Origin of the sequence: Olivibacter domesticus (assembly GCF_900109575.1) — a bacterium.
Lineage (GTDB): Bacteria > Bacteroidota > Bacteroidia > Sphingobacteriales > Sphingobacteriaceae > Olivibacter > Olivibacter domesticus.
Window position 1 is genome coordinate 115344 of sequence record NZ_FOAF01000011.1, and the last position, 86883, is coordinate 202226.

An 86883-nucleotide genomic window follows, 5' to 3' on the forward strand; every position below is an offset into this window, starting at 1 on the left:
GTCTATTTTTAAATCAGGATTGTCTGGACCGAAATGTTTCAGTATCACAATAGGATCTGTTGTTGAATGATTCGTTATTTGTACCCCGGCTATAGCAGCCTTTTCGGAAACAAAAAACTCATCGTTCGTAAGTTGATCGTAACGTATTAACGCAGGTGTTTCAATATCCCAAACACCCATCTTCCCCCTACCTTGCATCACAATTAATCCATAGGCCGCATTGTCGTAAATAGTTACCGTTTGCTCAGGTAAAATGGTCAACTCTTTTGCACTAAATGCCCTTGATTTATAACAAATCCATTTTTCTATATAACCCTCTTCCAGCATTTCGCTCATCTCTTTAACCGGTAAAGGAGCCATAAAACGATTCTTCATCATATTAGGATCAAGGTTTAAATCCCAATCGATTACATCTAACAATTCATCAAGATCACCAATCTTATCTTTTGGCGTACCGTTCCAGAGCAGTTCCTCCGGTATGATCGCTTCATTTACCAAGGATTGATACATAGCAAATACATCCGAGGCCTTTTGTGGTTCATAGGTACATAAACTACCTGGGGCATGCAGCAGACCGGGAGGTACATCCCAACCCGTACCTGGCTCAAGACGGTAAGCTTGAGAATAATTCGTGATTTTATTATCGCCCTTCGTAAAATTCGCGAGACAAGTCTTTATTTCGTCCTTGCTGGTACCAGGTGCAATTCCCATAAACGTGTAAGGAAAATCACCACCATGATTGTTTAATTGGGGAGGAAAATAATAGGCTTCCGGCTTTCCCTTTTGATCTATCAGCGCTGCTTTTTCATCATTATGGTGTATATGATGTGGAAGAGGGCCCATATTATCAAAGAACTTTGAGTACATCGGCCAACTTTGATATTCATTCCATAATCGTGTTCCTATGAGTTCCCCCTTCAACATATCGACTGCATCTCTGAGAAGAGCCTTATGCGTGTTTTTTCCATCATCATATACGATAAAACTTAATCCCTCATGCTCACCCGTTAACGGTCCATTTTTTGCAGGTGTAGTGGATGATAACCATCTTTCATCTATTCCTCCACGTTCACCTCCCAAAACATAGTAATCGTCTGGATGTAATTTAATTCTTCGTCCGGGTACACAGAAAGATCTGGGCACCCAAGTAGGTGCTAACCGTAATATGCCTTTTCCGTGTTCTATTGCTTTTTGTATAATATTCATAAGCTTTAAATAAAAAATTGATCGTTAATTAATTAATCTACATGTTCCTTAAGCAGATTTTCAATAGCTGTTGGATGATTCAGCACCTTGACTGCTATATTATATTCTTTGCGTTCGCCCGGTTGGAGGAATATTAGCTGACTATTTTCCCGTACTTTTTTCTGACCAACAGGCGGGTGTGTCCCTGGCTCCAACCCTGTTACATATTCGCCTTTTCCCCAATGTTGCCAATTTGTTAGCCACGGCAACTGATCCTTCTGAAAATTTAAGGATACTGCTATTCCTAAATTTTCATTATGTATCCCACAACTACAAGCACCTTTTCCGTCACTTTTCGCGTCGATGAATACCGCTTCCTCGCCACTACCATTGTGATCTTGGATTGGCCCAACACATCTCTTGAAAGCCTGCCCTTCTTTAAAAATTTTATTGCCATCACCCACTTCACGGGGGTTCCACGATCCCGACCACAACAGCCTACTACCTTCGTCAACTAAGGGCCAACCAAAATTAAAGTGGTAAAGCAACATGTGCGGAGCCGGACAATTCCCATGATTGGTAATCTCATCGTGAATATAAATCGTTGGCTCTCCTAAGATGACACGAATGGTTCGTGTTAAGGCTAAATTGGGCCCCAGAGGATGTCCTTGTCGCATCACACCCGTGATACTCATTTCTGGATGCTCCTGCTGAAAATCGGGCTGTTTAATCGAGATAATTTCGGCTGGGCAATTACTAATTTGATCATGAAGTCCTCTATCACCATATTCATCGCTTTCAGGTCCACCTATATGGGTAAGGCCACAGGTAACCAATAAGCCTCCCCCGAAAGTTCTCAGCCAATCAGCGCCCTTGTCTGAAAACGGTTGCGGTCTCGTTACACCCACCCTGCTTAGCCAGCATAAACTGTGCTGATTGAAAAATGCCTCCGCAATATCCATCGCTCTATCAATAACTACTTTAAAGCGCAGGCCAGCACCCGTATTTATCCACGCAATGCGCGTACCTCTACCGGCGCCATTGTCCAGAACAGCTGTTTCAATACCGCCCACTTGGGCGGTATTTGATACTTTTTCAAGCCAGCTTTTATTCTTTGCGTCCATAAACTATTTATTTTTGGGTTTAAACAGCTCACTATCTTTATTTCCGCCTGACTTTAAAAAGGCCATTAAGTCCTTCAATTCATCGGCATTTATTACGTTGATAGTGCCGGGAGGCATCATAGAAACTTCAGCAGTTTTGACACTTGTTACGTTTTTCTTTGGGATCTCTTTTAGCACTTGAGGGGCGTATGGATTTTGTGAGATATAGTAGGTTTTTTCATCTTCATTTTTTAACCTACCCAACATGGAGCTACCGTCTTTTAGCTGGAAAATGGTAGATGCGTACTGATCGGAAATGACATTATTAGGCTCAATGATAGACTCCAATATATCTTTCGCCGTAAACCGCGTACCCAATTGCGTTAAGTCGGGACCAATGGATCCACCTTCTCCACGAACGGTATGGCATGATCCACAACGAATGGCCGAGAATAGCATCGCACCGCGTTTAAAATCACGATCACCAGAATCCTTTTCGACAATTGGCAATGCATCTTCCATTTTCCAATTTTTACCAGGTCCTTTTGGTCCTTCTCCCTCAAAAGCCAAAGAAGTTCCTGTACTACTAAGGAGCGAATCACCCGATAGCTTATTATAATGAGCATATTGCGATTTAGAGACTCTTTCTAATGCCATCTTCCGTGCCTTATCTATAAAACCGATATAGCTGTTGCCCCCTTTATAACCAAAGGCATCATAAAACCATTTAAAGTAATTTTCATATAGCTCTTTTGTCCAACCTTCATTAGCAACACTCAGTACAGTGGCGAAGTATATCTGCTGTGCAGGAGGCATTTTGGCTAACATGTTGGCTATATCCAGCCCATATTGCGGATTTCGAAGAATTAAATCAGAAGATTGGGTAACGTTTTGATTCGTGGTATCGTCCTTTACGGTGTAGAGTAAGGGGATCGTTTTTTCAACGACATTTCCAGCTCCAATCTTTACTAATATTTTACTAAGCTGCTGATCTAGCGTGTTGATATGGGAGGGGTATAAACCTGCAAGATGATTAACGAGCTCTTCTCTATCTTGCTTCTTCGGAACACCCATACGGGCTATTGCCAACTCATACGCTCTTAATAGATTTTGCTTCATCACAAGCGGCAAATCAGAAATCGCTACTGTTTCCATTTTTTTCAACATCGCAGGTTGTAGGGAAGCATCTCCATTTCTTGCTAAGGCAATCATGGCCTCCGTTAAAGCCGTTACGTTGGTTTCTCGCAAAGCAAGATCTTTCCAAGTACTTACCGGTTGATGTTCAATTGCTATGCGCGCCGCATAACGTATAAATCGATCTTTATACTTCAAGTAGGGCCAAAGCTTTTCAGCGGTTCCTTCAGCAGATAATTTGTGATATCCTTCTAACATTTTCCTTAATCGCTGCTTCTCCGTTTCTTTTTCTATCTTCCTTTCCTTTAAATCTATTTTTTGATAGTCTTTATAATAAACGCGGTATAAATCTGACTCTAGCTTTCTACCACCACTCAGAAAGTACAAAGCACCATCGGGACCAATTTCTCCATCCGTAAGCGCCAAAGGAGAACCAGAAATAAATTCTTCGGCTTTAGCCTCATAGCTTGCTCCTTTAGGCTCCATGTGAACAGCATAAATAATCCCAAAGCTCCAGTCGAATGCTAGAAGACTATTACTATACTTTTCCGGAAAGCGTGCATTGTGTGCAAACATGATATTTGTTGGTGATCCTTGTCCAATATTCAGCATGGCAGGTAAATTATCAGGATAATTCGGCGACCATTTGTCGTTTCCTTTACGCCAACCAAACTCCGCTCCACTCGGCACATGACAAATCCGTGTAGGACGATACCAAGGCATTCCAAAATCCCACTCCATATCCGAGTCGTACGTAAATAATTCGCCTACATCATTAAAAGCCAAATCGAAAGGATTTCGGAATCCTGAGCTGATCAGCTCCCACTTCTTCCCAATAGAATCTGTTTTGGCAATCCATCCACCTTTATCGTGGCTATCAGCGTCATGTCCTTGAGGATCCAAAATAATCGGGAACAGGTTATCCCGTTGTCCATTCGGTGGCAAGCGGTAACTATCCATTTTTGGTAGATCTGTAAAATTTCCTGCCACCACATATATCGATTCTTTATCTGGGCCTAAAACGACACTATGTGGTCCATGTTCACCTGAACCGTCGAGTGCCATGAGCTGCGTGATTTTATCGAATTGATCGTCATTATCGGTATCTTGTAGCCTGTATAAGCCACTCCCTTTCTTAAACTCGTCATTGGCTTTATGATTTACCATGACGTACAAACTATTGTGAGCCCATAAAAGCCCTTGCGCATAGCCCATTCCTACCTTATTTTTTGTGGTATCTTTTTTTTCGGAATCCTCCTTCGGAAAATCTAGCTTTTGAACGTTTGGTTTTACGGTTGAATCAGCGCCTATCGGTGGCAGTTCAACCCTATAAAGGGCACCAAATTGATCGGACGTAATCATACGTCCCTTATTATCAAAAGTCATGGCGACCCAAGAACCTAATTCATTATCAGAAGGGCTATAAATATGTTCCGCAACGAAATCTGGCGGCAACACAATTTTCTTCACCTTTGGATTTACTTCTACTACTTTTTCTGATGCACGGTGACAGCCAAATAGGCTCGACACTGCAATCAAAACCAGCCATATAGAAATTTTCTTATACAATTGCATAAACAATAAGTTGAATTCAGTTTATAAAATATTAAATGAGTATCTGTGATACTTTTTTTCATCAAATGCTTGTCTTATAAGGCATTCAAGCTTTCCCTTACAGGGAAGGTTCCCGCAAAAAGTATCCAAAAACTCTGGCTTAACCTGCGAAGCAAGCTTCATTGCCTATTAAAAATCGACACGACAATGAAAAATCTTCTGACAAAGCCTCTGCCGTTACTTAGATAGTGCTACCAGAATATTTTGAGGCCAATTTCAAGCGAACGATCAGTTTTTCCTTCGACCACTTACATCATTTTCCACAGCTTTAGCTAATTCATCCGATAGTCATTACTATTAAATGCATGAGCAGTACTACCAGCCTGGGTTCTGCTCAAATCCATTCAGCCTAGTCTCTCTTTCCGGTATAGGATACAGCAACATATATTCCTGCAGATTGTAGGAAGCTTTGCTAAGGCGAGAAAGGCGCTTTTTCTCTTCGATTCCATGCTGATTCATGATTTCAACAGCCTTACCGCTTCTTAGTAGTTGAAACCACCGATGATTCTCAAAGGCCACTTCGACACGTTGTTCATGCGCGATAGCCTCTTTAAGTTCAGCTTGGCTCAGACCGGCCAACGGTGCTAGTTTAGCCCGTGTTCTAACCTGATTAATGTATGGGTAGGGATCTCCACCTTGTTCATTGATTGCCTCGGCCAGCATAAGCAGGACGTAAGAATAGCGGTATACCGGCCAATCTTCATTAGCGCGATTGTCTTCCAAGAAGGGAGGATGATAGAATTTTTTTATGAAGGGAATTTTTCCACCAAAAGCTACCGATTCCTGAAAGGCTGCGTTGGACGCATTATCAAATAGTTGAATAGATATATCTTTACGTACGTCACCTTCCTCATATGCATTCACAATACTTGGTGTTGGGATATTACTTCCACCCAGTTTGCCCGGAAATCCAGTAAGCTCCATCTTACCATTGCTTGGCCCGAACATGAAGATAAAATTACTAGCCTCCGTCTGCAAAGCCGCATCATACTGAATGGAAAATACACTCTCCGAATTATTCTTCGTTGCCGGATTAAAATTATCTCCGTAATTCGCCACGAGCGAATAATTCATGGTCGTCACCTGCTCTAAGGTTGATACCGCCAAATCGTACTCTTTTCTTGTCAAATAAACCTCACCAAGCAACGCAAGTGCAGCACCTTTAGTGGCCCGACCAATATCGTTACCACTATAGGATGCGGGAAGTGTTTCAATCGCTCCCTGCGCATCACTGATGATTTGATTGTAGACCTCTTCCACGCTTGCTCTACCTTCCGCAAAAGCGCTTTCAGGATCTGAAACCTCATGAATTAACAAGGGTACTTCGCCGAAAAGGCGCACCAGATAAAAGTACTGTAATGCCCTTAAAAATTTGGTTTCGCCAATATACCTGTTCTTCAATGCCTCATCCGCAAACGCCACAGCATCTACTCTATCTAAAATCACATTGGTTTGCTGAATATTATCATAAAGGATTCTCCAGCAGGTATTCACGTAGTTATTGGTAGAGGTGATCATAAACTCGTCGATTTCTTCCCGTTGCTGTGCGCCACGATCGGTCTCATCAAATTGATAATTGGTGTTATCTGCGCGCATTTCTGTAAGCGAATAAAAGCAGTCATTCGTATACAATCCCTGCAAGGATGCATAAGCACCGTTTACCGCACGTAAAATCTGCCCTTCATTTTCATAATAGTTGCCGTCACTAGAAAAAGAATAAGGTTCCACATCCAATAAGTTTTTACAGGATGATACCACCAATAGTAGACAGGCCATTATATAGATTCTAATTTTCATGTTCAATCAGTTTAAGTTTAAAAAGTTAGATTGGCGCCTAACGTAAATATGCGAGGAACTGGATAGTTGGAATAATCAATCCCGGGAACCAGCGCGCCGGTATCTTCTCGATTATAATTCGTTCCTTCCGGATTACCACTATATCCAGTAAATAAGAACGCATTTTGTACCGTGCCGTATAGCCTTACCTGCTGTATGAATTTATTTTTGCCTAGTCCATTTGGCAGGGTATAACCTAAAGTGATATTTCTTATCCAAGCGTAATCTGTTTTTTCAACTGAATAAGAATGCGTATCACGATACATCACACGACCTCTTCCGGTACCATTTGTTGTGGGAACCTTACCATTTCCAGGCTGCTCGGGTGATCTCCATCGGTCGGCTATTTCTTTCCGAACATTGAATACACCATCTATATTGCCTGTATAGAAATTCGTAGCACGGAGCATTTCAGCACCTACAGAACCTACTACTAATACCCTGAAATCCCAGTTTTTAAAGCGTAACGAGTTGGTAATACCCCATGTAAAATCGGGATAAGGATTTCCGATCACATCGAAATCCTCTACTGGCGTAATCTGCCCATCACCATTTACATCTCTGAAACGCATATTACCCGGTATAGCGCCGGGGAAAGAAGGATATTGCGCAAGATCTGCCTCATTCTGGTAGATACCTTCTGCGACATAACCAAACAAGAGACCAACAGGGCTCCCGATTTTTGTGATGTTCGTTGGGTTTCCTTCACTGCTTACACCAGAATAAATAGGATCATCACTTCTACCCAAGGCAAGCACTTTATTTCTATTGAATGAAATATTAAAGCTGGTGCTCCAGTTAAAGTCATCTTTCGCAATATTAACTGAGTTTAAGGCGAATTCGAGTCCTTTATTTAACACATCACCTCGATTTTCAGTTACTGTGCTAAATCCGGAAGATTCAGGAATCTCTACATTTAAAAGTAAGTCTTGTGTATTCCGGTGATAATAATCTATGCTAAATGTTAAGCGGTTATTGAATCCAACAAAATCAACCCCTGCATTAAATTCGCGCATCTTCTCCCAACCTAAAGAGGGATTTCCGAGGGTGTTCATCACACGACCACTTGCTAGCGTACCATTAAAAACATAATCATTTGTGCCAATATTGCTCATATAAGAATAGTTGCCAATATTGAAGTTGCCCGTAAAGCCATAAGATGCCCGAAATTTTAAATCATTTAGCCATTTCACATCCTTTAAAAAGGTTTCTTGAGATGCTCTCCAGCCCAATGCGAGAGAAGGAAAAGTTCCCCATCGATTATTTACACCAAAACGGGATGATCCATCTGTTCTGACAGTAGCTGTTACCAGGTATTTATCTAAATAGGAATAATTAGCTCTCGCCAAATAGGAGATCAAAGCCCAATCACTTTTGTCGGTTCCCCCTGTTATTCTAGCAGCACCATTGAGTGTTTTTATGTCATCATCTGGAAATTGATTACCAGTAAAATCGGCGGACTGATTTTTTTGTGACTGCACTGTAAATCCTATCAGCGCTGTAAGGGAATGCCCATTATCCGTATTAAAATCGTAATTCAGTGTGTTTTCATTTAACCAGTTCAGGTATTTTGATTGGATGTATTGTCCACTTGGAACGGATGGTGGTGCCGCATTCTGGTTTCCTAAAATGGAAGGTCTAAAATATTCACTATTTCCATCCTCATAATCTACATTGAAAGTCGTTTTGAATTTCAGGTTGTCCAGAATACTATATTCCGCATAGGTATTCATCAATAGTTTTATCCTGCTTGCTTTGTTCGTTGTTTCATTCAAAAACATCACAGGATTTGGCACTCCAAAACTACCGGGCGACTGTATATACGCATTATAGCTACCGTCTTCATTATACACGGGCGGAATCGGACTCGCAATATCGAAACCCTCATCCCGTCCCTGTCCGTTTACGCCACCTCTCGTAAACGTGAGCGAAGGAGACAGGTTAATCCCTACTTTAAAGCGATCTGACAAATTAGCGTCTACATTTGTACGGATCGAGAACCTATCAAATCCTGTATTCAACATCACTCCTTCTTGGTTAAAATAACCCGCAGACACGTATGTTTTTATCTTTTCCGTCCCACCTGAAATACTCAAATTAAGATCCGTCATTGGCGCAACTCGTGTCACTTCATCAAACCAATTCGTACCTTCTCCTATCAATGAGGGGTCTCTGTAAAGTTCCGGAACATCTTCCAGTGTAGGCTCTCGTCCTTCCTCAAAGCGTATTTTATCCATAATGGCTTCTTTACGCCATTGCGCAAACTCCTGGCCGTTCATTAAATCGGGTCTGCCTGTTTGCGGCACTTCTTGGAGCCCAGTACTTCCGGAAAATTGAATCACCGGCTTTCCACTTGCGCCACGTTTTGTGGTAATAATAATGACGCCGTTAGCTCCTCTCGATCCGTATATCGCCGTTGCAGAAGCATCCTTTAACACGGTCATAGAGGCTATATCTTGTGGATTTATGGCACTCATCGGGTTTGACTGCTGTCCGGAAGAAGAAGGGATCGGAAAACCATCGATTACATAAAGCGGCTCGCTCCCCGCGCCAATAGCTCCTATACCTCTTACCTGTATTCTTGGACCTCCGCCCGGTGTACCGTTCGAGGTACTGACATTAACCCCTGAAACCTGTCCAGTAAGCGCCTGATCTGGACTAGAAATTGCCTGTCCGCGCACGTTTTCCATAGAAATTGGTGCAACAGACCCCGTTACATCTCGACGCTGTTGACTTCCATATCCTATTACGACCACTTCTTCCAAGCCCTCAGAAGCACTTGCCAACACAACGTCTAATTTAGCACCCTCCCCTATAGTGACCTCTTTCTCCTGGTAACCAATGTTTCTAAAAACTAATACCTGCCCTTTTTCCGCTTGAAGCTGATAATTCCCTTCCGCATTTGATGATGTGCCTTTAGACGTGCCTTTAATTAATACTGAAACACCGGGAATAGGTGATCCGAGCGAGTCCGTTATCGTGCCTCCAACAAGTCGATCCTGATGAGTTGACGGTGCTTCCGTAACAGGCGTCAATACTCTTTTTTTGAGGACTATCAGTTTGTTCTGAACTTGATAACTGCATGGCTGGTCTTTAAATATGTAATTTAAAGCATCTTCAACAGTCACGTTTTGCAGGGAAACGCTGATCGGCTTCATCTGTTCAACATCATTCTTTCTATAAAAGAATGTATAACCCGTTTGCTTTTCAATCGTTGTTAGCAATTGAGTAACGGTCGCATTCTTTTGATCAAGGCTAACTTTTTGTGCCAAAACTTTTTCGGCCATGGCCGTTTGTAAGCACATTACTGTTGCCAGCGCCACTAACATATTCATGAGAAGAAGCTTTTTAAAGTTTATTGGCCAGGGTCTTTTTTTACTTAGTACAGTAACCCCCTTCCTATTGTATCGGCTGCATATTAGCCGTCTTTGGTCAAATTGATTTATTTGCATAATTTTGCAATGTTTGTGGTTTATCTTAGTTAATGATATAGCTCGTCATCGCTATGAATACTTGGCTAGATTTACTCAATTGATACCGATAGTGTTACGAGCACTATCGGTTATTTAATAAATAGGCCTTTGTAAGTTGTATGCTTAAGGTTTATACATAAAGCTCCCTCCTTTCCGAATTTTATACTAGATGATAGTTAATTTTCGACCTTCTATTTTAAATTTCACCCCTACTGTTTCCAAGACATTTAATGCTTCATCCAGGCTTAAAGATTTTGGAATTTTGCCAACAAAAACATCGGCAACATGACGCCTTTCATATATCACATCCACATCATACCACCGCGCAAACTGTCTCATTACGGTTTGTATATCTGAATCATTAAAATTGAAATAGCCATGTTTCCAAGAAATAATTTCTGATACGTCTACCTTTTTAATTTTAATTTCCGAGGATGTAGGGCTCACTATAGCCTGTTGATTCGGTTTTAGAATAGCAATCGCTTCATTATGAATCTGCTTCACTTTCACCGCACCGTTAATGAGCGTAGTACTTATTTTCCCCTCATCTTCGTAAGCATTGACATTGAATTCTGTTCCCAGTACATAAACTTTCTGCAACCGGGTTTCAACAATAAAGGGAATTGCTTTTTTAGGAGATAAGTGGTTAACCATAAAATAGGCTTCGCCATTTAATGTGACACGTCTTTCTTTACGTGCAAATTGTCTGGGAAAACTTAAGGCAGATCCCGCATTTAACCAGACCTTACTTCCGTCAGAAAAGACGAGTTTATATTCTTTACCAAATGGTATGCTTATCTTATTATTGGCTAATTGGCCTTTTCCGATACTACTTGCTTTATTAAAGCAGTAGTGTATCGTGCTCTTCGTTGGTTTACTGACCATTACTCCTTCTTCTTCGACTACATCCCCTACTTTTATGCTATCCAGCATAATTACCTTTCCAGTAGCTAAGGTTATAATAGCTTTATTTTCATAATGATTAGTATCTCGAGAAAGATCTGCGCTTACAATTTTATCGGTCTTAACGATCTTCGTATTCTCGCGATGTAGCAGAATGCCTGCTACAACTAGACAAATGATTGCAGCTGCCGCTACAAATACACCTAATTTTCTTTTGACAGTAGAAGCTTTTAGATTTTCTTTCTCAGATGATGCTGTTAGTTGAAGGATTTTTTCTAGAAGATGTTTTCTATACTTTTCTTCGTCTTCACCAAATGCTGAATAGATGAAGATTTCTTTGTCCTGATTACTATTATACCAAGCAGCAAACTCTCTTTTCTCTTCATCACTAATCGTATTACTTAACCATTTTGAAGCCAGTTTTTGATATCGCTGGTTTTGTTCCATAGTAAATAATTGGTCTTATAATAGTATGTCCGTTGGAAAAGAAAAATCCCTTAGTCGCAGTCATAAAAAAAATTATTTTTTTTTATGACTGCTTATTACAGGTAATTTTTTTAAAGAAGAGTAAAGATAAAATGACTTAGTTTAGTCCGAAGTGTTTTGATGGCCTTACCGATATGTGCTTCCACAGTTTTCTCGCTAATTTGTAGTTTAGCAGCAATTTGTTTTTGCGAATACCCTAATTCACGGCTTAATTTGAATACGAGTTGACATTTTTCAGGTAAATCGGCCACGTAGTGATTCAATTGATCAAATAATTCATTAAACTGGAGCCACTCTTGGGTAGAGTCGTCAACATAGTTACTAGCTACCAGCGTATTTACGTAGTGCTGTCTATTGAAATATTTGTCAAGTGTCTTTATTACTCGATATTTTACGGAAACAGCTAGGTAATTATTTAAGGAGACATTGATTTCTATATCTTTTCTTCGATTCCATAGGTTCACAAAGATATCCTGCACAATTTCTTCTGCATCTTCAAATCGGTCCAGCTTATTATGCGCCACTGTTAAAAGTTTTTTCCAGTACCGATCATAGATCTCCGTGAAAGCTTGATTGTTATTGCACTTTAAAAGATCTATCAACTCCTTATCTGAAAGGTTTTTATAAATTGGCGTCATTAGTGGAGTAACTAGGGCGACAACAAATCTAAAAAAAACTAAAATATACCTATCCTGTACTGTCCTGATGCTCCAGAAATCACCCTATAGCGAAATAAATATCATCATATAAATTATTATCTTAAATATAATAAACCATGGCTTTTATCAGGTATCTCAAAATCTACCTTGAATTTCACTTATAGTTGATTTCGATGAAATAGTCGCCAGATCCCAACGACGGAAACTTTATCCATGCGCCTTCTAGCAATCCTTCTTTTTCTTCACCATTAATGACTGCTCTATATTTTTGTTTAGGAGTCTTTGTTGGTAGGTAGACCATTGCTGTCGTATTAACTGGTATGCGTATACGCGCGCTAAAGGATTGTGCCTTTTGCTCATACTGCGCTTTGATATCACCCTTTATAGTAGGTATATTAATAGATGCTTCCGTCAAATTTCCCAGTTGAGGCTTCACACGAAAGGATGACCAGCCCGGTGTTAATGGCTCTATCCCCATTAGTTTCCTTGGTATAATGTTTGCCGGAACGCCGCCCCATATATGATTCCAGTCTTGATTGGGTTTGTACTTGTCGTCCCATGCTTCCATGGTGATGGTACTCCCGGATCTGATCATATTGTACCAGCTCCGTTCAGACTCAGATGTGAGTAAGCTTAACGCATAGTTGCCATCTTCGCCATTGTAAAGTGCATCCATCAAAAACTGGCTCCCATAAACGCTGCAAGCCATACCTCTTGAACGGATAAAATCCGATACGGTAGATCTATATTCTTCCGGAACTAAATCAAAAGCAAGTGCAAACATATTACCATGTAGTGATGCATGATCGGTTCCCACGCCATCTATATAAATATGCTTCTTTTTATCAAAAAAATGCTGCTGGAATGCTTTGTATACAGCATCGGCCTTTTCATTATAATGGTGTACATCTTCTTTTCGCCCAAGATCTGTAGCCAACTTAGCCATTGCCTGTAAAGCGCGGTAGTAATAGGCGTTAACGACCACATTATAATCTTTAAATACGAATCCATCTGTTTCGCCGGCTTCCTCTTTTCCTAGTCCCAAGATACCACTTTGTGGCCAATCGACTATATCTTTTAAGGCTTCTCCCTCGAAATGAATAGACTTCAATAAGGCTTCATTTTGTTTGCCAGTACGTGTGCTAATTAGTCCATTGCTTTCTTCCAGCACGGTTAAGGTTTTGGCTTTGAGGTCATCATAATAACGCACTACTGAACGTATATCACCTGTATAACGATAATCATTCCAGGCCATTAATACCGATTGCAATATCCATTCAGTTGGCCAAGTGGCATGATGGATCAAATATTCATGTGAATACCTTGCTAGGGTAAACTCGTTATCCATCGCGTAGTGACAAAGTTGGTTAATATAAGCATCCGCCTCATATGGAATCCGCTCACGATCACCATCCACATAAACACCAGCAAAAGTAGTAGCCTTAACGCTGTACTTGCAAAGATCCCATACTTGATTCAATATGTTATTAGATGAATGAAAGGTAGCTGCGCTATCATTAAAAGGGTAATGAACCATGGAACGTACAAGATCTTGTTTGACTAGTTCACCTCGATAGCCCGCTATTTCTATAAAGCGAAAAGGTACAACCTCCCCTATATAAGGAGGCATCGTAATGGCGGCCGACCCTGTATTACGCTTATCTTTTTTAAATTTAATTTGATAGGTATGCACTCCTGCCTGCAATGGAAGAAGGTATTCCTGATAACGTATTGTTCCACCCGGATCACGATCTATTTTAGATTGAGCGCTTAATTTTTCTCCCAAACGGACAACGACGGTATCGCCGCCATCGCTTTTTAAATTTATGCGCAATTGACCAAAGGCCGCCTTCCCGAAATCAGCATAATAATAATCGTCATGTTGTTCTAAATGCTGAGGATGCTGATCTGTGCGCTGCAAAGGGTATCGTACAGTGGTATACGCGTCTTTTAATTCCCCAGTAAAAAAACAAGCTGTATAGCTATATGCACTTTCATTATTGTGATTGTCCCAAACCTTTACCTTCCAAAAATAAGTTTTATTGGATGTTAGAGGCTGCCCCTTAAACAAAACGGCTGTCGAATTACCTTCTTGTACTTTTCCCGAGTTCCAAATATTTCCTATATCGCTATTCAAGTCCTCCAAGCGATCAGCAACCAATACTTGATAAGCAATCTGCTGTGTATTATTCTTATCAGCATCCAATATCCAGCTAAAGAGTGGCTTTTTATTTTCAATATGAACCGCTTGTCCGTATTGAAATGCACTGGCCGACCATTGCGGTTGCAACAGGTAACCATTTTCAGATTGATAATCCGTATGGCGTATGAGATCGCAGAACAGCGCTCCAATGCGAATAGCAGATGGTTCTGAGGCATATATATATTGCTGTTTAACGAAAAACAACAAAGCGATTAATAATAAGAAGCAAGCATTCCGTTTTAATATCGTCATATTAATTATTGAATTTGTTATTCGTATTTAAGTTATTTAAAGATATCATTGTGATTGAGCCCGTTGTAAAGTGACTGGTCCGATTAAACCTGAAGTAATCAATTTCCAATCATCGCGAACGGCAATATTGGTTTGCGTGCGCCGCTGATCTTTCGGTAAGCCCTTGTCTCCAATTAATCTATTTCGCCAACTATTGATTACTTCGACCTCCAGCGTATTCAGACCAATCTTTGCTCCGCTTAATTTTAATCGATAGGGTGGCGACCATAAAACCGCTAACTCTTTCCCATTCAAGCTTACCTTGGCAATCCCCACATCGGCTACCTTTCCCAGGTCCAAATATAGCAATTGACTTGAGGCGTCTTTCAAAGTAAATGACTTTTTATAAAGCGCACTACCGGAATAATATTTTATATTCCTATCGGTGTGTTCTGTCCAGCTTGTTAGCTGTGGAAAAGTTACTTCAGCAGACTCTCCAAAAGCACTTTTAAAGGCCACCTCCCAAGCTCCACTTAAGGTATCAACGTTCTCATAATGTTCAAAATTCATCGCTCGCGTACCCTGCTGATTTGCTGGTATATTCTTCCTAAAGACAACAAACCACGAACCATAAGGCTTAAAAGTGATAGGTATGGTAGTCATCCCATTTTCTTGCTTAAAAGCCTTCGCCTCCATTATCTCTCCTGTTTCAGGGTTCCAAAATTCGGGCAACTTTTCCGTTATTCGAAAGGCAACGTCTGTTTCTACATCCTGGCCATTTTGATTGCTTAAAAAGTAGTAATCGTCCTTTCCATTTCTATTATGGTGAATATAGTCGAAATTCAACGAATCATTGTTATCAACAAAATGGCAATCAGGACTTATCCCATCCTGCATCAACCACTCACTCGCTGTATAACCCCATACCACCCTTCCCTTACCAACTTTTTTATTTCCTCTCGCTGCCGTCGTATTTCCCCACAATGTCTCCGCTATTTGAGAAACCTCCGTTTCAGACGCAGGATAAGCCATCAGGCTCATTGTTTTTTGGGTTTTAGGTCCGATGACAGTAGCGCCATTTTGGACCAATAGCTTTATTTTTTTTAAAGCGTCAACCGATAATATAGCATGATCAGGTAGTACCAAAACACGGTATCTACTCCCTTGCGGTAACTGCACACAGCCCTTTGTTGTTTCCAACTGAAGCAAACGTTCTTCATTAATAACATCATAGTCAAAATCAGGCAACGCTCCCGCCGGATCACTTGCCTTCAATGTAGCGATATTAGGGACATGATCGCCATAATAATACAGCACATCTGCAACAAATTGACCATCTTGCATCATATATTGCACTCTGGCCATGTAATCAAAAAAAACATTGGCGAATTTCCACCATGTTATATTTGGGTTAAAATGTGTACCGGCAAAATACTCCTGACCAGGCAGTCCCATTTCTTTTGGGGAGTTCGTAAAAGTATGTAAATACGTTTTGTTCAATCCAGCACATACTTCATGATCAAAACTAGGCTTCATATCTTTCCAGATAACGTCGTCCCAATGATGGCCGATAGTGGTGAAGCCCTCAGCTGCTACGAGTTTTTTACCATAAATATGCGCTGCACTTGCTGCCTGTTTTACAAAAAATCGCCTTTCTGGTGTAGGTCTATGTCCGGAAGGCGACCAAAATTCACTCATTATCAAATCGCTCCTACCGAAATTTTTTAGCCCATCAAAAGGGCCTGCATGCGGCCCTCCAGATTCAGGGTGAATACCCATACCAAATTCATGGGCTTTTTGCGCGAAAAAGCCATAGTGATTATCTGCAATACAGTCGCTAATCGTTTTTCTAAAATCGGCTAAAAATCGATTACTTTCTTCTCTGCTATTGATGATCTTTCCAGCCACGACCGGAAGAAATGACAATAAATCGTAGTTTCTTCGGTTACGGAATTCATCGCGAAGACTTTCAGTCCAATTTGCGCCACCGAGCTCCCAGCTATCTGTATGCAAATAGTTCAATGTCGTACCCGCCAGCGTATCAATTGAGAGCAATAAAGGACGTACATGTCTATTCCAATAGTGTAAAAAATGCTGCTTGCTCATATAATCTATAACCAAACCATTCCAGCCACCACTTGCGGTAGAAACATGTGCTCCATTGGTGGTGTAACCAAATCGCATAATGGTCCATTTTCCAGCAGGTACGGTCCACTCTAATTCTCCTTTGTCATTTAATTTGTCTGTTAAATCGATCACTTCTTTGCTACTGGCATGCGCCCTTCCATCTTCCTTATTTTTATCCTTTAAGAAAGCTGGCCGCATATCTGTGGCCGAAAAAGCGGCCTCTTGCGCAGCTATCTTCGAATTTAAATCGCTTACCGACGCCAAGTCGGCATCCGCTGAACGGAAAGGAATCGCTAATACCGCAATATCCTGATAAAAATCGTTGCGGTGTTTGGGGATTGGTAATTTAATAGCCGAGGTGTGGTCATCAGACACCGTTATTTCCGACCAAGTTAATAACTTGGAAGCTTCTTGTGGCTGCACATCTGGCCCACCCAAATTCCAACCACTCTGAATGCTTAGTCCCAGCTTTAATCCTAGTCTATTCGCTTCTTTTACGGCATGCTGAAATAATAATTGCCATTCAGCACTTCCAAACATTGGCCCTTCCGGCACATCACCGTTGCCCTGTTGGTTTTGGCCCCCTGCATCAAATATTAACGCTCCATTAAAGCCTTTCTCCTTCATAGCTTCCAGATCGTTCGTAATAGATGCTTCGGTTACATTACCGTTTAGCCACCACCAAAAGCAGCTTATTCCATATTGGGATGAGGGTGTTTTAAAACTTTCTTCAACTAATTCTACGTGTGGTTTGTCGGGTTCTTCATTTATTTGACAGGATCCCATAGTAAACACAGCAATCAAGACCACTCCTATTTTAATTTTTTCTATCATAATTGTCATTATTACGAGATTATTTTTGACTGGACGAGGGTATCCGAAAAGCCGTCATTTCGAGCGAAACGTTTGAAGTCGAGCGCCGGAAGGCTCAACGATTTAAATCTTTTATAGGTAATTCCCCTTTATCAGATTTCTCCATTACGCTTTGCTCCAGTCGTATTCTAGGTTGATCATAATTCCAAATTTTAATAAAAAAAGATTGACTTATCATACAAAACAATTTTATTGGTTGAAGTGGTTTCAACCGGCATTCGTTCTTTAACATGATGGTAATGTGGGCTTTTTTATGAAGCCCGTTTATAATTTTCGACATATAATTCACGTCTTTTTACAAGGGAGAACATCCTTAATATTAGTTTGAATTTCACGTTATTTAAGACCAGGTTAAAACACTTGGTCTGCTGTTTTCGTTCTGCATAGGCATGGATCTCGGGATCGTGTTGCATGGCTGTTTTAGCAGCCTGATTCAGCTCCTGCTTAAGCTCCTTATGGGCCAGGTGGCTAACTCTTGGCCTACCTTTTATGCTGGTGCCGGAGGTGTTAGCAAAAGGTATCACACCGACAAAAACAGCATATTTTCTTGCGTCCGGGAATGAGGTAAAATTCTCTGTGTAGGCGATGGTCATCCATGCGTTTACTTTACCGATCCCTTTGATACTGGTTATGATACGGTAGTTTTGGGACATTTCCTCCTCGCCCGTGATGATGGCATCAATTTCCTTTTCTATCTCAAGCTGATACTTTTGGTTGGTTCTGATCTTTGATTTAATAATTCTGGTAATTGTATCCCCTTTGTTTACTGCATACATGTGCCTCCGTTCCTGCAGGGTATTCTCTAAGCCTGCTTTTTCCCTCACCAGCCGTTTACGGAAGGAAAGTAGCTGTCTGATGGACAGGATTTTAGTGTTCAGTGGTTTTGAAGGGCTGAGACGTTTGATCTTTTCCTCTCCATAGCGGCCAATACGGAAAGAATCAACCTGATCATTTTTACCTCTGACCATGCCCATTGAGTTCCTGATCTCTAATCCCGATATTCTGGTGTAAGCAATAGATTGAGACTCGCAGAACTGCATAAAACGGTACTCGTACCCACCCGTGAACTCCATCACTACCAGGGTTTCCTGTAGGTGGATAGCATTGGTTTTACACCACTTTTTAAACAAACTGAACCCTTTACTCTGATTCTCAATTTTAAGGTGCAGTTTACGCGCTGCGCAGCTGATGTCAAGTGTAAGTTTAGATACATCGACACCTAAGATAACATTCCAGTTTTTCATACGTTTATCTTTTAAATACCTTTAAATAATTGCCTTTTGCCGATCACCTTTGATGGATCAAAGAAAGTATTCTAGCTAGGCCTTGGGCAATAATAAAAGGCAGGGACTCATACGACTGTAAGTTCTTCAAAACTAGAAATGACGAAAGTTCACCCTGCCTTTTATTTAAAACGTTATCCTTTTCACTTTTAGTTTCTATAAAAACCCACGCTACCATCTTGACCAACCACGCAAAAAAGCGACGGAACTTCCTTTGTTTAACCAAAGGAAATGACGGCTACAGAATTTCAAACACCTTCTTTCAATTTATCTATTTTCCCATCCTGGATTTTGCTGTAAAGCTTCGTCTTTATTGGTATCTATAATGGTGTTGGGAATTGGCCATAGATTATAATTAAACGTAAGCGTGGCCTTCGCTTCTGGCCAATAAGCATATTGCCGAATACGGTCTACGCCTATGGTACCCGACATGCGTAAAAGTGTATTCCAACGACTTTCTTCATAGATCAGTTCCCTTGCTCGCTCATCTAGAATCAAGTTAAACTGATCGTCTACATCTGCAGCAGTAACCAGATAATCACATTTCGCGCGTGCCCGTAGCAGGTTTATATCCGCAGCGGCACCATTTTTATCGCCAAGACGCTGTTTAGCCTCGGCTCGTAATAGGATGGTCTCTGACAAGCGAATAATATAATCATCCCGAAAAAGGTTACTCATATTCTCACCATCCTCAACTCCCGTATATTTGTCCGTTGCAATTTTACAGGATACGGGATAACATAAACTACTGTTTGCAGCATTTACAGTCGCATCACTGCTACCATTGTAAATCTCTTCCCAAGGTACTGGCTTTCCGAAGTAGGGCGACGTCGGCACATTACCGATAAATATACGACGGAAGACAATATCCGAATTTCGCATATCGTTCGCCCACTTATCCGTATATACACCATCTCTTGTATACATCGTAGGTATCATTTGTGCGATTCCTCTTCCACCTACGTCTTCAGCTGAACCTGTAAGGTGATCTTTTGCCCCGTCACGAAACACCGGACTATAAGTTCTGGAATAGGGTAACTTAGACTTACCATCTTCTGCACGATAAGCACTGTAGTCAATCTGTAATGCCCAAATACATTCGCGATTTCCATCCTGATAGTTCACATTATTCTCTTGAAACAAATCCCAATAAGCGTTCCCCTTCGCCTCCTCTTGCCTCGATCCGAATCGTTCCTTCATCAATGAAAAGGTTCCACCGTCAATCACCTTATTGGCAAAGGTTACCGCTTGTGCAAAAGCCGATGGCGCATCGCCCCCCTCAACGCCTAGCTGTATTCCCTTTGCCAAATACAGTCTTGCCAATAGATGTTGTACCGCTCCACGAACAATGCGGCCTCCGGCAGCGGTGGTTTCCGGTAAATCGTTTTCTATTTGTTGCAGCTCATCAATTGCGAACTGATACGTTTCTACCCGAGAACTACGCTTAAAATCATATTTAGGCTCTTTTATTATTTCGGTAACCAAAGGCACTCCCCCAAACAATTCGCCCAGATTTAGGTAGGCAAAGGCGCGAAAAAATTTAGCCTGTGCAACAACATAAGCCTTTTCATCGTCAGAAGACCACGATATAGTTGGTAAATCAGCAGAATATATAGCTAAATTTGCTTTTGCGATGATCTGATACCAGGTACTATACACATTGTAAAAAACGCCATTGTCTGGATTGATATTACCATAATTATTAAAAGTGCTTCCACGGCGGATACTTGCTACGTCGTACATATCCGTGCCATTACCACGAAGCACAAAAATCCACCCTTCTTCACCGGGGTTGGCCCATAAATCGCGGATCTGTGAATAAATAGCTACTACTGCTTGGTCAATTTGTGCGGCGGTACTAAAAGCATTATCTACTGTATAAAATGTGGAGGGTTTTTCTGTCAGGAAATCCTTATCTGCTTCACAACTTACTAGGCTTAAAAGAATACTCATTACTCCAATTAAGCTATTTATAAAACCTTTTTTCATCCGTATATAATTTGTTTTTTTTAAGGCGATGAAGCTATCATGATTTATTCATTTCACTGTGTGATTGGCAAATCATGATGGTTTCATCTGTATAATTTGTTTATTAAAGGTGATGAAGCTATCATGATTTATTTTTCACTTTTTGTATGTTTTTCAGCGGTGTTCAAGAGAGCGCTACGCTTAGTTTTTCACTTTTTGTATCTTTTCAATGGCTTTCAAGAGCGCGCTACGCTTAGTTCATTCCATTGTGTGATTTGCAAATCATGATGGTTTCATATTGATTCTTTTAACAATGATTTAAAAACTAACATTAACACCAAGAGAATAGATCGAGGCTACAGGCATGCGCGCACCTAGACCGTTGGCAGATGGTTCTCTTAACCGAGCGCCAACTTCCGGATCACCACCATACCAGTTGGTAAATGTGGCCAGATTTTTTGCTGTGGCGAATACCTTGAAAGCATTAATCCCCGCATTTTTCAGCCAAGGTTGATTAAAGGTATAAGATAAGGTAACATCTTGAATCCGGACAAAACCCCGACTTTGCAGACCAAGGAAGCGACCGTCGCCCGCGAAAGTGGCTGATGGATAAACATTGCTTCTATTCTCAGATGTCCAATAGGGTATACTGGGTAAATTATCATTAAAGCGCCCTGTTCCATTAACTAAATAGGCTGTTTGATTATCCTTTAAGAAAAAATTATTTCCACCAAACGTGCCGGTAATCATTACATACAAATTCAGATTTTTATAATTCACATTACTGCTAAAATTCAAACGAAAATTCTCCGTGTTATAGCCCAATATTTTTCTATCAGCAGCTGTTATACCAGGCTCTCCATCTAGATCACGATATTTTGGCGCTCCGGGAACAGCTCCTGTAAGTTCCATATACGCTACATCGTCTTCTTGTACAATACCGATCTGTTCATAACCATAAATGGCTCCTAGCGGATGGCCTATAAACAAACTATTGGCAATATCATCATCTTCCAAACCATCCCCGTCAAGATCATCCCCGTAAAGAGAGACGAGCTTATTAAAGTTTTTCCAAAAGGTTAGGGTGGAATTCCAATTCCAATCTTTCCGCTGTATATTAACAGTGCGCAGTGTAGCCTCTATTCCCGTGTTATTGACTTGCCCCATAGACGTTTTCATTTGTTTAAATCCCGTCATAACCGGGATATTACGCGTAAAAATCTGGTCAGTCGTTTTCGCAAAATAGGTGTCAAAATTCACGGTAACTCGATTATCTAACCATATCGACTCAAAACCTGCATTCCAGGAAGAGGTCGTTTCCCACCCCAGTCGGGAATTTCCCAAAGTATTTTGGTAAAGTCCGTAAGAAATTTTACCTGGAGCATTCGAAAATTCATAGCGGGCTCCTCCACTGGCAGCATTTTCTACGGTAGATAAAGTACCGTATGGTTCTATTCCCTGATTACCATTCTGCCCCCAAGAGAATTTAAGTTTCAAATCATTCAATGGAGTAAATGATTTCAAAAAGGGTTCATTTGTTATTCGCCACGCAAGGCCGGCAGCCCAAAAGTTAGCCCATTTATTATCAATTCCAAAAACAGAAGCGCCATCACGGCGATAAGAACCTGTAATGAAATATTTGTCGTCAAACGCATAGTTCACTCGTCCTAAATAACCAATATTGGCCCTTTCATAGGGCTGTGGATCACCTGTAAGCTCTACACGTTGTACCGTAGCTTTATGCAGACCATTTATACCTAATGTTGTATTGCCATTAGCCGAAAAATCCCTCCCAACACTATTATTTCGCGTATACTTCATATAATCACGGGTTGCAACAGCTGTAATGTCCAAGGCATGTTTACCAAATGATTTATTATAATTAATAATATTATCAAAGACATAGCTATATGCCTTTCGGTTATCCATACTACCGTTAGCATTGGTTAGAAAACCTTGAATTGTTGCCGGCGAGTAGCGATCGGGTGATTCACCTTCCTGCACATAATAACTTTCGTAGTAAAAATTCCCATAATAGGTATTATCCTGGTTGAGCAAATAATTCACCCGATAACTCAACCCATCTACCCAGGGCACTTTAATCACCGCGTGTGTATTCAGTCGATAGTTATGGAGTAAATCTTCATTATCACGTGTTCCGTCGTCAACACCCCAAAGTGGATTGACTCCCGACTGGGTATAGGGATACTTCTCCAGGTTTCCTTGATCGTCGCGAAACATTACGCCGTAAGGAGACATTGTTTGAGCTTCAATGATGTTAGCTGCCACGCCAGAATAATCTCGTTTTGAAAACCCTGCATCGACTCCCACCTCCAACCATTTCGTAATATTGGCATTGATCTTACCTAATAATGCGATTCGATTAAATTGATCACCCACTACAATACTCTTATTATCATCATAAGAAGAAGATAAATAATAATTAATGTTCTCGGTAGCACCGGAGATAGCCGCCTGATAATTTTGCATCACTCCTGTACGACTTACTTCATCTAACCAAACGGTTTCTAGCCCCGTCTCTCGGTTTTCTAATTCCCCGCTTTTCAACCAGTTTGTAGTGCCTGCGCTATATTGATTTCTAGCGTTCACCATGTTAATCCAATCTTCTCCTCTTAACATTACGGGTTTATTCTGCCAGTTCTGGAGGCCTGTAGAAGCATTGAAAGAAATAACCGGTTTGCCCGTCCGCCCTTTTTTTGTGGTAACAGCAATTACACCGTTTGCTGATCTGGAACCATACGCCGCCGCAGAAGTAGCATCTTTTAGTACATCGATACTGGCAATATCATTTGGGTTAATATCACTAAGGCTACCCATAAAAATCACACCATCCAACACAATCAGTGGGGTGTTGGACCCACTGATGGAATTCTGTCCACGAATTTGTATCGCAGGTTCGCCACCGGCAGTATTCGTGGCACCAATATTTAATCCAGAAATACTGCCCTTAAGCGACTCCAATACATTGAGGTTTGGTGATAAAGCAACCGGTGATTCCTGTAAATTCAACGAGCCTACCGATCCTGTAAAATTTTGGCGTTTAACCGTTCCATACCCTACGACAATCACTTCATCTAAAGCCGCCTGATCTACTTGCATGGTGATCTTAAGCTCTGACTGACCAGTATAGGGAATCTCCTGCTTTTTGAAGCCGAGGTAACTGATAACTAATATGGCCTTGGCTGGGATATTGAACGAGAATTGACCTTCGTTATTTGTACGCGTAGCATAACTAGGATTTGACTGGACAGTTATCGATACACCTACAAGCGTTTCTCCTTTTTCATCTGTCACAACTCCTCGAATAGGTATATCTTGTAACTGCTTCACCTTTTTCTTTTCGCGGATAATGATTGTTTTATCTTCGTTATAATCCACCTCGAAAACATCATCCCCTAAGCACTTATCCAAAACTTCCGCCAGCGGCATATCCACTGCACTCAGCGTAATGGGTGGTAGTTTGGCAGAAATATCGCCATCACAAATAAAGTTATACCCTGTTTGCTTTGAAATTTGATAAAGTACTTGTTTTAAAGATGCCTTTTGAACATGGATATTAACTCTTTGCGCATAAGCCAACGCATGCACTTGAAGTATAGTAAGCATCATAAAAATAATGGTACATTTTGCCCTGAATAAAATTTTCAAAAAGTACGGGCATAGGTATCTACCTATAAAAACAGAATTATTTTTATACATTTGGTTAAGATTTACAATTAATTGGTTTACTCACAATTGATTATTATTTCAACAACCTTCACGATAGGTTGTAAAACCGGATGTGTTGACACCACTTCCGGTTTTTAATAAGTAGACTTATCTTGCCGTTACTATAACCCTCCTTCCTTTAGTTGTATTTTCATCTGGTATGAGATCGAAATGAACCTTACCTGTTTGTTCCAAATCTTTCAGCAATTTTCTTAAACTTTTTGAGCGATCGTAAATTCCTAGAAAACGGATCGAATCAACATTTCCTTCATAACTCACCTCGACATTATACCACCTTGTTATTTTTTCCATAATCTGCTTGAGTGGCTCGTTATTGAAAAGAAAATAGCCGTCTTTCCAAGCCATAGACTCTTCTATATCTGCTTCATGTACCGTTATTTTATGACTATTTTTGTTCGCTCTTGATTGTTCACCCGGTTTAAGGATGACTGCATCTTTTGATTGCTCTTTGCCTTGACCCATTGTCACTTTTACGGCGCCGCTCAATAAAGTGGTTACAATGGATGGAGTTTCGGTATAGGCAGCAACATTAAATTTTGTGCCTAATACTTCTATTAGCTGTGAGCCTACATGCACAATAAACGGAACATTACTATTTCCTTTAATATCTTTATGTCTTTCGACTTCGAAATATGCTTCACCCGTTAATTTAATTTCTCTTTCATGCTGAGCAAAATTGGTTGGAAAGGAAATAGAAGAAGACGCATTCAGAAACACCTGTGAGCTATCGGGAAGAACGATGTTAAACATCCCACCTTTGGGTGTAGTAATTGTGTTCCATTCTACTTCATTTTGTAGGTTGTTGTTCGCGTATTCTGATAAAGAAAGTGTAACGGAACCTGCATTCGGCTTACGGATTCGTAAATTTGATTGCGCCTCCTGCATATCTATGGCAGCATTGTTCAGATCTATCTTTTTCCCGCTAGCAAGCGTTAGTATAGCTTTCGTAGTACCTGGCTCAACGTCTTCTATAGACGCATTCTTTGAATAGGTTTGCGATCTATTCAATAAATTATCTGTATAAAAGTAAAAGATTGTACCTATTGCGACCAGCAATAATGACGCAGCAGCATAAAGCTTCCATTTATGAAACATACGATGCTTCAACTGAGGCTCTTTAACAATTCGCTGATAAATAGCTGCTGCCCGATCAATGGGCAAAGTAGATTCGTTTTCGATTAATATTGGCCATGATTCATCTAGTAGCTCGTGTAAAACAGGATCGTCTTTTAAGAAATCCATTAACGCAATCAGCTCCTGGTATTCTACATCTGTACAATTACCTTTCAAAAATCGATGATATAAATATTTTAAACGTTGATGCATCCTAAGAATTCCTATACAAAAGCTTTTTGTAAGCGCTTGTATAAGAGAAGACCCATGGGAAAGAGAAAAGGAGTAATTAAAAAAAAATTTTATTTCAATAGGTCATATACCAACAGAAACATTGCTATTTCAGCATATTTAGACAAATATTGCCGAATAAACCGAAGTGCATGCTGCATGTGTGTTTTAACGGTCAATTTCGATATAGACATCTGCTCGGCAACTTGCTCATACTTCAGGCCTTCTTCTTTACAAAGCTGGTAAACCATTTTCTGTTGGGGGGGTAATTTGTCAATTGCTTCCGATAGAAAGCGCCTAGTCTCCTCTAATAAAATAAATTCTTCCGTACCATTATCAGCTTCATTCCAATGTTTAAGAAAAGTATTTGCTGTTTTTCTTTCCAATTGTACCTTACGTAGCGATTTTAAGGTCTGGTTTCGGGTTAAGACAATCATATAAGCTTCAATATTTTCAATATGATCTAATTCTTTATGTTGCCATATTTTTAAGAAAACCAAGTAAAGTACCTCTTCTGCCAATTCCCTTGATTTAATAATTTTAAATGCATAGGAAAAGACCTTTTGCCGATAGCGATCGAACAATATACGAAAAGCACGTTCACTCCCCTGCATAATTTCCTGAAGCAAGTATTTCTCTTCGTATACACCCTTTGGTTTTGTTGCATATGGCAAAATGTAAGAACACTTTTCAGACATCTTAGGTTTGAATTAAATTGGTTGCAAAAGGCAGAAACCAAATTAACTAATTAAATATCGCTCTCGCATCCTGTTCTGTCCTGATCTTGTTACAAAGCAATTCTCAATTCCATTTAGCAATGGCTATTCAATATTCATGCTTTTTAAGTGGAAAAACCTTGTTTAAAATTAAAAGGAACCATGTGGTGGTTCCTTTTAATTTCATTTTCTATAAAACGATGCTTATTCCCATTCGATGACATGTGTGCCTGCAACTATTTCTTTCGGTGTTTGAGAAGGTAACAGCAACGTTGCCGTGCTATTGGCAGGAATCGTAAGGTTTAACACAACCTTTTTTCCTTTTCTCTTCCAGGCTGTTTTAATCTCGCCGTATGGACCAATATGTGAAGCTTCAAAGCTATCTAAGCCTGGCACAAAATGAGGTTCAATCAATACATTTTTAAATCCAGGTTTTTCTGGATCCGGCTTTATGCCTCCCAAGCCCTTGTAAAGCCAGGCACCTATCTCGCCAAACATGATATGATTCATAGAAATATCGCTTGCCGATTCTATATTCCAATTCTCATATAAAGTAGTGGCGCCATTTTTTATCCACCAGCCCCAAGATGGGTAATCTTCTTGCGCGGCAATTTTATATGCCATGTCTGCATAACCATTTTCGCTTAAGGCGTTTAATATAGACTTGGTACCCAAAAGCCCCACATCTAAATGAAAATTATCGGTGCTTACCCTGTCGGCTAAATTTTTCGCAACTTTTCCAATCAGTTCATTTGGTACAACACCCCAGAACAAAGGCATGCTTAATTCGGTCTGCAAGCCCGTTCCATATATACCGGTTTCTTTATTTAAATATTTTTGATTAATAGCATTTTTAATCTTGCTTGCCAGCGCAGTATACTTATCATAATCTTGCTGATTGCCAAACAATTTAGCAGTTTTACTTAAAATTTGTACGTCGGCGTAATAATAAATAGAAGAGGTAAGCTCCACCGGTGATTTGGATTTAACAGGCACCCAATCACCCAAACCCCATGTTGTTAGTCCGCTTGGATAAAGCGCATCAATATGATTGACATATTTTTTTATAGACGCATAAGAATCTAGTAGCAAGGTACTATCGCCATAAAACAAGTACACATTCCAAGGAATCAAGGCAATAGTACTCGTCCAATCCGGACCATTACCCCACTCATAACCCCAACCTCCGGTTGGTATAATAGAAGGCAAAACGCCATTAGGCTGCTGCTCATCCCGATGATCAGCAAGCCACTTTTCGTAGATGGTGATACCATCAAAACTATATAAGCCGGTTTCTATGGCAATGTGCGCATCACCCGTCCATCCATTTTTTTCCCGCTGCGGACAGTCAGTAGGGTAACCAAAAAGGTTGGATAGGTAAGAACTGTTTGTTGCTTCCCAAATTTTATTTATGAGCGGATTGGAAGCCTGTATCTTACCGATTACCGGAACATCGCTGTGCATAAAATAGCCTATCAGACTTTCCTGTTTTAACGTTACAGGCTCACTGCTTGTGACCTCTACATATTGAAAACCTTTGTAGTTAAATTTAGGCATAAAGGTATTTTCACCTTTCCCATTTAATATGAGTATATCCGTTTGAAATGGATCTTTATCATCGGTTGGGCGATAATGTTGATCTATATTGGAAATATCAACATGACCGTTATCATAGAGACGTTCGCCATGTTTTAGGCGTACAACCGTTCCTTCTTTTCCCTTCACCTTCAACTCACTTACACCAGCGATATTTCTACCTAAGTCAAAGACATAAGTAGTATCATTTAGTTTCTGCATACTCTTTGCCTCTATCCTTTTCACATTTCTTATCGGGTGCATTACCTGTGAAACAATATGCTGAGAGGGCGCGGCACGAAGGACGACATCTTTCCACTTGCTACCATCGAACCCGGGCGTATCCCATCCTGGTTGCTCTAATCGCGCGTCGTAATGCTCGGCCGTATAAATACTATTAAAGATGATCGGACTTAGATTTGTTTTCCAACTTTTGTCTGTTATGATAGTCTCCGTTGTTCCATCTTCATAAGTAATCTTGAGGTCTAAACAGAAGGTAGGTCTTGCCCGCCAAGGAGCCTTATCAAAAAACCAAACAGCGGTGGACTGATGGTTATACCAACCATTTCCTAATAACACGCCTATTGCATTATCACCTTGCTGCAATTGTTCGGTCACATCATAACTTACATAGAGATTTCTCCTATCAAAACGTGTATATGCTGGATCAAGTCGATGATTACCGACCTTTTTCCCATTTAAATATAATTCATACAATCCGCCAACCGCAATATAGGCGCGTGCTGTTTTTATTTTTTTTGAGGGATTAAACTGCTTTCGGAAGTAAGCCGCAGGCTTAACTTCAACACCGCTATCATCTGATATCCAAGCCCCCTGCCAGTTTTCCTGGTTCATCATGCCCATCTCAAAAGAAGCTACATCTCCCTTAACAATTTTACCCGATTGATCCCAAAGATCAACCCGCCAATAATATTTCTTAAAAGGTTTTAGCTCGCCGCCAGCATACTTTACCAAATTGGCATCTGAGGCAACTTTTCCAGTACTCCACTGTTGTCCTTCGTCTTTTAAAACACTTAAGGAATCTTCTCCCACATACACTTGATAGGCTGTTTGAAAAACGCCTTCACGACTATCATTCCATAACCAACTTAACCGTGGATGTTGAACATCAATGCCAATAGGATTTATTATATGCTCAACTTTTTGAACAACGATGTTCCCTTTCGTTTGAGACGATGAAATCTTGGCTTGAAAAATAAAAAAGGTACAAAGAACAATTAACTTAATGGAAAGCTTTAGCATATTGATAGGTTTTTCTTGCATTATATTTATGAGAATCGGCTATTATACCTACACCTCTTTTAATTCAATTCCGTGTTACTTTTTCCCGCAAAAAGTAACCAAAACTTAGCGTAGCGATCTCATGAATTCCTTTGAAAGCTAACACTTATTCATAAACTCTGGCTTAAAATCTTCTGACAAAGCCTCTGCCGTTACTTAGATAGTGCTACCAGAATATTTTGAGGCCAATTTTAAGCTACCAAACAGTTTTTCCTTCGACCCTATACATCCTTTGAAGCAGATGCTTTGGGTAATTTATCTGATAGCCATATTACATTTTACCAAAGCTATTAAATTATACGTTCTTTTTAAGTGTGACCGTCCTGCACTATCCTGCGTCAACATCAAAACTGGTATTTATTATAAACTAACAATCTTACCTGTTCGCACGGACTCATCGCATGCTATTGCGATGCGCAGACTATTTACGGCATCTAAATTTGGTTTTGTTAAATCAAGATCTTCCAATATTGCTCTCAGAAAAAATTGCTGCTCACGGTTACATAATTCCTGATGATCGGGCTCATCCTGGAGATCTATCCAGGTATCTTCCTTTACGAACTGCCCCTCTTGATCAATATCTGCTAAATGTACTCGCAAAGACTCTGTCTTCGTATGCGAGGCTACCGAATCCGATTTGCCCTCCTTACTCGCCTCTTTTGCCACAATCGATACGGAGCCTTTCGGCCCTATAACGTCCTTTACAAAAAAGGCCGTTTGGCTAATCATCGGACCCCAACCTGCTTCATACCAACCGACTGAACCATCTTCAAAACGAATTTGCAGCTGTCCGTAATTGTAATTATCAACGGGAATTTCATCTGTTAATCGAGCGCCGATGGCACTTACCTGTATAGGTTTGGCAGCCGTCATTTGGCACATTACATCGATGTAATGCACGCCACAATCCACAATTGGACTTAAACTTTTCATGAGGTTACGGTGCACATTCCACATATTGCCATGACTTTGCTGGTTTAGATTCATACGCATCACCAATGGCTTACCCATCGTCTGCCCCAATTGGATGAACCGTTCCCATGAAGGGTGATAGCGTAAGATATAGCCCACCACTAATTTCTTCCCAGCTGTTTTGGCGGCATCAACAACCCTTTCTGCCCCAAGCACGGTATCGGCTAAAGGCTTTTCTACAAAAACATGACAGCCTGCCTCGAAAGCTGTAACAGCAAAACTTTCATGTGTATCTGGATAAGTTGAGATACAAACCGCATCCGGTTTTGTCGTTGTTAATGCCTCTTCATAACTATTATATAGCTGATATCCCCCGCCTAACTGTTGGTTCAGTATTTCCTTACTTTTTCCTGTTGATACCAAACCACAAATCTCAAAACCTTCTAGCATATGATAGGCCATCGCATGCGAAGCGCCCATATTACCACATCCTACCACCAGTACACGTAATTTCTTCATTTTTTTTATTTTTTTAATATGATTATCTGGTTTAATACCCAAAGATTTTATTTTTAATTTCTTGTCACTTTTTCCCGCAAAAAGTGACCAAAAACTCCCGACTGGAAATCTCCTTTGAAAGATTCTGCTACTTTTTAGCCTTTACTATCCGGATATTTCAAGGTCGGATTTATCGCTAACGAACAGCTTCTACCTAGCAATAATGTTTTAGACAGAATTCCCGATACTCATTTTTTTAAAGGTAAAATTAACTAAATAAGTATCGGTTATTAATCATCTTCCCATGTAACTTCTTCCCAGTTATTCAATTCATCTATTTCTTTCATCTTATCAGTTGTACTACCGTTATATTTAACCAGCTGACCATCTTTCACATAACTGGCTTCCAAAATCTCACCAGCATAATATTTCCGGTCGTTTGACAAAAATTCTGCTGGGGAATATCCCATATCTTCCTTATATCCTTCTTGCAAGTACATCTGGATGATCAATATAATCAATAACACTTTGCCTTCCATATCAGGCAAATGCATCGTCATCTTCTTGGCATTACTGATCTGATCTCCTTGTTTCAATGGAAGTATCAGTTTAGCCGAAAGGTGTGTATCCAGTTTATTGTTATCTGCATCTACCTCACAACAGGCAAATTGCAACACCAGCTTAGAGGCGCGCGCAGGAACAACCACATCTTTAGCTTTTACTGCTGGAAGATGAATGCATACCGTTTGATCTTCAGGAGAAATAGCTATAACAGGCTGAAAATGAATTATACTATCCCAAAGGGTATAAGGATTTAATCTAAAGCCTTTTAATAAGCCAATATTGCCCTGATGAAGTTTACGTATTCCTAAAAATTCAGGAGCTCCGCTATGCATCACTTTAATAATCAGTTTACTTAAACGCTGGTACTGATTACGGCTAGCACTACGTTTCAATAGTTTTTTGAAGACAGCATAAATGATAGATGCTAGACGATTCGCTGTTTTGAAATCTTCAATCGATTTTTTACTGTTTTCGCTTAGGTTATAGTTTAGGTCGTTTTTATTGCCGTTTCTTTTTACTATCATATAAAAAATTCGTAAATTGCTAGACCTTATTTACCCTTAGCTTGTTAAGCAATTAATAAGATTAAAGTTAAATTTTTAAAGCTTCTTATCCAAACCATTCCCTCTTAAAAGTCTCTTCAAGTCCGTTCAAGTCCCTTTAAGTCCGCTAAAGTCTGTTCAATATAGTTCTCTCATCCTACCATCCTATACTTATTCCAGTGTAGCTACTCTCTATACAGCCTACAGATAATCTCTATAAATAGGCAAAGAGTGCCTTTTATTATAAGCGGATGAAAGAAGGATCTACAGTGGATAGGCAGGGGATTAGACCAAGCTATGAACGATTAGGGAAGAAATCTTATAGTATAGTCCACAAGTTCTATCTCTTGATCAAAGAGACATAATCCTTGTATAATTCAAATTTTTCGTCTGCAGATAGAAGTATCAGGCCGTTCTTTTTTGCAGTAGCAATAATTAATCGGTCAAATGGATCACGATGTCCATCGTGCAGGGGAACACCAACGTAAGCTGCAATAACATCATGGTTTATCGGGATGAAATTGAAGCCATCATCCTTAGCTGTGGTTATAATATCCTGTATATCGACATCAAAATCAGCCAGTTTACCTACTGTTTGTTTGATCACAATCTCATAGAGACTAACATCAGAGACATATATCGTATTGTTCTGGTCGGTAACTAGCTTTGCTGCAGTTTTTCCAAGGTTAGGGTGGTTCAGTTGAAACCAAATCAATATCTGCGTATCGATTAATATTTCCATTACATATAATCCTTCAGATCATCGATGGGGTCGTTGAAATCACTAGGAATGTCAAAATGTTTACCTTTATTCTTTTGCAAACGTAAGAGCCCCCCAGGTCTTCTAGCCTTTTTTGCCGTTGCCTTTTCTTCATTAAGAAAAGTTATCACCACTTCGGCCCTTTTGATATTAGGGGCTGGTTCCAGGAGCCTCAGAACGCCATTTTCATATATTCCTTTAATTGCAGTATACATATCCAATGCCTTTCTACAAAAATAGCATTTATTTTTAACATCTTCGTCATAGGTATTCCATCCTCTGTAATCAGTCGATTCTCCGGAGGCTGCCTTTAACCCGAGAATAAACAAACTTGGAAAATGTTATCTCAAGCCTATTTGTTTACATATCCTTATAATCAGGAAAGTCAATAAACTCCTATATTTATTCTTTCAGCTCTTCAATCTTTATATCTTTCCACCGTACTTTAATACCGCCGCCGCTATGAATTTGCAAGGCAATAAATCCTTCTCCAAGCCCTATCTTCTCATCATTCAAATGAACCATTTGCTTTCCATTAAGCCAGCTTGTAACCTCATCTCCCTCTGCTTTGATGCGTAAATGATTCCACTCCCCTTGTTTTAAAACGGCCTCATCTGCTGGTTTTGGCTTTATTAGCCATTGTCTTCCATCAGGTCCAGACTCATAAATCCCACCGGTGTGATGATTTAGGGGAGCAACTTCAACCTGCCAACCTGTAATATCAACGCCATCAATACTTGATCGGATAAACACGCCACTATTACCATTTGCCTCTTGTTTAAAATCAAGGTCCAACACAAAGTTCTTATAAGGCTTTTTTGTACCAAGGTATCCATAGGCCTTGTCTGGACCGCTCTCACATACCAGCTCACCATTTTTTACGAACCATTTTTCCGTGCCGTAGATAGTCCACCCCGATAGATCCTTACCATTAAAAATAGGTTGCGACCTCTGTGCAAATGCTGTTGCTGAGAACAGTAAAAAAGAAAATACAATTACAAAAAATTTCATGGCAATTCAATTATTTTTAAGTTACGAAAATGAATTTCGGCACCCTCTGATTCCAAGCAGAGGTACCCTTTTTTTGCGGTCGATTGGCTTATTCCATTCACAAATTTACCATTCACTGAAAGTTTAATCGTACCGTCTACACAAACCACTTCATAGGTGTTCCACTCTCCCTTTCCCTTGCATCTATTTTCAATGGATTTACTCCGATCACCCCTCGGGTTATCTGGCACCGTTGTTATCCCACCCACACCAAAAAGCTCCCCATGTACATAAGCAATGGGCGGTTTTACACCGTCACGTAGATTTTGATTAACCCAATCTAGTTCCAACATTTGTACTTCCACCCCTCCGGGCAGCCGACTATCAACATCAGGTTTCGCATCACTCCATACAAATACACCCGAATTCCCGCCCGCTTCCATATGCTTCCACTCTACATGTAAAATAAAATTCTCATATAATTTTTCAGAACGCATCACACCAATGGGCTTTCCTTTGCAGATGAGCAAATCGTTATTTTTGTTCCAAGTATCCGGCTCGGTATTTACATTGATCCATTTAATGGGCTTCGCGTCCGTCTTTGCGTTAGTAGTTAGCTGATCCAGCTTCTGTTCATTCCCGAATTCAATCGGCGTTTGAGCGTAGGACAAATACCTAAACGTTAGAGCCACCAGGAATATTAGTGCAGTTCTCATTTGATCGATTTTGGTTTATGCTAAACAAACTTGGTGCTCCCTGGAATCGCTATTGCGGGACCTTCCCATTGGAGATTCCAATCATAATCTTCTATTTTGGGGCCTAAGACTTGATTCGAATTGAGGGCTTGCTCCCAGCTAATCGTTTGCCCACTATAGCCCGCCATACGTGCCCATATTGCTAACATCGTACTATTTGCCATCCATTTGCCATCATTTATAGGCTTTCCTTCTCGAATAGCAGCAAAAAGCTCATCATGTTGTGTTTGATACATATTGTTCTTTTTGCCATCATATCTCCATTTATTTTTACCTGTTATTTCATACTTACTACCTATATTAATAATGGCATTTCCATCCGTCCCCAGTACGTCTACACTATTACGATTAGATGTCCCCGCTTGCTGCCGTGTAAAATGAAATCCTTTTGCCCCGTTTTCATATTCAAATTCTATGGCGAAATGGTCGAATATATTACCGTAAACAGGATCCACACGCACTTGTCTTCCGCCTGTCCCGGTGGCTCTTATGGGTAGCTCATCACCCATTGCCCAAGACATCATATCGATGCTATGTACTGACTGTTCCACAATAAAATCACCTGAAAGCCAGTTGTAATAGTACCAGTTGCGCATTTGGTTGGTCATTTCCGTCCATTCCGGTTGGCGAGGCTTCGTCCAAAGCTCTCCTCCATTTCGAAAAGTAGAAACCGACCGAACCTCGCCAAGATTCCCTTCCAAAATTTTTCCAAAAATCGCTCTATTTGAAAAATCATAGCGGAAGCAAAACCCAGATACCAAGGAAAGGTTTTTTTCGCTTGCTATTTTTGCGGCTGCCAAAACTTTGCGCACACCAGGTGCATCAACAGCAACCGGCTTTTCACAAAAAATATGCTTCCCTGCTTTGACTGCTGCCGTTAGGTGGTCAGGTCGAAATCCTGGCGGTGTAGCGAGCAAAACAACATCTACTCCTGAATCCAACACTTGTTGATAAGCGTCAAAACCAATGTATTTATTCTTTTTTTCCACTTTAACCCGATCGGCCCCAACGTCAACAAGAGCAGCATAAGCCTCTTCTAAACGATCTTCAAAAACATCACCCATGGCCGTTATAATCACATCCGGATCGGCCTGCAGCGCTTGCGCAGCGGCACCTGTCCCTCGTCCTCCACATCCAATCAAGCCAACCTTTAAAGTGTTTTTTTTAGCTGCAAATAGAGGCGTTGCTAAACTATTATGATAGGCTAATGTGCTACCCAGTATAGCTAAACTTGATTTTTTTAAAAATGATCGACGACCTGTTGTGTTTAAAGTTTCAACATTTTTTACCATAATTCTATTTTATAAATCCAACTTAGAACATTTTTATTCTTTTGAAATGCTCGTACCTGTTGATGGAATTAACAGCGCTTAAAACAAAAAGATCTTCAAGCATCGAAAATACTTTTCTATGCTCATATATACACCTTATTCCATTAAAATGTAATGGTTTTCTAGGCTTGAAATAAATTGGTTTGTTTGGATAACAGGAGCAAGTTATCCATTTTTTTTTTAACAGCATAATTTAATAAAGAAATAGCTAGTTAAGAAATCAACAGATTCTCGCATTATTCTACTACCTTCTGGATGCTAAAATCTTCAAATAAACCATAATCATACACATCGTAGTCTAATCCTTTTGGAAAGTTCTTCACACCCCTCCAAAGCCAAGGAGATACCATACCTGGTTTAGGCTTGTTATGGTGGGGGCCTAATGTATTTTTGAGGCTTCCAACGATGATCACTTCCAATGTATTTTCTCCTTCCTTGACCCCTTCTAAGAAAGTGGTGTAGGGTGGGTAACTGATATTATTAATTAATTTACCGTTAACCTTCAATAACGCAGCGGTACCTGCCCACTTGCCTAATTGAATTTTGTACTTTTCACCTTTTTTTGCGGTAAAGGTCTTAGAATAGCTTGCTGATTGACCATACAAAGGTTTCCCCATTGTTTTCCAACTTCCTATTTGGGCAGTAGTTGACGGTGTAATGGACCAACCTTTATCGGCACTTTTTAAATTAAAATTACCTAAAATATAAATTGGCTCTACTTCTGCATATACACGCATCTTCTTAGCAACGATGCTAATTTTATTTCTCCCTTCTTTTACCCATTCAGCTATATCAACTCTTTTAAAATCTTTATCCAAATACCAAGAGTCGCCAGTGGTTTGTACTACTTTTTCATTGATATAGATCTCCCATAGCCAAGGCCGTTCTACCACCAATTGAAGACTACGTTTATCAACTCCCTTTTGAAGAGTGAATTGATACTCTACTTCAAACCCTTCATCATTTGAAAAAGTATCTCGTTTAATGATATTATCTTTGTACTGTACAGATGTATTCCAAGGATTTCCATCTATAAATCCAAAATGCTTAAATATAGTGTCTGAAGCATGAAATACCTGTTGATCTTTAAGCAACGTATCTCCTATATGTACATCACAAAAATCCAGGGTTAATACATTTGGTTCCAAGAACTTAACCTTTGTCGCGTTCGTAGCCCCTATCGACACGTATTTGTTTTCTTCTTCTGCCGTAAAAGCTTTTGATACTTGTTTCTTGGTATTCGTATAGAAAAGTAGAAGACTTCCTGCAGGTGGAATTTTATAATCAATTTTATGAAGGTCAGAAGAATCACGAGTAGGATAGTTATATACCTCTCCTTTATTTAAATCTAACAGATAAACATATTTTTCATGAACGTTAATTGTTCCGCTTGCATAAGACGCTACACTGGAATTAGCCAGAAACAAAAGCTCACCATCGCTTAAACTCCTTCTTTGATGGTATAAGTCTCCCAACTTATTATGCGGGTGAAACTGTATTTTATCCGTCGAAAAAGCATGCTCCCAGAAGACTCCACTGTCAGTATCTCTTGCTTTCTTTTCGTTAATGGCCCTTAATTTTTCCTTCGCTTCCACGCCATCTATATATTGAACATCTTCTTCTGTAATAAGTGCTCCTCCCTGCTGAACAAATTTCAATAAAAGTTCAGTGGTTCTTTGATCAAGGTTTTCGATTCCAGGGGGCAATACAACTTTCGAATAAGCACGTTCTCCCACGATAAATTTCTTGCCCTCTACTGAAGCATGATCTTTAATAATATTTTCGGAACCTAGGTCATATTCCACCTGTGCCTTTTCAAGTTTGGTTATGTACGACTGAAAGGCTTGTCCAATTTCCTGTCGGCGTGGATTTGCTTGCTGATAAGTAGAATACATCCAAGCGGACGTTGTAGGCTCTATTATTAGGATATCATTTTGCTGTTTACCAGCAGAGAGTGCCAATGAAAGTCGGGCGAAATATTCATTTAATGTATCGTAGTATGGCCACCATGGGTTGTGATAAGAGAATGACTGCGGATAATCGTATTTTCTGGCGCCCACCATGGTCATGTATGACAGATGCTGATTGAGCGTATTTACCCCTAACACGTATTGCCAATCTCCCAATCGTTTCATATCCTGGAAAGTCAGTTCCCATCCGCCGCCGCCATACGTCTCACTCAGTGTTCGCTGTTTTCCTAATTGATTAGCTACGCTTGCCAGTTCTTTTACCGATCGTATGTTACCAAATTGAGCGTTGGGGCTTTCTTCGTCAAACTGATTAAACAGCATATCAATAGCAGGTCGTTGGTGCCAGGCATACATTGCCATATTATCGCCACCATGATTAGGATTCGGCCAGCCATGCTCCCAATAATGGCCTGTCCATTCGAGATTTTTTTTATCTGTATAGGCCTGCCAAGGTTTTGACCACCTATCTATAAACAACTGCAATAACACTTGGTAATAATTATGGCGGACTTTTTTCCAGTCACCTATCTCCTCAAACAAGCAAGGCAAATTTTCCTGAAGGTCATATCCCCATCTTTTTTGAAAGGTTTCAAATAAATCAGGGGTCCACCGAATATTATTTTCTCCCTGCACTTCTATGTTGGGTTCATCTGTAAAAACACCGGGTACCGTATGTCCAAACTCATTTCCAAAATTCTTTTCATAACCGTTCATGGTAATATCAATAAACTTTTCAGTAACGCCTTTGGCCAGCAAGTCGACGTAAGAATAACCGCCGTACCAAGGAGACTTTCTATAGTAGTCTTTTCGAAATAAATAGTAATTACCGTTTCCCAATGTAGTCTTGCCACGAAAATCTACGGATTCAAAACCACTAGCTGTTTTTCGGAGCACCAAAAAAAGCGTTGTATCATCTGTTGGAACAGCCTGTGCCTTTTCTAGATTCAGCATCTGTCCTTGATTGTATGAACTTGGCATTTCTTCAGGGACATGCCCCCCAGCGAAACCGCTTGGATATGAATTTTCGTCATAGATCCAAACGTCTAAGCCCAATTCCTTTCCTTTAGCCACTGTATATTTATAAAGTGAAAACCATTTATCCGATAAATAAGGCGTAATCAATCCCGGTCGTGGATGTACAAACACCCCACCAAATGCATTCTTCTTAAATTCCTGAAGCATGGTGTCGATTTTCCCTTCGCTGACATCGGCATTCCAAACCCACAGTGGAGCACTTCCAAAAGCCTTCCCTGGATGCTGAAACTGATCCATAAGTGAGTTGAAAGACGTGTTATTATTTTTAAGATCTTGCGCAAATGAAATGGCAGTCCATAATACCAATGAGACATGCAATATATATTTTATTAGTTTTTTCATATTATAGTTGTTTTATAAAGCACAAAGCTTTGTTATAATAACCTTTTCAAAAAACGGCCTATTTTATTAATGTAAATTCATAGTTCCCAGAAGGAGTTTCCAGCAAATGTTTGCCATTTATCTCACCCATATTTTTTATCGATTTATTGTTTTCAATCGCCTTCTTTCCTTCATAAATTTTACTGAAAGTCGGTAGCACGATCTGCGCTTCCGTATTGGCAGGAATACTGATTTTCACATTCGTTTTTCCATTTTCTTTACGCCAATGCACTTTAATCTCACCATTAATAGATTGATAGCTCACGTTGACCCAATCCAAACCATCAACTATTGCCGGCTCTATCAAGATCTTTTTAAATCCAACATCGCCTTCCTGCTGCTTAATTCCCCCTAAGCCACTATAAAACCATTCCATCAAGTGCCCAAGCATCATATGATTATTAGAAACATATTTTAGGGCTGCCCACGACTCTGTCAACGCAGTAGCACCATGTTTAATTTGATAACCATAACCTGGTACATCGGCTCTATTGTTCATTTCGTATATCAGTTGCGAAGCATCTGCCTCTTCTAAAGCTCTTAGTAGATAACGATACCCTACATCGCCAGCGGTAAGTGCTTTATTGTTCGCCCGAATCGAATTCACGAGATTAGTAGAAACCTTATTTTTAGCTGTTTCGTCAACTATCCCCATATATAAAGGCATGCTATAAGATGTTTGGCTACCCGTGGCATAAACATTTTTTTGGCTATCAAAAAACTTCATATTAAAAGCATCTTTTATGTTAGTAGCTAACTGAGTAAAAGCAGTAACATCCTCCTTTTTATCTAAAGTAACCGCTATCTTACTTAATAAATCGGCATCATAATAGTAAGTAGCTGTAGCGGTTAAAGCAATAGGTGTTAGTTGAGATACTCCTGGATCTTTTGGGCCTAGATCAAACCAGTCACCCAAGCCATGCGAGAGGATATTGTTGTCAGCTTTTGTACCTAAATAAGCAATATATTTCTTCATCATAGGATAGGCTTTCTCCAGCACGCGTTTATCTCCATACCATTGATATAAATACCACGGAATAATAATAGCGGCACTACCCCACTCAGGAGAATCACGAAATCCACCTTCAAATGGTACATATTCCGGTACTATATCCGGAACCAAACCATTGGGTAATTGGCCTTCCATCATATCATCAACCACCTTATTGTATAAATGATAGATATCAAAATTATATTTCATAGAAGATCCAATTAAATGAGTCTGCTCTAACCAGCCCAGCTTTTCTCTATGCGGGCAATCAGTAGCCACACTGGCAAGATTACTTTTTATCCCCCATTTTATTAATTCATTAATCTGGTTAAAAAGTGGATTAGCGCAACTGAATGTTCCCATGGTAGGAGCGCTATTTCTGGTATGTAGCAACTGCAAATTCAGATCGGCCATTTCCTTGCCATCAATTTCCACAAGCGCATAACGGAATCCATAATAAGTAAAACGAGGCTCCCAAAATTCTTCTTTGTCTCCCTTCAATATATATTCGTAATAATATGGCCCACCTGAAGCGTTCTGATACGGCATACCTTTATCATCAAGCACTTCTGCCGGGACTATTTTTACACGATCACCTTTCTTTCCTTTTACCCTTAGTCGGATAATACCAGAAGCATTCTGACCAAAATCATAAAGGATTTTGTTACTCGCTACTTGTTTTTTCTCCTTCACATCAAAGGCCTGCATTACTTTTAAAGGGTAATCCTGTTGTGCGAACATTTCACCTCCAGGCCCTTCTGTAACAATTATTTTCTTCCAAGAAACATCATTAAATGTGACGTTGTCCCATCCTAGCTGTTCCTTCGTTGCATCATAGTCTTCGCCTCCGTAGATACTGCTAAATGTTATGGGCGAGGGAGATGTTTTCCAGGATTCATCCGTATTAATCTCCTGAGTAGTACCATCTGCGTAATTAACTATTAACTTCAAACGCAACATTGGAAAAGCCTCAGCGCGCACCATTTTTCTGTAGCGTTCCCGATTGATGTACATAAAGCCTGTACCCACAATAGCCCCTATTGTATTTTGGCCTTGCTTCACCTGCTTGGTTACGTCATAGGTATTATACAAGCATCTTTTCTCATAATTAGTCCATCCCGGCGCCAGGAAATCGCCACCAACCTTTTCCCCGTTTAACCTCGCCTCATATTGTCCTAATCCCGCAACGAACAGTAGCGCCTGCTTAATTTCTTTATCCAATTCGAATGGTTTACGAAACAAGGGTATCACGGCTCTTTTCACTCCTTTCTCTCCTAGATGATCACCACTTAAATGCACACCGGGCATCACCTGCAATTCTTTTGGAAGAATCTCGTAAGCAATCCACTTGGCATTTTCCCATTCTTTCGGTTGCAAGATACCCGTTGTAAAAGACGATGGTTCACTCCAACCTGAGTCGGTTCCATCGTCCTTCCATACTTTAACCCGCCAAAAATAACGTTGCGCCGAACGGAGCGCATTCCCTTGAAAGGCAACGAAACTTTGTTTATCACCTGATATTTTTTGCGAATCCCAGACATCGCCCTTCCCTTGCTTCAATAATTGTAAGGTAGAAGCTACCTGCACTTGCCAAGCAGCCTGTTTATAGCCTCTTTCCTGCGAATGAATGATCCATCCAAACCGGGGGTTGGCCAGATCAATCCCCAAGGGGGCTACCTTTTGCTCAACAGTTAGCTGTTGAAAATTGGGCCTGCCGTGTGCAGGCCCAATTTTTACAGATAGAAAAAGACTCAAGAAAAAAATAATACGGTTCATATAATTTTGATAATAAAATGAGCTTCGACTTTAAATTAACCGCAATCAATTATACCCCGGATTTTGTGTTAACTGATTATTTAATTGCATCTCTAAATAAGGGATAGGAAAGATCAGCCTATTTTCATTCACCGTATAAGCGTTCCTTGCAATAACGTTATATTGCTGTTTCATCGCCACGCCGTGCGCATTCATTATTTCAATCGCTTTACCCGTTCGTACCAAATCATGCCACCGATGGTTTTCATATGCCAACTCTATCCTTCTTTCATGATCAATGGCTGTGGCAAGCTCTTCCTTTCCTGAAGCAGTAACCGGTTGTAAGCTCGCTCCAGCCCTTTTTCTTACCTGATTGATATATTCCAATGCCTCCCCTGCATTTCCATTTTCATTGAGACACTCCGCCAACATCAGCAGCGCATCGGAATACCTGTAAACTGGCCAGTTATCATCTGTATTACGCTCTCTACTATGTGTATGTAGATATTTTTTCACAAAAGGTTTTGCTACTTTCCCTGCGGGAAGGGTGTAGCCTTCACTGCTTTTAACTGCCTGAATAATAAAATTACCGTCTCCGCCAACAACCCCTTCTGCGATACCAACCGATGCATCTTTCCGTGAATCTCCCGACTCATAACTGTTCATCATATCGTCGGTTGGGACATTCCACCCTCCATAATTTAGGGTATTCGACGTAACACCTGTAATAAGTTCCACATTGGTAGATTTAGGTATAAACCAATACGTGAACATACTTTGCTGTCCTTGATCGCCCATCATAAATTGTATTTCAAAAATAGATTCTCTACTATTTTTGTTGCTGGGTAAGAATACGTCTGCATAGTTAGGCAGCAATGAATAACCCATCGTACTAACCGACCTTAGCAAAGGTTCTGCGGAAGCAAAGTCTTTCCTCGTCATATACACCTCGGCTAAAAGTGTGGATGCAGATCCTTTGTTGGCTCTGCCATTTTGAGGAAAGGCAGGAGCTGGCAATTTAGCTATCGCATCCTGTGCGTCGCTGATAATGGTATTGTATACCTCATCAACAGTCGCCCGCGGTAAAAATGCATCTGCTTCTTTTAGTACTTCTTTTAAATAAAGTGGTACTCCTCCAAAATAACGTACCAAATTAAAATAATAATAAGCCCTTAGGAATTTGGCCTCTCCGATAATTGGATCTTTAGCCGCCTGATCGAAGGTTGCTTGTTCAATGCGATCTAATATGGTATTTGCACGTGCAATTCCTGCATAACAGTTATTAAAATAATCATTTGTCCATTGATTTTGAGAATCGTCCAAAAAATCATCGATGTTTTCCCGTCTAATAATATGAATTCCCCGATCGGGTGGATAATAATCATAATGTGTATTGTCTGAGCGCATTTCGCCCATTAAATAGCCGCTCTCATTAACGGTTGTTCTTAAGGTTTCATAAACGCCATTAACAGCCTGTTGAAACTGTTCTGCTGTTTCATAAAAATCATCTGCATTAGGTTCTGAGTCTGGCGTCAGACTTAAAAAGTCTTTATTGCATGATGCTAGCGTAATCAACGCTACCATTATATATATTAAATTCCGATTCATAACATTCTATATTTTAAAATCCAACATTTATTCCGAACGTAAAGGTGCGCGGCACGGGGTACGCAGTTTGATCTATGCCAAGCCTTAATGGATCTTCCGCTCTTGCACTCACCTCCGGGTTCAATCCTGGGTATTTCGTTAACATCAATGCTTCTTGAATGCTTAAATAAGCTCGGATATTCTTTAGGTACTTATTATTTTCGATAGTAAAGTTTCGACCTAATGTAACATTACGGAGCGAAACATAAGTAGAGCTATAGACCCATCTTGAATTGGTAAATCGAAACAAGGCTGTCGTACCGGCCAACGTTCTTGGAACCTCTCCATTACCAGGATTTTCTGGAGACCGCCAAACGTTTAACATTTCTTTTCTCATATTGAATACCGCATCCAGGTTTTCTGTATTTTCGTAGGTAGCATTCATGGTTTGCCCGCCCACAGATCCGGCAATTAAGAAGCTTAAGTCCCAATCTTTGTAACGAAAGTTATTTGTTAAACCAAAAATAAAGTCGGGGTTCGGGTCACCTATGAAAGTACGATCATTGTTGTCAATCACATTGTCGCCATTAAGATCTTTCATCCTTACCGTTCCAATTGCTGAAGACGAATGTTTTGGTTGGGTATCAAACTCTTCTTGCGTCATGTATACCCCATCATACACATATCCATAGAATTGGCCAATAGGGTGTCCAACAGCCGTGCGGTTAAAATCTCCTTGATCATTATAGCCGCCTATTGGCGTATCGTTCGTACCTAATTTCAGCACTTTATTTCTATTAAAGGTGATATTAAAATCGGTATTCCATACAAATTCACCTGTCAGGTTTTTAGAACTAATCCCAATTTCATGTCCCCAGAATTTAAACGTACCGATATTGGTCCACACAGAACTAAAGCCAGATGCTCTAGGCAGTTCGACAGGATAGAGCATCCCGTCTGTTTTCTTATTATAATAATCATATACAAGGCTAATACGATCGTCAAATAGGCCCAATTCAAAACCTATATCCAATTGTTTGGTGGTTTCCCATCCGAGTGCGGGATTCCCCAACGAATTAATGGATAAACCTTGCGCTAGTGAGCCGCCAATTACGTAATTTGTAGGTGACATCATGGCAATGGAACGGTAATTTCCTATATTGTTATTGCCGACCAAACCATAGCTCGCTCTTAACTTTAAAAATGATATTTTTTCACTCTCTTTTAGAAAATTTTCGTCACTGGCTACCCATCCTACGGATACTGAAGGGAATGACCCCCACCTACGATCACTTCCAAAACGAGAGGAACCGTCTCTTCTCATGGCAGCAGAGAGTAGATACCTTCCCTTAAAGCTATAATTTAAGCGACCAATAAGGGATTCGAGCGACCATGCAGCCGTATTACTTCCAGCACCAGTAACTGTCGCACCAGCGTCCAACCATGGAATTTGATCATTTGGAAAATCCGTTTTATCAATCGCACTGTTTTCTTGGCGATACTTCTGCGTCGTATAACCTGCCAGCAAATCAAATATATGATCACCTACCGATTTATTATAGCTAAAAACATTTTCATTCAGCCAGGAATAATACGTCTCCGTATTATATTGACCTGTTGCCCGTTGCGGCGGTGCCACAAATAAACCTCCCCCTGAAGTAGAAGAGACATAAAGCTGTTGCGTCTGTGCACCAAGATCAAAATCTGCTCTGGTTTTAAATTTCAAGCCTTCTAATATCTTAAATTCTCCATATACGTTCCCTAATATCCGTGTTCTTCGATAATTATCTAGCTTTTCTTTTAGTACCCGATACCAGTTCGGATTCGGAAACATACCGAAAGTATTGGTGGTAATAGGTAGTGAGCCATCTGGGTTGATGGCAGGTGAAATCGGACTGGTTATAAACGATCCATCAATCACTTGTCGCTGTCCATCTGTGTTACTCAAGGTATTATGATCTAACTGTAAAGTAGGAGCGATATTGAAGCCCAATGTTAATTTGTCATTTGGCCGAAACTCATTATTGGCTCGAAACGAATACCGTTGATAACCGGTATTTAATACCACGCCCTGTTGGTTAAAGTACCCTGCCGTGACGGCGGAACTAAATTTTTCTGTATTGGCCGTAAGCGATAATGAATAGTTTTGAATAGGAGCACCATCTCTTAATAGGATATCATACCAATCAGTACCCGCCCCATATTGCTCTGGATTTTTATAATCGTCTGGAATTTCGGCCAATCCGGTTGCAGGGTTTACCCAATCCTCGTACCGTATTTTATCCTCATAATAGTTTTTCTGCCATTGTGCAAATTCGCGCGCATTCATCACATCAGGCCTTCCTCGCTGCGGCACATACTGAACGCCTCCATAGCTCGAGAAATTCACGTTAATGCCTTCACCTTTGCCTTTTTTTGTGGTGACGAGCACAACGCCATTCGCCGCCCTTGAACCGTATAAGGAAGTCGCAGACGCATCTTTTAATACAGAGAAACTTTCAATTTCGTCGGGGTTGATATTACTGATATCGCCTGTGATCGGTTGCCCATCCACCACATATAAGGGTGTATTGCCGGCATTCATAGAAGCGGAGCCCCTAATCCGTACTGCCATCCCCTGTCCCGGTCTACCGGTTGTCTGACTAATCTGTACGCCCGGTATTCTACCCTGCAGCTTTTGAGAAAATTGCCCAACGGGTACATCCTTTAATTCCGTTGCTTCAATTTGGGAAATAGCGCCTGTTACCTCTTTTCGTTGCTGTGTTCCATAACTGATCACCACTTCATTAAGGGTCTGTGCTGATTCTGTCAGTTGCACATTGATAGTACCATTTTGAGCGATGATAGTAGTATCTCTATAGCCAATCAATTTAAAGTTTAATCTTGCTCCTTGCGTCGTTTCGAGCTGGTATTGACCTTTTGCATCCGTTTTAGTTCCCTGACGAGTCCCCTGTACTAAAACGGAAACCCCTTCCAACGGAGCAAGCTTATCGGACACAGTTCCGCTAACAACAAGTTTTTGCTGTCCGTAACCACTGATCGCCTGCAGCAGCATACATAAAAAAAGAATCTCTTTACATAGCCTTGGTTTAAAAGACTTTCTCATAAATAAAATTTTAGGTTAAAAAATGTGTTGGATTATTTAGTGACCTCTGCTAATTGGTTTTAGTAAAGTAAAAGCAAATGCCCAGAAGTGGCAACCTGTACCATCCTGTGAAATAAAAAAGCAGGCATTACTACCACCAAAAAAATGGTGATAGCAATGCCTGTACAGTATCTAAAGAAAAATTAAAATTAAATGGAAAACTTTTGTTCGCCTGCTTTTAGTGTTACCTTCTTATTATCCCAAATAAATTCACCTTGCACATCGGCAGGTAAAGTAACCCTTGCTTCAAGCCCTTTCTTGTTGGTGCGTTTTAGAAAAACCTTGATTTCCCCTTTAGGATGTGGAATAACGGCATTAACCTGTTTTAGCTCTCCCAGCGCTGGTTCAATTCTTACTTTTGCAAAGCCCGGGGCACTCGGCATAACGCCGCAAATAGTTGCTAAAAAATCATAATTAGGACTAGCACTCCAAGCATGACAATCTGATCTTGCAGGATCCGGCTTTTCGGCAAAGGTTGTAAGGCCTGTTTTTAACATGTCACGCCAAGGTGTTAAATGGTCATAATAAAGATCTGCCATCCCTGCCTTTTTCATGGCTTGCGTAAGATAAAAACGATAGTAAAAGGTGGCAGGCCCTAAACTGGAGTCATTTAGCACGCGGCCCATCGTTTTTTTATGTGCGGCAGTAGGAATCGCTTCTGTAAGGATTCCCATAATGCTCGCATGTTGACTATAAGCGTTCTTTTCCGGTGTATTGGCCATCACTCCTTTTTGTATATCAAAACATTGCTGATAAGTGCCTACAGCAAGTTCAGCGGCAAGATTTTTATAATGTTGAGCGGCTACCGACTTATGATAGTATTCAAATATTTTTGCAGCCTGCTGTAAGGTATACACATATTGAAGTGTTATTACAGAAGAGTTTCCATCCGTAGCTCCATCGGGTACACCATTCGGAAAAACATCCGTATAATCCACAAAATTCCACCATTTCATCGGTCCAAGCATTTTCTTTTCTTGGTCTATCTGCTTTTCATACCAATCTAATACACTCATCATCCCCATCAGAAACTGTTCAATAAAAGCGTCATCTTTTCGAAGCATCCAATAATCATGCACCATTGAAATCCACCACAGAGAGAAAGGGGGGATCACCTGCAACCGATTACTTGGATATCGTCCCTGGGTGAGTCCTTCTGGAACGCGCGAATGATGAAAGTCTAACAAGGCTTTTCTTACTAGGCGATCGTCTCCTGCTACATACATTGAAATCAATGCCTGTATCCTTGTATCTGCCTCGTATTGCAGTTGCTCATAATACGGACAATCATAGTAAGTTTCTCCAGCGCAGAGCCGGGCGGTGCGCCACCCTACCTTCCATATTTCTTCAAGTGAAGCATCATCACTGCTAAAATGTGCATTCTCTTTAAAAGGATAACCTGTATACATTCCGTAGAGATCCTCTATCTCTAAGGGCTCTTCGCTCGTCATGATATCCAATTGTAAATAACGATAGGTTCTAAGCCAAAGAGGTCTGAATAAACGGTGGCGGCCTCCATCTGGTTTAAAAATATCGTAATTGCCAATCAATTCTTTTCCTTCTACTACATTACGGTTTCCCTTTCGGCCATTATTATCAAAGAGTGTTTCTGCATATGATAATTTGATGGACGCCCCTTTACCTTTACTTACTAGGAGCTGCGGGTAAGCAACGGTATTATAACTTTGATCTAGTAGTATCGAGACCTTGGTATTCGCGGGAATGGTCAAGCTTTCTTTTCCATTTAAAAATGCCTGTGATACCGGTACGCCATCCGTTCGTCGTACTTCTTTTAAGCGCTGTAAGCTTTCTTCCATCTGTGGGATATTGCGCGGTACCAGTGTCCATAAATTATCAGTGCCATATCCTAAGGATGCAGGACTCGCCATTTCTGAGGAATGTGTCCAACTACTATCATCGAATTCACCCTTTTCCCAATTCCAAGGGTAAAGCGCTCCATCTACCTCATCGCCAGGACCTATTACCATGTAGGCTTTCAATCGAGCTCCATTATCTGTCGAACAAGGCTTATATGCCTTATCTGTCAAGACTTTCCAGGAATTGTTCGTATTGACTAGCTGTTCCTTTTCCGAATTTCCTTGTAATAAAAATCCAGTTTGGTTAGATATTTGTGCAACGGGGGCATACGTTCCCATATTCCACACCAGCGCTGCAATCACATTTTTTCCTGAAACCAAAAAAGGCGCAATATCAACCGTTTCAAAATACCAATTATACAGATCTCCCCTGGCAGGACCACTGCTTACTGCCTTTCCATTCACAAAAAGCCGATAGCGATTATCGGCCGTAACATTTATAATAAATTTTTCCGGTATGGCAGGAATATCAAAAGTCTTTCTAAAATGATAAACGCCATAATCACGCGGCGCAATTTCCGGACAAGTAATCCACCTAGCTGTCCAATGGTTCTGCAACAGCTCTTGGTTAACAAGCTCTTGTTGTCTAGCATCTGCGTGCCGCCAACTAAGGCACAAAAAGAACAATGCGATAGTATAAAATCGGTTCATAATCTAAATGGTTATTAATATCACGTGTAAACCTAACAGTTTCACATGGAACGCGCCATTTGGCAATTTACGATTTTAACTTATTTTATTTAGATAGGCAACCTGCAGTATCCTGTATCTTTTTGGCTATCCTATTACACTACTGCAATCGGGAAGTGGCTAGTTATACGGAATAAGGACAGCCTTGCCTGCCAGTCCAGACGGAGAAATTTTCCAATTTGCTGCGTCAAACGGGTCATAATTTATATTCACAAAATTGATTTCATGATATGCCCGCCAGGTTAATCCTTTTCTATCCATATCTCTTATACGATTTGCCATCAGATTTGCCACCTCAATTTCAATCACATTACTTCCCTTTTTCAGTAAATCTTTTACTCTAAGTCTATATGGAATACTCCAAATGATGCCTGCTTCCCGCCCGTTGATCTTTACTTTAGCGCTTTCATAAACTTGATCCAATTGCAACAAAACCTCTTTTGCATTTATCTCTGGCAATTGAAATGACAGCTTATAAATCGCGGATCCGGCAAATGACCTTGCCGCACTGTCGGTAAAGGTTGTCCAAGGCCTTAAAGAAGAAATTGTATTCGTTTTAGGCAACTGCGGCCCACCCTCTTTAAAAGAAACTTCCCAATTCCCATTAAGGGAAATATTTTTAGATGGATTATCTAAATACGTCCATAAAACTTCCTTTGGATTTTGTTCTTGAGTCGACTTAATAATCCACGATTCACCAGGGTTCAACTGTATTCTGACATACTGTTTTTCATGCTCACGTTTACTTTCCGCAACACCAACTTGTCTCGACAAAGGGTCCATTATATAATAGTTGCGCGCAGGATGAAGCAATTGAATATACTTATCAACTGCTTTCGCCGTATGGTTTACAATATAATAATAGCTGTCGGGTCCACTCTTTCTTCTAATAAACTTCAAGCCCTCGTCTACCAAGGGTTCTCCATAAACATTTTCTGCCTGCAAGCCTCCTAAAAAATTATCCTGAATGATGATTTTACCTTTTTTTATAGACCTACCTGTGGCTATATTTTTCACCTCCGATAATAGGCGACTAAATTCCTTTCTTCTATTTTCCAGCGCATGAAGTCCGGGAACATCTGTCGGAAGCGATTGAAAAACAACTGTCCCACCCTCCTGTGCTAATCGGATAAGCTCCTTTAAGGTTGTTACCGGCATCTTCTCCGTCTTAGGGACTAACAAAACTTTATATGAAAGCGCATTATTCCCTGTTTTCCATTCCCCTCCCTCATAACGTATGTTTTGTAAGAGATGGTCAGAGATAAAATCGAAAGAGTAGCCCTCCTCTTCTAATTTAACCGCACTTTTATAAAAGGCTGTTGGGTGTAACCACTTATCAATATCATGCACTTTTAAAGGCATATCTTTTCCTTTAGGATTTCCCCAGGCATCGTATACCGGCCAATAAATCAACAACTCATTATCAGCATTTCCATTTTGTAAAACCGACTGAACATTTGTTATATACGTATTCAATCCCGACAAATGAGGCCATAAACTATTAGCAGGCACAAAGTTTACCGAAGCGTAAAACAACCACCCTGGCCACTTAACCTCCGTGGGAGAATAAGTAGTTCCATGATAAAACACATGATTTATACCCGCTAAAAAAGCCTGCTCTACCTCTGGCTTACACTGCGCCCAAGACGTTTTAAAATGCTCCGTTAACCAGGTAAAGGTTTCACTCGACACTAAGTTCTTACCGCTTACATGTGCCGCTGAGGAAGCGAATTTTAACATGATGGGATCCGGATCAACATTCCGTATATCGGCGCTATCTCTACGCAATCCCGGAATAGGAAAATAACTCGAACCAAATGTCTCTGCTTCCGGAATATCTACGGCTGCATAAAGATCTAATAGATTTCCAGGCGAACCATGTGCTTGATTTTTAGTAATGCCATGGTGCCGATGCGCCCAGGCAGTCCAGGGTTTAGTGAAATTCTCCAGCAACATATCTGCAAGTGTTTCCCGGTAGTCAGACTTAACTCTTGAGACAAGATCCGTACTATCATTACTTAAAAACGCACGGATATATAAACGTAGGTCATACCCTCTTTTTTGTTTAAAAACTTCAAATAGCGCCGGAGTCCAATCGGCTCCATACACCTCGTAACTATCATTGTAAAATGCACGTACACCTAATGTCTGCGTATCGAAAGCTTGATCATAAGGTTTAAGATATTGATTAAGAGCCGAAGCAGAAAAATGGTCTAACGTAAAGCCATCCCCACCGGGTGCTGCTCGTTTAACTTTTTGTTTCGTTTTACCTAAAAAGGTAGCATAAAGATCCCAATGCTCGTCGCTAGATTCCCAATGCAACTTTCCTTCCTGATCCACTTTATCGGTTATCAATAATACTTTGCCATCCGTCCCATAAGCAGTTAATGAAAGTAAAGGGGCATCAGGTTGTTTTTCATCCGGCGATTTTATTTTTTCGATGAATGGCTTCCCTTTATCAACTTGATAATGTTTGACGATTAATTTAGTTGCGGCATGCTCTTTATCCACCTGAGGTCCGCCAAAGGGCCAACCCGTGCCATTGGTTAGGTCTACTCCCATGTTTAAACTATCTGCCTGTTTAACCGTATAACGCAATTTATCCATCCAAGAAGTAGAAAGGTGTTGAAGGTAATGATCTTCATAGCCCTTTGCACCATATATTGGTGCAATTTCTACTCCTCCAATTCCCACTTGCTGGTACTTCTTTAGTAATACAGCTATATTTTTTTCATCTACTGCATTTCCCATCCACCACCATCGTGTCCAGGGTTTCATTTCTTTATTTATTGTAGGCCAGAGATTTGACTGCGCATTGGTCTTTTGGGGGCTGATGTTCATTAAACAGAGCAGACAAAAGCCTATGAAACGCGGATAATACATCATAACTAATCTAAATGAAAAACCGTTTTTAACGGTGTACTAACAGGCGAATTATCTGCGTTCGTCTCCATAATATCAGCCATATAAGCCCACCATTTTTTTACAATTGGATAGTCACCCAAATCTTGCGAAGAACTATCACCTTGTTGTTGTACAGCAAATAAGGTATTCGTTTCTTCATCTAAAAAGATTGTGTAATCTGCAACACCATGCTCTTTGAGTAATGCCTTTACTTCAGGCCACAAGGCATTATGTCGTCTTTTATACTCTTCCTGAAAGCCAGGCATTAATTTCATTTTGAATGCTATTTTTGACATTACTGGTTATTCGTTGTTGGTTATTTGTTACTCGTTGTTGCTTATGTGTAATGACGATTCTAAGGGCAATACTACTTAACTATTCAACTTATTGACTAATTAGCCTATACACTTCCGTTCCGGCTAATAAAAAACACCCTAAACCATAATCTTCAAAATCCGGTTTACTCGTATACGTAACAGGTTGTCCGTCTTTTGGCTCTTTCCCTGTTCCTTGCAAATAACCTAAGAAACCATTTTCATGCAATGATTCTTTACTCAACGCATTCCAAGCCTTCTGTACAATCGGCATATATGCTTTCTTCTCTACTAGTCCTTTATTCATGGCCCAAGCCATACCATAGGTGAAAAGCGCTGTACCACTTGCTTCTTTTCCACCGAAATTTGTCGGATCATGAAGGCTCGCGTTCCAGAAACCGTCTTTTCTTTGAAGAGGAGCTAAAGCACCCAGCATATCTTTCAAATCTTGCAAGTATTCTTGGTAATGCGGATCTGAAGCAGGTAGCTCGTCCAGTACCCTCACGAGCGCTGCCACTACCCAACCGTTACCGCGCGACCAATAACAATCTTCTCCGTTCGGTTCTTTATAGGGCGGAACAAAATCTTTATCACGCCACCATAATTTATCTTGCCGGTTATATAGGCCCTTCCCTCCTTGTTGATTTTTTGTATGGCTGTAAAGGGCATACATTTTATCAAAATATTTTGTATCGTTAGAAGTGACTCCCAGTTTAACAAATATAGGCATGGACATCTGTATCGCATCGATCCAATTCCAATCGTCCACCTTATCGCTATTCACCATTGCATCGATATTTTCCTTGATAGCTTTTAGTTGAATTGGATTTTTATCTAATCGATAAAGATCAATATACGTTTGTCCGCAGCATTGATTATCGGCGTTGCGCGTGAATAAATCACGTGCCGGAGCCCATTGATGCTTTTCTCCCCATTGCGTTGCATAGTCGTGATAGCGTTTATCTTTATCTATGGTATATAATGCCATTAAGCCTTCGTAATATACTGCACGTGTCCAGATATTCGCTGGACGTTCTTTATTGGTAATAATGGTTTTGCCCGCGTCGGGCCATTTTTCCATAAAGTAATTATTGGCTAATCTTAATTGTTCGAGAAGCTGACCTTTCTTTGGTAATTTTTGACCGTAAACGGAGACCACCATTATACTAAGACAGCTAAACGCAACTAGTTTAAAAAGGCTCCTATAGACTGATTTATTCATAATTATTGTTATTGAATATGAGTATTGAATATTATACTTAACTATACTTCTCTTTAATTCGTTTACCTTTTTTTCTCATCAATTGTATGTTTTAATTGCATTCGAGCTTTTCCATTTCATGGAAAGGTCCGCAAAAAGGTAACCAAAAGCTCTGGCTTAACCTGCGAAGCAAGCTTCATTGCCGTATGAAAACTAACACAACAATGAAAAATCTTCTGACAAAGCCTCTACCATTACTTAGATAGTGCTACCAGAATATTTTGAGGCCAATTTTATATAGCGAATGGTTTCTCCTTCGACCATCTACATTACTGACCTGTATTCTTTGGATAATTTACCCGATAGCCATTTATTGAATATGTGCTTATTTAAGGTAATCTTTTAGATTATTATCCGGTAATTTCTCTATTGTTTCTACAATGATTTCAGCATTTCTTCTTGCACCTTCCAAATTGGTGTGGGTATGATCGCTTGGAAAAAAAGTATTCACTTGATCTTCTCCTATTTGGTTATAATAATCGGCAATCAAATCGTGCAAAGGAATAAAGCTAACCTGTTCGCGAGTAGCAACTTCCTTTGCCCATTTTGGGTAGTTATCGGTATCCCGCTGTAACTTATTACCAATCCATTTGTTACGTGGAATGGGAGAACATACGATCACTTGGGCACCTTTCCTTTTGGCTTCTTTAATAAATTTAGACAAATACCAACCGTAGGTATGTACCACTTCCTGTTGTTTGGTGATGGGATTATATATTTCTTTACTTTCATTACCAAATCCTTTTAAAGTTCCTCTAGCACGGGCAGTATCATCTAACGGACTACTATCGTTATGTCCAAATTGCATGATTAAAAAATCATCTTTCTTTAGTTTATTTAATACTTTCTCCCAAAGCCCCTTCGTGAAATAGGTACGGGTACTGGTGCCGCCCAATGCATAGTTCTCAACAGAAAGTCTTGTTGTATCAAAATAAGTGGGCAAAATACTGCCCCAACCCCATTGACCATTACTACCGTCTCCTTTGCCATTCTTTACCGTCGAATCGCCAATAATGTAAATTGTCGGACGTCTTTCCTTCCACCTGGCCGATAAAAGCCCAATAGCAAGTAACAAAAGGAACAATTTTACTATTGTACTTCTTTTTTTCATTCGTTAGCTTAATATAATTTTAGACAACGATTTAGGAACAACCTAAGAACCATTTAGATAAAGAAAAAAATGATTCCAAGATAATACCATCTACCAATGACGTGTACCTTTTTCCGCAAAAGGTACCCAAAACTCCTGGCTTAAAATCTTCTTTCAAAGTATCTACAATTACTTAGCCTATACTATCCGAAGATTTTCAGGCCAGTTTTTAGCTGACGAACAGCTGTTCCTCCGAATCCTACGGTGCAAAGAAATATGACTAAATCGTCATCAACTGTCCTTTGTCTTGCTAAAAAATGAATTTCAACAGGACTTTACAATTAGCGTATAGGTTACTATTATACGTAAAATTGACATTTATTGCAACCTGTAGTATCCTGTTAATCACATTAAGGCATTAATTTAAATCCTTCTGTTTTTATCTTCCAAGATCCATCTTTTGGAAATCCGGGCAAATCCCCCTGGCTTCCATCCCAACCGCCTGCCATCATCGCAACCGCAGCAAGTACACCGCCATTACCTGGTAAATAAATCCTCAATCTACCATCCTGATAGTTATGTCCATTTTTAAGGTATGTGTTGGTTTGAATATCCATAAACAGTGCATCCAAGGCTTTATCCGGTAATCCTAAGCGTGCAGCATTCATGGCCGTCATAGGGAAATCCCAACCCCAGGTTTTTTCCCACGACCAAGTTTTCCAAACTGTGTCGAGCGTATTTTTCATAATTTCCTTATCTAATTTAGGTGATTCAGGAACCATTCCTAAGGCGCCCAACACGGCCGGATGATCGGTCTTCCATTTGGGGTTTGTATACGAATCTGGAGCACTTTCAGTGGCCAGATAAACATTATCTTGAACAGGTAATGCAGCCAATTTTTGTATGACTTCTTCCCACTTTTTATTTGGTTCCATGCCTGCACGTTTACGCCACTGTTGTGCGATGCGTAGCGCCCAATCCCAGTAGGCCACTTCATATGTAGGGTTAAATGTTTCGGCGGCTTTAAATACTTCCTGCGCAGGGATCACCCCTTTACCTAGATTATAGCGATCTTTTTCTTTATCATAAGTTGGAAATGAAGCCATAAAATCTGCGGTAGCAAAAACTAAATCTTTATATTTCTCGATTACTTTTGGATCTTCTTTATCACGGTAGGCCAATTCAGCCATGTAGATAAAATGGGGTTGTTGCCAAATGAGAAAAGCGGCAACTGAAGAAGGGCTTTCATTTCCCTCATTATCCGACATCTTCTGCCATCGAACGCCTTCGTACCCCTGGCGTTTCGCTATTCCCCTTGCCTTCTCTATGGTATTCGCATAATACCCTAAACTTTTTTCCATCAGCTCTACGCGACCCCATAGCGCAAAATGTACCGCATGCCACCAATGCATCTCCGTATGGGGTTTACCGTACCAACTATTAAATGTCAATCCTGTTTCTTGCGGTGGATAATTGCCGGTACATTGCACCTTGGTAAGATATTCCGATAAGACTACGCGTCTTTCCAACTCCTTCGCTCTTTTGTCGGTACTTCCAGCAAAATCTATTGCAGCTCCACTCATCCAAAAATCAGCCCAGCCTTGGGTGCTGCTTGCCAAGGTTTTGTTGTACAACATCACTTTTTCACTTTCCATTTTTTTGGGAGAAAAAGCTGCACTGAATTCCATTTGTGTTGTATTTTTTGCTGGGTGATACACGAAATAATGCGCTTCTTTCCCAGCGGCAAGTTTACCTTCGCTGAATGCAAGAGTTGTTTCATAACCCGTTCCTTCCAATTGATGAAGGATACTTGCCGATTGCCCATCGCTCATGACAATTTCGGTTTTGTGAAGTTCGGGATGTTCCCAAAAGGTTCCTTCATCTAAAAATTCTGCGGTTGGATAAGGATAACGAATGTAGATATTTAAACGCTCCTCTTTAATCAATGGCGACTGTACCTTAACAGCTATCTGATCCTGTTGTTGGTGTGCCGCAGTATATACGTCTACTACTTCACCTTCCACTTGAAAGGAACTATGAATTTCTCCGGTCCACAGATTCAGTTCTTGATGTATATTTGTTAAATCGTCTGCTTGTGCTAAAACTCCATCCTTTTTGTATAATTCAAAACCAATATTACCTAGTTGCAAGCGGTGGGCATTCTCTCTAAACCAATCAGTCGCCTCTTTATTTCGTTGAGGCTCCTTCCATTGAATACTATACTTTGCATCTCTACCTTCATTGTTGAAATCATAACCTTTCAGCGTTTCCTCAAAACGGTAATTTTTCTCATTTTTAAAACTATCCCAGCCCCATTCTGATTGGGTTCCTAGTGCTACACCATTTTGATAGGTTAATGGGAAAGTTTGTAAACCAGTAACATCTACGGTAAAAGCAAAAGCACCATTTCCAATGGTAAGCGAACTTAGTGAATCAATGGATTCGTTTACAATGTTATGTCTGGTTACAACGGCCTGACGATCAATGGTACCTTCATGTTTATCTTCAGATTGATTGTTACAAGAGATAAGTCCTGTAACTCCTAAAAAAAGGGTCAATAAATAAAGTTTTCTTTTTTGGTATTTAATCATGCTATTTCAGTATAATTTATATTCTTTTCTTTTATTTCTGTTCTTTTCCTTGACGAAAAGAACCAAAACTCAAGACTTCATGATTTTCGCTAAAAATTTGCCCTTACCCACAGCTTAGTGGAGCCGTTCGTTTCACTTCACTTCCTCACTTAGCTTTTTGGCACTTCAATACAAATTTTTCTTAACGCTCATCTCATAAGGTCGATCCCTAAGGCGTGCCGTAGTTTAATACAGTAAGACATAAGGATACATGTTGTCATATTGTTCACGCTCCCCAGTTAATGATTTGAGTATATTTTAATCTCATCACTCATCACTCAATTCATTATTCATTCATTACTCTACTCCACGTTCCAGCGTAACACCCATCAAACCTATCACCACGTCATTAGCAACGGCCCGCACTTCTAAAGATTTCAGTTCCTTGTTAGGATCTAAAGCGAAATCGAGCACCGTAGCTGCACCACCATCAATCGCCCGTTTCGTAAAGCCTTTTATTTCATAATAGCTTCCCTCACCACCACGTATTATTTTGCCTGTCTTTAGGTACACTCGGTAAGGTTTCACAGAAGGCAGGGAAAAGGCATAACCGTCGTCCTCATAATCTTGTTCAATAGGCCACCAATTATCCGGATTTCGAAGCGCTAACACGTCTTTTGTCCCGTCTGCATAAATAACCGTCAACAAACCATTCGTAAACTGGCTCTGCATCGGGTTGGTGGTTCCTGCCATCAGAAAATAAGCATGCCTAGCTTTCCCTCTTAGGGGAACCGTCTTCTTTGTCGGATAATTATCCCATTGCGATGTAAGCATAATATCACTTCCGTCGGCAGCTAATTTTATAGGTACTCCGCTTGGTAATAGTATACGACCCTGTTCTTTGGCTTGGCGTTTTATCCCCTCATCATCTAAAACAGGTTCAATCAAAGGATAGCACCAGTTACCAATACCTTGCCAAGGTAATTGCAGCGTGGGTGCGCTGGGCCGTGGACTCAGATAGCGTTGCTTAAACAATTCCGTCACCTTTCCATTAAAGACTTCCCCTAAATTTAGCATTTCATATTCACCCTTTTCTTCGTTTCGTTCGCTTGAAGTAAACTCATGCTTGTCTATTTCTGCAATGTTTATATCTATGGGCATCCACCACTGTATGTCGGCTTGCTTTAATTTCACAAAGAACGTAGACTTACCTGTATGCTTAAAGGCAAACTGTTTTTCCTCATTTGAATAGTTGGCCAATATTTGTTGCGGATCATAGGTGTCCACAATACGTGCTTCACCCATATTTAGCCTTAGTTCTTTACCTGAGGCTATTTTATTCGGATACGTCAGCGTAGCGATTTCCTTATCAGCCCATTCGATTTCAACCCGGTATTGCTCCGCCTTAGGCAATATCAATTGAAGTGTTGGTTTCCCCATGGCTTCTTCTACCCAGTTCCAAGCCACTTCTTTTCCGTCGACCTTAACACGCCTCACTTCTTTTTTCGTCTTCAAAAGCAAGTTTACATGCATCCTCTTTTGATACTTAGGTTGAATAACATATTGATCAACTAGTCCGACACGCTTAAATGAAAAATTAATATCAGGAATGTCCAGACTGGCCTCTTCCCAGATTTGAGGAAAGCCGGGACGAATGGTAAGCGTATCAGCCAATGCATCTGGATAAATTCCGAACAATCCTTCTACTAAGGTGCGAGCAGCCACTCCAATAGGATCTGCAAAATCCCTGTATAATTCTCCTCTTTGGGCATCGTAAAACGATAGTTGCTGAAAATTACCCGGACTGGCACCTAAGTACATGCTCTCGATGAGGTTGCTCTTCCATAAGGTAAAGGCCTCTTCCTCCCGTCCACCTTGCCAATAAGCGAGTGCCGTTTGGAGATTTTCGGCCAAGGCAACATTGTTAATCGACCAAGTATAGGGTTGCCAATTTGTAGTAGATAGGGTATACAATCCTTGTTCCTGTAATCCACTTGCCTGTATGGGGATCTGCGGAATATGATTATCAACATATTTGAGCGCTTGATATTGCTGAAAAGGTGAGGAAATCCGTGTGTCGAGTGCATGATAGATTGTCCAAAGGCCTGGTTGTTCGTGCGGTAATTGCGCTCCCAATAAATCTTTATATTCAGCATACCAACCTTTATCCCTTAACCACAAATGCTTGTCTACCGCTTCTTTGATTTTCGTAGCCTCCTGTCTGTAGGGTTCCGGATCTTCGCCAACAATTGCTGCCAATCGAGCAGCCATATCAAAGCTTCGATAGTTATAAGCGGACGTGTGCGTTACCCCTCCTCCGCTATATTGCAGCGCATCACTCGCCCAAATGGCACAATAAGCATCATATAAGCCATCACCATCTCGATCGAAATTTCTTTTTTCCCATGCTAAATGTCTTTTGATAGCTGGCCAACTAGCTTTTATAAATGTGGTATCTCCTGTATATTGGAAATGGTTATACAACTGATCAAAAAATACCAGATTCATATCATAATGATGCGGCTTCGTATTATCATTCGGATTTCTCGATATATATCCGCTGGAAAATACAGTCGTTCCCATCTCTTCGAGTTGTCTTGCCAGGTGCCTCGAGGTATCCGGCACTACTGGTCCGTCTCTAGGTTCCAACACCTGCGAATGAAGATAACTGGTAAAATGCAACTTAGCTCGATCATGCCATCCCAAAGGATCAGCCGCATACGCCCCACGCCAAGCATTCAGGCGCATGCGCCAGGCCACTGCACCATGTAAAAAGGTGGGTGATTCCCAGATTGCATCCGCTGCGACAGCCAAAGCCCCACCCAAGGTATTGATATACGGATCCGGTGTTTTTAGCTTTACGCGTCCAGCTAAACTCTGCTGCTTTTCTTCTGCCCTTTGAAAGGTAACCGCTAGCGATTCATCATCTTGTACTACAGTATCCATTGCTTGTTGGATAGAAATATAGATGTTAGGCTGATCCTGCAGTGTATACTGCCCTCCTAATACAGGGCGATCACTTGCCGAACTCGTCCAAAGTGCTGGCAAATTATCTAATTTATTTGCGTCCAGTATTTTCAACGCAGGCTTACCTGAGAAGGCCCCTACCAGCTGTTGCTCTTCTTTTTTCTTATTTAAATAATTTAGGTGGAATGAGCGCTCACGAATGCTAACCGTATTCCCTTCGCAGTGCTCAGGCAACAGATAAAAGCTCGATTCGGGATCGGCACCGATATCACCGGAACGACTGAAATTTTGTCCACTCGCCCCACCATATATCGCCAATAATTTTACAGGCGTAGTAATATCTTCTCCTTCGATACGAAGAATGAGCCCTTCGACAGCTGCCTGAGCCAGTAACCGCAACTTTAGCTGCCCCTTACCCAATAACACGTCTTTGATAACGTAATGCATACTTCCCGGTCGATAGCGCGTTTCAATACTATCTGCATCGATCAGCTTTTTCGTCTTATCGCCACTTATTAACACAAACTGTAAATTTCCACCCATACCTGGCATATACAAAGCAAACTCGGGTAAATCACCTGCTTCCACCCGAAAAGCAGTATTGGTGCCGTAAAACGCTCGATTGAAGCGTCTTTTTCCCTTTACCAAAACAAAATCTTCGCCATCTGGCTTATAATGTACTTCACGCACTAGTCCGTGCCATAGGGGTTTATTTTCATTTTGCTGTGCATAAGATGAATTGCCCGATAAGGTTAAGCCTATCGCCATCGTCAGGAACAGAAAATGTGTGTTTTTTATCATAACTAATTATTTACTTTCTTTCTCCGCGAAAGAAAGTAACAAAGAAAGCTCTCGGCTTAAAACGTTCTTTGAATGTATCTACCACTACTTAGCTTTTGCCACCCGAACCTTTTGAGGCCGATCTTTATTTATATGAAAGTTAATTCCTTCGACTCTCCCTTAACTCACCTCACTTCTTCACTTAGATTTTATTCACCGCCAACAAATTTTTCTTGACGCTCATCTCTTGAGGCCGTTCAGGCCTATACACTAAACCTTGGGTTGTATTCCTCACAACTGGCAACTCACAACGCGCAACTAATCAACGCCTTTCGGTGCTTCCATCATGTTCCCATTTATTTTCACTCCTTCGAACACAAGGTTCTTTACATGATCTACCTTAAAGGGTTCTTTTATTCCTTGGATATCACAGTTTACCATACGTAAATTTGTTACGGGAGATTCTTTGTACGCAGCAACCATTAATGCATACTGCCCTCCTTTTTCTACTCGTAAATTTTCTACCCAAACATTACGAATGGTTGGAATGTGATTTCCCGGTTTTTCATAAAACATATTACACTTAACGGCAGCTTCCCGAAAGGTGCCTACTTGCACATCTTTCATAAATACATTTTCGATGATGCCGCCGCGACTAGAGCTTGTTTTTATTCTTAATACGCGATCTAGATTAGGGCTGTCCATTTGGCAATTGATCGCATAAATATTTTTAGCTCCTCCAGCTATTTCACTCCCTATGACTACTCCACCATGACCATCTTTCATAACACAGTTCTCGATAATATGATTTTCTGCGGGCCTTCCAATATTACGCCCATCTTCATCCCTACCAGATTTTATTGCAATACAATCATCTCCCGTATCAAAATAGCAATCGCGTATCCATACATTTTTACACGCTTCTGGATCACAGCCATCATTATTTGGTCCGCTACTGATTATCTTCACTTTTTCAATCAAAACATTTTCGCATAATACCGGATTGAGGTTCCACATAGGTGAATTCACCATTTTCACCTCTGCAATCCATACGTTTTTACAATTGTAAGGTTGTATAAAGTTAGGTCTAAGGTAATGGCCGTCACCGAATATCCGTTTCTTTGGATCAAGCTCTTGATGCATCATCTCATGTAAGGCATTCCGTGCTGGTGTCTGTTTCCCCAGCTTTTCATTCCAACCGAATTTTTTCGCACCACACCACCACCACCAGTAGTCATTGTTTGAATTACCATCTAATGTACCATTGCCTGTAATAGCAATATTTTCCTCCCCATAAGCATAAATGAAAGATGAATAATTCATACACTCCATCCCTTCCCAACGCGTAAATACGATTGGGTAGTCGGAACTATCTCTACTAAATACAATCGTAGCACTATCCGCTAAATGGAGATTCACATTACTTTTTAAGTAAATGGCGCCTGTGAGAAATTTTCCGTAAGGAACAATAACCCTACCCCCGCCACTCTCGTGACAAGCCTCAATAGCCTTCTTAAAAGCTTCCGTAGCTTTAGTTTTCCCGTCGCCCACGGCACCATAGTCGGTTATCGCAAAATCTTTTGCGGGGAAGCGAGGCGCTTTTATTTGCTGTTTCAGCGCGTTCATTTCTTGCATAGGCTCATTGGCGGAAAGCCAAGTTTTCTCTTGACCAAAACCAGGTGTTTGAAGCATAAAAGTTAAGATAAGGGTCGATACTAATGAAGCAATAGAACGGAGATTCATTTTGTTATAAATTAATGTTATTGTGAAGCTAGTGCATTTATGTAGACTTCGATATTTAAGTAACCAGGTTGCCCACTGCTTGGTAATAATGCATCTGATTGATCATTCGCATTCAGATCAAGTTTTTTTTCCCATACATCGGGAATACCATCACCGTCTGTATCTTTTAACGGCATTACTGCCGGGTAATTCCCCAATCCATCATTGGGTAAGGACACATCCGATTCCGTATAAATATATCGTCCCATCTCTCCTTTAGACCTTACCTCACTGATCATTAACTGATCTACTTCGTCCCTTTGCGGCTGAATAGCACCTGCTTGTTGAGATACATAATCAAATGCCTGTGCTGCCGTCATAGTAGGCTGACTATATGGATAAGGAAAAGCTTGACTCATAAAATTAGAATCAGTCAAACCAGGATACCCTACAGAATCCACTGGAACAAGATCGCCATCGAGCAAACCATTTTTGTTCGCGTCGAAATAATTACCTGCGGCATATAGATAAAAGGTACCGGTGCCTCTTGAAAAAGGTGTTGTTTTAACAGGTGTAAGCGGACCGGAGACAAAATAATTATTTATGACGTTAACTTGGGATATTCCAGCCGAACCACCCATAATGTAAGCATCACCAGAGACGGTATGCCCCATGGGATTATCTAAATTCCCCCAATTGTAAACCACGTTATTGACAAATTCATTATAGCCTTTCACTTTTGGATTTCTCGTTTTATTACTTGTGTAAAGGCTTTTCAAGATACTGATTCTTCCATTACTTGTTTGAATCAGTCCCCCGGCCGAATGATTATGCCGATGAAGTCCTTGCCCGATGATCGAATTTTGAATGGTAATACTATCGGGTTCATAACCTTTATTATCCCAATTTATTGAAAAAACCTCATCTTGCCCCCAAGAGAATGATACATGATCGAAAATCATATTTTTACCGTTGGCTACACCCGAAGCATCATCACTACGAGAAGCACCGCCATTTACACCTAATCTTATTCTTAAATAACGTGTTATCGAATTATTTGCACCCGTAAAGGTCGCTTTCCTTCCATAGAGCACCACTCCTTTTCCTGGAGCTGTTTGACCGGCTATTGTTGTATTGGCGGCCACGCTTAAATTAGATTGTAATCGGATTATGCCACTTACTGCAAAGACAACAAATCGACCAGGTTGACTGACGGCATCGCGAAATGAGCCGGGGCCGCTATCGTTTAAATTGTTAACTATATAAATTGAAGGATTTTCTGCTCCCCGAGCGCCTAGCGCATACTTTCCAAATCCCTCTGCTTCTGGAAAAGCTAACAAGCGTGCATCTTGCATAACCTCGCCTTGTTGCACGGCCATTTTTTCACATGACGATAATACGACAGCTAGCCCTAATAAGCCAATACTTTGCCTTAAGAGCCTGTTGGTGAATAGAATTGGGTTCATTTTCATTTGGTTTATAATGGTTATTTAATTAGTATTCGCATTTAAAAATGAAAGCACTTGATGTTTCATACTTCCCCCCTTGTGAAGCGCCAAATAACCATGTTGGTTTACTGTTGTCGTCTAACAGCAGCATGGGCCGTTCCAATCGCCCATATCGTTTAAGATGGGCTGGTGCTGGGGGTTCGTGTACATAATAGCTTAAAGCTTGATAAGCTATTTGCGGTTCTGACCAATGTACACCATCTTGCGATTCCATTATTAATCCTACATCATGATTAAACACCCCCATATCTCGTGCGATCATTTTGTAAGTACCCCCCTCCCGCCATACAAAAGCATCTTCAAATTGTCGATTAGCCCCTTTTGACGAAAAATCAATTACCGGATTATGCTCATATTTCTTATAAGGTCCTTCCGGCTGATCAGCAAAAGCAAGTCCGTATTTTCTATTTCCCCGTATGGCTCCTTTTGCAGTTTCGTAATCTTTCGTATTCCAAGATTTATAATAAAGCCAGCTATTCCCATCTTCACCCTTCACCCAGGCAGGATTGGTAGTGCAATGATCATCCCAAGCGCCTTCCGCTCCAGGTAATAAAATGGGTGCGTCACTGCGCTTCCAGGGGCCGAAAATTGAATCCGCAATGGCAAGACCAATGCGCTTCGTATTGGTCTTGCCATTCGCATTGCCCATGTAGAAAAGATAATATTTGTCGTCAATTTTTTTAATCAAGGGATTATGACAAGTAGTAGCATCCCAATAACCTGCACCACGTGGCGCCAGCACGGTTTGCAGCACTTCAAAAGGTTGATCAAGCGCCTCCGCTACCGCATGTGCAATTTCGGATCCATTAATCCAGCCGCTCATACCTAAAGACTTTTTCCATCGAGAGAAAAAAACGTGTGTTTTACCATCCGGTGCGATAATCGGGCTATTACACCACACGTAGTAATCTGGGAGTTCTAGTGCTCTGCCAATTGGCACAAGTTTTTTGCAAAAAGCGGATTCACTACCTATTATACTCTTGTCTTTAGCCCAAAGAGGAGCACGCTGTTGTAGAAGAGCTCCAGCTAAAGAGAAAGATAAGGTATGAATAAAGTCTTTCCTTGTATAACTCATTTTTTTGTGTTTCTACTGATTTCAACCGCATAAATTCCTTCGAAGCCTTCAAAGTTGGCTCGAAAAATAACCCATTTGCCGTCTGGCGAATAATGGACATTTGGTTCAAGCTTATAATTATGATGTTTCATATTCACCAGTTTTTCCGACTTGAAATGCCCATCTTCCGGTGTAAAAAGATAAATATATTTCCCATCGGGAGCTTTAGCGACTGCAGAAGGTTCACCGCCATCACCTGCAAACGTTCGACCATCATGCGCCGATGTAAAATGTACCGACCACTCATTCCGTTGCAGTTGATACTTTTTTTCTTCTCCGTTTTCTAAGTTGGTGCCGCCCACATAAAATGTTTCCCCTCTAGGTAGTTGCAAATCAAACCAAATATATTTACCATCTTTACTAAACCATTCATGACCAGCAATTTCCATATCCATGGTTCTCTTATGAATTAATTTAGGTTCCTCTCGCTTTTCTACATCAATAGTCCAAATCCGATCTACTTTATGCCATGGTCCTTCATGACAAAACATTAAAAGCGTTGGATCCGTGGGGGAAAATTGCACGTGGTTCAACCAAGCATTATCCGTGAAGACCTTTTGCAATTGCTTCTTTTTAATGTCAATGGTAAATAAAGTACGAGGAAGCTTGGCCTCATATATTCTATTGAAATATTGGTGTTTTTCGGGGTTCTGTTTAAAGATTTCTTTTTCCTTCTCGGTAGCATAAACACCTCCAAGCAACGTGCCGTCGGCATTTACAGTGGAGATAGATCCCTTGAAATCTGCTGGAAAAACGTAAAGCAATTCTCTTAGCCCAGTTTTTACATCCACCGAAAACACGCTGTCTAGGCATTGATAATAAGCCTTTCCGGTTTGCTTATTTACTATCTCTCCTTGAATATTGGATTTTTCGTGCGTTAACTGTTTTACGGCCAGTGTAGAAAGATTAACCGTGTATAACTGCTTATCCTTCACATTTAGGTTGTAAATTTCCTGCGCTTTCGTTTTCAGTTCACCTACATATCTTTCTTTCTGCCGCTCATTACTTCCATAAAAAACCATTTCATTGCCCACAAAAGGATTATTGTGAAAATAGAAGCTTAAATTAATCCCAGGCCTTCTTACTAGACGAATAACCCGATGATTGGTTGTCTTGTCAATCCATTCATCAGGCATCTGCTGTCCGCCTGTTTCCAGTAGCGGCTGTGCCTTTAAGGCTATCACTTGTGAAAGCAAAAGGATCATCAATAAAAGTTTTTTCATTTGTTTACTTTTTTTTTATGTACCTTTTTTCCGCAAAAAGGTACCGAAAAACTCCTGGCTGCAAATCTTCTTTCAAAGTTAGCCTAGCTACTTAGCTTGTGCTACCCAAAGATTTGGAGGCCAGTATTTAGCTAACGAACAACTATTCCCTCGAGACCTTTCAGTGGTAACGAATACTGTAAATCGTCATCTGCATTCCTTTGAGTTTATTAAAAACCTTATGTCTCAACATGAAAGGCAGCGGAAGACTACTTAACGAATCAACTACTCAACATTTACCCTTTTAATATCCTGCATTCTGTGTATAAACGCCCGGTTTAGCATCAATCTCAGCCTGCGGAATAGGATATAATGTATAATTCAACTGAAACGGATCAATACGTGACTGCACATCTTCTTTTTCTATCCAGTTTGTCATTACCTGCTCTACCAGGCCACTGCGTGTCAGATCATGCCATCTTGATCCTTCTGCAGCAAATTCCTTTCTACGCTCTTCCATTAAGCCCGCCAAGTCAACCTGGCTTGTAGGAGCTAAGCCTGCTCTGGCACGCACGCGATTAACAACCTCATCTACCTCTTGCTGTGATCCAGATGCCCCGTGCAGGGTGCATTCTGCCTTTAACATTAAAATATCCGTAAAACGCCAAACAATGAAATTGATAGGCCAATCTTCCCGATTATTGGGTACGCGTGACAAATCAATGTATTTTTTAAAGAACGAACGTTGCTCCGCAGCTCCATTGAAGACATAACCTGTTTGAATCGAAAAGCTTTTGCGTATATCTCCCGGTTCATAAGCATTCAACAGATCGTTAGACACTGGCCTAATGGTAAGTCCGCCCTGATTAGGATGTCCATTGGCATTGAACCAGGTGTCTGGCGCTAACAACCAAGCAAAAGTACCTCCCGCCACGGGATTCTGTCCTGTTGTATACTGGATGTCGAATACGACTTCACTGTTGTATTCATTGTCATATGAAAAGATCGATGTGTAAGCACCAGCACCTTCTAGGAAGTGATATTCTCCTGAGTTAATCACTTCATCGAGTAAGGAAGCTGCCTCTTGCCAATCGTTAGTGGCTAAACCAGCACCGTTCACCCCTAAGTTAGGCCCCGAGCGCGTCATGTATACCAAGGCCAACAAGCTACGTGCTGCCGCATTCGTTGCGCGGCCTCGATCGACACCTGCATAAGCGCTGTTAGCTGGCAACAATGGAATAGCCGTTTGGAGGTCAGCAATAATAAAATCATAAATCGCCGCAATATCACTTTGCGGAATAGCAGCCGCTTCACTAGCGGTAATGACGCGATCAACCAGCGGAACCCTTCCGAACCAACGTAGCAAATCGAAATATAAGAAAGCCCGTAAGAATCGGGCCTCCCCTTGCAGTCGACCACGCAACGCTTCATCTGTTACGATGCTTCCATTTTTCTCCAATTGCTCGAGTAATACATTGGCGCGATTGATACCATTGTAATTGGTTAACCAAGCCTCTGCAACATAAGGGTTGGCCACCAGGTTACGATGAAATCCGTTAATACCTTCCCAATCCCGCACGCCACCATCAGATACGGCATACAAATTATCGGAGCGCGTTTCCGACAAATTCAACTGCCGATCAGGATAACCCCGCAAAGTTGAATATATAGCATTTGCACCTTGAATAAAATCGTTTGGAATAGCATAAAAAGTTTCCGTTGTAGGGTCGGAAATAGGTTGTTGATCGAGCTCCTTTTCACAACTTGTGAAGATCCCGAGAGCCAAAAAAGCTAAAAAAATCTTGTTCATCACCTGTATATTTTTATAAAATGATTGTCTCTATTTCTATAGATAAGCTTCAGCCTATCATTAAAAGGTTACGTTAAGTCCAAAAATAAGCGACTTAGGAATTGGCAAACCACCGTAATCACCCGCTTCCGGGAATTGTGTACTGCCACTTAAGTTGGTATTCGTTGCTTCCGGATTAAAGCCTCCGTCATATTTGTCATGGCCGAAGAAATTCTCCGCCGTTACGAAAACCCGCGCGCCCTTAAATGTTGTTTTTGGTATAACCCGTCCCAAGTCATATCCCAAAGTAATATTGCGTACGCGTATATAATCTGAGGGATAAAACCAATCCGTATTCTTGACACGGCCAAAGGTTCCGGTGGTTTTTCCCACTTCACCTGCTCCAGGATCTTCAGGCGATCGCCAGCGATCACGCCAACTGCCTAATACGTTGTCGACAAGGCCTGTACCTGTTCTATTAACAGCCCGACCAAATAGGGAGTAGATACCGCCACCCCACTGTCCTTGCACCAGTACGCTCAGATCAAAACCTTTATAACGAAAAGTATTGGTAATACCCCAGGTATATTTCGGGTTTGGCTGACCTACAATAACACGGTCATTTTCGTTAATCACTCCATCGCCATTCGCATCAAAATATTTGGGATCTCCGGCCGTTTGATTTCCGAATAAGGGAACGCCATTATCAATGTCTGCTTGCGACAAAATTCCCTCTTGCCTGACAACGTAGATGCTATACATCGGATCGCCAACACGAAGGATACTATGTGAAATATCGAAAGAAGACGGAATCAGGATTTGTGATTGTCCATTCGGCAAGGAGATCAATTTATTGCTATTATGACTAAGATTGAAGGATGTGCTCCACTGAAAGGCATCAGCAGCACCTGTTATATTTTGGCTGTTGATTTCCAATTCCCAGCCCCTATTACGTACACTTCCAGCATTATCCAATGAGGAGGCAAAGCCTGTAATCTGCGATATCGGCACATTCAACAATAAACCGGTACTCTTGCGGTCATAGTAATCAACCGTAGCAGTAATCCGGTTGTTGAGAAAACCAAGATCAACCCCTACGTCAAAGGTATTCGACTTTTCCCAGGTTAGATTCGGATTATAAATACCGCTTGGTGCCAGACCTGTCACGAGTTGGCCTCCCAAAGAATAAGCGTAGTTACCTAACAACGATAAACTACTATAGTCGCCTATATTGTAATTACCCGATTTACCCCAACTGGCCCGAAACTTTAAATCGCTCAAGGTACCACTGATTCCTTTCATAAAATCTTCCTGAGAAACGCGCCAACCTACAGAAGCTGATGGGAACCAACCCCATTTGGTATTCGCACCAAATCGGGAAGAACCATCACGTCTTGCAGAAACACTCAATAGATATTTATCCTGGTACGCATATTGTAAACGCCCAAAATAAGAAAGCAATACATTTTTCGTTTCGGTAGTATTTCCAGTTACTCCAAGTGCATAATTCAAGGTGGTAATGGTGCTGCTTCCATAGCCATTTTGTGAAGACATAGTAGCGTTATCCAATTTATCCGAATTATAAGAAAATCCAAGTAACGCAGAGATGTTATGATCTTCGGCTAGCGTTTTATTATAACTTAAGGTATTTTCGTTTACCAGTGTTTGTCTTCTAAAGGTACTATACGTTCCAGAGGTACGCTTCGTTAGATCCGACTGTCTATTTGGTAGGCTACCAGTGATTGTAAATGGGACATAACGTTTAAACGTGTTATCGACATGATCCAAATTAAGAGTCGTTTTAAAATTCAGTCCGTCAATAAGCTGATAATCTGCAAATAGTGAACCTACCGTCCGAAACCGTTTGGTAGCAGCCAAGGTCTGTTCTAATTTCCCAACAGGGCTATTGGCTGAGGTGCTCCAGCGATACTGTGCATTGTCGCCTACATTCGGATACAAGCCGGCGCTCGCTTCCTGTACTGGTGTAAATGAGACTAATTGATGTAAAATATTATCTTTTCCTTCAATACCAGGATCGTTATTGATAGAATAGGTTGGTGTTAAGTTGATACCGAATGTGAGCTTATCATTGGCTTTCACTTCCACATTAGCGCGGGCTGAATAAGAGGTAAAATCCTGTTCTTTTACCATCCCTTGTTGCCCATTATAATTACCCGACACATAATATTTTACGGCATCTGTACCGCCGCTAGCTGACAGCTGATAATTCTGTACTAGGCCTTTTCGGAAAGTCTCATCTTGCCAGTCGATCATATTCAGTCCAGGATAACCGGGCTGTAGCCAACGGTCGTCAATCATATAATTGGTATTCACCTGATCTGCCGTCAACCCTAATATTTGTCGTCTCTCCTCAGATGTTTGATTGGCTGTTCGGCCTGCACCGGAAGTTATCCATTGGTAATCGATCATTTCGATAGCCCGATCGATCCATTCTGGTCCACTTAACATATCGAGTTTTTTGCTCCGCTCATTATAGCCCACATAAGTATTCAAATTAATCGAAGGTTTTCCGGATTTTCCTTTTTTGGTGGTAATGATAACCACTCCATTTGCTGCCCGTGAACCATATATGGCCGCTGATGAAGCATCTTTCAGCACCTGAATGGACTCAATGTCATTCGGATTAATATTATCCAAGGGGTTCCCTGAGGAATAGCCACCGTTTGCATTAGGTGTTGCTCCCGAAAGAGGGAAACCATCCAAAACGTAAAGCGGCTCGTTCCCAGCAGATATAGAACCAACGCCACGTACCTGTACACTCATTCCCTGCCCAGGATTTCCCGTCGTTTGCTTTACACGAACACCTGCCATCTGCCCGGTCAAAGCCTGATCGACGCGTGGAAGCGGCCGTTCGGCCAATTTTTCGGTATTCATAGAGCTTACTGCTCCCGTAATATTTCCACGCTTTTGTTGTCCATATCCCACTACTACTACTTCATCCAAACCCTGGCTGTCTCCCTCTAGAGTAACATTTAAAACAGGACCTGTAACCGCTACCTCTTTTGATTTATGTCCAACGAAGGAAAAAATCAAGATTTCATTCTGCGCAGCTTGAATGGCAAAATTTCCATTAGCATCCGTGCTCGTTCCACCCTTTTTCCCCTTTACAAGCACCGACACTCCTGGTAAGACCTGCCCATCCTGAGCACTTACCACTTTTCCCTTTACCGTTTCCTGTGCCCATAGGCTAATTGGAAAACTAAATAACATCAGGCACAAGAAAAACCACCCAATCCCTCTCTGTATTACAAGTGCGTGTACTTGTAGTCGCCGTGTCTGGTTTCTTTCTGATTTTTGGTTCATATTACACATGGTTAAAATAATTATTTACGTAAGAAGCCGATAAACTTCTTTAGCAAGCCTGTTTGTTGTGTTATCTGCGTATCTTTTTATGCGAGTTATTTACCCTTTGGTTAGCTTGATGGTCTTATAGGACGTTCTTTGCTAGTTACAATATTAAAGAGCCCGAGAATCGCCTGCATCCTGTGGTGTCCTGTTTAAAATAGGCAACACGCTATAAAAATCAATCACAGGCACTTTAAAGGCATCTTTTAACTTTAAATTAAACTACGCAATCGATTCCGGAATCGCTGAGTGCTGAGACGTCGAAGTAGTTCAGTAGGATTAACGAATTTAGCGCACAACTGGCAACTAATAACCAGTAACGAGTAGCCCGTTTAAGTAGTATTGTCCTTCGTTACTACGAACAACGAATAGACTCACAACTGGCAACCCGCAACTGGTAACTAATAACGAACAACTAATAAAGCGGATGCTGTTGCCCTTGAAGGCCTGGATTGTCATCAATAGTGGTGGCATTTAGCGGTAAAATTTCCACCTTATTTTTCTCAAGCCCCCTAAACAAACCCATTATCCACGTGGAAGTTTCATCTGTTCTATTACCATTAAATAGCGATACATTGCTATGCATTTCCAATAGCGTGTAACCCTCATTTTTTAGCTGTTGCTCTTCATCTGCTGTTGGTGCATTTTTATAACCAATAAAAGGAACGGCGACTACCGGGTCGAGGAAAGATTTTGCTTGTTCTTTTTTATACGCCTGATACTTATCGATGCCAGCATAAGGTCCCTCAGATTTTGCTAATTGAATAAGCTTCTGTTTTGTCTCACTGAGCGTTTCATATAAGACACCCCATCTTGCCAAATCCGTCCGACGCCAGCCTTCAAAACCAAGTTCCAATTTCCTTTCGGTCATAATAGCCTTTCTAAAATCCTCATAACTACTGGGTGTGGTGCCCATTTTAGATCGGTCATTGTTAAAAGCGCGCAGCCTTACTTTTTCATACAGCTCTATAGCGGTTGCCGTTGGCCCGTGGTTTACCTCATTTTCTGCCTCCGCATACATTAATAAAACATCGGCATAACGCAGTATCGGCCAATTAATGTCGCGCTTATTAATGGCTGTTCCGATCTGTGCCTTCCAGGTTACGCGGAACTTGCCAATGGTCATACCGGAAAAATTGTTCATTTGCCGCGTATTATCGTTCGCAATACTATAGTTACAAATAGCCACATCCCTCCTTGTATCCCCCTCATTGAAATCGAAATAGTAGGTTGGCAATGCACCCATTGCGGGCTGGGCCTTACCGAACATACAATTTGTATGCGCAAACATCCCATTGGTATAGCCAATCGACGCATCATTACTATTGTTGCCATACTGTCCATATTCCAGCATCGTTTCCGGATTGTATTGCCCGTTCACAAGATCCCTAAAAACAGTTTCGTAAGCTATCAGGTTATTCTCGCCACGGTCTACAATTGCCTTACAAGCATTTCGAGCAATTTCATAGAGTTGACCAATTCGATTAGCATCACTACGTTGTGCGATCGTTACAGAGCCAGGTGCATATGAATTCAAATCCCAGCGCAGCGAATAGCCTGCGGCATATAAAGCCACCCGAGCTAATACACCATAAGCAGCATTTTTAGTAAAACGTTCTGGAGTAGTTACCCCTCCTTCGCTTTTCCATGGTAACAAATCGATCGCTTTTTGTAGGTCATCGATGCATCCATCCAAAATTGTATCACGACTTACCCGCGATGAATTAAAGGTACCCGCATCCACCACGGGGATCTTTGGATACGGTACATCACCGAAGAATCGCACAACATTCAGCATATTCATGGCCCGTATGGCATACGATTCACCCAGTAACATGTCCAGCTTACGTTTTTCCTGCTCGTTGCCAGCTTGCATCTGCGGTAAATTTTTGATACATACATTGGCATATTCTACCCCTGCATACATAGCAGTATAGGTAGAAGTTGGAATATTGGAAGTATTATACACATAATTAGCTACTTGATTTTTCGAATTGGTTTCCCCTTCAGTGGAAAAACATTCATCGGTACCCATCCCAAACTGATAATATAACTCTCGGTTGAAGGTGCTGCTATAAGCGCCAAGCACTGCCATTTCTGCGCGTGACACATTTTCAAAGATCGTTTCACTGTCGAACTCTTTTTCGGATGGCATCTCAAGCCATTTCTTACAGGAGGACAGTGCCACAATGCTTATTAAAAAGAGAAGCTTTATATTAGTTGTCATAATTTTATTCTTTAAAAGTTAAAAAGTTAGGTTAGCGCCTAAAACAATGCTTTTTATTCGCGGATAAGCCGAATTGTCCACCCCCCTCGTTAAGATGGAAGAAGTGGCAGAAACTTCCGGGTCATAACCCGAATAACCGGTGAACGTGTGAATATTATTAAGTGTACAATAAACCCTTGCATTATTTATGAAGGCCTTATTTAACCAGCTTTTAGGTAAGGTATATCCTAAGGTGATATTGTTTATGCGTAAGAAAGATCCGTCCTCCAAATAATAGTCCAGCGCATCCGTAATCGCAATATTATTCGGCGAATTAAGACTCCACATCGCTTTTCTGTCGTATTGACCTGGGTTTAATTCGGCTAAGCGTGCCAGGTCTGTCGTTTGTTTTCCAGTATTAGGGTCGATCAACGTAAAACGATTGTTCATGACCGATAGTGAATTCTGATTTGGTAAATAAGGTCCGATATAGCGTTGAGAGTTCATATTGAACACTTGATTGCCATAGCTAAAATTGAGAAAAACACTTAAATCGAATCCTTTATAGGCGAAAGTGTTATTGATACCACCAAAATATTTAGGCTCCGGACTGCCGATGACACTGCGATCGTTGGTAGACCATACCGGATTGCCATCTGCATCAGTCTCCCCACTCAGTGCAACATACTTCACATCCCCTGGTTTTACCGAAGACCGCGCCTTCCCTTTTAAAGAAGCTACCCCATCTTTTAAAGCGTAGCTTCCATCACTATTTTGAACGAAATCGTCTGTGGTATATAGGCCATCATATTTATATCCATAGAACAAGCCAACTGTATTATTCAATTCCGTCCAAAAGTCCACACGAGAGCTTAGATTTGTTCGCATGTAATCCCGATCGCCCCCAAAGAGTGATAATACTTTCGACCGATTGAAAGAAATATTCAGACTAGTAGTCCATTGAAAATTATTTGAGCGAACGTTCACGGTATTCAACAAGAATTCAAATCCTCTATTCCTGATTGAGGCAACATTCTGGTTCTGGCTGGTATACCCCGTTGAAGTTGGTATAGCTACGCTTATCAGCAGGTTTTTGGAGATATTGTTATAATAATCGGCCGTTAATGACACTCTATTCTTAAACATTGAAAGATCTAAACCGATATTCGTTGTCTGCGTTTTTTCCCAGCGCAATAATGGATTGCCCAATTTACTCGTAGGTTTTAAACCGTTTACCTCCACACCATTGATGGCATAGGTAGTAGACTGATATAAGGTATTATAAGTGTTATTACCGATATCACAATTACCGGTGGTACCATATCCAATCCGCAACTTCAACTGATCAAAAAAATCCATGTTTTCCATGAACTGCTCCTGATCGATATTCCAAGCAGCCGAAGCAGAAGGCAGTGTGCCCCACTGTCTTCCCGGCATAAACTTAGAAACACCGTCTCGCCTAATGGTAGCCGTTAACAGGTAACGGTCATCATAGTTATACATCAAACGTGCAAAGCCCGAAACCAAGCCATAACGCGATTTATCAGAGGTAGGGCGGTCTATTCGCCCCGCCATACTGACATCGTTCAGACCGAAGTTATTTTCGGGGAATTCATAATAGGTATTGTTTAGAGCCATTGACTCTTCATAGGTCGTTTCCTGTCCCAACACTGCATTAAAATGATGTTTATCGAATGATTTTTTCCAAGAAAGCGTATTAACAATCTGCCAAATAAACTTTTCACTATTGTTCCGACTTCCATAAGGCCCCTTGTTATTCTGTGCTGTTCTCGTACGACCATCATCCCAATAGTCACTACGCGTCTGCGTCCATTGGTAACTTCCTGCAGACCTAAATGTAAAGTCTTTTAAGAAATCGATGTTGAGTCCTATATTAACGCCAGCTAAGCGGGCATACTTTGTTTGCGTAACCGCATCATTCGTAATGATCGGGTTATAAATATCGTATTGTGAATCTTCGGCTTGTAACTCTTCCGCAATATCACTTTGAATAAGTTGCTCATCTGTAAACCTAACACCCCCCGTAGCAGGTTGTAAGACGGACATTTTAAGCATTCCACCCAAGGAACCATCTCCAGCTGTTTTTGTAGTTTGCAGGTTAGTATTAAAATCCACGCTGACTCCTTTTGCCAGCTGCTGATTCAATTTCGCACGTACGCTATTTCTTTCATAACCCGTTTTGGCCAAGATACCATCCTGCCCGGTGAAATTATAGCTGATCATGAATTTCGTTTTATCCGAACCGCCGTTGACGTTTACATTGTGATTCTGTAAAATTGCCTGATCGCCGAAAACCAACTTTTGCCAATCAATTCCTTCGCGCGAGCCGTAATCGCGAGCGATCCTACCATAAGCCCCCATGTAGAAGTCAGCACTCGACACGTCGCCGCCAAACATATTAGCCCATTGGCTTTCTTTACCTGCGAGCGTTTGGAATTCATACTGGTATTTTACATATTGTTCCGTATTGAGCAGGTCGAGTTTGTTACTTAGTTTTTCAAAGCTGAAATAGGTATTATAGCTTACTTCGGTTTTGCCAACTTTACCTGATTTTGTCGTAATTAAGATGACCCCATTTGCACCACGAGCGCCGTATATGGCCGTAGCCGATGCATCTTTCAATACTTCAATTGATTCGATGTCATTAATGTCGACGTTACGCAAAGCATTTTCCATTTGAAAGCCATCCACAATGTAGAGCGGGTTGGTCCCTTGTGTAATAGAAGTTCCACCACGTACGGTTATATTGATATCAGCTCCGGGGGCTCCACTTTGGGTTACGACATTGACGCCTGCCACCTTACCGGTTATTGCTTGTGCCGCTGTTGTAACCGGGATATTTTTGATATCATCGGCTTTGACGGTACCCACTGCGCCGGTCAAATCTCTTCGCCTCGCCGTTCCATAACCGATCACCACCACCTCATCTAACCCTTGGCTATCTTCGTCAAGTTTCACCGTAGACACCTCACTAGTGGAAACTTCTTTACTTTGGTATCCTACAAAGGAGAAAAGGAGTATTGCATCTCCTTCAGCCTGTAAGGTGAAATTACCGTTCGCATCCGTTGTGGTACCTCCTTTTTTTCCTTTAATTAAGACCGATACACCAGGTAATGATGTACCATCTTTACTGCTAATGACTTTCCCGCTGATATTTTGCTGCGCATGTGCAACTGAAACCAGGGTGCAAAACAAAAGAAATGCGGACAAGCCATACCGCCAAGAAACCTTCCTCGGCTGCGATAAGAATAGTTGACACGCATTTTTACTGGTAGTTTTTAGGTTCATAAGTTTAGTTTATTAGGTTTAACATTATCGAATCAGCGCATTAAGGCCGGTTCATTCATCTGCATAACAAATACTTGCTAAAATCGAATATTGGTTAGTTTAGTTTTATTAGGTCTTTGTTAGCTGCTGCAATATTAATAGCTAATAAGAGGATACCGTCCTGCTGTGTCCTGTATGGGATGCGAAAAGGATTGCAAAAAAATAGTCTAATACGATCAAGAGGTCGTTTTTTAACTTTAAATTAAACTACGCAATCGTTTCCGAAATCGTTGAGTTGTTGAGTAGGGAATTAGTTAATTAGCCGATTAGCCAATTGTTCATTAATGTTCGTTCAGTTCAAAGGCATTCATGAGCTCATTGCACTCGGTTCATAAGCACTCCCGAGTCGTCGGGGTCGGTTAGTCAATGAGTGAATTAGTTAATGAGTTGAGTTGCTAAGTAGTTAAGAGGTTAAATAGTTAAGAGGTTAAATAGTATTACGCTTATGAACGTTATTACGAATACTAACAACCAGTAACGAGTAACTAATTCAGTTAAGTAGTATTGCCCTTACAAACGTCATCACTAACGAAGAATAACTAATGGCTTACAACTGACAACGCACAACTAACAACCAATAACTAATCAGTCAACACGTTCACTTTCGGCATCTCAAACTGTTTATTCTCTCCTTTTACTTTTGGTGTCCCGAAGTAGAAATAGACTTGTCTTTCGATAAGTTTTCCATCGAGGTGGTTCAACTCGCTTTTGGGTCCTAAACCTTTGGTGTCAGTTGTCATATTTAAAGCAAGCTTCGTACCGATGGGGGGTATCGCGTCTAGAAAAGAGATATCCCCTATAGGAAGATCTGGATGCGATTTCGCCCCAGTTAATCCATAAAAATCAAATAATCGAACATAGAGGTCATCATCTGGAAAAGACATATAGAATTTTCCCTCAACGGTGTTCATTTCCATCCAGGTGACATCGGCATAATATCCTTTAAACTCTGGGTAGAGCCAGGGGTAGCTGCCGGTTTGTGTATTATTATTGCGCTTTTCCCAAACATTGTAAGTAGTACCCTGCATTCTGTTTTTCCAAACACGATATGGCCCTTTACCTAACCATTTTACACCTAAAACGAAGTTTTCAGGGTAGGTAAAACTGACTCCTGCAAAGCGTTGATCACCATTTAAGGTATATCCATAGTCCATTTCCAACCATCCTGTTTTATCCATTTTCCATTTAATATATTTTAGATCGCCTTCATAAGTAGCTTCGATCACCGCAGTCTCATCATCTCGATAATGTTTTACGTTTATAGGTTTTGCTTTTCCGCTTACTAAAAGCGGACCGTCTTTGAACGAAAGCGCTTTACTATATTTATTAGCCAAAGCTGCCAGCAGGCCCGTGTTCTTATTAATATATACGGTGATGCCATTTGCGGTCATCTGGATAAGACTATCTTGTTCCATGAGCTGAACGGCTGTATCTATCGGCTCATCGAAATGATGAAAGGCTAGCTGTGCATTATCCTTGGTTTTCCAAACCCAGCGGAAAATCTCATTCCCTTGCAAATCGAATGCAGTTAAGGCGAAGGCATCTTGGTCCATCCAAGACGTTGGCAATTCCATATGCAAACTTCCCTTTTCCAATGGCGCAATAGCAGGAAATTTTCCTTTTCCGCTAGATATTACTGTAAAACCATCGCCTGTTTGCAAGGGTTTGTCGAAATTTAAAAGCTCCCATTTAAAAGTACATTGATTTAAGTTGGTAAAGTGATACCGGTTTTCTACTAATATATCGCCCTTAAAATTTGGATCAAGGGCCTCCATCGTTATTTTAATCGGTGCATAAATTTCTCGGATAGCATTCACGCTGCCCTCTTGTTCGCGATGCGGCCCTACCAAACCATCCGGTGCATTTACTCCATTTACGTCGATCATGTTCTGCTCATCCGTCCGTACCAATCCTTCGTCCACTAAAGCCCATAGAAAACCACCTGCACCTCTTTTAGCATTCCAGTGTAGCTCCCAAATATCTTCCAGTCCGGCTGCACCACCCCCATCATCTTGTGCGTGCAAAAATTCAGTAGGCATATAAATATTGGTATCTGCCAATATTTTTTTTGTGCTATAGTAGTCTTCATAATGATTGCCATCAATTCCATTAAAAGCATTTCCAGGACGATGATGCGCATGTATTACCGGTCTATTTGAAATATCATAATGGCCAAACAGGGTATCGAGGTCAAAATTATGCCCACCTTCATTTCCATTGCTCCAAAAAATAATAGAAGGATGGTTAGCATCACGTATAACCATTTCCTTTACCAATTTCGTTCCAACAGGAGTAGCATAAGCTTTCTGCCAACCTGCTAATTCATCAAGTACATAAAGACCCAATGAGTCACAGATATTTAGAAAGGATTTATCAGGTGGATAATGCGAGCAACGGACGGCATTCATGTTCATATATTTAATGAGTTTCACATCCTCTAAATCGATGCTTGCATTCACAGACCGTCCCGTTTCAGGCCACCACACATGTCGATTTACACCCTTCATCTTTATTTTCGTTCCGTTCAAGTAAATGCCATCCTGTTTACGTATTTCAATGGTTCTAAAACCAAATTTCTGTTGCATTTCATAAACTACTTTTCCATTTTTATACAGTTCTGTTTTTACCGTATAGCGGTTGGGCGTCTCGGCAGTCCACAGTGCTGGATTTGCCACCTTCGTGTTAAGATACACAATAGAGTCGTTGACCTTTGCTTGCACCCTGCCTATCTGTTTATTTTGCTGATCTATAATTTCGCTTTTTAACATTAAGCCCTCGTTCACTCCGTCGATATGCACTTGCATATTAAAAGCACCATCAGCCCTCGCGTCGATCGCTACATGATCAATAAACGATTGGGGCACAATTTCTAGATAAACAGGTCGAAAAATACCCCCAAGAATCCAATAGTCTGCTAGACGTTCGGCGTTGTTAACAGAAGGATCGGCAGACATCTTGCTGACGGTTACTTCCAATTGATTATCTTTCCCATAAACAAGCTTATCGCTTATATCATACTTAAAACGATAAAAGGCACCTTGGTGTATCGGACCAGCGGATTTGCCATTAATTTTCACCTCCGCGTCAGTCATTACCCCTTCGAATACAACAAATATTTTTTTCCCTTTCCATTCATCTTTCACAGAGAACATTTTTCTATAAACACCTTTCTCATCATGAAAACGGAAATTTTTTCCGTAGGTGACATAGTCTCTCCCATAATTATAATTGCCATAACCCTGTTGCTCCCAATGAGCTGGGACTGCAATCTTGTCCCATTTACCACTTTTACGTCCTCCCGAACACCAGAAATCCCAATCAACTGTATGTTCATTATCTGTACCAGATAGGTACTGAATCTGTTTTTTTACATCTTGGCAAAAAGCTTTATTAAAACTTAAAGTCGTTAAGGCGATTAGTAGAAGAGCTTTGTATATCATGATCTGAGTCTATATTCAAATTAATTTCCATCAGGTTTAGTACTATCGGCACGTGGGCTTTCGGGCCAATTCCAATCGGCCAATGCACCTGGCCTAGCTGGATTATAAACAGGCGCATTTTCTTTAATATAAACTACCAGGGAAGGAACTTTTTCACGAATTCCCTGCAGTACACATTGTGCTATCTGGTAAGCGCCATAAGTATTAAAATGCGTATTATCTTCCAAAGCCTCGTGCTGTGCGGGGTAGGTATTTGCAGGATAATGTACAAAAGCCTTCTTCGAAGGCTCTACGCCTAAGGTTTCATACAAAACCTTCGTCATTTTATTCAAATCGATTAAAGGCACATTCAATTCAGCGGCAACTTTTCTCGCCGCTTCAGGAAAATCTCCAAGTGAGTTCGTAATCCGTCCATTTTCATCAAAGCTTCGTCTATTGGTGGATGTCAAGATAACCGGGATTCCCTGCTTCGCACGCACTGCTTTGACAAAAAACCGAAGTCGGTCAGTATAGGAGCCATAAGCACCTGCATTATGCCCTTTTTCTTTTTGATCATTATGTCCGAATTCAATAAACAGATAGTCGTTTGGCTGCATCACACTTAAAACCTTATCCAATCGCTTCGAGCTCAGGAAGCTTCCCAACGACAGGCCCGATTCAGCGTGATTTGCTATCGCCACCTTTGGATTGAAGAAAGCAGTGATCATTTGCCCCCAAGAAGCCCAAGGCTCATCTTCTTGATTAACCACAGTAGAGTTACCTGCGAGGTAAATTGTAGGAAAATGTTCTTCCCCTTTTGTGATGGTTAATGTCTGTAAGCTGCAATGCGTGGCATCAAATTCAATTGTTAGTTTCTCATCCCAATCGAGCTTAGTAAATTCGCGAGGCTTTAGCTTGACCGCTACTCCATTTGTTATTTGCCGATCTTTAATATTAACCGTAAAGGTCTTTGTGGTACTTTGGCCAGCCTTCAAGGGCGTGTTAAGCAGCATCAGTCGGCGCGACTCGGCCTTTACCGTAAAAGATCCCGCTACCCCATCATTTGCTTTTACCTGTATGGTGATTTGATAATTGCCTTCTGCTGCTTTTGTTGAAAAGTAAAAAGGAGTGCCTTTCTTTATATCCTTTATCAAATCATAGCCGCTAGCCTGTTTGTCCGCATAAAAGGTATGCGGACCTATGAAGGTATAACCAGGAAGTTTTTCGATGAAACTATATTTTTGTATGGATTGCTGCGCATAGCTACATAGCTGCGTAAGCATGAAGCCAACAAACAATAGACTTCTCAACATCTTCTCCGACTTAATGAGTAACATGAATAGATTTGACATTATGTGCACAAATGGGTTAACAGGATGCAGATATCAATTTGAAATATCAATATTTTCAACATGTTTGCTAATATATTTTTCTCCTTGTACATGAGTCGCCTTTAATTTCTTGAGCGACACATTGCTAATAGGAAGCTCCTCTTCTCCCAATATCCTTGAAACAAACTGCACGTCAGAAACGGAAATATTCTCTAGAAAGATATCCTTGATTGGTGTCAGCCGTCTTTCATAAGTTGGGACCAAGGTTCGCCATTGATATAATACATCCGTTTCAATACCTAATATGCCCAGATCAATCTTCCCAGCTTTAAGATTCGATGCATAAACCTTTTTTACGTAACCACCCATTCTTTCATTAGTTTTGATAAAAACCAGGTGATTTAATTTTGCGCCCTCCAATACCTCGCAATTATCAACAAAAACATGCTCGATGCCACCGGATAGCTCGCTACCAATGGCAACTAATTGATGTCCGTTCTTGACAATACAGTTGCGTATCACAACGTTCTTCGAAGGTATTTTCAAACGCCAGCCCTCCGGATTTCTTCCAGACTTTATTGCGATCGCATCGTCCCCCTGGTCAAAGAAACAATCTTCAATCAGTACATTTTGACTCATTTCAGGATCGACGCCATCGTTATTGTGCCCATGAGCATATACCTTTACTTTTCTAATCACCACATTTTTAGCGAGATATGGATGGATCGTCCAAAAAGGGCTATTAGTAATCGAAATTCCCTCCAGCAATATATTTTCACTTCGGTTAAACTGAATAAATTGGGGACGAAGATGAGCAGTATCATCTACCATTTGCCTGCTTTCAATGGGTGTACGGCTCCAAGCAAGGTTGTATAGGCGTTTGATGCTCTCCATGTGTGCTTGGGGCCGAGCAAACCACTTTTTCCAAACATCCATTTTCGCTTTTATTTCCCCTTCGCCCGTAATGGCTATGTTTTTACACTGATAGGCATATATAAGTGGCGAGTAGTTATAACACTCCATCCCCTCCCACGAAGCGTGTACCGCTGGAAGATAATCCGCCGGATCCTCAGAAAATAGTAATACAGCACCTTTTTCCAGGTGTAGATTGACGTTGCTTTTCAAGTGAATTTTGCCTGTTAACCATTCGCCGCTTGGAATAACCACTACCCCACCTCCTATTTCATTTGCCTTACTGATAGCCGAAGCAATGGCTTGCGTTGTTTTGTCCTTATTCGTTTGATCGGCTCCAAAATCCGTGATCAGCAATCGCTTACACCGACTAAAATCCGGTATCTGAATTTCAGGCATCTCGAAGGGCGCTGCTACTTTTATTTTAGTAAGTGCTACTCCTTCTTCTGCATTTGCGTAAAACGCAGAGAAGTATAATGTTAAAAAAATGAATAAGTATCTCATCATATAAGTTAATTGAACCAAGGTGGAAACAAAAGAATCATCAAATTTTATGATCAGCAACCCGCTCCATCCTGCCGCAAAACCTAAAACAGTAAAAAAACATCTGCCAAGCTAGTTAAAACCATATCAACGAATAATATAATGTTTAAAAAAATCAACGCAATCGATTCCGCTTAGCTTTCTGACCAACCAATAGCGAAAAAATTATTCGCAAGCATGATACATCATCACGGAACATGACAGTGAAAACAATCGAATGTTTTTCTTTTGAAAAAAAGGCAAGAAGTCGTTAAACAGGCAATCCCGCACTTTGTTAGAAGCCTCTTGATTATTTAGATCTGGAAATTATGAACACATTAAAAACCTTAGGTCAATTTATTATCGAAAAACAAGCCGACTTTCCATTTGCAAAAGGAGAGCTTAGCAGGCTATTACGTGACATTGGTATTGCAGCCAAAATAGTAAACAGAGAAGTGAATAAAGCGGGCCTTGTAGATATATTAGGCAACGCCGGAACAATGAATGTGCAAGGAGAAGACCAGAAAAAATTGGATATTTACGCGAATGAGCAGTTTATAGCAGCCTTACGAACGGGTGGTGAATGCTGCGTAGTTGCTTCCGAAGAAAACGACGAATGCGTGTATATCGAGTCAGAAATCTCGAAGAATGCCAAATATATCGTAGCCATTGACCCCTTAGATGGTTCATCAAACATAGAAGTAAATGCCGCAATTGGTACGGTTTTTAGTATTTATCGTAAAATAAATTCGGATCAAAAGCCAACCATCGAAGACGTGCTGCAACCAGGCAACAAGCAGGTCGCAGCCGGTTATGTCATCTATGGATCTTCTACCATGCTCGTTTACACCACAGGAAAGGGGGTTAATGGTTTCACATTAGATCCTTCGATAGGAGAGTTCTGCTTATCGCATCCCAATATGAAAATACCCAAAGACGGAACGATCTATTCTATAAACGAAGGAAATTATGTGCACTTCCCTAAGGGTGTAAAAGATTACATCAAATATTGCCAAGTGGAAGATAAGGAGACCTCTCGACCTTATACTTCTCGTTACATTGGCTCCATGGTTGCTGATATACACCGTAACCTAATAAAAGGTGGTATCTTTCTCTATCCTGTTTCCTCTGCTTATCCCGACGGAAAGTTGCGATTGGTATACGAATGCAATCCCATGGCCTTTATTTTAGAGCAGGCCGGTGGATTGGCAACCGATGGTTATCAACGTATTTTAGATATAAAACCGATCGAGCTTCATCAAAGAGCTGCCATTTTTCTCGGATCTGAAAACATGGTATTGATGTTACATAGTTTTTTAAAAGAGGTAAAGAAAGTCGGATAGGCCGTGCTGGTCATGTGAAAGGTTACGATTATTACGTGACATTTCATCCGTAAATAATTTTGTCCATCGGTCGGATGGAGCTTACCATGTTTAATCCGCCAGCTGGCGGACCATCTATGTGATGAAAACTAAATTTTAAACATGGACGGTTCATATCAAGAAAACAATCTGTACCTTTACATGACAGTACAGGATTGTTTTCTGGTTTACGTGCCTTATTATTGAGCAATCTTTCTGCGACCTAATTGTTATAAACTTATTAAGCGATTGTTTTACATCTTTATAAAAGGCTCGAATTGAAACGAAATCAGCAAATTTGCACGTATTGGAAACAAGTGGTTTTCGAAAGCAATATCAATGCTTTTGAAAAATTATTTCATTTAACCAATGCTAATTTCATTAAGTTTTGCCGCCAATATACCAGCGATAAGGAAGCTTCTGAAGAAATTGTTTCTGATGTATTTGTGGACCTATGGTTCCATCGTAATAAGTTAACGCATGTTAAAAACCCGGAAGTCTATCTCTTAATTTGTGTAAAAAATAAAGCGCTGAATCATTGGAAAAAGAATTCTTATATGCAATTGGTACCGATTGATGAGGAAGCCAATGAAATAATGGATGCTTATCGTCCAGATGAAGAACTCGAAAGGAAAGAGCTCTTTATGCAATTAGATAAGGCAATCGGATCGCTTCCACATCAATGTCGTGTCATTTTTAAACTGGTTAAGGAAGACGGTATGAAATGTGGGGAAGTCGCCGAGATCCTCAATATCTCAATACGCACTGTACATGCACAGATCTACCGAGCCATGACTAAATTAAATACCGTCATGACCAAGCATCAAACGTCCCATATAGCAACAATCATTAAAAACATTGCTTCAGCTATCGTTCTTTGTCTTTCACTGCAGAGCAGCTGTTTTTGAAAACGAAGGATTAATTTTTCGCTTAGTGGCAGCGACACCGCCAACTACTTTATTTTTCATAACGAGTTTATTTTCATTGGCATTCAAGCTTCTCGCCGACTGGCTCGAGGTTTCCGCAAAGAAAGTAGTCAAAGAAACTCGCCGCTGCAAAATTTACAGGAATGTTAGTGCCTCCCACTGCATGACATAAATTTTGGAGGCGGCATTGTCGAAAGCTAAAGGTATGTGCTTCTAACAAACGTGCCATAGTTTACACGTTGTACATCGTTTACAAAGTATTACGCTGCGTCGCATAATCTCTCCGTTATGCTAAAATATCACCTAGGAAGTTTGCGGTTTGCAAGTTGAAGCACTACCATTGTAGCAAAGTTCCAAGCGATGAGTTTTTTGTTTCTCGTATGTTTGGAAATCATTAAGTTTCTGGAGAAATAGCAAGAGGAGAAGGGAAGAAATATTTTGTTTCAGGGAGTTGAAGGTAATATCCCGAAAAAAGAATCATTCACCATCTCCTAATGCTTCTCCGAGTCTGAACAGTACTTAGGGAGCTTTGGCATCCCGTATAAATGCGAGAAAAGATGATGGAAGCTTTTGCTGTCTCATTAACCCATTTTATCATGAAAACAACTAAACATTGTGTTGGCGTAGATGTATCGAAGGATTCGATAGTTTGCTGCTTGGGAAGTAGTCAGCAAGAGATCACTGTTTTTAGCAGGCCAAAAACCTTTACAAACGATCTAAAGG

General features: G+C 40.8%; 46 protein-coding genes (1 of these 46 cut by a window edge). 2 read left to right on the top strand and 44 right to left on the bottom strand.

The annotated features are described in order from the left end of the window. From BMY50_RS24815 to BMY50_RS25035, 44 genes are all read right to left on the bottom strand, one after another. Nucleotides 1-1206, bottom strand: partial view of a cupin domain-containing protein gene (locus tag BMY50_RS24815; RefSeq protein ID WP_093331100.1) — the 5' portion only. The gene continues 6 nt to the left of window position 1, outside the view; 1206 of the gene's 1212 nt are visible here — the first part of the coding sequence; the start codon lies at nt 1204-1206; its stop codon lies off the left edge, out of view. Between the two features lie 32 nt (nt 1207-1238). Then, nucleotides 1239-2309 (bottom strand): aldose 1-epimerase family protein, encoded by a 1071-nt coding sequence (locus BMY50_RS24820; protein ID WP_093331103.1) that lies wholly within the window; start codon nt 2307-2309, stop codon nt 1239-1241. A 3-nt stretch (nt 2310-2312) separates the two neighbouring features. After that, nucleotides 2313-4997 (bottom strand): c-type cytochrome, encoded by a 2685-nt coding sequence (locus BMY50_RS24825; RefSeq protein ID WP_093331105.1) that lies wholly within the window; start codon nt 4995-4997, stop codon nt 2313-2315. A gap of 354 nt (nt 4998-5351) precedes the next feature. After that, complete coding sequence (locus BMY50_RS24830; RefSeq protein ID WP_093331109.1) at nt 5352-6833, bottom strand: RagB/SusD family nutrient uptake outer membrane protein; 1482 nt, start codon at nt 6831-6833, stop codon at nt 5352-5354. 17 nt (nt 6834-6850) lie between these two features. Then, nucleotides 6851-10207, bottom strand: coding sequence for a TonB-dependent receptor (locus tag BMY50_RS24835; protein ID WP_162276670.1), 3357 nt, complete (start codon nt 10205-10207; stop codon nt 6851-6853). Between the two features lie 303 nt (nt 10208-10510). Next, nucleotides 10511-11695 carry a FecR family protein gene (locus BMY50_RS24840; protein WP_093331116.1) on the bottom strand — a complete coding sequence of 395 codons (1185 nt, stop codon included), beginning with the start codon at nt 11693-11695 and terminating at the stop codon, nt 10511-10513. A gap of 110 nt (nt 11696-11805) precedes the next feature. Continuing rightward, the gene (locus BMY50_RS24845; RefSeq protein ID WP_093331120.1) at nt 11806-12372 is read right to left on the bottom strand and encodes an RNA polymerase sigma-70 factor; all 567 of its coding nucleotides are present in this window, start codon (nt 12370-12372) and stop codon (nt 11806-11808) included. Between the two features lie 175 nt (nt 12373-12547). Beyond that, on the bottom strand, nt 12548-14848 hold the full coding sequence (locus BMY50_RS24850) for a family 78 glycoside hydrolase catalytic domain (RefSeq protein WP_093331125.1): 2301 nt from the start codon (nt 14846-14848) through the stop codon (nt 12548-12550). 45 nt (nt 14849-14893) lie between these two features. Further along, nucleotides 14894-17788 (bottom strand): glycosyl hydrolase, encoded by a 2895-nt coding sequence (locus BMY50_RS24855; RefSeq protein ID WP_202907937.1) that lies wholly within the window; start codon nt 17786-17788, stop codon nt 14894-14896. A gap of 290 nt (nt 17789-18078) precedes the next feature. Continuing rightward, a complete protein-coding gene (locus BMY50_RS24865; protein WP_093331135.1) occupies nt 18079-19071 on the bottom strand; it encodes a transposase in 993 nt (330 codons plus the stop codon). Nucleotides 19072-19377: 306 nt separating this feature from the next. Then, nucleotides 19378-21099, bottom strand: a complete 1722-nt coding sequence (locus BMY50_RS24870) for a RagB/SusD family nutrient uptake outer membrane protein (RefSeq protein WP_093331138.1) — start codon at nt 21097-21099, stop codon at nt 19378-19380. 297 nt (nt 21100-21396) lie between these two features. After that, a complete protein-coding gene (locus tag BMY50_RS24875) occupies nt 21397-24708 on the bottom strand; it encodes a SusC/RagA family TonB-linked outer membrane protein (RefSeq protein ID WP_202907938.1) in 3312 nt (1103 codons plus the stop codon). A gap of 207 nt (nt 24709-24915) precedes the next feature. After that, nucleotides 24916-26118 (bottom strand): FecR family protein, encoded by a 1203-nt coding sequence (locus tag BMY50_RS24880; protein ID WP_162276671.1) that lies wholly within the window; start codon nt 26116-26118, stop codon nt 24916-24918. Nucleotides 26119-26243: 125 nt separating this feature from the next. Then, nucleotides 26244-26870 (bottom strand): RNA polymerase sigma factor, encoded by a 627-nt coding sequence (locus BMY50_RS24885; RefSeq protein WP_093331148.1) that lies wholly within the window; start codon nt 26868-26870, stop codon nt 26244-26246. 222 nt (nt 26871-27092) lie between these two features. Beyond that, complete coding sequence (locus BMY50_RS24890; protein WP_238383883.1) at nt 27093-29726, bottom strand: glycoside hydrolase family 78 protein; 2634 nt, start codon at nt 29724-29726, stop codon at nt 27093-27095. Nucleotides 29727-30125: 399 nt separating this feature from the next. Next, complete coding sequence (locus BMY50_RS24895; protein WP_093331289.1) at nt 30126-31196, bottom strand: Gfo/Idh/MocA family protein; 1071 nt, start codon at nt 31194-31196, stop codon at nt 30126-30128. A gap of 269 nt (nt 31197-31465) precedes the next feature. Next, nucleotides 31466-32263: a hypothetical protein gene (locus tag BMY50_RS24900; RefSeq protein ID WP_093331158.1), complete on the bottom strand. Its 798-nt coding sequence runs from the start codon at nt 32261-32263 to the stop codon at nt 31466-31468. Nucleotides 32264-32621: 358 nt separating this feature from the next. Beyond that, nucleotides 32622-33023, bottom strand: coding sequence for a type II toxin-antitoxin system VapC family toxin (locus tag BMY50_RS24905; protein ID WP_093331161.1), 402 nt, complete (start codon nt 33021-33023; stop codon nt 32622-32624). Next, nucleotides 33023-33370, bottom strand: a complete 348-nt coding sequence (locus tag BMY50_RS24910; protein ID WP_093331164.1) for an antitoxin family protein — start codon at nt 33368-33370, stop codon at nt 33023-33025. Before BMY50_RS24910 ends, BMY50_RS24905 begins: the two co-directional genes overlap by 1 nt. Before the next feature lie 73 nt (nt 33371-33443). After that, nucleotides 33444-34052: a 3-keto-disaccharide hydrolase gene (locus BMY50_RS24915; RefSeq protein WP_093331166.1), complete on the bottom strand. Its 609-nt coding sequence runs from the start codon at nt 34050-34052 to the stop codon at nt 33444-33446. After that, nucleotides 34049-34747, bottom strand: a complete 699-nt coding sequence (locus tag BMY50_RS24920; RefSeq protein WP_093331169.1) for a 3-keto-disaccharide hydrolase — start codon at nt 34745-34747, stop codon at nt 34049-34051. The genes BMY50_RS24915 and BMY50_RS24920 overlap by 4 nt, the downstream gene beginning before the upstream one ends. 20 nt (nt 34748-34767) lie before the next feature. Next, the gene (locus BMY50_RS24925; RefSeq protein WP_093331173.1) at nt 34768-36078 is read right to left on the bottom strand and encodes a Gfo/Idh/MocA family protein; all 1311 of its coding nucleotides are present in this window, start codon (nt 36076-36078) and stop codon (nt 34768-34770) included. Between the two features lie 275 nt (nt 36079-36353). Then, entirely contained in the window at nt 36354-39464 is a 3111-nt protein-coding gene (locus BMY50_RS24930; protein ID WP_093331176.1) for a glycosyl hydrolase, read from the bottom strand. Between the two features lie 58 nt (nt 39465-39522). After that, on the bottom strand, nt 39523-42270 hold the full coding sequence (locus BMY50_RS24935) for an alpha-L-rhamnosidase (RefSeq protein WP_093331179.1): 2748 nt from the start codon (nt 42268-42270) through the stop codon (nt 39523-39525). Nucleotides 42271-42315: 45 nt separating this feature from the next. Further along, on the bottom strand, nt 42316-43857 hold the full coding sequence (locus BMY50_RS24940; protein ID WP_093331185.1) for a RagB/SusD family nutrient uptake outer membrane protein: 1542 nt from the start codon (nt 43855-43857) through the stop codon (nt 42316-42318). A 13-nt stretch (nt 43858-43870) separates the two neighbouring features. Further along, a complete protein-coding gene (locus tag BMY50_RS24945) occupies nt 43871-46942 on the bottom strand; it encodes a SusC/RagA family TonB-linked outer membrane protein (protein WP_093331189.1) in 3072 nt (1023 codons plus the stop codon). A gap of 188 nt (nt 46943-47130) precedes the next feature. Then, a complete protein-coding gene (locus tag BMY50_RS24950; RefSeq protein ID WP_093331195.1) occupies nt 47131-49509 on the bottom strand; it encodes an alpha-L-rhamnosidase-related protein in 2379 nt (792 codons plus the stop codon). Nucleotides 49510-49668: 159 nt separating this feature from the next. Continuing rightward, a complete protein-coding gene (locus tag BMY50_RS24955; RefSeq protein ID WP_238383884.1) occupies nt 49669-52326 on the bottom strand; it encodes a glycosyl hydrolase in 2658 nt (885 codons plus the stop codon). 110 nt (nt 52327-52436) lie between these two features. After that, on the bottom strand, nt 52437-52748 hold the full coding sequence (gene rhaM, locus BMY50_RS24960) for an L-rhamnose mutarotase (RefSeq protein WP_093331213.1): 312 nt from the start codon (nt 52746-52748) through the stop codon (nt 52437-52439). Between the two features lie 88 nt (nt 52749-52836). Beyond that, a complete protein-coding gene (locus BMY50_RS24965; RefSeq protein ID WP_093331217.1) occupies nt 52837-53988 on the bottom strand; it encodes a glycoside hydrolase family 88/105 protein in 1152 nt (383 codons plus the stop codon). Nucleotides 53989-54352: 364 nt separating this feature from the next. After that, nucleotides 54353-55138: a rhamnogalacturonan acetylesterase gene (locus BMY50_RS24970; protein WP_093331221.1), complete on the bottom strand. Its 786-nt coding sequence runs from the start codon at nt 55136-55138 to the stop codon at nt 54353-54355. Between the two features lie 389 nt (nt 55139-55527). After that, on the bottom strand, nt 55528-57708 hold the full coding sequence (locus tag BMY50_RS24975; RefSeq protein ID WP_238383886.1) for a hypothetical protein: 2181 nt from the start codon (nt 57706-57708) through the stop codon (nt 55528-55530). A 336-nt stretch (nt 57709-58044) separates the two neighbouring features. Next, entirely contained in the window at nt 58045-61455 is a 3411-nt protein-coding gene (locus tag BMY50_RS24980; protein ID WP_202907939.1) for a DUF4450 domain-containing protein, read from the bottom strand. 297 nt (nt 61456-61752) lie between these two features. Then, nucleotides 61753-63177, bottom strand: coding sequence for a glycoside hydrolase family 28 protein (locus tag BMY50_RS24985; protein ID WP_238383887.1), 1425 nt, complete (start codon nt 63175-63177; stop codon nt 61753-61755). A 17-nt stretch (nt 63178-63194) separates the two neighbouring features. After that, a complete protein-coding gene (locus tag BMY50_RS24990) occupies nt 63195-64622 on the bottom strand; it encodes a pectate lyase family protein (RefSeq protein ID WP_093331295.1) in 1428 nt (475 codons plus the stop codon). A gap of 28 nt (nt 64623-64650) precedes the next feature. Then, a complete protein-coding gene (locus BMY50_RS24995) occupies nt 64651-65739 on the bottom strand; it encodes a glycoside hydrolase family protein (protein WP_093331234.1) in 1089 nt (362 codons plus the stop codon). After that, nucleotides 65736-67001: an oligogalacturonate lyase family protein gene (locus tag BMY50_RS25000; protein ID WP_093331238.1), complete on the bottom strand. Its 1266-nt coding sequence runs from the start codon at nt 66999-67001 to the stop codon at nt 65736-65738. The genes BMY50_RS24995 and BMY50_RS25000 overlap by 4 nt, the downstream gene beginning before the upstream one ends. A gap of 283 nt (nt 67002-67284) precedes the next feature. Continuing rightward, nucleotides 67285-68790, bottom strand: a complete 1506-nt coding sequence (locus tag BMY50_RS25005; protein WP_093331242.1) for a RagB/SusD family nutrient uptake outer membrane protein — start codon at nt 68788-68790, stop codon at nt 67285-67287. Between the two features lie 60 nt (nt 68791-68850). Beyond that, nucleotides 68851-72093 (bottom strand): SusC/RagA family TonB-linked outer membrane protein, encoded by a 3243-nt coding sequence (locus BMY50_RS25010; protein WP_093331246.1) that lies wholly within the window; start codon nt 72091-72093, stop codon nt 68851-68853. A 457-nt stretch (nt 72094-72550) separates the two neighbouring features. Further along, nucleotides 72551-74362, bottom strand: coding sequence for a RagB/SusD family nutrient uptake outer membrane protein (locus BMY50_RS25015; protein ID WP_093331250.1), 1812 nt, complete (start codon nt 74360-74362; stop codon nt 72551-72553). A gap of 18 nt (nt 74363-74380) precedes the next feature. Continuing rightward, on the bottom strand, nt 74381-77650 hold the full coding sequence (locus tag BMY50_RS25020; RefSeq protein WP_093331254.1) for a SusC/RagA family TonB-linked outer membrane protein: 3270 nt from the start codon (nt 77648-77650) through the stop codon (nt 74381-74383). A gap of 620 nt (nt 77651-78270) precedes the next feature. Next, entirely contained in the window at nt 78271-81129 is a 2859-nt protein-coding gene (locus BMY50_RS25025; RefSeq protein WP_093331257.1) for a glycoside hydrolase family 2 protein, read from the bottom strand. A 20-nt stretch (nt 81130-81149) separates the two neighbouring features. Then, nucleotides 81150-82460: a rhamnogalacturonan acetylesterase gene (locus BMY50_RS25030; protein WP_238383888.1), complete on the bottom strand. Its 1311-nt coding sequence runs from the start codon at nt 82458-82460 to the stop codon at nt 81150-81152. Between the two features lie 33 nt (nt 82461-82493). Then, complete coding sequence (locus BMY50_RS25035) at nt 82494-83858, bottom strand: glycoside hydrolase family 28 protein (protein WP_093331299.1); 1365 nt, start codon at nt 83856-83858, stop codon at nt 82494-82496. 344 nt (nt 83859-84202) lie between these two features. On the opposite strand from BMY50_RS25035, the gene fbp reads away from it, so the two are divergent. After that, nucleotides 84203-85216, top strand: a complete 1014-nt coding sequence (gene fbp, locus BMY50_RS25040) for a class 1 fructose-bisphosphatase (protein WP_093331267.1) — start codon at nt 84203-84205, stop codon at nt 85214-85216. Between the two features lie 296 nt (nt 85217-85512). Then, nucleotides 85513-86142 carry an RNA polymerase sigma-70 factor gene (locus BMY50_RS25045; RefSeq protein ID WP_162276672.1) on the top strand — a complete coding sequence of 210 codons (630 nt, stop codon included), beginning with the start codon at nt 85513-85515 and terminating at the stop codon, nt 86140-86142. Nucleotides 86143-86883: the final 741 nt, after the last annotated feature.

What these genes read in the sequence shown, in the direction of transcription:
- BMY50_RS24820 (WP_093331103.1), bottom strand. Translation starts at nt 2,309, where the DNA reads ATGGACGCAAAGAATAAAAGCTGGCTTGAAAAAGTATCAAATACCGCC.
- BMY50_RS24825 (WP_093331105.1), bottom strand. Translation starts at nt 4,997, where the DNA reads ATGCAATTGTATAAGAAAATTTCTATATGGCTGGTTTTGATTGCAGTG.
- BMY50_RS24830 (WP_093331109.1), bottom strand. Translation starts at nt 6,833, where the DNA reads ATGAAAATTAGAATCTATATAATGGCCTGTCTACTATTGGTGGTATCA.
- BMY50_RS24835 (WP_162276670.1), bottom strand. Translation starts at nt 10,207, where the DNA reads ATGAATATGTTAGTGGCGCTGGCAACAGTAATGTGCTTACAAACGGCC.
- BMY50_RS24840 (WP_093331116.1), bottom strand. Translation starts at nt 11,695, where the DNA reads ATGGAACAAAACCAGCGATATCAAAAACTGGCTTCAAAATGGTTAAGT.
- BMY50_RS24845 (WP_093331120.1), bottom strand. Translation starts at nt 12,372, where the DNA reads ATGACGCCAATTTATAAAAACCTTTCAGATAAGGAGTTGATAGATCTT.
- BMY50_RS24850 (WP_093331125.1), bottom strand. Translation starts at nt 14,848, where the DNA reads ATGACGATATTAAAACGGAATGCTTGCTTCTTATTATTAATCGCTTTG.
- BMY50_RS24855 (WP_202907937.1), bottom strand. Translation starts at nt 17,788, where the DNA reads ATGATAGAAAAAATTAAAATAGGAGTGGTCTTGATTGCTGTGTTTACT.
- BMY50_RS24865 (WP_093331135.1), bottom strand. Translation starts at nt 19,071, where the DNA reads ATGAAAAACTGGAATGTTATCTTAGGTGTCGATGTATCTAAACTTACA.
- BMY50_RS24870 (WP_093331138.1), bottom strand. Translation starts at nt 21,099, where the DNA reads ATGAAAAAAGGTTTTATAAATAGCTTAATTGGAGTAATGAGTATTCTT.
- BMY50_RS24875 (WP_202907938.1), bottom strand. Translation starts at nt 24,708, where the DNA reads ATGATGCTTACTATACTTCAAGTGCATGCGTTGGCTTATGCGCAAAGA.
- BMY50_RS24885 (WP_093331148.1), bottom strand. Translation starts at nt 26,870, where the DNA reads ATGTCTGAAAAGTGTTCTTACATTTTGCCATATGCAACAAAACCAAAG.
- BMY50_RS24890 (WP_238383883.1), bottom strand. Translation starts at nt 29,726, where the DNA reads ATGCTAAAGCTTTCCATTAAGTTAATTGTTCTTTGTACCTTTTTTATT.
- BMY50_RS24895 (WP_093331289.1), bottom strand. Translation starts at nt 31,196, where the DNA reads ATGAAGAAATTACGTGTACTGGTGGTAGGATGTGGTAATATGGGCGCT.
- BMY50_RS24900 (WP_093331158.1), bottom strand. Translation starts at nt 32,263, where the DNA reads ATGATAGTAAAAAGAAACGGCAATAAAAACGACCTAAACTATAACCTA.
- BMY50_RS24905 (WP_093331161.1), bottom strand. Translation starts at nt 33,023, where the DNA reads ATGGAAATATTAATCGATACGCAGATATTGATTTGGTTTCAACTGAAC.
- BMY50_RS24915 (WP_093331166.1), bottom strand. Translation starts at nt 34,052, where the DNA reads ATGAAATTTTTTGTAATTGTATTTTCTTTTTTACTGTTCTCAGCAACA.
- BMY50_RS24920 (WP_093331169.1), bottom strand. Translation starts at nt 34,747, where the DNA reads ATGAGAACTGCACTAATATTCCTGGTGGCTCTAACGTTTAGGTATTTG.
- BMY50_RS24925 (WP_093331173.1), bottom strand. Translation starts at nt 36,078, where the DNA reads ATGGTAAAAAATGTTGAAACTTTAAACACAACAGGTCGTCGATCATTT.
- BMY50_RS24930 (WP_093331176.1), bottom strand. Translation starts at nt 39,464, where the DNA reads ATGAAAAAACTAATAAAATATATATTGCATGTCTCATTGGTATTATGG.
- BMY50_RS24935 (WP_093331179.1), bottom strand. Translation starts at nt 42,270, where the DNA reads ATGAACCGTATTATTTTTTTCTTGAGTCTTTTTCTATCTGTAAAAATT.
- BMY50_RS24940 (WP_093331185.1), bottom strand. Translation starts at nt 43,857, where the DNA reads ATGAATCGGAATTTAATATATATAATGGTAGCGTTGATTACGCTAGCA.
- BMY50_RS24945 (WP_093331189.1), bottom strand. Translation starts at nt 46,942, where the DNA reads ATGAGAAAGTCTTTTAAACCAAGGCTATGTAAAGAGATTCTTTTTTTA.
- BMY50_RS24950 (WP_093331195.1), bottom strand. Translation starts at nt 49,509, where the DNA reads ATGAACCGATTTTATACTATCGCATTGTTCTTTTTGTGCCTTAGTTGG.
- BMY50_RS24955 (WP_238383884.1), bottom strand. Translation starts at nt 52,326, where the DNA reads ATGAAACCCTGGACACGATGGTGGTGGATGGGAAATGCAGTAGATGAA.
- rhaM (WP_093331213.1), bottom strand. Translation starts at nt 52,748, where the DNA reads ATGTCAAAAATAGCATTCAAAATGAAATTAATGCCTGGCTTTCAGGAA.
- BMY50_RS24965 (WP_093331217.1), bottom strand. Translation starts at nt 53,988, where the DNA reads ATGAATAAATCAGTCTATAGGAGCCTTTTTAAACTAGTTGCGTTTAGC.
- BMY50_RS24970 (WP_093331221.1), bottom strand. Translation starts at nt 55,138, where the DNA reads ATGAAAAAAAGAAGTACAATAGTAAAATTGTTCCTTTTGTTACTTGCT.
- BMY50_RS24975 (WP_238383886.1), bottom strand. Translation starts at nt 57,708, where the DNA reads ATGATTAAATACCAAAAAAGAAAACTTTATTTATTGACCCTTTTTTTA.
- BMY50_RS24980 (WP_202907939.1), bottom strand. Translation starts at nt 61,455, where the DNA reads ATGATAAAAAACACACATTTTCTGTTCCTGACGATGGCGATAGGCTTA.
- BMY50_RS24985 (WP_238383887.1), bottom strand. Translation starts at nt 63,177, where the DNA reads ATGAATCTCCGTTCTATTGCTTCATTAGTATCGACCCTTATCTTAACT.
- BMY50_RS24990 (WP_093331295.1), bottom strand. Translation starts at nt 64,622, where the DNA reads ATGAACCCAATTCTATTCACCAACAGGCTCTTAAGGCAAAGTATTGGC.
- BMY50_RS24995 (WP_093331234.1), bottom strand. Translation starts at nt 65,739, where the DNA reads ATGAGTTATACAAGGAAAGACTTTATTCATACCTTATCTTTCTCTTTA.
- BMY50_RS25000 (WP_093331238.1), bottom strand. Translation starts at nt 67,001, where the DNA reads ATGAAAAAACTTTTATTGATGATCCTTTTGCTTTCACAAGTGATAGCC.
- BMY50_RS25005 (WP_093331242.1), bottom strand. Translation starts at nt 68,790, where the DNA reads ATGAACAAGATTTTTTTAGCTTTTTTGGCTCTCGGGATCTTCACAAGT.
- BMY50_RS25010 (WP_093331246.1), bottom strand. Translation starts at nt 72,093, where the DNA reads ATGAACCAAAAATCAGAAAGAAACCAGACACGGCGACTACAAGTACAC.
- BMY50_RS25015 (WP_093331250.1), bottom strand. Translation starts at nt 74,362, where the DNA reads ATGACAACTAATATAAAGCTTCTCTTTTTAATAAGCATTGTGGCACTG.
- BMY50_RS25020 (WP_093331254.1), bottom strand. Translation starts at nt 77,650, where the DNA reads ATGAACCTAAAAACTACCAGTAAAAATGCGTGTCAACTATTCTTATCG.
- BMY50_RS25025 (WP_093331257.1), bottom strand. Translation starts at nt 81,129, where the DNA reads ATGATATACAAAGCTCTTCTACTAATCGCCTTAACGACTTTAAGTTTT.
- BMY50_RS25030 (WP_238383888.1), bottom strand. Translation starts at nt 82,460, where the DNA reads ATGTCAAATCTATTCATGTTACTCATTAAGTCGGAGAAGATGTTGAGA.
- BMY50_RS25035 (WP_093331299.1), bottom strand. Translation starts at nt 83,858, where the DNA reads ATGATGAGATACTTATTCATTTTTTTAACATTATACTTCTCTGCGTTT.
- fbp (WP_093331267.1), top strand. Translation starts at nt 84,203, where the DNA reads ATGAACACATTAAAAACCTTAGGTCAATTTATTATCGAAAAACAAGCC.